The organism is Streptomyces sp. NPDC001530 (genome assembly GCF_042894545.1).
Lineage (GTDB): Bacteria > Actinomycetota > Actinomycetes > Streptomycetales > Streptomycetaceae > Streptomyces.
This window is the reverse complement of the sequence record NZ_JBIAVS010000003.1, coordinates 102,249-186,320: the sequence shown is the minus strand read 5'-3', so window position 1 is coordinate 186,320 and position 84,072 is coordinate 102,249. Positions and strand designations below refer to the sequence as shown.

Annotated in this window: 70 protein-coding genes and 2 pseudogenes (1 of these 72 cut by a window edge); 27 read left to right on the top strand and 45 right to left on the bottom strand. The window is 71.2% G+C overall.

The features are described from left to right. A partial coding sequence (locus ACFY0T_RS06395; RefSeq protein WP_388865143.1) for a galactose oxidase-like domain-containing protein occupies positions 1 to 1,912 on the top strand: 1,912 nt, incomplete at its 5' end. Positions 1,913 to 2,031: 119 nt separating this feature from the next. Here ACFY0T_RS06395 and ACFY0T_RS06390 read toward each other — a convergent pair. From ACFY0T_RS06390 to ACFY0T_RS06350, 9 genes and pseudogenes are all read right to left on the bottom strand, one after another. After that, a pseudogene (locus ACFY0T_RS06390) lies at positions 2,032 to 2,412 on the bottom strand (transposase); the annotation flags it as partial. A 139-nt stretch (positions 2,413 to 2,551) separates the two neighbouring features. Then, positions 2,552 to 4,942, bottom strand: coding sequence for an SWIM zinc finger family protein (locus ACFY0T_RS06385; RefSeq protein WP_388865675.1), 2,391 nt, complete (start codon positions 4,940 to 4,942; stop codon positions 2,552 to 2,554). 86 nt (positions 4,943 to 5,028) lie between these two features. Next, positions 5,029 to 7,995 (bottom strand): SNF2-related protein, encoded by a 2,967-nt coding sequence (locus ACFY0T_RS06380; protein ID WP_388865672.1) that lies wholly within the window; start codon positions 7,993 to 7,995, stop codon positions 5,029 to 5,031. A 105-nt stretch (positions 7,996 to 8,100) separates the two neighbouring features. Continuing rightward, on the bottom strand, positions 8,101 to 8,682 hold the full coding sequence (locus ACFY0T_RS06375) for a sugar kinase (RefSeq protein WP_388865141.1): 582 nt from the start codon (positions 8,680 to 8,682) through the stop codon (positions 8,101 to 8,103). After that, a complete protein-coding gene (locus tag ACFY0T_RS06370) occupies positions 8,679 to 9,824 on the bottom strand; it encodes an ROK family glucokinase (RefSeq protein WP_388865139.1) in 1,146 nt (381 codons plus the stop codon). Before ACFY0T_RS06370 ends, ACFY0T_RS06375 begins: the two co-directional genes overlap by 4 nt. A gap of 189 nt (positions 9,825 to 10,013) precedes the next feature. Then, complete coding sequence (locus ACFY0T_RS06365) at positions 10,014 to 10,817, bottom strand: ATP-binding cassette domain-containing protein (RefSeq protein WP_388865137.1); 804 nt, start codon at positions 10,815 to 10,817, stop codon at positions 10,014 to 10,016. Positions 10,818 to 10,831: 14 nt separating this feature from the next. Next, the gene (locus ACFY0T_RS06360; protein ID WP_388865135.1) at positions 10,832 to 11,893 is read right to left on the bottom strand and encodes an ABC transporter permease; all 1,062 of its coding nucleotides are present in this window, start codon (positions 11,891 to 11,893) and stop codon (positions 10,832 to 10,834) included. Further along, positions 11,890 to 12,894: a sugar ABC transporter substrate-binding protein gene (locus ACFY0T_RS06355; RefSeq protein ID WP_388865133.1), complete on the bottom strand. Its 1,005-nt coding sequence runs from the start codon at positions 12,892 to 12,894 to the stop codon at positions 11,890 to 11,892. The genes ACFY0T_RS06360 and ACFY0T_RS06355 overlap by 4 nt, the downstream gene beginning before the upstream one ends. 353 nt (positions 12,895 to 13,247) lie before the next feature. Further along, positions 13,248 to 13,985, bottom strand: a complete 738-nt coding sequence (locus tag ACFY0T_RS06350; RefSeq protein ID WP_388865669.1) for a GntR family transcriptional regulator — start codon at positions 13,983 to 13,985, stop codon at positions 13,248 to 13,250. Positions 13,986 to 14,111: 126 nt separating this feature from the next. On the opposite strand from ACFY0T_RS06350, the gene ACFY0T_RS06345 reads away from it, so the two are divergent. Next, entirely contained in the window at positions 14,112 to 15,125 is a 1,014-nt protein-coding gene (locus ACFY0T_RS06345) for a Gfo/Idh/MocA family oxidoreductase (protein WP_388865132.1), read from the top strand. Positions 15,126 to 15,299: 174 nt separating this feature from the next. Here the strand turns inward: ACFY0T_RS06345 and ACFY0T_RS06340 are convergent, their stop codons facing one another. Together ACFY0T_RS06340 and ACFY0T_RS06335 are read right to left on the bottom strand one after the other, a co-directional pair. Beyond that, entirely contained in the window at positions 15,300 to 16,472 is a 1,173-nt protein-coding gene (locus tag ACFY0T_RS06340) for a cytochrome P450 (protein WP_388865130.1), read from the bottom strand. Positions 16,473 to 16,514: 42 nt separating this feature from the next. After that, a complete protein-coding gene (locus tag ACFY0T_RS06335) occupies positions 16,515 to 17,186 on the bottom strand; it encodes a response regulator (RefSeq protein WP_388865128.1) in 672 nt (223 codons plus the stop codon). A gap of 227 nt (positions 17,187 to 17,413) precedes the next feature. On the opposite strand from ACFY0T_RS06335, the gene ACFY0T_RS06330 reads away from it, so the two are divergent. The 8 genes from ACFY0T_RS06330 (at position 17,414) to ACFY0T_RS06295 (ending at position 25,788) form a co-directional block, all read left to right on the top strand. After that, positions 17,414 to 18,286: an arylamine N-acetyltransferase gene (locus tag ACFY0T_RS06330; RefSeq protein WP_388865127.1), complete on the top strand. Its 873-nt coding sequence runs from the start codon at positions 17,414 to 17,416 to the stop codon at positions 18,284 to 18,286. A 49-nt stretch (positions 18,287 to 18,335) separates the two neighbouring features. Next, complete coding sequence (locus ACFY0T_RS06325) at positions 18,336 to 19,898, top strand: class I adenylate-forming enzyme family protein (protein WP_388865125.1); 1,563 nt, start codon at positions 18,336 to 18,338, stop codon at positions 19,896 to 19,898. Beyond that, positions 19,895 to 21,511, top strand: coding sequence for an FAD-dependent monooxygenase (locus ACFY0T_RS06320; RefSeq protein WP_388865123.1), 1,617 nt, complete (start codon positions 19,895 to 19,897; stop codon positions 21,509 to 21,511). The genes ACFY0T_RS06325 and ACFY0T_RS06320 overlap by 4 nt, the downstream gene beginning before the upstream one ends. 20 nt (positions 21,512 to 21,531) lie before the next feature. Beyond that, a complete protein-coding gene (locus tag ACFY0T_RS06315; protein ID WP_388865122.1) occupies positions 21,532 to 22,107 on the top strand; it encodes a flavodoxin family protein in 576 nt (191 codons plus the stop codon). Next, positions 22,104 to 22,748 (top strand): response regulator transcription factor, encoded by a 645-nt coding sequence (locus tag ACFY0T_RS06310; RefSeq protein WP_388865120.1) that lies wholly within the window; start codon positions 22,104 to 22,106, stop codon positions 22,746 to 22,748. Before ACFY0T_RS06315 ends, ACFY0T_RS06310 begins: the two co-directional genes overlap by 4 nt. Positions 22,749 to 23,064: 316 nt before the next feature. Beyond that, complete coding sequence (locus tag ACFY0T_RS06305) at positions 23,065 to 24,102, top strand: 3-oxoacyl-ACP synthase III family protein (protein WP_388865118.1); 1,038 nt, start codon at positions 23,065 to 23,067, stop codon at positions 24,100 to 24,102. 1 nt (position 24,103) lies between these two features. Then, a complete protein-coding gene (locus ACFY0T_RS06300) occupies positions 24,104 to 24,928 on the top strand; it encodes an enoyl-CoA hydratase/isomerase family protein (RefSeq protein WP_388865117.1) in 825 nt (274 codons plus the stop codon). Positions 24,929 to 25,026: 98 nt separating this feature from the next. Further along, complete coding sequence (locus ACFY0T_RS06295) at positions 25,027 to 25,788, top strand: SDR family NAD(P)-dependent oxidoreductase (RefSeq protein ID WP_388865115.1); 762 nt, start codon at positions 25,027 to 25,029, stop codon at positions 25,786 to 25,788. A 200-nt stretch (positions 25,789 to 25,988) separates the two neighbouring features. On the opposite strand, the gene ACFY0T_RS06290 is transcribed toward ACFY0T_RS06295, so the two are convergent. Next, a complete protein-coding gene (locus tag ACFY0T_RS06290) occupies positions 25,989 to 26,942 on the bottom strand; it encodes an NAD-dependent epimerase/dehydratase family protein (RefSeq protein WP_388865113.1) in 954 nt (317 codons plus the stop codon). A 14-nt stretch (positions 26,943 to 26,956) separates the two neighbouring features. After that, on the bottom strand, positions 26,957 to 27,787 hold the full coding sequence (locus ACFY0T_RS06285; RefSeq protein WP_388865112.1) for a thioesterase II family protein: 831 nt from the start codon (positions 27,785 to 27,787) through the stop codon (positions 26,957 to 26,959). A gap of 322 nt (positions 27,788 to 28,109) precedes the next feature. On the opposite strand from ACFY0T_RS06285, the gene ACFY0T_RS06280 reads away from it, so the two are divergent. Continuing rightward, positions 28,110 to 29,540 (top strand): helix-turn-helix domain-containing protein, encoded by a 1,431-nt coding sequence (locus ACFY0T_RS06280; protein ID WP_388865110.1) that lies wholly within the window; start codon positions 28,110 to 28,112, stop codon positions 29,538 to 29,540. Between the two features lie 156 nt (positions 29,541 to 29,696). Here the strand turns inward: ACFY0T_RS06280 and ACFY0T_RS06275 are convergent, their stop codons facing one another. Next, positions 29,697 to 31,166 carry a flavin monoamine oxidase family protein gene (locus tag ACFY0T_RS06275; protein ID WP_388865108.1) on the bottom strand — a complete coding sequence of 490 codons (1,470 nt, stop codon included), beginning with the start codon at positions 31,164 to 31,166 and terminating at the stop codon, positions 29,697 to 29,699. A gap of 195 nt (positions 31,167 to 31,361) precedes the next feature. Between ACFY0T_RS06275 and ACFY0T_RS06270 the strand changes: the two genes are divergently transcribed. Beyond that, complete coding sequence (locus ACFY0T_RS06270) at positions 31,362 to 31,859, top strand: cupin domain-containing protein (RefSeq protein WP_388865106.1); 498 nt, start codon at positions 31,362 to 31,364, stop codon at positions 31,857 to 31,859. 125 nt (positions 31,860 to 31,984) lie between these two features. Here the strand turns inward: ACFY0T_RS06270 and ACFY0T_RS06265 are convergent, their stop codons facing one another. The 7 genes from ACFY0T_RS06265 to ACFY0T_RS06235 form a co-directional block, all read right to left on the bottom strand. Beyond that, complete coding sequence (locus ACFY0T_RS06265) at positions 31,985 to 32,422, bottom strand: TIGR03618 family F420-dependent PPOX class oxidoreductase (RefSeq protein ID WP_388865104.1); 438 nt, start codon at positions 32,420 to 32,422, stop codon at positions 31,985 to 31,987. A gap of 305 nt (positions 32,423 to 32,727) precedes the next feature. Further along, positions 32,728 to 33,969 (bottom strand): IS701 family transposase, encoded by a 1,242-nt coding sequence (locus ACFY0T_RS06260; RefSeq protein ID WP_388865102.1) that lies wholly within the window; start codon positions 33,967 to 33,969, stop codon positions 32,728 to 32,730. A 152-nt stretch (positions 33,970 to 34,121) separates the two neighbouring features. Next, the gene (locus ACFY0T_RS06255) at positions 34,122 to 34,577 is read right to left on the bottom strand and encodes a nuclear transport factor 2 family protein (protein ID WP_388865100.1); all 456 of its coding nucleotides are present in this window, start codon (positions 34,575 to 34,577) and stop codon (positions 34,122 to 34,124) included. Positions 34,578 to 34,629: 52 nt separating this feature from the next. Further along, complete coding sequence (locus ACFY0T_RS06250) at positions 34,630 to 35,037, bottom strand: VOC family protein (protein WP_388865098.1); 408 nt, start codon at positions 35,035 to 35,037, stop codon at positions 34,630 to 34,632. Further along, entirely contained in the window at positions 35,034 to 36,626 is a 1,593-nt protein-coding gene (locus ACFY0T_RS06245; protein ID WP_388865096.1) for a GMC family oxidoreductase, read from the bottom strand. The genes ACFY0T_RS06250 and ACFY0T_RS06245 overlap by 4 nt, the downstream gene beginning before the upstream one ends. Before the next feature lie 14 nt (positions 36,627 to 36,640). Then, positions 36,641 to 37,015, bottom strand: coding sequence for a nuclear transport factor 2 family protein (locus ACFY0T_RS06240; RefSeq protein ID WP_388865094.1), 375 nt, complete (start codon positions 37,013 to 37,015; stop codon positions 36,641 to 36,643). Positions 37,016 to 37,037: 22 nt separating this feature from the next. Next, positions 37,038 to 37,463, bottom strand: coding sequence for a nuclear transport factor 2 family protein (locus ACFY0T_RS06235; RefSeq protein ID WP_388865092.1), 426 nt, complete (start codon positions 37,461 to 37,463; stop codon positions 37,038 to 37,040). A 366-nt stretch (positions 37,464 to 37,829) separates the two neighbouring features. Between ACFY0T_RS06235 and ACFY0T_RS06230 the strand changes: the two genes are divergently transcribed. Next, a complete protein-coding gene (locus ACFY0T_RS06230; RefSeq protein WP_388865091.1) occupies positions 37,830 to 39,815 on the top strand; it encodes an MFS transporter in 1,986 nt (661 codons plus the stop codon). Further along, on the top strand, positions 39,812 to 40,867 hold the full coding sequence (locus tag ACFY0T_RS06225) for an AMP-binding protein (protein ID WP_388865089.1): 1,056 nt from the start codon (positions 39,812 to 39,814) through the stop codon (positions 40,865 to 40,867). The genes ACFY0T_RS06230 and ACFY0T_RS06225 overlap by 4 nt, the downstream gene beginning before the upstream one ends. Before the next feature lie 58 nt (positions 40,868 to 40,925). Here ACFY0T_RS06225 and ACFY0T_RS06220 read toward each other — a convergent pair whose 3' ends face one another. The 6 genes from ACFY0T_RS06220 to ACFY0T_RS06195 all read right to left on the bottom strand — a co-directional run bounded on the left by ACFY0T_RS06220 (position 40,926) and on the right by ACFY0T_RS06195 (position 48,827). Then, positions 40,926 to 42,503, bottom strand: coding sequence for a Na+/H+ antiporter (locus ACFY0T_RS06220; protein ID WP_388865087.1), 1,578 nt, complete (start codon positions 42,501 to 42,503; stop codon positions 40,926 to 40,928). Next, positions 42,500 to 43,729, bottom strand: coding sequence for a low temperature requirement protein A (locus ACFY0T_RS06215; protein WP_388865085.1), 1,230 nt, complete (start codon positions 43,727 to 43,729; stop codon positions 42,500 to 42,502). Before ACFY0T_RS06215 ends, ACFY0T_RS06220 begins: the two co-directional genes overlap by 4 nt. Before the next feature lies 1 nt (position 43,730). Next, positions 43,731 to 44,684 carry an alpha/beta hydrolase gene (locus ACFY0T_RS06210; protein ID WP_388865083.1) on the bottom strand — a complete coding sequence of 318 codons (954 nt, stop codon included), beginning with the start codon at positions 44,682 to 44,684 and terminating at the stop codon, positions 43,731 to 43,733. A gap of 90 nt (positions 44,685 to 44,774) precedes the next feature. After that, positions 44,775 to 45,713 (bottom strand): NAD(P)/FAD-dependent oxidoreductase, encoded by a 939-nt coding sequence (locus ACFY0T_RS06205; RefSeq protein WP_388865081.1) that lies wholly within the window; start codon positions 45,711 to 45,713, stop codon positions 44,775 to 44,777. Between the two features lie 103 nt (positions 45,714 to 45,816). After that, positions 45,817 to 47,976, bottom strand: coding sequence for an AGE family epimerase/isomerase (locus ACFY0T_RS06200; protein ID WP_388865079.1), 2,160 nt, complete (start codon positions 47,974 to 47,976; stop codon positions 45,817 to 45,819). A gap of 164 nt (positions 47,977 to 48,140) precedes the next feature. Beyond that, positions 48,141 to 48,827, bottom strand: coding sequence for an NAD(P)H-binding protein (locus tag ACFY0T_RS06195; protein WP_388865077.1), 687 nt, complete (start codon positions 48,825 to 48,827; stop codon positions 48,141 to 48,143). 341 nt (positions 48,828 to 49,168) lie between these two features. Here ACFY0T_RS06195 and ACFY0T_RS06190 point away from each other — a divergent pair, with 341 nt between their 5' ends. After that, positions 49,169 to 50,332 carry an IS701 family transposase gene (locus ACFY0T_RS06190; RefSeq protein ID WP_388865076.1) on the top strand — a complete coding sequence of 388 codons (1,164 nt, stop codon included), beginning with the start codon at positions 49,169 to 49,171 and terminating at the stop codon, positions 50,330 to 50,332. A gap of 139 nt (positions 50,333 to 50,471) precedes the next feature. Here the strand turns inward: ACFY0T_RS06190 and ACFY0T_RS06185 are convergent, their stop codons facing one another. After that, entirely contained in the window at positions 50,472 to 52,397 is a 1,926-nt protein-coding gene (locus ACFY0T_RS06185; RefSeq protein ID WP_388865074.1) for a helix-turn-helix domain-containing protein, read from the bottom strand. A gap of 40 nt (positions 52,398 to 52,437) precedes the next feature. Continuing rightward, positions 52,438 to 53,547 carry a transaldolase family protein gene (locus ACFY0T_RS06180; protein ID WP_388865073.1) on the bottom strand — a complete coding sequence of 370 codons (1,110 nt, stop codon included), beginning with the start codon at positions 53,545 to 53,547 and terminating at the stop codon, positions 52,438 to 52,440. A 241-nt stretch (positions 53,548 to 53,788) separates the two neighbouring features. Between ACFY0T_RS06180 and ACFY0T_RS06175 the strand changes: the two genes are divergently transcribed. The 4 genes from ACFY0T_RS06175 to ACFY0T_RS06160 all read left to right on the top strand — a co-directional run bounded on the left by ACFY0T_RS06175 (position 53,789) and on the right by ACFY0T_RS06160 (position 58,334). After that, entirely contained in the window at positions 53,789 to 54,961 is a 1,173-nt protein-coding gene (locus tag ACFY0T_RS06175; protein ID WP_388865071.1) for a 3-deoxy-7-phosphoheptulonate synthase, read from the top strand. A 22-nt stretch (positions 54,962 to 54,983) separates the two neighbouring features. Next, entirely contained in the window at positions 54,984 to 55,769 is a 786-nt protein-coding gene (locus tag ACFY0T_RS06170; RefSeq protein ID WP_388865070.1) for a 2,3-dihydro-2,3-dihydroxybenzoate dehydrogenase, read from the top strand. 67 nt (positions 55,770 to 55,836) lie between these two features. Beyond that, positions 55,837 to 56,463, top strand: a complete 627-nt coding sequence (locus ACFY0T_RS06165) for an isochorismatase family protein (protein ID WP_388865068.1) — start codon at positions 55,837 to 55,839, stop codon at positions 56,461 to 56,463. Beyond that, on the top strand, positions 56,460 to 58,334 hold the full coding sequence (locus ACFY0T_RS06160) for an anthranilate synthase family protein (protein WP_388865066.1): 1,875 nt from the start codon (positions 56,460 to 56,462) through the stop codon (positions 58,332 to 58,334). Before ACFY0T_RS06165 ends, ACFY0T_RS06160 begins: the two co-directional genes overlap by 4 nt. Before the next feature lie 315 nt (positions 58,335 to 58,649). Here the strand turns inward: ACFY0T_RS06160 and ACFY0T_RS06155 are convergent, their stop codons facing one another. From ACFY0T_RS06155 to ACFY0T_RS06135, 5 genes are read right to left on the bottom strand one after another with little or no spacing between them, the layout of a single operon-like run. Then, complete coding sequence (locus ACFY0T_RS06155; protein ID WP_388865065.1) at positions 58,650 to 60,107, bottom strand: lyase family protein; 1,458 nt, start codon at positions 60,105 to 60,107, stop codon at positions 58,650 to 58,652. Further along, positions 60,104 to 62,089: an FAD/NAD(P)-binding protein gene (locus ACFY0T_RS06150; protein WP_388865063.1), complete on the bottom strand. Its 1,986-nt coding sequence runs from the start codon at positions 62,087 to 62,089 to the stop codon at positions 60,104 to 60,106. The genes ACFY0T_RS06155 and ACFY0T_RS06150 overlap by 4 nt, the downstream gene beginning before the upstream one ends. Beyond that, a complete protein-coding gene (locus ACFY0T_RS06145) occupies positions 62,086 to 63,324 on the bottom strand; it encodes an FAD-dependent monooxygenase (protein WP_388865062.1) in 1,239 nt (412 codons plus the stop codon). Before ACFY0T_RS06145 ends, ACFY0T_RS06150 begins: the two co-directional genes overlap by 4 nt. A gap of 4 nt (positions 63,325 to 63,328) precedes the next feature. Next, positions 63,329 to 64,897, bottom strand: a complete 1,569-nt coding sequence (locus ACFY0T_RS06140) for a class I adenylate-forming enzyme family protein (protein WP_388865060.1) — start codon at positions 64,895 to 64,897, stop codon at positions 63,329 to 63,331. A gap of 40 nt (positions 64,898 to 64,937) precedes the next feature. Next, the gene (locus ACFY0T_RS06135; RefSeq protein ID WP_388865058.1) at positions 64,938 to 65,504 is read right to left on the bottom strand and encodes an SRPBCC family protein; all 567 of its coding nucleotides are present in this window, start codon (positions 65,502 to 65,504) and stop codon (positions 64,938 to 64,940) included. A gap of 222 nt (positions 65,505 to 65,726) precedes the next feature. On the opposite strand from ACFY0T_RS06135, the gene ACFY0T_RS06130 reads away from it, so the two are divergent. Continuing rightward, positions 65,727 to 66,698, top strand: coding sequence for an NADPH:quinone reductase (locus ACFY0T_RS06130; protein ID WP_388865666.1), 972 nt, complete (start codon positions 65,727 to 65,729; stop codon positions 66,696 to 66,698). Between the two features lie 256 nt (positions 66,699 to 66,954). On the opposite strand, the gene ACFY0T_RS06125 is transcribed toward ACFY0T_RS06130, so the two are convergent. Beyond that, positions 66,955 to 68,211, bottom strand: coding sequence for a histidine kinase (locus ACFY0T_RS06125; RefSeq protein ID WP_388865663.1), 1,257 nt, complete (start codon positions 68,209 to 68,211; stop codon positions 66,955 to 66,957). 360 nt (positions 68,212 to 68,571) lie between these two features. Here ACFY0T_RS06125 and ACFY0T_RS06120 point away from each other — a divergent pair, with 360 nt between their 5' ends. Continuing rightward, entirely contained in the window at positions 68,572 to 68,778 is a 207-nt protein-coding gene (locus tag ACFY0T_RS06120; RefSeq protein ID WP_388865057.1) for a hypothetical protein, read from the top strand. Positions 68,779 to 68,817: 39 nt separating this feature from the next. Here the strand turns inward: ACFY0T_RS06120 and ACFY0T_RS06115 are convergent, their stop codons facing one another. The 3 genes from ACFY0T_RS06115 to ACFY0T_RS06105 all read right to left on the bottom strand — a co-directional run bounded on the left by ACFY0T_RS06115 (position 68,818) and on the right by ACFY0T_RS06105 (position 70,923). Then, positions 68,818 to 69,210, bottom strand: a complete 393-nt coding sequence (locus ACFY0T_RS06115) for a ribonuclease domain-containing protein (protein ID WP_388865055.1) — start codon at positions 69,208 to 69,210, stop codon at positions 68,818 to 68,820. Positions 69,211 to 69,296: 86 nt separating this feature from the next. Further along, positions 69,297 to 70,202, bottom strand: coding sequence for a DMT family transporter (locus ACFY0T_RS06110; protein WP_388865053.1), 906 nt, complete (start codon positions 70,200 to 70,202; stop codon positions 69,297 to 69,299). 94 nt (positions 70,203 to 70,296) lie between these two features. Beyond that, complete coding sequence (locus ACFY0T_RS06105; RefSeq protein ID WP_388865051.1) at positions 70,297 to 70,923, bottom strand: dihydrofolate reductase family protein; 627 nt, start codon at positions 70,921 to 70,923, stop codon at positions 70,297 to 70,299. 143 nt (positions 70,924 to 71,066) lie between these two features. Between ACFY0T_RS06105 and ACFY0T_RS06100 the strand changes: the two genes are divergently transcribed. After that, positions 71,067 to 71,816: a 3-oxoacyl-ACP reductase family protein gene (locus ACFY0T_RS06100; RefSeq protein WP_388865049.1), complete on the top strand. Its 750-nt coding sequence runs from the start codon at positions 71,067 to 71,069 to the stop codon at positions 71,814 to 71,816. Between the two features lie 161 nt (positions 71,817 to 71,977). Here ACFY0T_RS06100 and alc read toward each other — a convergent pair whose 3' ends face one another. After that, positions 71,978 to 73,111, bottom strand: coding sequence for an allantoicase (gene alc / locus ACFY0T_RS06095; protein ID WP_388865047.1), 1,134 nt, complete (start codon positions 73,109 to 73,111; stop codon positions 71,978 to 71,980). 62 nt (positions 73,112 to 73,173) lie between these two features. After that, positions 73,174 to 74,514 carry an allantoinase AllB gene (gene allB, locus ACFY0T_RS06090; RefSeq protein WP_388865046.1) on the bottom strand — a complete coding sequence of 447 codons (1,341 nt, stop codon included), beginning with the start codon at positions 74,512 to 74,514 and terminating at the stop codon, positions 73,174 to 73,176. Between the two features lie 269 nt (positions 74,515 to 74,783). Here allB and ACFY0T_RS06085 point away from each other — a divergent pair, with 269 nt between their 5' ends. After that, on the top strand, positions 74,784 to 75,587 hold the full coding sequence (locus tag ACFY0T_RS06085) for an IclR family transcriptional regulator (protein WP_388865044.1): 804 nt from the start codon (positions 74,784 to 74,786) through the stop codon (positions 75,585 to 75,587). Positions 75,588 to 75,637: 50 nt separating this feature from the next. Here the strand turns inward: ACFY0T_RS06085 and ACFY0T_RS06080 are convergent. After that, positions 75,638 to 75,793, bottom strand: a pseudogene (locus ACFY0T_RS06080) (ABC transporter ATP-binding protein); the annotation flags it as partial. 145 nt (positions 75,794 to 75,938) lie between these two features. After that, on the bottom strand, positions 75,939 to 76,253 hold the full coding sequence (locus tag ACFY0T_RS06075) for a DUF5955 family protein (protein ID WP_388865042.1): 315 nt from the start codon (positions 76,251 to 76,253) through the stop codon (positions 75,939 to 75,941). Positions 76,254 to 76,464: 211 nt separating this feature from the next. Here ACFY0T_RS06075 and ACFY0T_RS06070 point away from each other — a divergent pair, with 211 nt between their 5' ends. Together ACFY0T_RS06070 and aceB are read left to right on the top strand one after the other, a co-directional pair. Continuing rightward, positions 76,465 to 77,064 (top strand): NTP transferase domain-containing protein, encoded by a 600-nt coding sequence (locus tag ACFY0T_RS06070; protein ID WP_388865040.1) that lies wholly within the window; start codon positions 76,465 to 76,467, stop codon positions 77,062 to 77,064. A 221-nt stretch (positions 77,065 to 77,285) separates the two neighbouring features. Further along, entirely contained in the window at positions 77,286 to 78,917 is a 1,632-nt protein-coding gene (gene aceB / locus ACFY0T_RS06065) for a malate synthase A (protein ID WP_388865038.1), read from the top strand. Between the two features lie 12 nt (positions 78,918 to 78,929). On the opposite strand, the gene ACFY0T_RS06060 is transcribed toward aceB, so the two are convergent. The 3 genes from ACFY0T_RS06060 to ACFY0T_RS06050 all read right to left on the bottom strand — a co-directional run bounded on the left by ACFY0T_RS06060 (position 78,930) and on the right by ACFY0T_RS06050 (position 81,735). Further along, positions 78,930 to 79,205, bottom strand: a complete 276-nt coding sequence (locus ACFY0T_RS06060) for a SelT/SelW/SelH family protein (RefSeq protein WP_388865036.1) — start codon at positions 79,203 to 79,205, stop codon at positions 78,930 to 78,932. Then, positions 79,202 to 80,116: a HipA family kinase gene (locus ACFY0T_RS06055; protein ID WP_388865034.1), complete on the bottom strand. Its 915-nt coding sequence runs from the start codon at positions 80,114 to 80,116 to the stop codon at positions 79,202 to 79,204. The genes ACFY0T_RS06060 and ACFY0T_RS06055 overlap by 4 nt, the downstream gene beginning before the upstream one ends. 107 nt (positions 80,117 to 80,223) lie before the next feature. Beyond that, positions 80,224 to 81,735, bottom strand: a complete 1,512-nt coding sequence (locus ACFY0T_RS06050; protein ID WP_388865033.1) for an IucA/IucC family protein — start codon at positions 81,733 to 81,735, stop codon at positions 80,224 to 80,226. Positions 81,736 to 81,837: 102 nt separating this feature from the next. Here ACFY0T_RS06050 and ACFY0T_RS06045 point away from each other — a divergent pair, with 102 nt between their 5' ends. Further along, a complete protein-coding gene (locus tag ACFY0T_RS06045; RefSeq protein WP_388865031.1) occupies positions 81,838 to 83,355 on the top strand; it encodes an IucA/IucC family protein in 1,518 nt (505 codons plus the stop codon). 80 nt (positions 83,356 to 83,435) lie between these two features. Beyond that, a protein-coding gene (locus ACFY0T_RS06040) for a VWA domain-containing protein (RefSeq protein WP_388865029.1) crosses the window boundary here: on the top strand, positions 83,436 to 84,072 show its 5' portion. The gene runs 635 nt beyond the window's last position; the window shows 637 of its 1,272 coding nt (coding positions 1-637); its start codon is at positions 83,436 to 83,438; its stop codon lies off the right edge, out of view.

The following is an 84,072-nucleotide window of genomic DNA, read 5'->3' as shown; positions in this document are numbered from 1 at the left end:
GGGCGGTTCGCCGCTGGCGGCGGCTGCGGGCACCCCGATCGGCGCGGTGAGCCGCAACACCGACAAGATTGACATCTTCTGGGCCGGGGCGGACGGCGCGATCAACACTCACTTCTTCAGCGAGCTCAAGCCATGGGCCGAGCACCAACCGTTCACCCTCGTACCGGGCGGTTCGCCGCTGGCGGCGGCTGCGGGCACCCCGATCGGCGCGGTGAGCCGCAACACCGACAAGATTGACATCTTCTGGGCCGGGGCGGACGGTGCGGTCAACACCCACTTCTTCAGCGAGCTCAAGCCATGGGCCGAGCACCAACCGTTCACCCTCGTACCGGCCGGTTCGCCACTGTCGACGGTGTCGTTCGCGCCTATCAGTGCAGTGAGCCGCAACACCGACAAGATTGACATCTTCTGGGCCGGGGCGGACGGTGCGGTCAACACCCACTTCTTCAGCGAGCTCAAGCCATGGGCGGAACATCAACCGTTCATCGTGGTCCGCGGCGGGTCGCCAGTCGCAGCCTTGGCATCGAGCGCCGTGGCGAGCGTCAGCCGAGGTCACGACAAGATCGACCTGTTCTGGGCGGGCCCCGCCGGCTCGGTCCATTCGCTGTGGTGGACCGAGGCCGATGGCTGGGGGCTCGATCATCGCACGGCATTCGGGCTGGCCGGCGGCGGCCGCTGGTACCCCACTCTGATCACACTCGCCGACGGCCGCGTTCTCGCTGTCGGTGGACACCCGGCATCCACCGACAGCAGGCACTGGAACAACACGCCGGAGACCTACGACCCGGCCCGTGACGCCTGGACCATCCACTCCGAAGTCGGCGATCTCGATGCGTTCGTCCAGTACCCGCGAATGCACGTGCTCCCCGACGGCAAGGTGTTCTGCGCGACGCCTTTGACCAACGAGGAGGCCGGCGTCGGCTTCAGCCTCACATACGACCCCGACACGGAGGAAACCCGCCTGATTGCGCCCCTCGGCGATAAGCATTACCTGGCGGGCGGCATCGCGAGCAAGGCCGACACCACCTCTGTCCTGCTGCCGCTACGGCCATCGAGGAACTACGCGCCCAGTGTGTTGCTCTGCGGCGGCAAGGAGGCGCTGTACATAGATTTCGCGGATGAGCACCCCGCCTGGAACAAAACCGAGGCACGACCGCGACCGTTGACGCGTGTGTTGAGTGGCGCTCGGTTCAACCTCAACGCCGTCCTGCTGCCGAGCGGTGAGGTCTTCATCAGTGGCGGTGTCGCCGACGAGGGGGAGACGAAAGCAGACGCCAGCGCGGTCATGGCCGGCGAGATGTACCACCCCGACAGTCGCACGTGGGACCAGCTGGAGGACGCGACGGTGGTGCGTAACTACCACTCGGTGGCTTTGCTGATGCCAGACGGCGCGGTATGGACGGCCGGCTCGAACAAAGACGGCCTACCAAGCCCTGACTCCCATGGGCGGGACACCCGCGAGCTGCGCATCGAGATCTATCATCCCTGGTACTTCGACCGGCAACGGCCGCAGCTGGTCTCCGCACCCGACCGGATGACGTACGGGCAGGAACCGGCCAGTGAGATCACGATCGAAGTAGGCAATGCCGATGCGATCTCCGAGGTCGCGGTGGTGCGTACCGCGTCGACCACCCACGCATACAGCTCGGACCAGCGGTACGTCGAGCTGTCGTTCAGCATCGCCGACGCCCAGCACCTACGCGTCAAGCCGCCGCCGTCGGGCGGCGTCGCGCCACCTGGCGTGTACTTGATCTTTGTGCTCGACGCCGCGCACGTGCCCTCGACCGGTCGATTCATCACGATAGCGTGCGGGCTGGATGACGAGGTATCCAGGCTTTGGCGTGCTTCTGGGACAGCTGATGGATCACCGGAAGCTCGACATCGGACTACTTTCCTGGCAGGCCGAGGCTGAGGAGTCTGAGCCTCCCCAGGGGTGCGACTCCTGACCGGTGCTGCTTCGGCGGCTCGCGTGAGGGCGCGGATGGCTTCGGTCGTGGTGCTGCCGGCGCTCTGTCGCCGCTGGAGGTAGGCGCGGGCGTCGGGGTGGTAGTGGGCTTGCGTGACCGCTATCCGGTGCAGGGCTGAGTTGAGCCGGCGGTTTCCGGCACGACTGAGTCGATGCCGTTCGCGGTTGCCCGACCACACGAGCAGGGGCGCGGTGCCGTTGTGGCGGGCGAAGGCGTCCTTGGACTTGAAGCGCGTGACATCGGCGGTCCCACCCAGGATCTTCGCGGCGGTGAGCGTGCCGCAGCCGGGGATTTCCAGAAGACTCGGGGCCAGCGCCTCGATCCTGCCGGTGATCTCCGTCTCCAGCTCGCGTATCTCCTCGGTCAGCGCCTGGCAGCTGGCCAGCAGCCGCCTGGCCAGCCGGACAACGATGCCGTCAAGACCGTGAAGGAAGCCGACCTCCACGGCGACCTGCCTGGGAATGCGTCAGGCTGCGGGCCGGGGGATCAAGGCCGGGATCGAGGCCCCGCTTGTGCACGCCGCCCACACGGGTCCGTCACATGCGGCCGGTCGGCGAGGGCGCGGCCCGCTCCCCTGCCCGGTGTCACAGGTCGCCCGGTGTGCCGAGGCCGGTCAGCGCGCCGACCGGGTCGAGGTCGGGGGTGCCTCGGGGCCACCAGTCGTCGCGGCCCGGTTCGGATTCGTAGGCATACCAGAGGCCGCCCCGACCGAGGCGGAGTTGGGCGTGGCCGCGGGGGTGGGTGAGGTGGTTGCGCCACGGCCGGAAGGCGGGAAGGTCCGCGACGAGGAGGAGCGGGCGGGCCCGGTCGAAACGGCCCGCCGGTGGATCCCAGGGCTCTTCGAGGACGCTGAGCGCTTCGAATCCGCCCTGCCGCCACGCGGCGACCGCACGCGCCAGGTCGGCCGGGGTACGCCCGGTCGCCGAGGCGAGCGAGGAGTACAGGGCGCGGGTGGCGGCGGTGAGGCCGGAACCGGGGCGGGCGGCGGCCAGGCGCACCGCGTCCTGCCAGAGCGTCAGCTCGGCCACGGGATCGCGGCCCGTGGTGAGCAGCGCGTGCGCGCGGGCGGCGGCGTCCGTGGCCAACTGGTCGAGCGCGAACGGGTCCGGGCCGCCGGGTGCGCCCGGGTAGGTCGGCGGCTGCTCGGGGTGCGCGGGCGGTGGCAGCGGCGCCGGGAGGGGTGGCAGCGTGCGCCGGGCGAGGGCGTCGCGGGCGCGTACGCCGGGCGGGGGCGCCGGTTCCTGTTCCTGGGCGGCGCGGGCCGCGCGAGCCGCGTTGCGCTGGGACAGCGCGTCGAGCAGCTCGCGTTCGCCGCGGCCGCGCAACAGGAGCAGCACGAAGGGGTCTTCGTCCAGCAGACGTGCCGTCTGGTAGCAGAGGGCCGCCGCGTGCTTGCAGGGGTGACCGGAGTCGGGGCAACTGCAGTGCGGTTCGAGCTCGCCGGGGCCGGGGAGCAGCGCGACCCCGCACTCCGCGAGCGACCTGGGCATCTCCTTGTCCAGCAGCGCGGCGATGTGCCCGGGCCGCTCGGCGGCCGCGTCCAGGAAACGGTCCCAGTCGTCGTCGGACAGCGTCCGCACCCTGACCTGCACGCGGTACGGCCGCGGTCGGCTCCCGTGCACATACGCGAGCACCAGCCCCGGGGTGACCGTGATGGCGTCGACGTACCCGTGCCCGGCGTAGGCGCGCCCGCGCGCCAACCGCGCCGCGTCCAACGCCCCCTCCTCCAAGGCGGTCACCCAGGCATTCCCCCACCACGTCTCCGCGAACGCGTCGTCCTCCGACACCCGCGCGGGAAAAGCGGGGAACGTACGACGCAACTCACCGTCGCGCCCCGGGGATCCCATGGAACGAGGGAGACGGCCGGCTGGGGGCGCGGTTCGGTTCTCCGATCCGAGGTGCGGTCCGGAGCTCGATCCGAAGTTCGATCCGGAGCTCGATCCGGAGTGCGCCCCAGAGTCCGGTCCGGAGTGCCGTTCTGGGTACGCCGGGAGCGGGTCGGGGGTCGCGTCGGGTACGGAGCCGGGCCGCGCGAGGCGCCGACCAGGGGATGCCTCGCCTTCGTCGCCCGGTTGGACGGATCGCGAGTTCGGGGTCGCCCCGGGCTCGTCTCCCGGCTGTTCCGGGTGCGCACTCGACGTTGACGTCGCCGCACGTGCGTCTCCGGGCGGCGCGGGACGCGGCTTCGCAGTCACCTCGTGTGCGTCCTGAGGCTGCGTTCGGGGCAAGTCGGACGTCGCCTCGCGGGCATCCCGGGACTGCACCGTATGCCGGTCCGACGTCACCTCGGTGGGCAGCTTGAAGGCGTCGGCCAGCAGCTCCCGTAGGTCCCGGGCCCTGGTTCCCCGGTCCTGGAGGGGCCGGTCTGGGCGAGTCCTGGAACCGGTCGTCGGGAGGTCGGCGGATCGCCTTCCGGCCTCACCTCCCTTTTCTCCATTGACCGTTACGCCATCGGCTCCGGCGTCCGCCCGTGCCCGCCTCGCCTCGTCCCGCGCGGCGCGCAACGCCTCGCGTGCGATGTCACCGGGGCGCGCGCCTCCTGGGGCCCGCTCAGCGGGACGGGTCACCTGGGTGCTCTCGGCCCCGCCGGACGCTCGCACCGAGCCCGGTTCCGCATCCCCATCGGACACCGGAGAGGACACGTCCCCCGCGTCCACAGCCTCACCGGAACCCGCAGCCTCACCGGCAGCGGCAGCGGTGCCGGCACCGGCACCGGCACCCCAAGCTCTCCCCGCCCCCTTCGCGGTCGCCCGCCGCAAGGCCTCTCGCGCCACGTCGCCCGGTCGCGCACCCGGGGAGGACGCTCGCACGGGAGGCGTATCGGCCATGCCCGGCGCCGAGGCCGGGCCCGACTGGTCGTCGGCCGCCCCGGTCCCCTGAACCTCGCGCTCCCGCGCGGCCCGCAGCGCCCGACGGGCCTCGTCGGCAGGGCGCGGCCCGGCCACCGGGCGTTCCTCTTCCGCCTCGGACGCCATCGGGCGTTCCTCTTCCGCCCCCGCCGCCATCGGGCGTTCCTCCTTCGCCCCGGCCGCCACCGGCCTCTCCTCGCGCTCGGGACCGTTCACGAGGACCTCCGAAGGGACACGAGGTCGGACAGCTCGCGGTCGGTCAGTTCGGTCAGGGACGCCTCGCCGGAGCCGAGGATCGCGTCGGCCAGGGCACGCTTGGCTTCGAGCATCTCGGCGATGCGGTCCTCGACCGTGCCCTCGGTGATGAGGCGGTGGACCTGGACGGGCTGGGTCTGGCCGATGCGGTAGGCGCGGTCGGTGGCCTGTTCCTCCACGGCAGGGTTCCACCAGCGGTCGAAGTGGACGACGTGGCCGGCGCGGGTGAGGTTCAGGCCGGTGCCGGCGGCCTTGAGGGACAGCACCAGGACCGGGGTCGTCCCGCTCTGGAAACGGTCCACCATGTGCTCCCGGTCGGCGACCGGCGTGCCGCCGTGCAGGAGTTCCACGGGGACGGCACGGGCGGCCAGGTGCGCGGTGATCAGGCGAGCCATCCCCACGTACTGGGTGAAGACCAGTGCCGAACCGTCCTCGGCGAGCAGCGTGTCCAACAGCTCGTCGAGCAGGGCCAGTTTGCCGGAGCGGGCGGAGGGCCCGTGGGCGGCGGCGCGCGCGTCCTCCTTGAGATACAGCGCCGGGTGGTTGCAGATCTGCTTGAGGGAGGTGAGGAGTTTCAGGACGAGGCCTCGGCGCGCGATGCCCTCGGCGGTCTCGATCGCCAGCATCGACTCCCGGACCACCGCCTCGTAGAGAGAGGCCTGTTCGCGCGTCAGAGGAACGGGGTGGTCGGTCTCCGTCTTGGGCGGGAGCTCGGGGACGATGCCGGGGTCCGACTTCTTGCGGCGGAGCAGGAAGGGACGGATCAGCCGGGCCAGGCGGGCCACCGCCTCCTCGTCCTCGCCGTTCTCCACGGCGCGCGCGTGCCGGGCGCGGAAGGACTTGAGGGGGCCGAGCAGTCCGGGGGTCGTCCAGTCGAGCAGGGCCCACAGTTCGGAGAGGTTGTTCTCCACGGGGGTGCCGGTGAGCGCCACGCGCGCGGGGGACGGGATCGTGCGCAGGGCTTTCGCCGTCGCCGAGTAGGGGTTCTTGACGTGCTGTGCCTCGTCCGCGACGACCATGCCCCATTTCTGGTCGGCGAGCCGGGGAGCGGTCGAGCGCATCGTGCCGTACGTGGTGAGGACGAAGCCGCCGTCGAGGTCGTCGAGGGTGCGGTCGGGTCCGTGGAAGCGGCGGACGGGGACGCCGGGCGCGAAACGGGCGATCTCCCGCTGCCAGTTGCCCAGCAGCGACGCCGGGCAGACCACCAGGGTCGCCTCGCTGCGGGCCCGCCGCAGGTGCAGCGCGATGACGGTGACGGTCTTGCCGAGCCCCATGTCGTCGGCGAGGCAGCCGCCGAGTCCGAGGGAGGTCATGAGGTCCAGCCAGGCGAGGCCGCGGAGTTGGTAGTCCCGGAGCCGGGCCCGCAGCTCCTGCGGCGGCTCCACGGGAGTCACGCCTGCCGTCAACCGGTCGCGCAGCGCGGCCAGCGCGCCGACCGGCACCGCCTCGACCGTCTCGCCGTCGACCTCGGCGCTGCCGGTGAGCGCCGCGGAGAGCGCGTCGACCGGGTCGAGCAGGCCCAGTTCCCGCTTGCGGGCCTTGCGCACGAGGGCCGGGTCGACGAGCACCCACTGGTCGCGCAGCCGGACGACGGGGCGGTGGGCCTCGGCCAGAGTGTCCATCTCGGCCTCGGTGAGCGGATCGCCGCCGAGGGCCAACTGCCAGCGGAACTGAAGCAGTTCCTCGCTCTCGAAGAATCCGGTGCCGTCCGTCGCCGAACCGGGCGCGGGGCGCACCACCGCCGCCGCGCTCAGGTCGTGGGCGAGGTCCCGTGGCCAGTGCACGGCGACCCCGGCCGCGCCGAGGCGGGTCGCCGCGGACCCGAGCAGATCGGACAGCTCCTCCTCGGAGAGGGCGAGTACGCCGGGCACGTCCTGTTCGGACAGGCGGTCCAGTGGTGGCCAGACGCGGGCCGCACGGCGGACGGCGAGGGCCGCGTCGACGCGCGCGCGGGGGCCGAAGGTCGCGGCGGCCTCCCCCGCCCACAGGGCCGCCGCGTCCACCACGAGGGTGGGGTCGGCGAGGCTGTGCACCTGGACGACGGCGGCGCCCGCGCGCCGCGCTCCCTCGCCGTCGTCGAAGAGCTGGTAGGCGGACAGGTCCAGGCGGAGCGAGATCCGTACGCCCGCGTCCATGCCCGCGGCGACCTCGGCTGCCCAGTCGTGGGCACCGGGCAGCCGCTGCGGCCGGCTCGCGGCGAAGGGTTTGCCGGAGGTGTACGGCGCGGCCGGGGTGCGCGGCAGCGTGTCGGCGACCGCGTCCAGGAAGGACCGCATCAGCGCTTCCGGCTCGGGCAGCCGCAGCGGGCCCTTGCCGGGGAGCGGGACGGCGTGTCCTTCGTACGGGAGGGCCGCCGCGACTGCCCTGAGGTGGGCGATGTCGTCCTGGTCCAGCGGCCCCGCGCGCCAGGCGTCGAGGCCGTCGGCCGTCAGCCCCGGCAGCAGTCGGCCGCGCGCGACGAGCCGCAGCGCGTGCAGCGCGGCCGCGCCCCAGCAGGCCGTGGCGGGATGTGCGGCGCGGTCGCGCCGGGCTCCGGCGAGCAGCGGCAGGGCCTCGGCGATGGGCAGGGTCACGGCGGGGACGGTGCCCCTGCGGACTCCTGAACCGTGCGGCCGTACGACCGTCAGCACGGTCCGCTCACCCGACGACGCCCCGTCGCCGCCTTCACCCCACGACGCCACTCCGCCGTCGTGACCCGACGACGCCCCTCCACCGTCGTGACCCGACGACGCCCCTTCGCGGCCGTCGCCCGACGTCGCTCCCCCGGCGTGCTCGCCGGAGGGCAATGCCTCGCCGTCCGGATCCCAGAACGCGACCCGACCCTCGCGCGGCAGTGGCGCGGGCAGGAAGACGGCGGCGAGCCGCACGGAGAACTCCTGCGCGGAAAGCGACCGCTCGGCCACCGCATCCACCCCGTCCCCCATACGCCCGGTCACCTCCCGCCCCTCAGTCGAATCAGTTGTCTTCGACTCTACGGGCGGGGTCTGACAATCGGCCTCGGCGACCACGCGCGGCCGGATACGGACCGGTCAGGGAATCGTGCGCGAGACCACGTACACCATGGGGTGCTTCGGCTTCGACCAGTTCACGACGATGTCCTGGGTGGGCGCCGGGTCCTTCTGCTTGTGGACGAGACCCGACCACGGGCCGGCGCCCGTGAACTTCCAGCGAACGACCTTCTGGTCGCGGGGGCCGATGGTGATGTCGTCCTTCTTCAGGGCGGCACGGCTGGTGCCGACGCCCTTGAGGAATTTGTCCAGGCCCGCGTTGGTGGTGCCGAACTGCACGTACAGGCGGCTGGTCTTCCAGTTGTTCGTCTCGTAGTAGGCGACGTCCGTGGACTTCCCGGGGATGGGCACCTGGTAGAGGCGGCGCTGGACGCGTGAGGGCCAGCCCGCGGTGAGGCCGGTCGCCGAGTACTTCTCTTCCTTCTGCTTGCCGCTGTTGCGGCTCTGGTTGGCGGAGATCACCAGATAGCCGGCGGGTACGCCGATGAGCAGCACGATGATCAGCAGCGTGAGGGCACGGCGGCGGAACTTGTGGTGCGGATCCTCCGGCGGCCGCTGCGGCTCGTCCGGCGGCGACGCCTGGCGCGGCAGCGAGGCCGTCACAGCGACCCCTGGGTCGTACGACGGGACTCCGAGTAGCGCTCGTACCGCTCGTACCGCTCCACGCGGCGCCGCTTGGCGCGGCGGAAGCGGCGGGCGACGAGGCGGGCCAGGTCGGCGGCGCCGACCATGCCCGCATCGGGGCCGAGCTGGGCGCGGGCGATGCGGGCCTCGGGCCGGTAGCCGCGGCCCGTGAGGTGCCTGCGGAACGCGTCCCGGGCAGGGCCGATCAGCAGGTCGTCGGCCGCGCTGACGCCACCGCCGATGACGAAGCAGGAGGGGTCCAGGGCGGCGGCCAGGTTCGCGATGCCCACGCCGAGCCACTGGCCGATGTCCTGGAGCAGCTCGATGCACATGGCGTCGCCCTCGCGGGCCAGCTCGGTGATCATCGGGCCGGTGATGTCGGCGATGTTGCCCTTGACGTGCTCGATGATCCCGTACGCCACCGGGGAGTCCGCGGCGGCGAGCTCGCGGGCCTCGCGGACCAGCGCGTTGCCGGAGCTGTACTGCTCCCAGCAGCCGCGGTTGCCGCACGGGCAGCGGTGGCCGCCGGGCACGACCTGCATATGGCCGAACTCGCCGGCGACGCCGAACTTGCCGCGCTTGACCTGGCCGTCCTCCAGGATCGCGCCGCCGATGCCGGTGCCGAGCGTGATCATGACGAGATGGTCCTCACCACGGCCCGCTCCGAAGCGCCATTCGGCCCACGCGGCGGTGTTGGCGTCGTTGTCGACCAGGACGGGCACGGAGAGGCGGCCGGAGAGGCGGTCGCGCAGGGGCTCGTTGCGCCAGGACAGGTGGGGGGCGAAGAGGATGCGGTTGCGGTCGGCGTCGACCCAGCCGGCCGCGCCGATGCCGACCGCGTGCACGTCGTGCCGGTCGGAGAGGTCCAGGACCAGCTCGACGATGGTGTCCTCGACGACCTTGGGGCTCTTGGACTTGTCCGGTGTCTCGGCGCGGACCTTCTCCAGGATGTTGCCGTCGGCGTCCACGACGCCCGCCATCACCTTCGTGCCGCCGATGTCGATGCCGACGGTGGGAACGCGGGGCGCCGTCAGATGGGAACGGCGCTCGCGCGTTCCCACGGTCCGCAGGACGGTGGCCCGCGCGGAGCCGCGGTGTGCGAGGTCGCGGTAGGTGCTCATCGGGCCGATTCTGCCTTACGCTCGCGCGGGCCTGCACGTGGGAGCCTCCGCCCAGCCCGGCGCCACTGTTCCGCGAGGGGTGCGGTCAAAAAAACTCGGGCCGTCTCTTCGCGGCGGACCGCGGGGGCCGGTCGCGCGGTTCCCCGCGCCCCTGACGGGGCGCGGTTTCCCTTCGCGGCGAAGATCGGCTTACTTCGTTCGCTCCAGTTCGTGCCGCAAGTCGTCCAGCTCGCTGCCGCCCGCCATCTGGCGTGTCAGCTCGTCGAGCGTGATGTCCTCACGCGCGTTGCTGCTGAACATCGTGCCGCGCTTCAGGAGGACGAAACGGTCGCCGACGAGGTACGCGTGATGCGGGTTGTGGGTGATCAACACAACACCCAGTCCGGCGTCCCGTGCGGCGGCCACATATTTGAGGACCACACCGGACTGCTTCACGCCGAGGGCGGCGGTGGGCTCGTCGAGGACGAGGACCTTGGCGCCGAAGTAGACCGCGCGGGCGATCGCCACGCACTGGCGCTCGCCGCCGGAGAGGGTGCCGATGGGCTGGTCGACGTCCCGGAGGTCGATGCCCATGCGCAACAGCTCCGCGTGGGTCGTCTTCCGCATGAAGTCGACGTCCATGCGCTTGAAGGGGGCGACGCCCTTCCGCGGCTCGGAGCCGAGGAAGAAGTTGCGCCACACCGGCATCAGGGGGACGACGGCCAGGTCCTGGTAGACCGTGGCGATCCCGTGGTCCAGGGCCTCGCGCGGGGACGACAGCCGGGTCTCCTCGCCCTCGATACGCAGGGTGCCCGCGTCGTGCTGGTGCCGGCCCGCGATGATCTTGATGAGGGTGGACTTGCCCGCGCCGTTGTCGCCGAGCACGCAGGAGATTTCCCCGGCGTGGACCTCCAGCGAGACGCCTTCGAGGGCACGGATGTTGCCGTAGTTCTTGCTGACGTCGTCGAGTTCGACGAGCGCTGTGCGTTCCGTGGAGGCCGAGTCGGTCGTCATGGTCCCGTCCGTGGTCACTTCGTCGCCTCCGCGCGCTTGCGGACCCAGTGGTTGAGCAGGGTCGCCAGGAGCAGCATCACTCCGAGGAAGAACTTGAACCAGTCCGGGTTCCACTCCGCGAACACGATGCCCTTGCTCACCATGCCGAAGATCAGCGCGCCGACCGCCGCGCCGACCGCGGAGCCGTAGCCGCCGGTGATCAGACAGCCGCCGATGACGGCCGCGATGATATAGATCAGCTCGTTGCCGACGCCCTCGCCGGACTGCACGACATCGAACGAGAACAACAGGTGCTGGCCGGAGATCCAGGCGCCGAAGGCGACGCCCATATAGAGGCCGATCTTGGTCTTGTCGACCGGGACGCCGACCGCGCGGGCCGCTTCCTCGCCGCCGCCGACGGCGTAGATCCAGTTGCCGACGCGGGTGCGCAGCAGGATCCAGGTGGCGACGGCGACCAGGGCCAGCCACCACAGGATGGTGATCTTGAAGTCGACGCCGCCGATGGTGAACGTCGACGCGAAGACGTTCTTCGCCGAGGAGAAGCCCTCCATGTCGGAGATCGACTTCGTGGAGACCGTGCCGCTGATCAGCTTGGTGAAGCCGAGGTTCATGCCGGTCAGCATCAGGAAGGTGCCGAGCGTGATGATGAAGCTCGGCGGGTCGGTGCGGGTCAGCATGACGCCGTTGAAGACACCGATCGCGAGGGTGACGAGCAGCGAGACGAAGACACCGACCCAGACGTTCGCGGTCATCTGGTAGCTGAACATCGAGGAGATCAGCGCCGAGCTGGTCACCATGACGCCCGCGGAGAGGTCGAACTCGCCGCCGATCATCAGCAGCGCGACCGGGACGGCCATGATGCCGATGGTCGAGGAGGCGTACAGGACCGTGCTGAGGCTCGCGGCCCGTACGAAACTGTCGGCGAAGAGGGCGAAGAAGACGAAGACCGCGATCGCGCCGACCACCGAGCCGAGCTCGGGGCGGCTCATGAGCTTGCGCAGCGGGGAGGTCTTCAGGAGGCGTTCGTCGGCCTTGGTGCCCGGCGACGGCGCGGGCGCGGGTGCGGTGGTGCTCATCGGGTGCCCCGCTTCGTGTACTCCTCGAGCGCGCCGGCCTGGTCCTTGGTGATGATCTGCGGTCCGGTGAGGACGGGCTTGCCACCGCCGAGGGTGTCGGCGTTGTACTTGTAGAGCCAGAGCAGGTCCACGGCCTCGTACCCCTGGAGGTAGGGCTGCTGGTCGACGGCGAAGCCGAGCGTGCCGTTCTTGAGCTCGGCGGCCACCTTCTCGTTCAGGTCGAAGGTGTCGATCTCGGCCTTGCTGCCCGCGTCCTGCTTGGCCTTGACGGCGGTGTCCGCGAAGGGGGCGCCGAGCGTGACGACCGAGTCGATGGACTTGTCGGCCTGCAGTTTGGCGCCGATGGAGGCCTGCACGTCGGGCATGCTGGTGCCCTGGACGTAAAGGTTCTGCACGGTGCCGTCGAAGGTCTTCTTGATGCCCGCGCAGCGCTGCTCGTGGCCGACGTTGCCCTGCTCGTGCAGGATGCACAGGGCCTTCTTACGGCCCCGCTTGTTCAGCTCGTCGCCGACCGCCTCGCCGGCGACGGTCTCGTCCTGGCCGATGTGGGTGAGCGCGCCGAACGCCTTGGACTCCTCCGAGCCGGAGTTCACCGTGATTACGGGGATGCCGGCCTTCTGGGCACGCGCCACGGCCGCCTTCATGGCGTCGGGCTTGGCGAGCGTGACGATGATGGCGTCGACCTGCTTGTCGACCGCGGCGTCCACGAGCTGCGCCTGCTGCTGTGCCTCGCCGCTGTGCGAGTACAGGAAGTTGATGTTGTCCTTGACGGCGGCCTGCTTGGCGCCGCTCTGCACGATGTCCCAGAAGGTGTCGCCTTCGCCCGCGTGGGTGATCATCGCGAAGGTCCACTTGGGCGTGTTCACCGCGGCCCTGCCCTGGGCCGCCGCCGCCTTGCGGGCGTCCTCGGCCCGCTTCCCGCCGGTGCTGCTGCATCCCGCGAGGGACACCCCCAGCGCCCCTGCGAGCGCGATGCTTACCCAGGTCCGAGTCCGTGCCACGAGGCCGTGCCCTTCTTGCTTGCTCCTTGCTGAGCCGGGCCCTGCGGACTGACCCGGAGGGCCCGCCTATAGGCCCCTGGGACCGGCGTCTCACCGGCCCCAAACGCCCAAGTATCAATCACGGGGATCACGCACCCGACCAGCGGGTCCCGCGCGCGGTGAACTTCACCGCCGGCGGCACGCCCTTCTCGGTGACGATCACACAGGCGTCATGGCCGTACGAGGGGCTGGATCACGGAGCCGTCGGGCCGAACGAGGATCCGGCAGCTCGCGGAGCCGTCACGGCCGTACGAGGAAGACACGGATGACGAAACCGTCCGAGCCGTACGAGGAGCCCACGGTTTACGAAGCCGTCACGGCCGTACAAGGAGCTGGAACTCGAAGGAGTAGCGCGAGGCCCGGTAGATGTGGGTGCCGAACTCGACGGCGCGGCCCGTGTCGTCGAAGGTCGTGCGCTGCATGGTGAGCAGGGGCGCGCCGGACGGCTCGCCGAGTCGCTCGCCCTCCTCCTCGGTGGCCGCGCGGGCGCCGACGGACTGCCGGGCGCTGTGCAGGGTGATGCCCGCCGCACGCATCAGCCGGTACAGCCCGGTGGCCTCCATCTGCGCGCTGTCCAGTTCCAGCAGGTCGGGGGGCAGATAGTTGCACAGGTACGCCATCGGCTCCCCGTGCGCGAGGCGCAGCCGCTCCACACGGTGTACGTCGCTGCCCTCGGCCACGCCCAGAGCGGCCGCGACTTCGGCGGACGCCGGTACAACGGTGTTGACGAGCACCTGGGTCGCCGGGCGCTGGCCCGCCGATTCCAGGTCGTCGTAGAGGCTGCTGAGCTCCAGCGGGCGCTTGACCTGGCTGTGCACGACCTGAGTGCCCACGCCGCGGCGCCGTACGAGCAGGCCCTTGTCGACGAGGGACTGGATGGCCTGGCGGACCGTGGGCCGGGACAGGCCGAGCCGGCCGGCGAGCTCGATCTCGTTGCCGAGCAGGCTGCCCGGGGTCAGCGTCCCGTGCTCGATGGCGGCCTCCAGCTGTTGGGACAGCTGGAAGTAGAGCGGGACCGGGCTGCTGCGGTCGACGCTGAGCTGGAGCGACACGGTCGGATCCACATCTGGTTTCGGCACGGCCCGAGCGTAGCTCCGGGAGATGTTGACGGGAAGTTGTGAAGTTCGATTGTCCGGACAAACCATTGACACGGTGCCGGGTTCGCCCACACTGTTCCCATGCGCATCGGACTCATCGGAGCGGGTCGTATCGGCACATTCCACGCGACCACTCTCAGCCGTCACCGTGAGGTGGGCGGCTCCCTCATCGTCACGGACGCGGACACCGCGCGGGCCCATCGGCTGGCGGACCGGCTGGGTGCGACGGCGGCGCCCAGCGTGGACGAGATCTTCACCTGGGGCGTGGACGCGGTGGTCATCACGGCGGCGACCTCGGCCCACGCCGAACTGATCGGTCGGGCAGCACGCTCCGGACTCCCCGTCTTCTGCGAGAAGCCCATCGCCCTCGACCTGCCGGGCACGCTGGCCGCGCTGGCCGAGGTCGACGCGGCCGGAACGATTCTGCAGCTGGGCTTCCAGCGCCGCTTCGACGTGGGCTACACGGCCGCCCGCGAGGCGGTGCGGTCGGGGCGGCTCGGCCGGCTGCACACGGTCCGGGCGATGACGTCCGACCAGTCGCCGCCCCCGGCCGACTATCTCCCGCTCTCTGGCGGGCTCTACCGGGACTGCCTGATCCACGACTTCGACATGCTGCGCTGGGTCACGGGCCGTGAGGTCGTCGAGGTGTACGCGACCGGGTCGGACGCCGGGCCCGCGATGTTCCGCGAGGCGGGTGACATCGACACCGCCGCGGCCGTGCTCACCCTCGACGACGGCACGCTCGCGACGGCGACGGCGACCCGGCTGAACGGTGCGGGCTACGACGTCCGCATGGAGCTCGCCGGCGAACGGGACCAGATCGCCGTCGGCCTTGACGACCGGACGCCGATCGCCTCCACCGAACCGGCCGGGCCGCCGCCCGCCGACAAGCCGTGGACCGGTTTTCTGGAACGCTTCGGGCACGCGTACGAGGCCGAGCTCGCCGCGTTCGTCGAGGTCGTGCGCGGCGAACGTGCCAATCCGTGCGACGGGCGCGAGGCGCTGCGGGCGCTGCGCATCGCCGAGGCCTGCACGGTGTCGCGGCAGGAGCGACGCCCGGTGCGCCTCGCGGAAATCCCGGGCGGGCGGGACTGATCCCGGTCCCTCGCGACGCAGGTGAGGTTTTCTTCCCCCTCCGCCCCTACCCTTCCCGTACCTGGGGGGCTCCGCCCCAGACCCCCCGTATCGCGCTCCGCGCTCGTCCTCAATCGCCGGACGGGCTGAAAATCTCAGCCCCTCCGGCATTTCAGGAGCGGGGTCTGGGGCGGCTCACCAACGCACCGGCAGGTGGCGCAGGCCGCGCATCAGCATGCCGGGGAGCCAGTCTCCAGGGGGACCGTCGAGTGCGAGGTCCGGGCATCGGTCCAGCAGGGAGCGCAGCGCGATCCGGGCTTCGAGGCGGGCCAGGGGCGCGCCCAGGCAGTAGTGGACGCCGTGCCCGAAGGCGAGATGGCCCTGCGGGGCGCGGTGGATGTCGAAGCGGTGCGGGTCCGGGCAGTACGCCGCGTCGCGATCGGCCGCGTCGAGGCCGATCATCACCGGGTCGCCCACCGCTATGGACCTGTCGCCGATCTCCATCGGCTCGGCCGCGTAGCGGTACGTCGCCGTCTCCACCGGCCCCTCGAAGCGCAGGACCTCCTCCACCGCGCCGTCGAGCAGGGTCATGTCGGCCCGCAGCGCGGCGAGTTGGTCCGGGTGGGTAAGCAGGCTGCGCACCCCGTTCGTGATCAGGTTGACCGTCGTCTCGTGGCCCGCGACCAGCAGGATGAACGCCATCGCGCGCAGCTCGTCGCGCGAGAGGCGGTCGCCGTCCTGCGCGCGCGTGCGGATGAGGGCGCTGAGCAGGTCGTCGGCCGGTGCCGTGCAGCGCTTGTTCTCGATCAACTCGTCCAGGTACGCCGCCAGTTGCTCCATGGCGGTGAGCTCGGCGCCTGGGTCGGACGGCGCCACGATCTCGTTCGACAGGGCGCGGAACGCCACGCGGTCGATGTCCGGGACGCCGAGGAGCTCGCAGATGACCGTGAGGGGCAGCGGATAGGCGAAGGAGTCCACGAGGTCGGCGCGCCCCTTGGGCAGCATCGCGTCCAGCAGATCGTCGGTGATCCGCTGGACGCGCGGGCGCAGCTCCGCCACCCGTCGCATGGTGAACGCGCCCGCGACGAGCGAGCGCAGCCGGGTGTGCTCGGGCGGGTCGGTGATCAGCAGATACCGGCCCATCAGCTCGTCGTCGAGCGAGCTCATCCCCTGCTTGGTGCTGTCCTTGGACAGCCTCGGGTCGGCGAGCGCGGCCCGCGCCTCCTCGTACCCGACGACGAGCCAGCCCTCGTACGCGTTCGGTGGCGGCGTCCGCACCCAGTGCACGGGACCCCGCTCCCGCAGCGCCGCGTACACCGGATACGGGTCCCTGGTGAACCGCGCCCCGTACTCCCCCAGATCGATCACGGTTCCCCCTCCGTTGCCCCGAACAACGTGCACGGCCCCCGATCAGTGCCCGTCCTCCTCCAAAAGCCCGGCGTCGTACGTCAACAGGGCGATCTGTACGCGGTTGTTGAGGTCGAGCTTGGCAAGGATGCGCGAGACGTGGGTCTTGACGGTGGCGACGCTCATGAACAGCTCGGCGGCGATCTCGGCGTTCGACCTGCCTTGTCCGACGGCGACGGCTACCTCCCGTTCGCGGTCGTTGAGGACGGCGACCCGGTCGCGGGCGGTCGTCCGGCGGGTGTCGGGCGCGCCGCCCGCCGCGTGCTCCATCAACTGGCGGGTGACGGTGGGCGACAGCACGGGATCGCCGGCCGCCACACGCCGTACCGCGTCCAGGATCTCCGCGGGCGGGGTGTCTTTCAGGACGAACCCGGCCGCCCCCGCGCGCAGCGCCCGTAGTACCTGCTCGTCGGCGTGAAAGGTGGTCAGGACCACGACCTGGGGGGCCTCCTTGCGGCCGCGTAGCCGCTCCGTGGCCGTGAGTCCGTCGACCGTCGGCATCCGGATGTCCATCAGGACGACGTCCGGTCGGGTGCGGTCGACGAGTGTCTCGACCTCGCTGCCGTCGGCGGCCTCGCCGACGATCTCGATGTCGTCGGCCCCGCCCATCATGAAGGACAGGCCGGCTCTCACCAGGGGGTCGTCGTCGACGAGCAGCAGTCGGATCGCAGTCATGGGATCCACCTAACCAGGTCGCCACATGCCCGCGCGCAGGGCCGACCTGACTGACTTCCCGGCCATCTGACGGACTGCGCCGACCGTCCTCCCCGCTCCCTTGGGGCCCGCGCACACTCGCCAGTGCGTCGTCGGCCGACAACGCGTCCAAAGCTCCCAGTGGAGCTCACCGATGCCTTCCCGTGCTTTGAAGAGAGGTTTGCCCGATGGCTCGCAGCGTCCTTCCCATGCCGCCCGGTTCCGACCCCGAGTGGCAGACGGAACTGCTCGATCTCGACGCCTACTTGGCCCGTATCGGATACGACGGGCCGCGCACCCCCACCCTGGAGACCCTGCGCCGGCTGCACCGCGCGCACGCCGACGCCATCAGCTGGGAGATCGTGGACTCGGCCGTGGGCCGGCGCATCGCGCTCGACATCGAGAGCGTGCAGGAGAAGATCGTGGGCCGCGGCCAGGGCGGCTGCTGCCTGGAGAGCAACCTGCTGTTCGCGGCGGCGCTCGACCGGCTCGGCTTTCCGCTGGTGCGCCACCTCGCGCGCGTGCGCCGCGGCACCCAGACCATCCGTACCCGCTCGCATGCCGTCCTGCTGGTGGAGGTGGAGGGCGAACTCTGGTTCGCCGACCCCGGCTTCGGCGACGAGAGCCCGCTGGAGCCCCTGCCGTTCAGGCACGACGGCACCGTGACCGTCGGCGACTGGACCTGGCGGCTGCAGCGCGACGGGGACGACTGGGTGCTGCAGAGCCTGCACTCGGACGGCTGGTTCGACGTGTACGCCTGGCAGTTGGAGCCGCACTACTTCCTCGACTTCGACATGGTGAACCACTTCTCGTACGCGGACCCGCGGTCGGTGTTCATGCCGCCGGGCGGACTCAGCCATCTGATCGCGCAGCGCGGTGACGACAAGACGCGGCTCGTCCTGAAGAACCAGGTGCTGACCACGCAGTACCCGGACGGCCGTCTGGAGCACGTCGAGCTGACCGCGGACGAGGTCGTCGAGACCCTGCGGGACGCCTTCAAGCTCACCATCCAGCCCGCGGACGCGGAGTTCCTGCGGGAGCGTTTCGCGACGGCTGCCGTCGCACCGAAGTCCGCCCAGTAGTCGCGGGGCAGTCCGCCCGGCAATCGAGGCAATCGAGGAGAGACACGCAATGCCCCGGATTCCTGTACGGCGCAGTGGGCTGTATCTCGGCGTGGTCGCCGAGCATGCGGCGGCCAAGAACGCCGGCACACCGCTGACGCTCGACCACGACCTGGACGTCCTTCCCGGTACGGGCCGGGAGTTGACCGTGGCCCGGCTCGCCGACCACGTGGACGACATGGCGGCCCGGCTGTGGGCCGCCGGCGTCCGGCCCGGCGCCCATGTCGCCATCCACAAGACCTCCAACTTCGACATCTACATCCTGGCCAGCGGGGCCTCCCGCATCGGTGCCGTGCCCGTGATGCTGTCTCCCGCATTGCCCGGGGACAGTGTCGCCGCGCTCCTTGGCCGGCTGAAGCGGCCGTATCTGGTGACCGACACGGCGAAGCTCGACGGCTCGCTCGCGGACGCGCCGCTGGCCGAGCTCACCGAGCGGGTGGTGCTGGCCGCCGGGCAGCGCGCGGGGACGGTCTCGTTGACCGACCTTGCCGGCGCGCCCCGGCGGAAGCCGGTGTTCAACGACCCCGACCGGCCCGCCCTGATGACCCACACGTCGGGCACCACGGGGCTGCCGAAGCTCGTCGTGCACTCGGCGCGCACGCTGCGCGGCCGGTTCCGTCCGCAGAACCGCCTCGCCGCGCTGATCCGCAAGAAGGAGACCGTCGCCGTACACGTGTCCTTCGTGCACTCGCGGATGTTCCTGGCGATGGCGGTGCTGCTGCCGCGCGCCTTCCCGCTGGTGATCATGGAGGACGGGGATCCGGAGAAGACCGCGGAGCTGTTCGCGCGGACCAAGCCGGGATTCCTGGAGACCCACCCCAACTCCTTCCTGGAGTGGGAGGAGATCGCCGACGACCCGCGCAGGCCGTTCGCCAACGTCAAGTACTTCAGCAGTACGTTCGACGCGATCCACCCGGGCACCATGGACCGGCTCCTGAAGGCCTCCGAGCGGCGCGGCGCGTTCTTCTTCCAGATCTACGGGCAGAGCGAGTGCGGGCCGCTGGTCGGCCGCGGCTACACGCGCAAGAACGCCCACAAGGCCAACGGCCGTTGCCTGGGCTACGCCATGCCGGGCATCACCAAGTTCCGGCTGGTGGGCCGCGGGGGCAAGCGTCCGTCGAAGGCCAACCCCGGGTACATCGACGTGTACACCCCGGGCCGTGCGGTGACGTACTACGGGGAGAAGGAGCGCTTCGAGAAGCAGGTGCACGGCAGCTGGTGGCGCGGGATGGACATCGGCTACCGCACCAAGTGGGGCTGTCTGCACCTGCTGGACCGCGAGGTCGACCACATCCCGGGCGTCCACAGCACCCTTGAGGTGGAGGACGCGGTCCTGGCGAAGCTGCCGGAGCTGACCGAGCTGGTCCTCGTGCCCGGCCCCGCCCAGGAGCCGGTGCCGGTGGTGAGCACCCGCAAGGACGTGCCGCTTGACCCCGAGCGCTGGCGCGCGGCCGCCGCGGACTATCCGCAGCTCGCCGCCCCGGTGCAGCTGCCGCTGAGCGAACTGCCGCGCACCGCCACGATGAAGGTGCAGCGGATCGAGCTCGCCCGCCGGCTCCAGGAGCAGACGTGAGCGCGCTGTCGTCCGGAGCGGAGGGGAACGCGCCGACTCCGGGGGCGGACGCGAACCCGCTCACCCCGGTGCGGGCCGACGTCGACGTCCTCGTCGTCGGCGGCGGCCCCACCGGCCTGCTGGCCGCCTGCGAACTGCTCCGGCGCGGCGTACGGGTGCGGATCGTCGACCGGGCCGAGGAGCCCATGACCGTACCGAAGGCGCTGTCGCTGTGGCCGCGTGCCATGGACATCCTCGAAGACCTGGGAATCGGCGAGGAGTTGAGGCGCTCCTCGAACCGGATCAACGCCTTCTCCTACTTCTCCGACGGCCGCCCCCTGGCCACCTTCGGCTTCGCCGAGGACCTGGCCTCGCGCACCCTCCCGCAGCCCGTGACCGAGGGGCTGCTCACCGCCCGGCTGCACGAGCTGGGCGGCAAGGTGGAGCGGGGCGTACGCCTGCTGTGCCTGGACGGCGTGGACTTCTCCGGGCGGATAGACGCCACGGACGGGGTGACCGCCCTGCTGGAGCACCCGGACGGCACCCTGGAGCGCACGCATGTGCCGTGGGTGGTCGGCGCGGACGGGGCGGGCAGTTCGGTCCGCGGCCAGCTCGGCATCGGCTTCCAGGGCAGTACGTACGAGATGGCGTTCGCGCTGATCGACACGCGGATCGAGGGCGAGCTGCCGACGGACCAAGTGCTGTACTACCAGGCTCCGTCGGGCACGCTGGTGATCGTGCCGATGCCGGACGGTGTCTTCCGGTTCCTGTCGGTGATGCCGAAGGCCGGCGGCGAGGTCACCGTCGCGATGATGCAGCGGATCCTGGACGAGCGGGGCCCGCACGGGGTGCGGATCACCGAGCCGGTGTGGCAGACCGTCTTCCGGGTGCACGCCCGGCACGCCACGGACTTCCAGCGTGGGCGGGTGTTCCTGATGGGCGACGCGGCCCATGTGCACAGCCCGGCCGGCGGGCAGGGCATGAACAACGGCCTGCAGGACGCGCACAACCTCGCCTGGAAACTGGCCGCGGTCGTGCACGGCACCTCTCCGGCCGAACTGCTCCTGAGCTACGGCCCCGAGCGTGCCGAGGCGACCCGCCGCATCGTCCGGGACACGGATCTGCAGACCCGGGCGTGGATGGCCGGGAGCAGACTCAAGGTGCTGGCCCGGGACGCCGCGTTCCGGCTGCTCGACCGAACCGGCCTGGTGTCCCGGCTGTACGCGCCCGTCATGGCGGGGCGCCGGCTGGCCTACCGGCCGGAGCGGGAGAGCCAGGTGCCCTCGGGCCGGCGCGGCTGCGGTCCGCGCGCTCTGAAGCCCGGTGCCGTCTTCCCGCGGCCGCTCGCCGTGTCGTACGGGATCGTCGGCCCCGAAGTGGACCCGAACGCCTGGACGTTGGCGGTCACCGGACCTGACGTACTCGCGGCGGCGGAGCAATTCGCCGACGGCCACCCGCGGTTGAGGGTGGTGCGGCTGCGCACGGAGCGGGCCGCACCGTCCACCGGCTGCCGGCGGGCGGGCTACCACCTGATCCGACCGGACGGACATGTGGCGGCGCACGGCCACGCGCGGGACCTGGACCGGCTGCGTGCCGAACTCGCCGTCGCGTTCACCCCCGTCGCCCCGGACTGACCTCTCATTGGAGAACGCACATGGGTACCACGGTCGCCATCGCCTACCACTCCGGATTCGGGCACACCACGGTCCTCGCCGAGGCGGTGCGCGACGGCGTGGCCGACGCGGGTGCCGACGCCGTGCTGATCGCGGTGGACACCATCACCGAGGAGGAGTGGGCCGCGCTCGACTCCGCCGACGCGATCGTCTTCGGCGCCCCCACCTACATGGGCACCGCGTCCGCCGCCTTCCACGTCTTCGCCGAGTCGACGTCGAAGCGGTGGGCGGCGCGGGCCTGGAAGGACAAGCTCGCCTCGGGCTTCACCGTGGCGGGCGCGATGAACGGAGACAAGCTGCACACCCTGCAGTACTTCTCCATCCTCGCCTCCCAGCACGGCATGCACTGGATCAACCTGGACCTGACGCCGGGCTGGTGCTCCTCGACCGGCTCCGAGCACGATCTCAACCGGCTCGGCATCACGCTCGGCGCCGGTGCCCAGGCCAACACCGACCAGGGCCCGGAGGCCGTCACCAAGGCCGACGCGGAGACCGCCCGGCATCTGGGCCGGCGGGTCGCCACGGTGGCCAAGGCCTTCGCGGGGGTGGCACGTTGAGCTCCCCCGGGGTCACCGCGCTCGTCGTACTCGACAACGAACTGCTCAGTCACGGCGTCCGCTCCATGCTGAAGAGCATCCCCGCCATGGGGTCGGTGTGGGCCTGCGGCAAGGCGGCGGAGGCGCTCGCGCTGCTGCCCGCGCAGCGGCCCGACATCGTGCTCTGTCTGGGCGCAGGACCGGACACCCCCGCTCTGGTGCGGGGAGCCGTCCAGCACGGTGCCAAGACACTGTTGCTGCTGGAAGGGCCGGACCCGGACGCCGTCGACGAAGCCACCCTGCTCGCCGCCGACGGATTTCTGATGCAGGCGGACGTGACCGTCGAGAAGCTGCGTGAAGCGCTGGACAGGGTGCACTCCGGGGATATTCCACTACCGCCGGGAATGGCCCGCACGCTCATGTCGCGCCAGGTGCGGCGCCCCGCACGCAGAATTTCTCTCACGCCCCGGGAAGGAGAGGTACTTCATCTGCTGGCCGAAGGTTTGAGCAACAAGCAGATAGCCCGACGTCTTGGTATTTCCGAGCACGGTATAAAACGTCATGTCACCAACCTGCTGGCGAAACTCAATTCACCCAACCGGACACTGGCGGTCGCGCTGGCCCTCCAAGAAGGGCTGATCAGAGCCGCACAGCCCGCATAGTACGTATAGTCCGTACGATTTCCGAATGGCGTGTCGCACCCGCGGCACGCCATTCTCATTTTCCCGCGAGGGGTGCGCACCCTACCCATTCGGGTACCCCGGCCGAGCAGTCCGGAAGTGCATTACCGACAACCTCCGGATACGCCACTCTATTTATGCGGCAAGGAAATCCGGACCGATTCCCAAAAGGACGGGCCGGAAGGCCGACGCCCAGAAGGCCCCGGCCGTTCCGCAGGGCAGGGGTGGCGGCTCCACGCGAGCCGCCCCCGGCCCCTCACCGTCCCGCCCAGGAAACTCACGACAGGAGTCGCGTCCGATGGAACTCAGCAAGAAGACCTCGCACGGCGTCGGTATCAAGGCCGTCGGCGGCCGCATCCCGGACCGGGTGGTCACCAACGCCGAGCTGGAGCAGCTGCTCGACACCACCGACGAATGGATCAGCAAGTTCATCGGCATCAAGGAACGACGCTGGTCCGCCCCGGACGAGTGGACCTCCGACCTCGGTGCCGCCGCCCTCCTCGACGCCTGCGAGCGCGCCGGGGTCAGCCCGGACTCGCTCGACCTGGTCATCTGCGGCACCTACACGCCGGACCACATGATCCCGGCCGCGGCCGTGGGCATCATGCGCAAGGCCGGCATCCAGGGAGTGCCCGGCTTCGACGTGAACAGCGGCGGCTGCCCGGGCGGGGTCTTCGCCCTCGACGTCGGCGCCAAGTTCGTGAAGTCCGGCGACTACCGCCGGGTCGCGGTCGTGCTCGCCGACGTCAACACCAAGCTCTTCGACCCCGAGGACCGTACGGTGGGTGTCATCTTCGGCGACGGCGCCGCCTGCTATCTGCTGGAGCCGACCGCTCCCGGCACGGGCGTCGGCTCGGCGCTGCTGGCCAGCGACCCCAGCTCGTACCACACGGCGTATGTGAAGCGCGAGGAGCGGACCTGGGCGGACGGCACCCCCAAGCCGTCGGCGTTCGGCAACAACTACTCGTACATGCACGGCCGTTCGGTCCGTGACTTCGCCCTGGAGCACATCCCCGGCTTCGTCGAGCAGCTGGTCAAGGCCGAGGGGATGACGGTCGAGGACATCGACCTGATCATCTTCCACCAGGCCAACTACCACATGATCGAAGCCCTGATGGAGAAGGTCGGGCTGCCCTGGGACCGTACGTTCACGACGGTCGAGCGGTACGGCAACACCTCGGGCGCGGGTGTCCCGCTGGCCCTGCGCGACGCGATCGACGCGGGCCGCGTCAAGCCGGGCGACAACGTCGTCCTCGTCTCCTTCGGGGCCGGCATGAGCCACGGCGGTACGGTCGTGCGCTGGGCCGCGGAAGACGACTTCCTGCTGGGCGCCTGAGATGACGGTCACCACCACTGCCGCTGAACTCCCGGTCGGGAGCCGGGAGTTCAGCACGATCCGGGTCACCTGGGACAGCGGGGTGGCCCACATCCTCCTCGACCGCCCCGGCCGGCGGAACGCCATCGATCTGACGCTCGCCCGCGAACTGCTGGACGCGGTGCACCTGGAGCCGGTGGCCCACGCCCGGTGCGTACTGCTCTCCGGCGCGGGCGCGCACTTCTGCGTCGGCGGCGACCTGAAGAGCTTCCGCGCACAGCACGACATCCCCGGTCACCTGCTGGAGGTGACCAGCCATCTGCACGCGGCGCTCGCCCGGCTGGTCGCGAACGACGCCCCCCTCGTGGTGGCGGCCGGCGGCCATGTGGCGGGCGCCGGCCTCGGGCTCGCCTGCCTCGCCGACGTGCTGCTCACCGAGGAGGGCGCCACCTTCCGGTCGGCGTACGCGGCGCTCGGGCTCACTCCCGACGCCGCCACCAGCCACCAGCTCCCCCATCTGATCGGGCTGCGCCGGGCCCAGCGGATGACGCTGCTCGGCCATGTACTGGAGGCCGAGGAGGCCGTCGAGTGGGGGCTGTGCACCGAGGTCGTACCGGCCGGGCGGCTCGCCGAGCGGGCCCGGCAGGTCGCCGAACAGCTCGCCGCGGGGCCCACACGCGCCTTCGGCGAGAGCGCACGGCTGTTGCGCGCGGCGTCGCGGCGGGCGCTGGCCGAGCACTTGGAGGACGAGTCGACCACGCTGCGGGCCACCGCGCGCACGGCGGACGCGGCCGAGGGCATCGCGGCGTTCGTCGAGCGCAGGCCCGCCGCGTTCCAAGGGCACTGACATCCAACGGCGCGTCCGACGGCGCATCCAGCGGCACATCCAGCGGCACTGAGACACGTACCAGCAGAGACGACACGTACCGGAAGAGACGAGGAGTCATGAACATCGAAGGGAACGTCGCCCTCATCACGGGCGGCACCTCGGGCCTGGGGCTCGCCCTGGCCCGGCGGCTGCTGGCCGCGGGAGCCCAGGTCGTGCTGACCGGCCGCTCCGCCGAGCGGGGCGCGAAGGCGGCGGCCGAACTCGGCCACGACATCGGCTTCGTGCAGGGCGACGTCTCCCGCGAGGAGGACGTCGAGGCCGCCGTCGCCGAGGCGGTGCGCAGGGGCCGCCTGGGTATCGCGGTCAACTGCGCGGGGTCCGCCCGGACGGGCCGGGTCCTGGGCCGTGGGGGTCCGCTGCCGGCCGCCGAGTTCGAGGAGGTCGTCCGCGTCAACCTGCTCGGCACCTTCAACGTCGTACGGATGGCAGCCGAGGCGATGGCCGGCAACGAGCCGCAGGACGGCGACCGGGGTGTCGTGGTGTGCACGGCGTCCATCGCGGCCTTCGACGGCATGGCGGGACAGGCGGCCTACGCGGCGTCCAAGGCGGGCGTCACCGGCATGACGCTGCCGCTCGCACGCGACCTGGCCAAGCACGCCATCCGTGTGGTGACCGTGGCGCCGGGGCTGTTCGAGACCCCGATGGTCGCGGGCCTGCGGGACGACATGCGCGCCTCGCTGGTGGCGCAGACGCCGCACCCCCGGCGCATGGGCGTGCCCGACGAGTTCGCCTCGCTGGTCGCCCATGTCGTGGAGAACCCGATGCTCAACGGTGAGGTCATCCGGCTGGACGGCGCGGTGCGTCTCGGTGTCGCGTGAGACGCACCGCCGCCGTCCTCAGGGCCTGTACCCGACCGCCGTCGGGTCGGGCCCTCAAGCGGCCCCTGGGCGCACCGCTGCTGTGGGGCTCACGCCACCACCGGCTCAAATCGCCGTAGGACTCACGCCGTTGAGCTCAAACAGCCGTACAGCTCACGCCGTTGACGCAAACCGCCGTAGAGCTCAAGCCGCCGAGCCTCTCAAGCCGCAGCGGGCGAGGCCGTGTTGCGCAGCTCGGCGGTGAACCCGGTGCGCCAGGTCGGGTAGCGCGGGCTCCAGTCGAGCTGCAGTTTGGCGCGGCCGTTGTCCGCGCCGCGCAGCTGGGTCATGAAGGCCACGCCCCAGCCGCCGACCGCCATCCGCGCGAGTGCGGCGGGGGCGCCCTTGGGCTTGCGCGCGCCGAGGATGTCGGCGAGTTCGGGCAGCCAGACGTTCATCGGCGCGGGCTCGTCGTCCACCACGTTCAGTACGCCGCTGTAGTCGGACTTGAGCGCCGCGACGACCGCGGCGGCGGCGTCCCGGGTGTGGGTGAACGAGAAGGTCGCGGTACCGCCGCCGACGAGCGGGACCTTGCCCGCCCGCACCTGCTGCACGAACGAGCCGTCGTGGGCGTAGATCGTGCCCGGCCCGTAGAGGTGCCCGAGGCGCAGTACGGCGCCTTCGGCGAGCAGCGTCTGTCGCTCCAGGTCACGCAGGGCGCCCAGCACCGGCACGAACTGCTTCGGCGGGTTCTTCCACAGCGGCGCCTCCTCGTCGGCCGCGCCCGTGCCGCTCGGGTCGTACGCGTAGGCGAGTCCCTGGGAGACGACGCGTCGTACGCCGATGTCGCGGGCGGCATCGAGGAGGTTGCGGGTGCCCTCCGTGCGCAGCCGGTTGGTCAGCTCGAAGTCCTTGGCCAGGCGGCGCGGGTTGATCTCGGCCGGGATGGCCGTGAGCATGTTGACGACCGCCTCCGGGGCGGCGGAGCGCAGCGCCTTGGCGACGGCCGCGCGGTCCAGGGCGTCCGCCTCGACGACCTTCGCGCCGAGCCGGTCGGCGGCCGTCGCGCTGCGTCCGGGACGGGACAGTACGACCACATCGTGGCCCGCCGAGCGCAGCAGCGGCACCAGCTGCCGACCGATGACGCCGGTCCCGCCGGCGACGAGAACGTGCATGACTACTCCAGGAATCAGGCCCCGGCTGCCCGGGAACGATGGGTGACTTCAGGACGGGCGACGGTGCGCCGCTGCGACAGTTCGTCGATGTGATGCTGGTCACTGTCACCGGTGAACTCGCCGATCACCTGGGCGAGTTCGGCCAGCAGCGGCGGAGGTGCGTCGAGGAAGGCGTGGTGCCCGCCGGGAAGGGTGACGCGGCGGAAGGTTCCCTGCGCCGAGCAGGCCGCCCAGCCCGCCATCCGCTCCGGCGCCACCTGGTCGTCGTCGCGCCAGCCGATCGCGTGCACAGCGACGGGCAGCGGCACCGGGAGCTGCACGCTGTAGCGCTGGGCGGCGGTGACGTCGGCCCGCAGGACACGCAGCCCCGCGGTGAGGGTGGCGAGCGACTCCGCGCCGCCCATCACCCGGGTGAGCCTGCCGATCTCGGTGACGAGCTGCGCGTCGGTCATCCGCAGCAGCGGACCCCAGGGGCCGTGGTGCGGCGCCAACTGGGCGGAGACGAACAGTCGTGCGGGTAACGGCAGTTGGCGCCGGGCCAGCCGCACGGTGAGGGCGAAGGCCTGCAGTGCGCCGGTGCTGTGCCCGAGCAGGGCGAAGGGCCGGTCGAGCCAGGGCGCCAGCGCGTCGGCGGCCCGGGCGGCGAACGCCTCGTACGTGCCGTAGTGCTCCTCGCCCCGGCGCGCCTCCCTGCCCGGCGGCTGGACACGGCAGAGTTCGGCGCCGCCGATGCGGTCCGGCCAGTGCCGGTAGGTCGAGGCGCCGAGGCCCGGGTACGGGAAGCAGAACAGCCGGGCGGCGGCGTCCGGCGCGGGAGTACGGGACAGCCAGGGTTCGGTCGGCACGGGGACACCTCCAGACACGGTCAGGGGCGGCGGTGCTCGGTCAGCTCCCGGGCATGGTCGGCCCCTTCCGCAGAGGCAATTTGACTCTCGTAGTCAAGTCCATGCCCCTCGGACAGTCAATCAAATCTGACACAGTGTGGTGATCGGCTGCGCCACCGCACGTCGGAGTGGGTGCGGCGGCAAAGGGAGAGGAACAGACTTCGGCCAATGAGTCGGCAGCCGCATTGACACACTGACAAATGGCGGTAAACAAGAAGTCGCACCGTGCCCGCAACCACCCCCCATGCTGTGCAAGGGCATGTCAGTAAGCCCCTGGAGAAACATGAAACCGCCATTGAGCGCGTCCAGCGGCATCGGCCGCCGCCTGCGAGAGCAACGCCGACGGCGCGGCCTGAACCAACAGGACCTCACCTCTGAAGACATATCCGCCAGTTATGTGTCCCTGATCGAGACGGGCAAGAGGATGCCGTCGCCCGCGATCCTCGAAGAGCTCGCCGATCGCGTGGGCTGCTCCGTGGAGTATCTGCGGACCGGACGGGACGACCACCGGGACAAGGAGCTCCGGCTCAGGCTCGCGTTCGCGGACATCGCACTGCGCAACGGCGCGTACGGCGAGGCCCTGCGGTCCTACGACGAAGTCCTCGAGTCGGCCCATCTGCTCGACGCGCCGACTCTGAGCAGGGCGAAGCTCGGTCAGGCCCTGACCATGGAAAGACTGGGCCGCACCGAGCCGGCCCTCCACCTCCTGCACGCCCTCTACGACTCGCCGGACACCACACCGGGCTCCGCCGAGTGGGCCCAGCTGGCGATCGCGCTGTGCCGTTGCTACCGCGCCGCCGGTGACCTGGACATGAGCATCGAGATCGGCGAGAAGGCCACCCGCACCCTCGACGATCTCGGGCTGGAGAGCACCGACGACCATGTGCAGCTCGGCACCGCCCTGATGGGCTGCTACCAGCTGCGCGGCAATCTGCCCCGGGCTCATATGCTGGCGGCCCGGCTGGTCGAGACCGCGGACTCCACGGGTTCCCGCACGACGCGCGGCTCGGCGTACTGGAACGCGGGCATGGTCGCCCACTCCCGCGGCCGGACCAGTGAGGCGCTGGCCCTCGTGGAGCGGGCCCTGGTGTTCATGGCGGAGACGGACAACGTCCGCCACCAGGCGATGCTCAAGGGCTCGTATGGCATCCTGCTCCTCGAATCGAACACGCCGGAGCCCGCGCGGGCGCTGCAGCTCATCGAGGAGGCGCGGCACGATCTCGCCGAAGTCGGCACCCCGCTGGAGCGGGCGCTCACCGAAACGGGCGTCGCCTGGGCCACGTTGAGATGCGGTCGCGCCGAGGAGGCGGTGGCTCTCGCCGAGCGGGCGCTGGGCCTGTTCGGCGCACAGGACACGGCGGAGGCCGTCGAGGCGCGGTTCATCCTCGGCGAGGCCCTCTTCGCGACCGGGGAGGGCGGCCGCGGCGAGTCCGCGTTACAGGAGGCCGTACGGCAGTTGGGCCGGCTCCCTCCGACCAGGAAGACGTCGAAGCTCTGGCGCAGGCTCGGCGACTTCTGGCAGCACCAGGGACGCTCGACCGAGGCGCTGGGCGCCTATCAGCAGGCGCTGGCGGGGGTCGGGCTCCTTCCGCTGCCCGGGCCCGAGCCGGCGCTCTTGGTTCAACTGCCCATTCCCGAGCGGGCGGCAGCGGAGAAGTCAGCTCCCGCACCGCCTTGGGAATCGGCGAGAACGGAGAAACTTCACGCTCTGTGAACCAGTGCTGACGGAACGCCAGCCCTGAGTTCACGGGAGCGGCCCCGCCGGGGACCTCCCGCGGTGGCCGCGTGCCACGGGCTCATCCCGGTCGGCCGGGATGAGCCCGTACGGCCGTCGAGGGGGCTGTTTCACCCCTTCTCGAGTGGGGTCGGCTCACCCTTTGAGGATGTCCGCGGCCGCCTGCTCGCCGGAGCGGACGGCGCCCTCCATGTGCCCGTTCCAGAAGGTCGCGGTCTCGGCGCCCGCCCAGTGGATGACTCCGGCGGTCTTCCTGATGGACGCGCCGAAGCGGGTGAGGACGCCGGGCGGTGTGAAGCCGGGGGCGCCGCCGCGCGAGTACTCCTCGGCGTCCCAGCGCCCCAGCACGAACTCGGTGGGTGTGGCCGCCCGGGAGCCGAAGTAGCGGGCCAGGTCGTCGAGGATCAGCTGCTTGACGGTGGCGTCGCTCTTGTCCTCGACCGCGCGCATCTGGTCACCGTCGAGGAAGGCGAGGAGGGCACCGTACGAGCCGTCGGGCGGGGAGTTGTCGAAGGTGCTGCGCGTGGTGCCGGTCAGGGCCGCCACCTGGCCGTTGAGGCCCGCGTCCCGCCAGAACGGCTTGTCGTAGATGGCGATCGCCTTGCCGATGGAGGAGAGCGGGAAGCGCTGGGTGAGCTGGTCGCGGGTCGCGGGCAGCGCGGGGCTGTAGACGATGCGTCCGGCCAGGGTGGGCGGAAGGGCGACGACGACCGAACTCGCCGACACCACGAGGCCGTCGGCGACCACGAGGGCCGAGCTGCCGGACTGCACGATCCGCCGGACCGGGGCCTTGAGCACGACCTTGCTGCCGAGCGCCGCGGCCATCTTCGTGGCGATCTGGTAGGGGCCGCCGACGAAGCGCGAGTCGCGGGCGCCGCCCAGGGTGCTGATCAGCCGTGTGAGGTTGCCCGGGTTGGTCTCGTTCCCGGAGACCGCGATGTAGTTCAGGATCCAGAGCAGGGAGATGTCGCGGGACTCGGCGGAGAGCGCACCGTTGGACATCAGGTGCAGGATCGTCTTCGCGTTGGCGTTGGTGACATTGGCCTCGATCCAGCTCGCGAAGGTCTGCCCGTCGAGCTCCTCGGCCTTGGGCGCCGTCCAGGGCGCGTCCACGGGGATGGTCGAGGCGAGCGTGTCGAGCTGGTAGATGGCCTGGCCGAGCGCCTGGTAGGAGTCGTTGTCCATGGGCGGCAGCGCGCCGCTGTAGCGGATCGCGGTGCCGTCGGCGGTGTAGTAGATGCTCTCGCCGGTGTTGTAGCCGGTGAACGTCTTGACGCCGAGTTCGTCGGCCAGCGCCTGGAGCCGGGTCTGGGTGGGGCCGGTGAACTGGCCGCCGCGCTCGATGGTTCCGCCGCCCGCGAGGCCTACGTCGTGGACCCGGCCACCGACCCGGTCGCGGGCCTCCAGCACCAGCACCTTCTTGCCGGCGGCGACCAGCTTGCGGGCCGCGGTCAGCCCCGCGAGGCCCGCGCCGACGACGACGGTGTCGACGATGGCGTCCGCGCCGTCGGTGGCCTGCGCCCTGGCGGGGCTCGCCACGACGGTGGCGGTGGCGGCGCCCGCCCCCAGGGCGACACCGGCGCCGAGGAGGCTTCTGCGGTTCATTTGCGGTCTCATGATTCCCCTTCGGAAGAAAGTGCGACGCAGCCGTCCTATCAAGACTCGGCCAATGGTTTCGAAATCCCGTACCCACCAAGTGAATTGTCCGGGTGTCGACCCCGCACTGCGTCAAGTTCCGTGGACAGGAATATGCGTTGTGGATACAACGGCAGTCACCGGAATTATCGGGAGGGTAAAAGGATGTCTGCATTCCGCCATGAACCCGTACTCGTACGGGGTGCTGAGGCCGAGACCATCAGCCACGCCACCGGCGCGGCGTTCCTGCTCACCGACGCGGCGAGCACCGCGGGCGCGCTCAGCTGCCACCGGGTGCTGCTCGCCGCGGGGGCCGACGGCTCCGCGCCGCACTACCACGCCCGTTCGTCGGAGCTGTTCTATGTCGTCGCCGGTGCCGTGCAGTTGCTCAACGACGACAAGGTCGTCGAGGCGGGCCGCGGCGACCTGGTGGTCGTACCGCCGTTCATGCCGCACGCCTTCGCCGCGGTGCCGGGCTCCGAGGCGGAGCTGCTGATCACCATCACGCCGGGCGTCGACCGCTTCGACTACTTCCGGCTGCTCGGCCGGATCGTCAACGGCGAGGCCCCGTACTCGGAGCTGCTCGCCGTCGAGGACAGCTTCGACAGCCACTCGGTGCAGAGCGAGATCTGGGCGGCGGCGCGCTCTCCGCAGGCCGCCTGAGGGCCCGTGGCATCCGGACCGGCAGGGCGTCTTCACTGCCGGTCCGGGCGACCGCGGGCCGTGCGCCGTACGGGCTTTGCTCTATGCGGCTTTGCTCTGTGCGGGCGTGCGGGACGCCGGCGTGCCTAGTCCCAGCGACCGAAGCCGGTCACCCGGTCGATCGTGATGCGTACGACGAAGCCCGTGGCGCCCCTGAAGCGGGCCGCGGGCCAGGACGCTCCGGCGTCCAGGTACGGCTCGGCGATCCGGCCGAGCAGCGCGACGGCGCCGCCCTCCAGGACCTCCGCGGTGCCGTGCACCACGAAGTGGTACTCCATGCCGTCGGGGCTCTTCGCGCCCGGCGCCATCGAGAAGGCGACGCGCGGATCGCGGCGCAGATTGCGGATCTTCTGCTGCTCGTAGAGGTGGCCGGAGACGACCCGGTCCTCCTCGTCGAGTCCCATCCAGACGCAGGCCACCTGCGGGCTGCCGTCCGGGTTGAGGGTCACCATGTGCGCGAGATGGCCGGAGGTGAGGGCCCGGCGCACCGGTGCGGTCAGTTCGTAGCGCGTTGTGGCACTCAATGCGGTACCTCTCTCGCTGGCCTGCCGGTGAAAGAGAAACAGCTCCCGCCGCCCGACCCCTGGCGGCGGGAGCTGTTGCGGGGACGCCGCTTCGGAAAAGCGTCCCCGGTATGTGGGGGGTTCGTCCGCTCACTCGAAGGGAGATCGCGGAAATTCCCTGGACCCGGTCGAGCCATCATCATTCGGGCCGTCATCAGTGGAGCTGCAATCGGTCGAGCAATACTCAGTCAAGCAATGCCGAACCCCGGAATTCCGCTCGCGCGGTTCGCGGTAGGGCACTGCGTCAAGTGGCGCGGAATTCTTCATCAGGACGCACCGGACACGGCGGGCACGGCCCCGTGCCGGCGCAGCGCACCGGCCGCCCGGCGGGCCGCGAGCCGCTCCAGGGCCTGGAAGCCGTGGGCCGCCGAGGCCAGCGTCACGTGGTGGTGCCAGCCCCGGAAGGAGCGGCCCTCGAAGTCGACGAGACCGCATTCCTCGCGCAGCCGCCCGAGGTCGTAGCGGGAGCGCCAGCGCAGTTTCGCCGTGGACACGAGGTCGGGGAGCCGGCGCGAGCCGAGGTTGGTGACCCAGTACGTCCGCGGCTGCGGCCGTCCGGCGGGCCATTCGACGAGGAGCTGGCGGGGCCTGCGGAAGCGGCGCTCGCCGTGCCGGGCGGCCGTGCCGCCGGGGCCCGCCGGGATCTGCGCGGCGAGGAACTGCGACTGCCGGACCCGGCTCTCGACGCCCTCGCGCCAGGCGAGGGTGACACGGGCGCTGCGGCGGCCCGCCGTGTGCATCATGTCGGCGGCCGTGCCCAGCACGACGGGCTGTCCGTGCGCCGAGGGGGCCGCCAGCAGTGGTGCGCCGCCGGCGACTTCGACGAGATAGCCGAGCCCACGGGCCTCCAGCCCGTCGAGTAAGGGCAGTACGTCGGGTTCGTGCCGCCAGTCGGCGAGAATCGGAGCGGGCCTGAGGTCCCACTCCTGCACCATCTCGTCGAGGCTGTGCAGCACATGGCGCCAGCGCGGCTGGTGGCGTTCGACGTCCGGCACCCGGGCTGCGCCGCGCCGCCGGTCGTCGTCGTCCCAGTGCGGCGGCATCAGCAGCCGCCAGTTCACCGGGATGCTGGCCTCCTCGGTGGCGAGGGATATGGCCAGGCCCAGTTGACAGTTGGCGGTGCGGCCCTCGGCCGGCACGTACTGCCGGGCCACACCCGCCGAGTGGTTGCCGTTCTTCGGGAAGACCACCTCGTCCACCACCCAGGCGTCGGGTTCGGCGGCGAGGAAGACCTGTTCGGCGAGGCGCTTGCGGACGTCCGTGCACTCCCAAGGACTCTGGCTCACGAACTGTTGCAGCGACTGCGAGGCCCGCCGGCCGAGGACGTGCTCGGAGATCCGGGCCGGCGTTTTGCGGCCACTGGCATCGAGCAGTCCACGCACATAGACCTCGCCCCAACGACGCTGGTCGGAGCGCGCGAACGGCGAGAAGAGATACGCGCAGTATTCGGAGAGACCGTCTCCCCGGCCCCGCTCCCGCGTGGCGTTCAGGTCAGCGTTCAATGACATGGAGACCCCCTGCGTGAAGCATCAAAGCCAGTTAACTCCGGCTGTGAAAATCTGTCAAGTCAACTGTAAAACAGCGGTTTTGGGAGCAGTCATACGACGACGGGCGGAGTCTCCTGACCAGGAGACTCCGCCCGTCGCGGGGGTGGCGGTCGTTACAGGGACGCGGAGCCCTCCATGGGGTCCAGGTTGTCCACGATGTAGGTCTTCACCAGCGGGCGGTCGTCCTCACCTGCGACGACAACCCAGGTCTGGTACGCGTCGAAGCCCAGCCACTGACTGCGTGCCGCGGGCGGATTCCAGATGTGGGCCTGCCAGTTGACAACCACCTTGACCAACGCCTCACCGCGGTCGGTGGGCTCCACCTCGACGCTCTTGAGCTCGTGCACCTCGTCGAAGAAGCGGTTGGTCACCGCCTCGTACCAGCCCTTGAACTCGTCCAGCGTGGTGAGCGTCGCCTCGGGGAAGCGCATCTCCAGGCCGTCCTGGACGAGATAGGGCAGCACCTGCTCCAGCGGGACGTGCTGGTCCAGCGCGACGTACCAGTCGCGGACCGCGTCCTTGATGGACTGTTCGGTCAGCGAGGCGCCGAGCAGCGTGGATTCGGTCATGGGAAGCCTTCTTCCTCGTACGTACGTGATCGGTGTGTGCGTCTGACCGGTCTCAGGAAGCGTCCCGGTACCCCTCGCTGACCTCCACGATCACCCCGTCCGGGTCGGTCAGCCACACGGTCTGCCACCCGGGGATGAAGTCGTCGAAGTGCAGCGGGCCCAGCGTCACCGGCACCTCGTCGCCCACCTTGGCCAGGAAGGCGTCCAAGTCGTCGGTCTGGAAGGCCAGATGGCGGGCCACGCCCGGCTGGGCGGGACCGTCCCCGGCCGGTTTCACCAGCGGATCGGTGTCGGTGTGGAACAGTTCCAGGTAGACATCGCCCTGGCGCAGGAACACGATCCGGTCGTCGTCCAGTTCCACGGTGCGCGCCCGGCTGAAGCCGAACCACTTCTCGTAGAAGGCCTCCGTCGCGCCCAGATCACGGCAGTTGAGCCCCACATGGGACCACCGCAGGGTCATGTGTCCCCCTTGATCAGGTCGGCGGCGCGCTCGGCGATCGCCGCGATGGCCGTGTTGCAGTTGCCGGACGGCACCGCGGGCATCACGCTCGCGTCGACGACGCGCAGCCCACTCACGCCGTGCACCTTCAGGTCCGGGTCGACGACGGAGAGATCGTCGATGCCCATGCGGCACGAGCCGGCCTGGTGGTGGTAGCTGTCCGCGCGCTCGCGCACGAACCGCTCGATGTCGGCGTCGGTGCGCACGTCCGGGCCCGGCAGCAGCTCCCCCTTGAGGTGCTCCTTGAAGGCCGAGGTGGCGAAGATGTCACGGGACAGCTTCACCGCCTGCACCAGACGCTCGAGGTCGGACCGGTCCCCCAGGTAGTTGGGGTCGACCAGCGGCTTGGCGAACGGGTCGGCGCTCGCCAGCCGCACCGAGCCCCGGGAGTTGGGGCGCACCACGCCGGGCAGGATGCTGACCGCGTTGGGGTGCCGCTGGCCCACGATGATGTCGAAGGGCACGTGCACGAAGGCGATCTGCAGGTCGGGCGCGATCAGCCCGGGCCGTGAGGTGGCGAAGAGTGCCGACTCGGAGAGGTTCTGGTGGCCCTGCTCGACCGGCTCCACGGTCTCGGCGATCAGACCGGTGAGCACGTGGTTGTGGAAGTTCTCGCCCACACCCGGCAGCGCGGCGCTGACCTCGATGCCCAGCGGCCGCAGCTGCTCGGGGGAACCGACGCCGGACAGCAGCAGGATCTTGGGCGACTCGATGGCGCCCGCGCACAGCAGGACCTCGGCACCCGCCCGTACCGTGTGCTCGCCCGGCTCGCCGGGTCCGGCGTTGCGGACCGTACGCCCCTCGCCGGTGGCGGCCACGTCCTGCTGGACATAGGTGACACCGGTGCAGCGGCCGTCCTCGATCACCAGCCGGGCCACCTGCGCGCCCGTACGGAGGGTCAGGTTCGGCCGGTCCAGGGCGGGTTCGAGATACGAGACCAGCGCACCGCGCCGCTTGCCGTCGCGGGCGTCGAGGTGGTGCCAGCCCGCGCCGATCATCCTCGAGCCGTTGAAGTCGTCCAGCTCGCTGTGACCCAGCTCGACGCACGCGTCGATGAAGGTGCGCGAGAGCGGGTTGGGGTGGTGCGCGCCCGCGTTGGTGACGACCTGGGGTCCGCCGATGCCCGTCTCGGGTCCGTGCGGGTCCTCCTGGTCCTCCATCCTGCGGAAGTACGGCAGCAGGTCCTCATGCGACCATCCCGCGGCCCCCTGGTAGGCCCAGGCGTCGAAGTCCGAGGGGTGCCCCCGGACGTGCATCATGATGTACAGGTTGCTGCTGCCGCCGGGGATCTTGCCCCGCGGCTCGTACGTCGAGCGGCCGCCGAGGGCCGGCTGCGGAACGCTCGTGTAGCCCCAGTCGACCTCGGAGCCGAGGAGCGTGAACCAGAGCGGCGCCTGGTCGACGCCCGCCGGGATGTGGTTGCCGCCGGCCTCCAGGAGCAGGACCCGTACCGCGGGGTCCTCGGTGAGACGGGCGGCGAGCACGGAGCCCGCGGTTCCCGCGCCCACGATGATGTAGTCGTAGTCGTTGTGGTCCTCGTGTTCGGCCATGTCGGCTCCCGCCTCTAGTCGGTCCCGAGCACGGGCCGGAAGGGGACGGTGTCGTGGTGGTTCGACATGTAGGAGATGTGGCCGTCCACCACCTGGAAGTAGTTGACGACGTCGGCCTCGATCGGCTCGCCGGCGTGCGTGGCCGCCGAGATGTGCGAGACGACGGCGGCCTGCTCGCCCTCGATCACGATGTGCCGGGGGGTGTTGGTGAACGAGGCGTACATCGCGGGGAAGCCCTTCATCATGGCGCGCAGGGTCTCCCGCCCCTCGACGTGCCCGGCCAGCTGCTCGTCCATGGTCTGGCCCTCGGCGAAGAGATCCGTCCAGGCGTCCCAGTCACCCTTGTTGGCCAGCTCGTAGTAGCTGTTCACCACTTGCCTGGTGTCCACGTGTGTCTCCCTCGGGCAGGGATCAGACGGCGGCGATGCGCTCGTCGATCGGCTTGAGCGGGAAGACCGTCCACATGAACCGGTCCACGCTGTGCTGGTCCGCGGTGTGCACCTGGACGTCGGCGATCTTCCCGTCGCGGATCCCGTACGTCGTGGACGTCGGGAACAGGTACTCCTCGCTGTCCGCCTTCGCGTGCCCGAGGTGCTTCTCGACGACGGTGCCGTCGTCCAGTTCACCGAAGTGGACGTTGTCGACGCTGACTCCGGCCTTGAACAGCTCGCCGAAGAACGCCATGACCTGACCCGCGCCCCGGTGGTCCCCGGAGAGCGGGTGGTGGCCGGGCATCTTCCAGGAGATCTCCGGGTGGAACAGCTCTTCCTGGATGCGGTCCAGCTGGCCGGAGTTGAAGTACTCGTACATCTTCAGTACGAGGTCGGTGTTCGACACAGCGCTCTCCTCGGATCGTGGTGGTTGTCTCGCAGCGACGGCCGGGCCCGGCGGGGGGTTCGCGGTGCCGGGCCCGGCGGTCGCTCGGCGGGACCCGCGCGCCGTGAAGGGGGGATCGGCGTATGCGGTCCGGCCGGCTCGGGCGAAGAACTGGTTGTGCCTGAAATTCAAAGGCCCGCGAAAAAAGCAATCCCCCTCGTCAGGAGCCCGCGGAATGCACTCCCCCCTCGTCAGGCCTTTCCCCTGGTGCACCGTCGAGTACGAGTGAAACCGCGACGCCTCTCCCCTTGCGACAACATGCAATTACGTCGCCCACACTTCGGTAGGTCGGCGACGGGCCCGCCCGCCGCGGACGAGACTTCCGGCATGGTGAGCGCAGAGCGGGGCGGCGGACGCGGCCGGGTACGGCTCGCGGTGATCCTGGCCGGTGCTTTCATGGCCATTCTGGATGTGGCTGTCGTCAACGTCGCCATGCCCTCGATCCACAGCGATCTCCATACGAGCTTCGGCGCCGTCGAATTGGTGGTTTCCTCGTACACACTTCTTTACGCGAGTTTTCTGGTGACGGGTGGCCGGCTGGGTGATGTCGTCGGCCGCAAACGGATGTTCATCACCGGTCTCGCGGTATTCACGACGGCTTCCGCGCTCTGCGGCCTCGCTCCCGACATTCGCGTCCTGATCGCGGCGCGTGCCCTTCAGGGAGTGGGCGGCGCGCTCCTGTATCCGCAGGTCCTCGCGATCATCCAGGTGACCTTCGACGGGCCCGAACGCGCCCGTGCCCTGGGCGTGTTCGGCTGTGTCGTCGGGGTCGCCGCCATCGCGGGGCAGATCGTCGGCGGGCTGCTGCTGGCCTGGAACCTGTTCGGGCTCGAATGGCGGCCCGCGTTCCTGATCAACGTACCGATCGGGCTGGCCACCATCGTGGCGAGCCGGCTCCTGCTGCCCCCCGACGAGGCGCCGGAGGCCCGCCCCCATCTCGACTGGCGCGGCTCCGCGCTGTCGGTGCTGACGCTGGTGCTGTTCATCGTGCCGCTGCTGATGGGCCGCGACGCGGGCTGGCCGCTGTGGATGCTGCTGTCGCTCGCCGCCGCTCCCCTCGCCGCCGCCCTGTTCCTGCGACACGAGCGCGAGGTCGCCGAGCACGGACTCGACCCGCTGATCCGGCTCTCGCTGTTCCGCAACCGCGGCTTCGCCGGCGCGGTGCCGATCGCCGCGATGTTCAGCTTCTCGTACGTCGGCTTCATGCTGGTCCTGGCCATGTACCTGCAGGTCGGCCTGGGCTTCTCCGCGCTGCACGCCGCGCTGGTCTACACGCCCAACGCCCTTGGTTTCCTGATCACTTCACTGCTGGCCGCGCGCATCGCCCGGCTGCTGGGGCGGCATGTGCTGACGCTCGGCTATCTCGTCGCGGCCGTCGGGCTGTGCTCGGTCGCCGCCACCAGCGCCGCCCAGGGAGGCTCTCTCAGCGGCTGGGAACTGGCCCTGCCGATGTTCATCGCGGGCCTGGGCCAGGGCCTGGGGATGACCCCGCTCATCGGCACCATCATCGGCACGCTCGCACCGCGCGACGCGGGGGCCGGGGCCGGCGTGGTGACCACCACCCTCCAGGTGGGCAACGCGCTGGGGGTCGCGCTGATGAGCCTGATGTTCTTCACCGTGCTCGGCGACGGCACCTCGCACGCCGCCTACGCGAGCGCCTTCTCGCGGGTGCTGCCGGTGGCCGCGCTCGTGGCGCTGATCGCCGCGTTCATGGTCATCCGGCTGCCGCGCGCCACCGGCGCCTCGGGCAACGCCCTCCTCGAGCGGCTGCCCGGTCACGCCATGGGGTTCGCGTACTCCATGTATCTGATGACCGGCGGCCGTATCGGCGACCGGCTCTTCCACGAGATCCTCGGCCAGGTCACCGAGCGCCGGGAGCGGGAGATCCGCGAGGCGCCGCGGGCCGCCGGGGACTTCCTCGTCTACCACTTCGAGTCCGCGCACCACGACACCGCGTGGCTGACCTACCTCACCCGCGAGGCGCTCGCCCACGGCGACGGGCCGGTGCCCCACGAAGCGGAGCGGCGCGCTGTCATCCAGGCGCAGGTGGACGAGATCCGACTGCGCCAGACCGGCGGGGAGCTGCGCCCGGAGCTCGATCCCGAGCTGCTGCGGCTGCTCACCTTCGCCCTCACCAACTATCCGCGCCTGCTGCCGCAGATCACCCGGATGGCGACGGGCCTCGGCCCGGACGACCCCGGGTTCACCGCGCGCTGGGAAGTGTTCCTCCAGCAGCTGGGAGATCTGCTGCACGCGGGCCCGCCCACCACGTCCCTACCGCGCGCGAGCGCCTCTTCCGGAGGTCAGGAATGACGACCATCGATCCCTTCGACCCGCTCGATCCGTTCGACTCGTTCGATGCGATCAATCCGTTCGACGAGAACCTCGTCATCGATCTGCCCGTGTACGAGACCGTGCTCGGTGACGCCGCCGGGCGCGGTGCGAGCCCGGCGCTGATCGACGGCGTGTCCGGCCGCACCGTCGGCTACCAGGAGCTGGAGCTGGCCACGCGCCGGCTCGCGGCGGGTCTGGCCGACGCAGGCGTCGAACAGGGCGACGCCGTGGCGCTGTTCAGCACCAACACCCTGTGGTTCCCGGCGGTCCTGCACGCCTGCGCCCGGACCGGTGCGGTGGTCTGCGTGCTGGACAGCCTGGCCGACGAGGCGGAGCTGGCGGCTCAGCTGGCCGAGAGCGGGACGCGGTGGCTGTTCACCACGCCCGCGCTGCTGCCCATCGTGCGCAAGGCGCAGCGGAACCTCGGCGCGGGGGTGCGCCCGATCGAGGAGATCTTCACGCTGGAACCGGAGGAGGGCTATCGCTCCGTCCTCGACCTGGTCGCCTCGGACGCGCCGGAGCCGGTGGTGGACATCGAGCCGGTCACCGACATCGCCGTGGTGCACCACGCGGTGGGCTCCCGGCGCCGCGCGCAGCTCACCCACTCCGACATCGCGGCGGACCTCGCGGTGCTGGCCTCGGACAATCCGCTGGAGGCGGGTGAACGGGTGCTCGCCGGGGTGCCGTTCGCGCAACAGGACGGCCTCGCCTTCCTGACGCAGCACGCGCTGCGCAGCGGCGCCACCGTGGTCGTACTGCCGGAGCTGCTGCACGCGCCGGAGCTGCTCGACGCGATCCGCAGGCAGCGGGTGCGGACCGCGTTCGTCACCCAGACCGTGCTCTACAGCCTGGTCGCGTCGGCGCCCGACGACGTCGACGAACTGGACTGCCTGGAGCGCGTCATCTGCGTGGGACCCGAGCTGACGCCCGACACGGCGGAGACCTGCGCGGTCCTGCTGGGCGTGGACACCATCGAGTACCTCGGCCGGCAGACGTTCGCGGGGATCGCACCACCGCTGCCGGGAGCCTGAGCCCGTATACGAGGGTGCCCCCGCCGGACAGCCGGCGGGGGCACCCCCTTGTGGGGGCTCACAGATGCAGGTCGCGGCTGAGGGCCGCCTCCTCGAAGTCGAGCTGGTGGACGACCTGGCGGACCACCTCGTCGTCGAGGCGGCCCTGGTTGCGCATCGCGATGAAGGCCTCGCGCTCGGCCGTGAGCATCTCGCGGCGCAGCAGCTGGTAGGCGGCGGCCGGCGAGTGGGTGCCGGGCCGGCCGCTGTCGCGCAGCCGCTCCCAGGCGGCGACGCGCCGGTACTCGGCGACCTCCCGCAGCCGCAGCACCACATGTTGCGGGCAGTGCTGGTGCTCGCCCGCGACGAGTTCCTCCAGCCGGTGCTGCGCGAGACGCGCGGCTTCCTCCTGCGCCTTGGCCTCGGCGAGGTGGTCGTCGTGGTCCCCGCTGCGGCCCGCGAGCCCGAGCCGGCGTACGACCGTCGGGAAGCCGAGCCCCTGCACGAAGAGCGTGCTCAGGGTGACCGAGAAGGTGAGGAAGAGGACGAGTTCGCGGTGCGGCATGTCGTCGGGCAGCGCGAACGCCGCGGCCAGCGACACCACCCCGCGGATGCCTGCCCAGGACAGCGCGGCGGGCAGCTGCCACGGCGGGGAGGGGTCGCGAGCCCGCAGCCGGGGCGACAGCCAGCGCGGCAGATAGGTCGCCGGGAACACCCACAGGAAACGGCCGAGCATCACGGTCGCGGAGACGGCGGCCGCGTACCAGAGCAGGGACCACAGCGGGATGCCGTCCAATGCCCGTACGACGGGCCGCAGTTGGAGCCCTATCAGGGCGAAGACCAGGGACTCCAGCAGGAAGACGATCAGCTTCCAGGAGGCCTGCTCCTGGAGCCGTGCCGCGTGCGAGGCCCGGTTGGAGTGGTGGCCGAGGTAGAGCCCGGCGGCGAGGACCGCCAACACGCCGGATGCGTGCAGGTATTCGGCGAGCGCGTAGGTGACGAACGGCACCAGCAGGGAGACCGCGGTGTGCGCGACGGCGTCGCCGAGCCAGCACTGCAGCCGGCGCACCGGCCAGGCGATGAGCAGACCCAGGACCAGTCCGCTCGAGCAGACGAGCACGAAGTCGCGGACGCCGTCGAGGAGCGAGAAGCCGCCGCCCGCCACGATCGCCACCGTGATGCGGTACGCGGTGAGGCCGGTCGAGTCGTTGAAGAGCGACTCCGCCACCATGATCCGTACGAGCCTGCGCGGCAGCCCGAGTCGGCGCGCCACGGACACGGCGGCGACCACGTCCGTCGGTCCGAGGACCGCGCCGAGGACGAAGGCGACGGGCCAGGACATGCCGGGGACGACGGTGTGCGCCACCAGGGCCACGAGGGCCGCCGTGAACAGGACGAGTCCCACGGACAGCAGGGCGATGGGGCGCGCGTTGACGCGGAAGCTGAGGAACGAGCTCTCGCAGGCCTCCGAGTACACCATCGGCGGGATGAACAGGAACAGCACGAGGTGCGGGTCGAGGTGGTAGTCGGGCACGCCCGGCACGAAGGAGGCCAGCAGGCCCGCGAGGACCAGGCTGACCGGGGCGGAGACCTCCATGCGCCGTACGACGACGGCGAGCAGGGTCACGGGGACGACGAGCAGCAGGGCCTCGGTCACGTGGCATCGCCCGGTGGGGAGGAGTAAGAGGGGGCGCCGTCCCCTGCCGTCGGATGCAGGTGCCGGCCGAGGCCGGCCAGCCGGTGCGGTGTGGGGCGGCAGCCGCAGTGACAGCTGGGCGCGACCCCCACCAGGGCCGTCTCGGCGACGGCGGCCGCCACCACGGGCGCGGTCAGCAGGCCGAGCGCGAGGAGGCCGGGCCGGCCGTGCGCGGCGAACGGGACGAGCAGCGCGACGGCGGCGACCGAGAGGCGCAGGACGACGACGGTACGCGGCAGCCCCCAGCGCGGCCAGGCGAACACCGTGTGGAAGCCGACGGCTCCGGCGCACATCAGCCACAGCGCGGAGTCGTCGAGCGCGGCCCGCGGGTGCGCGACGGCCAGCCATACGCCGACGGCGATCGCGGAGACGGACCCGAGCAGGCAGTAGTGCCCGTACGCGAGGAGTTCCCGCACCACGCGGCTCTGGTTGTCCTCCGTCCGCAGCTGATGGGCGATGCGGCTGTTGCTGAAGTGGAAGTAGATCCACCACAGGCAGGCGACGAGCAGGAAGGCGGTGGCCAGGGCGAGGGCCTGCCGGGCGGAGAAGTCGTGCGGGACCTTCCCGCCGGCGTCCACGAACGGCACCCCGAGCGCCAGTATGACCACCAGGCCGAAGCGCTCGGGCAGATGCAGCACGTCGACGTGTATGTGGCTCAGGCGCCTGCGCAGCACGAAAGTGCTGGACAGCTCGGCGGCCATGAGCACCGCCCAGGCCACCCGCTGCTGCTCGTGCGGAAGTCCGGCGGTGAGCAGCAGCAGGGGCGCGGTGCAGAACGCCGACACGGAGAACGGGTTCAGACGCAGCCCGCCGAAGACGTCCACCGCCCACCACAGCAGCAGGGCGCGCAGCAGCAGGTAGGCGACGGCGAAGAAGACACCGTGGCCGTGCAGGGCGGTGGGCGCCGCGATGGTCATCATCGAGGTGATCAGGGTGATGGCGAAGAGCCGCAGCCGGTTCTTCACCTCGTGCAGATCCGTCAGGTTCGACAGGATCCCGGTGCCCACCCAGGACCACCAGAAGGGCGTGAACACGGCCCAGGCGTTGACCAGTCCGGTCCAGGAGATGTCGTCGGCGAGGGTGTGGGTGACCTTGTTGACCGCGAAGACGAGCACCAGGTCGTAGAAGTGCTCCGCCACGTTGATGCGCTTGGACTCGATGAGCGGTGCGACGCGGCTGGTCGCCATGTCAGCCTCCGGCGGTGGGCCTCACCCGGTCGAAGCTGTGGCGGAAGTGCGCGTCGACGGCCTCGATCGCGGAGCCGACCTGGGGCTCCTGGTCGTAGAAGTCGAACTGCGTGCCCTCCAGCCACAGCACCCGGGCCGCCGTCGGCAGCAGGGTCGCGAAGCGTCGTACGCCGTCGGGGAGCGCGGCCTGCTCGCTGTGCACCACGATCGTGGGGACGCTGATCCGGGTCGCCGAGGGGATCGGGCTGAAGGTGAGCCAGTCCCACCAGCCCATCACCGCGAAGCGGTTGGGCCACTCGGGCACGCCGCCGCGCGCGGGCGAGAGGTAGTAGTCGTACCGCCCGTACATGGCGGCCTCGGGGTCCGTCTCGCTGACCGCCTTCACATAGCGGACGGTTCCGGTGCGGGCGTACTCCTCTCGGGCGAGCGCCGCCTCGTCGAGCTTGCGGCGTACGGCGTCCTGGCCGCCGTAGACCTGGTGGACCAGTGAGGCGTCGTGCAGCCACGGCGCGACGAGGGCGAGCGAGCGCACCCGGGGGTCGTTGGCGGCGGCGACCGCCGCGTAGCCGCCGCCCGCGCAGACGCCGAGCAGGCCGACCGACTCGGGGTCGACCATCGGGTTCTCCAGGAGGTGGCTGACCGCGCTGCTCATGTCGCCGACCTTGCGGCCCACCAGCTCGGTGTCCCGGGGGTGGCCGGTGGACTCGCCGTGCCCGGTGAAGTCGAAGGCCAGGGCCAGGTAGCCGCGTTGTGCGAGCCGCCTGGCGTACAGTCCGGCCATCTGTTCCTTGACGGTGGTCCAGGATCCGGCGACCACCACCGCGGGGCGCGGCTCGGCGTCGTCCGCCTGCGCCAACTGGTAGAGCGTGCCCACCAGTTGTTCGCCCTCGCTCTCGAAGGTCACGCGCGCGCTGCGCACCATGAGCGTCTCCTCGCTGCGGCGGTCCAGTTGCATGACTGTCATCCTCACGAGCTGTAAAACTGCGAGTCAATTCTCGGGGTGGGTAACGGCCGTACTCCCTGGAGTCACGGCCCGTGGCCGCTGTCAGCCCGCCCTCAACTCGTCCGGGTACAGGAAGTAGTTGGCCGCCGAGGCCGCCTGGGAGCCCTCGTGGACGGCGGCGCTGACCTGGTGCGAATGGAGCGAGGAGACGTCACCGGCCGCGTAGACGCCGGCGACGGAGGTCTTCTGCTCGGTGTCGACCGCGATGTGCCCGGTCGGGGCGAGCTTCAGGCCGAGTTCGCGGGCCAGAGCGATCTCCGGGGTCGCGCCCTGGATGCTGAAGAGCGAGTCCGCCTTCAGGTGCCGGCCGCCGCGGGTGACGACGGTGTGCAGCATGCCGTCCTCGCCCTCCACGGAGCGGATCCGGTCGTGCAGGACCGGGATGCCCGCCGCCTCCAGCCGCCCCCGGTACAGCGGACTGATCTCGTCCGTACGGCTGTTGGTGAGCAGCTGGATGTCGTCGCTGAGGCTGTGCATCTGCAGCGCCTCGGCGGCCGTCGCGTCGGTGTGGCCCACCACCAGGACGCGTTTGCCGCGGTTCTCGTAGCCGTCGCAGGCGATGCACCAGAACATGGACCGGCCCACGTAGGACTCCCAGCCGTGGAAGTGCGGGAAGTGGTCGAGCACCCCGGTGGCGACGATCAGGGTGCGGCCGGTCCAGGAACCGGTCTGCGCGTGCACGGTGAAGCCGCGCTCGGCGTCGCCCTCGGCGCGGACGATCAGGTGGTGGACGACGCGCGCCTGCGGATACGCGGCCAGCTGCGCGCGGCCCAGTTCGCGCAGCTCGACGGTCGGGATGCCGCCCGGGAACCCGAGGTAGTTCCGGTTCACCTGGTGATGGGTCGAGCGTCCGTGTCCGGTGTCGAAGACCAGCACCCGGCGGTTGTAGCGGGCCAGGCACAGCGCGGCGGACAGCCCGGCGGGCCCGCCGCCGACGACCAGCGTGTCGGCGTCGCGCGGCAAGGGGGCTACGGGGGCCATGAAGAGCAACTCCTAGTCCATCCAAGGGGCTTGGGGCCGGCCTCCGCCCCGCCCGGGGCGGACGGGGCGGAGGCCGGAACTCACCGAGGTGCCGCGCAGACCCTCACTCGTCCTCGCAGCGCGCATGCGGGTCCGTGAGGAAGGCGTCCGTGGCCGCCAGGGCCCGGGTCACCTCCGGCGGGACCTCGCCGACGATGACGAAGTCGACGTCGAGGCCCGCCTTCGTGCGCTGGAACAGCAGCTCGTTGATGGGTTCGCGGGAGATCTCCGTGACCCGGCACATGTGGAACTCCACGCGCTCGGGACCGGCCTCCAGGGCTTCGTTGAGCGTGCGCCGCAGCTTCTCCAGGGAGTCCCGGCCGAGGACGCCCTCGCAGGAGACCCGGGCGGTCCTGCCGTCGAAGCTGCTGGAGATCCGCATCGGCATCTCGGTCGGCTCGATCTCGACGCGGACCTTCAACCTGGTGGTGGACTGCGGGAGTTGCACGGTGAGGTTCTTCGGGTCGAAGTCCTCGTACCGCTCCCCGTCGATCCACACCCGGGCGAGCCGGACGGCCTCCCTGGGCAGCAGGTCGGGCGCCACCCGCAGCGTACGGCCCGGGAAGGACTCGGGCAGCGGCCGGAAGTGCAGGGTGAGCACGTTGTCGCCGACCAGGAGGTTGCCGTAGGTCGCGGCCAGGTAGCACAGCTCCAGCGAGTGGTAACCGGCCATGGCGTGGCTGCCCTTGAGCCGCTCGGTGCCGAGCAGATACGGGATGCCGTTGGCCAGGACGTTGAAGTACACACCACCGTCCTCGTAGTCGAGGAAGAAGGCGTTGTAGAACGAGGCGGCCTCGCGGGCGAGGCGCCGGTGGTCGGGGTCGCCGGTCGTGCCCGCGAGGATGAGGTACGCGAGGATCGACTGCTCCTGCTGCCACCAGGCCTTGCGGTCGTGCCAGACGAGCCGGTGGTCGCCGAAGCGGGGATCGGCGCGTCGCTCGACCACGTCGTACCAGCCGCCGCGCTGCTGGTCGCTGCCGACCGCCGGCATGATCTCCGCGATCCGCTCCGCGAGCGCCACGTACTCCGGCTTGGCCACCAGGCTGTTGATGCGCATGAGGTTCCACGCGATCTTCAGGTTGTGGCCGACGACGGCGCGGTCCTGCTGCCAGCCCCAGGTGCGGTCGGGGCTCCAGTCCTCGTGGAAACGTTCCTGTACGAAGGGGCTGTTGGGCTCGTCCGGGAAGTGCCGGACGATCGTGTCGGCGGTCTCCTCCAGCATGTCGGCCAGGTCGGAGCGGCCGGTCGCCAGATAGGCGTTGATCAGGTACGCGGGCGCGTGGTCGCCCACCGAGTTCCAGTTCTTGCGCGCCCGGTTGCGCCCGAGGGAGTCCGCGCGCGGATCCATGGTGATCGGGTCCAGGTGCGAGAAGTAGCCGCCGCGGACGTAGTCCTTGAAGTAGCGGTGGAACAGCTCGACCGTGCGGTCGATGTCGGCGGCGATGCGCGGGTCGCCGGTGATCCGGTACGTCTGGGTCGGGCCCGCCAGTGCGTAGATCTGCTCGTACATGGGGATCGCGTCGAAGTCGTCGCCGAACTCCGAGGCGAACACCTTGCGCTGCCCGGCCTGGGTGATGTCGATCCCGTGGTACCAGTAGACGATCCCCTCGCGGTCGTCGGCCACCTGCATGTGCTCGCGCAGGTACTCCGTGCCCGACTCGGCCGCCTCCAGGAAGCGGTCCTCACCGGTCAGCAGGAAGGCCGTGGCGAGGCCGTAGACCAGCCGGGAGATCGTGTCGGTCTCCTGCCGTACGTCCTGTCCGGCGAACTCGGGCACATGGGTGCCGCTGAGCGTCAGATGCGTACGGAAGCGGCGCCAGTCGTAGACGTCGTCCGGGAACTGGCCGCGCAGATAGAAGTCGGCTATCTCACGGGCCTGTTGGACCCACCAGGCGGGATCCTCGAAGACGTAGGAACCGCGGTGCTCCTCGGGAAAGGTGATGTTGCGCGCCTCGATACGGGCGCCGCCGTCCCATTCGTAGAAGATTCCGTAGACAAAGACGTAACGGCCCTCGGCGAGCATGTCGAGCGTGGCCGCGCTGGTGTCACGGTGCCCTTCGGCGAGATTGCGCACGATCTGGGAGCCGAGGAGGCCGTCCAGGTGGATCGTGAACTCGCGCCCGTCGGTGGTCCGCAGACCGAAGCGCTGGTGAGCGGGCTCGTAGGTGGTGACATATCCGGCGATGCTGTCGCTGTACGTACGGCGTATCTCGGGTGCACTCATCGAAGGGTGCCTCCATCATCGGGGGGTGCCATGAGCAGCACGACGCTGCCTCCATGGGGGTGGAAAGGTGTGCCTTGGACAGGGGTCTCCCCGGCCACGGCCCGGCCGACGGCAGGGTCGACCGGCCGCGACGCGAGCGACGGCAGGGGTCTGCCGGTCGCGACTCAGCCCACGGGAATCCGGTCCCACTCCAGTGCGGCGAAGGAGGACTCCCAGTCGGTGACCGCGGGGCCGGACTCGTTGAACAGCTCGAAGGTCACGCCGATCGCCGAAGGGCAGTACATGGCCTGGATGCAGGCCTCCGCCGCGTCCTGCCGGGAGACCTGACCGGTCCCGCGGTCGCCCTGCACCAGGCGCACCCGGGAGCCGGCCCGCTGGTCGTCCACGAGCCAGCCGGGGCGCACCACGGTGTGCGAGAGTCCTGACTCGCGCACCTCGTCCTCGCCGGCCCGGCGCCAGTCCAGCACTCTGCCGTAGGCGTTGAGGGGGTGCCCGTAGTGCGTGGCGTGGATCTGGCTGACCAGCACGACGTGCGGACGCCGGCCCGCCGCGACGGCCGACCGCAGTGCGTTGCGCACGCCCAGGTACATGGTGGTCTCGGGCCGGTCGGGTCCGGTGTCGTCGGTGCCGGGCGAGACGCAGTAGACCATGGCGGAGCAGTGCGCCAACGGCTCGTCCAGCGAGCCCCGTTCACGTACGTCGGCCGCCGTGTAGCCCACTCCTTCGGGCAGGTCCGTCCGGGGCGTGCCGCGGCCGACCACGTGGACACGCTCGCCCAGGTCCAGCAGCCTGTTCACGACCAGACGCCCGAGTCGGCCCGAGCCTCCGATCACCACCACCGGGCTGTCCATCGGTTCCTCCCCGCTAGTCGAAGACTCTCCGTTCGAAAGGGAACCCCGTGGTGTCGAATCCTGTCAAATGCCTTGTCAATTAAGGTCGGACCTCGTCAACTCGGCCCCCGCACAACGCGCGTGAGAGGCGTCGGAGGGGTCCGCGGCGGCCCCGTGCGCGGTGGTCCGGACACCACTCGGCGGGCCCCCGCGGTGGGCCCGCCACCACCCGTCGCCCCGGCGGTTGCCCGGCCACCGTCGCCGGTCCCAACCGTGTGATCGGACCACCTGGGCGTGGCACTGAGTGCCGCGCACTGTGGAGCCAGCTCAACCGAGCGACTTCGAACCGAGGTGGGATTACGATGAGCGGCACCGAACTCTCGTCCACGTTGTTCGCCACCTTTCCGCGCAGCGATCAGCGCAGGAAGGGCGAGGAGTACATCCGTGGCCTCCTTGCGACCGAGGGGCGCAAGTCGATACGCAACATGGCGGCGCCGACCGGCGGTTCGGCCCGCGAGCAGAGCCTCCACCACTTCGTTTCCAGTTCAACCTGGCACTGGATGCCGGTCCGCAAGGCGCTCGCTCAGTACGTCGCGCGCACCGTGGCCCCGGAGGCGTATGTGATCCGCCGGATGGTCATCCCCAAGGCGGGCGACAACTCGGTGGGCGTGTACCGCCGTTACGTCCCCGAGCTCGGTCAGATCCGGGGCGTGCAGCAGGCCGTGGGCGTGTGGGCGGCCGCTCAGGAGACCAGCGTTCCGGTCAACTGGCGCCTCGACATCCCGCAGGACTGGCTGGACAACGGACTTCGCCGGCGGCAGGCCGCCATTCCGGACAGCGTGCGCGAGGAGTCCCCGGAGGAGTCGGCCGTCGAGGCCATGCTCGCCGTGCGGGACTGGGGGCTGCCCGCCCGCCCGGTGGTGATGGACGCGCGGGACATGGACGCCATGTCCGTGGTGCGCCGCTTCCGCTCCGCCGGTGTACGGCACCTGATCCGGGTCAGCGGCTCGCTGCGGCTGACCGCGGCCGACCCCGCGCAGATCGGCCGCACGACGCCGGAGGCGCTGCCCGCCCAGCAGATCATGGCCGCCGCGAAGCTGCTGCGCCGGCCCGCGGTGTGGCGCGACCACAGCCCCGAACACGCCATGCGCACCAGCCTGGTGGCCGCCGTACGGATCCGTGGCGCCTCCCGCGCCCCCGGTATGCGGGGCGGCGGAGACATGCTCCTCGTCGGCATCGGTGACAGCGGCAAGGCGTGGCCGAGCGAGCTGTGGCTGACCGACCTGGTGGACCTGAGCCCTGTCGCGCTGATGCGGCTGAGCAGGCTCGTCGGCCGGGTCGACCGCGACTTCACGGAGATCTCCGAGCGGGTGGGCATCCGCGACTACGCGGGCCGCTCCTTCAACGGCTGGCACCGGCACGCCACGCTCGCCTCGGCCGCCCATGCGGTCGCGGCGCTCGACGGGACGTACGGGACGTACGACGAGGAGCTGCGGACCGGCGGGGACGTACGGCAGGCCTCCTGAGCGGGGCCCGCCCGGCCCCGCCAGGGGGCCCGGTCACGACTCCCTCCCCGCCACGGGGTCAGTCACCACTCATGAGGTTCAGCCCCGGCTCCCGCCCCGTGAGGTTCAGCCCCCGGCTCCCGCCCCGGCGCGGGCCCCGTCACTCCTCCCGATCCGCCACCAGGTCCCGTGGCGGCTCCCGGCCCACCAGGTGGCTCCGGATCCTGAACAGCCGTAGCGCCAGCTGCACTTCGAGCGCGCGCCCGGGCTGCTGCCAATCGGGGCCGACCAGCTCACTGATCCGTTCGAGCCTCCGGGCGACCGTGTTGGGATGGACGTGCAGCCGTCGCGCGGCGTACGTGGGGCTGGCCCCCGCCTCGAAGAACGCCTCCAGCGTGTGGGTCAGCTCGGACAGCCGCTGCTCGTCGTAGGCGAGGAGCGGTCCGAGGACGGACTCGATATAGCCCTCCGCGTCATGGTGTTCGGACAACAACAGCCCGAGGAAGCCGAGTTCGCCCGCGGAGCCCGCCCGGCCCACCGCGCCGAGCGCCGTCATCGCCTCCAGGCAGCGCACCGCCTCCTGGTAGCTGTGCCGCACTCCGGCCGGGTCCGCGACGGGCCCCGAGGCGGCCACCGTCACCGGATGACCGAGCAGCGGCGCGAGTTCGCCGGACAGCGCCCGGGCCGCCGCGCCGGGGTCGGTGCCCGGCAGCAGGAACACCGCCGTGCCGTGCCGCATGGTCTTCAGGCCGCTCTTGCGGTATGCGTACGAGGCCGCCCACACCGAGGCCCTGGCCGGTGTCTCCTCCTCCGGCCGGGCGACGACGACCACATGCGGGCCGTCCAGTTCGACACCGAGCCGGCGGGCCCGGGTGCGTATCTTCTTCGGCGACAGGCCGGGGTGGGTGAGCAGCTCGTCGAGGAGATCGTCGCGCACCTGGCCCTCGGCGATCGCGGCCCTGCTGTTCTCCAGGAGCAGCAGCACCGCCATGGCCTGGGTCGCGAAACCGAGCAGCTGGACACCGTCGTCGGTGAGCGGCCGGTTGGGGTGCACCAGGACGGTGCCGAGGTCGACGGTGCCGGTGCAGATCGGCGCGGCCCACATGTCGTCCTCGTCCAGCGGTACGGGGTGACAGGCGCCGTGTGCGTCCAGGGCGCCCGCCGCGGCGTGCTCCCACTCGACCTCCGGCACCTCGCCCGCGGTGGCGAGCACCACGCCGTCGGAGCCGCAGATCCGTACGGCGCCGTCGAGGAGCTTGCTGGTCTCCTCCGCCACCTCGTTCAAGTCGCCGCCGCCGAGCACCAGTTGGAGCAGTTTCGCGTGCGCGTCGCCGGACTCGCTGAGGGCCGCGGCCCGGTCGAGGAGCCGGGCCCGCTCCACGGTGGCGCCGGCGAGCTCGCCGTACGCGCTCATCAGCGCCACCTCGTCCGCGGTGAAGTGCCGCACGCTCCGCGCGGCGATGTGCAGCACGCCGAAGGGCCGGGTCTGCCGGTTCAGCGGCACCGCCATCACGGTGTGCAGCCCCTCGGCCCTGATCACCTCGTCGACTTCGGCGCTGCGCTCGATCCGCTCGTCGGTGAGGTAGTCGGCGGTCCAGAACGGCACCGGGTCCGTCATCGCCATGCTTCCGGGCCCCTGGCACACCGGCAGGGTCAGCCCCGCGTCGAGCGTCGCGATCCGTCCGTCGGAGGCGCAGACGCGGACTCTCACCGCGTCCTGGTGGTCGGGGTGGTCCTGGCCGTCCTCGTCGGGGAAGCAGACGTACGCCATGTCGAGCCCCAGCAGCAGCCGGGCCCGCCGGGCGATCGCCTGGACCAGTGCGGGCTCCGGCTGGTGCACGGCGCCCAGGTCCCGGGCGGCCTCAAGGAGCGTGGACAGTCCACTCTCCCTCTGCCGGTGGCGCTCCCAGCGTGAGGAAATGCTCAGGCCGAGCCGGGCGGCGCGCTCCAGCTCCGCGAGTTCGGCGGCGTCCGCGCCGCGGTGCCTGGCCTCGTCCACGAGGGAGGTGAGACGGTCGGCGGGGGCTCCCGCCGCCAGCAGTTCGAGTACGGCGGAACTGGCGTCCCGCGTCGGCTCCTGGGACACACTGCCTCCCACTCCCCCGCGCGTGTGTTCTCGTGCGTCGCTATCGGCCGGCGCGCAGCCGCAGTTGGGTGCCCACCGTCCCTCGGAGCGCCTCCCACGAGCGGACCGACCGTTTCTCGCCATGTGCTGCGAGCCTCCCGGCGACCGCCTCGAAGCGTAGGCCGGTGCGTTCGAATTCGTCCAACACCCGCCGGGCGTCCCGCTGTCGGCCGCTCAGGCTGTCCCCGCGCGGCGTTTCCCAGCGGTCGGCGGCGAGCAGGGCGCGCAGCGGCAGGGCGAGCGCCGTGTGCCAGCCCACCAGCCGGGCCGCGTATCCGGCCTGGTCAGCGGTGTGCGGTCCGTCCACCGTCCACAGCAGGCGCTGCGGTCGGGCGCCCGCTGCGGCAAGCCGCCGCCAGCGGGTGCTGCCCAGCTGCTCGTCGTACTCCTGGTACATCAGGCGGGCGAGTGCGAGGGCCGTCTCGCCGCGCAGGCCGCGGGCTGCGGAGGTACCCAACTCGGCCAGTCGGGCGTCGCATTCGGTGTCGATGCGGTGCACCGGCGCCGAGGCCAGCGAGGCGATGGCGTGCAGCGACCGCCCGGCGCCTCGGGCGATCTCGAGGCCGCCGCAGTACGCTTCGACGACCTCGCGGTAGCGCCCGGCCGTGTAGACCTCGGTGGCGTGCACGCCGATGCCCCGGCCGACGCAGTCCCTGATGGCCGTGAGTCCTTCGGGGGTGGCCGGGATCTTCACCAGCGCGTTCGGCCGGGCGACGGCCACGACCAGAGAGGCCGCCTCGGCGACGGTGGCGTCGACGTCGTGGGCGAGCCGCGGATCCAGGTCCATGGAGACATGGCCCTCGTGCCGCCCCGAGGCCTCATACGTGCGGCCGAGGTCGTCGCAGGCCCGGCGGACGTCCTGGACCTGCAGCGCCCGTAGCGCCTCGCCGACGCCCACACCGTCCCTGGCCAGTCGGTCCAGCTGCGGGTGATAGGCGGTGTCGACGGAGAGGGCGGCGGCCAGCAGGGCGGGCTGGGCGGCCGCGCCGCGCACGCCGTCCTGCGCCGTCAGCGCGGCAAGGCGCCGCGACTGGAGAAATCCCCGGTGAAATCCATTCAGCCATGGGGAAACGCCCTCGGAAATGAGACGACGCAGTGTTCCGCCCCGCATAACCCCTCCCGGCGCCGCGAATTGAGGACGACGGATCAGCATGCGCGGTCGTGGCGGACTGTGCGGAATCCCGCTTCGGACAATGTCAACTCGCCGCCTGACGGGCGTGACTGAAACCTCTGGGCGACCTGATGGACCCGCGCCCCACCTGACGTACTCGCCGATGCGTCGTGGGCCGAATCCCGTCGTCCTCGCACCCTTTGTCGCAATGGCGCTCGCAGAAACACTCTTGGAGATAACCGTGGACATTGATCTGCCCAGTGTCCGATCCCGGACTGCCCTGCAGCAGCCGGATTGGGGCAGGACAGAATTGATCCGTTCGGTCAGAGGGGAGTTGACGAACAGTCAGGCACTCGTCGGCCTCGACGACGTGTTCGCCCTGCGCGATCTGCTCGCGCGGGTGGCCGTCGGTGAGGCCCATGTGGTCCAGGCCGGGGACTGTGCCGAGGACCCCACCGAATGCACCGCGGGCTATGTCGCCCGCAAGGCCGGTCTGCTGGATGTGCTCGCCGGCACCCTGAAGATGATCACCCATACGCCCGTGGTCCGGGTCGGCCGCATGGCCGGCCAGTTCGCCAAGCCGCGTTCCCGGCCCACCGAAGTGATCGGAGGCACCGAACTCCCCGTCTACCGGGGGCACATGGTCAACAGCCCGGAGCCCGACCCGGAGCTGCGCCGGCCCGACCCGCGTCGGCTGCTGGACGGCTATGCGGCGGCCCAGGAGGCCGTACGGCACCTCGGGTGGCTGGGTGACGGCCGCCCGTCCGTGATCTGCCCGCCGGTGTTCACCAGCCACGAGGCCCTGCTGCTCGACTACGAACTCCCCCTGGTCCGCCGGGACGAGGAGGGCAGACTGCTGCTGACCTCGACCCACTGGCCGTGGATCGGCGAGCGCACCCGGCAGCCGGACGGCGCCCATGTCGCCCTGCTGTCCCAGGTCGTCAACCCGGTGGCCTGCAAGGTCGGGCCCCAGACGTCCGTACGCGATCTGCTGACGCTGTGCGAACGGCTGGACCCGGAGCGGGAGCCCGGGCGGCTGACGCTGATCGCGCGGATGGGGGCCGACGTGGTTTCCGATCGGCTGCCGTCGCTGGTCTGGGCGGTGCGCGCGGCCGGTCACCCGGTCATCTGGCTCACCGATCCCATGCACGGCAACACGGTGACGGCGCCCGACGGCCTCAAGACCCGCTTCGTGGAGACGATCGTGCGCGAGGTCGAGGGCTTCCAGTGCGCGGTGCGGACCTCTGGCGGGATCGCCGGCGGGCTGCATCTGGAGACGACTCCGGACCACGTCACGGAGTGCGTCACGGGCGTGGCCGACCTCGGTCACGTGGGCGACAAGTACACGAGCTTCTGCGACCCGCGGCTCAACCCGGTCCAGGCCGCCTCGGTGGTCTCGGCCTGGCGCGGATGACCGGACCAGGGAGGTCCCGCACATGAACGATCAGGAGTTTCAGAACAGGGTCGCCCTCGTGACGGGCGCCGCGGGCGGCATCGGTGCCGCCGTGAGCCGCGCGCTCGCCGAACAGGGCGCGGTGGTCGCGGCCGTCGACCGGAACGCCGACGCGCTGCGCGAGTCCGTGGAGAAGCTCACCGCGGACGGGCTGCGCGCCGAGGCGTTCGCCACCGACGTCAACGGGAGCGCGGCGGTGGAGGCGACGGTCGACGCCGTCGAAGGGCGGCTCGGCCCGGTGGAGTACCTGGTCAACGCGGCCGGCGTGCTGCGTCTCGGCGAGGTCCGCAGCTTCACCGACGAGGACTGGCAGACCACGTTCGCGGTCAATGTGAACGGCGTCTTCCACGTCAGCCGCGCGGTCGTCGACCGTATGGCGGCGCGCGGGCGCGGGGCGATCGTCACGGTCTCCTCGAACGCCGCGGCCACCCCGCGCACCGAGATGGCCGCGTACGCCGCGTCCAAGGCGGCGGCCACCATGTTCACCCGGAGCCTGGGCCTCGAGGTGGCCCGGCACGGCATCCGCTGCAACGTCGTGGCGCCCGGCTCCACCGACACGCCGATGCTCAGCTCGATGTGGCACGACGAGTCGGGGCCGCGCGGCACCGTCGAGGGCCGCGCGGACGCCTTCCGCGTGGGCATCCCGCTGGGCCGGATCGCCCAGCCCTCGCACATCGCCGACGCCGTGGTCTTCCTGCTCTCGGACCGCGCCGCGCACATCACCCTGCACATGCTCACCGTCGACGGCGGCGCGTCGCTGGGCGCCTGAGCGCGCGTACGGGCACCTGACGTCACGTGCCGACGGCCCGAACCCACGTATATCCGAAGGGACTTCCATGGCAGGCATACCGACCATCGAGCCGTACGCGATGCCCGCGCCGGGCGACCTGCCGCCCAACACGGCGGCCTGGGTGGCGGATCCGGAGCGTGCGGTGCTGCTCGTCCACGACATGCAGCGCTACTTCCTCAAACCCCTGCCCGACCAGGGACCAGGAGACGAACTCGTCGGCAACGCCACGCTGTTACGGGACCGCGCCGCCGAACTCGGCGTGCCGGTCGCGTACACCGCCCAGCCCGGCGGCATGACGGCCGGGCAGCGCGGACTGCTCGCCGACTTCTGGGGCCCGGGCATGCGGGTGGACCCCGTCGACCGCGAGGTCGTCGAGCCGCTCGCGCCGCGGGAGGGCGACTGGCTGCTCACCAAATGGCGCTACAGCGCCTTCTTCCGCACCGACCTGCTGGAGCGCATGCGCGCCGCGGGCCGCGACCAGCTGATCATCTGCGGTGTGTACGCACACGTCGGCGTGCTGATCACCGCGACCGAGGCGTTCTCGCACGACATCCAGCCCTTCGTCGTCGCCGACGCGGTCGCCGACTTCTCGGCGAAGGACCATCGCACCGCACTCCACTACGCGGCCCAGCGCTGTGCCGTCGTCATCCCCGCCAAGGAGGTCTTCGCATGACCGGCGCTCCGCGCGACCTGCTCGACCAGGTGCTGTCCGGGCAGACGCCCGCGTACGCCCTGCTGCACCGGCCCGCGGCCACCGGCCGCTCCCAACTGGAGGTCCTCGTCGGCGAGGTGAGCGAACCGGCGACCCTGGCCGGCATCCCGCTCGCCACCACGCCCGCGCCCGGTCACGAGGTGCTGGCCCTGGTCCCGTACCGGCAGATCGAGGAGCGCGGCTACGACGTCGCCGACGACGGGACGCCGCTGCTCGCCCTGACCGTCACCGGGCAGGAGACCCTGCCGGTGGCGGACGTGCTGGCACGCGTCCCCGATGTGCCGATCCGGCTGGCCGGCGGCCACTTCGACATCGACGACGCCACGTACGCGGACACCGTCCGGCGGATCATCAAGGAGGAGATCGGCGAGGGCGAGGGCGCGAACTTCGTCATCAAGCGGTCGTTCACGGCCGACATCACCGGCTACTCCCCGGCGAGCGCGCTGACGCTCTTCCGCCGGCTGATGGAGCAGGAGTCCGGCGCGTACTGGACCTTCCTCGTCCACACCGGCACCCGCACCCTGGTGGGGGCGAGCCCCGAGCGGCACATCAGCATGCACGGCGGTACGGCGGTCATGAACCCCATCAGCGGCACCTACCGCTATCCCGCGGCCGGCCCGACCCTCCCCGACGTCATGGACTTCCTCGCCGACCGCAAGGAGGCCGACGAGCTGTACATGGTCGTCGACGAGGAACTCAAGATGATGGCCCGGATCTGCGAGACGGGCGGCCGGGTGGTCGGCCCGTATCTCCGCGAGATGGCCCGGCTCGCGCACACCGAGTACTTCATCGAGGGCGAGACGGACCGCGATCCGCGCGAGATCCTGCACGAGACGCTGTTCGCGCCGACGGTCACGGGCTCTCCGCTGGAGAGCGCGGCCCGCGTCATCCGCCGCCATGAGCCGCACGGCCGCGGCTACTACAGCGGAGTCCTGGCCCTGATCGGCCACGACGCGCAGGGCGGGCGCACTCTGGACTCCTCGATCCTGATCCGTACGGCGGACATCTCGTCCGAGGGCCGCCTGAGCATCGGCGTGGGCGCCACGCTCGTACGCCACTCCGACCCGGACTCCGAGGTCGCCGAGACCCGTGCCAAAGCGGCCGGCCTGCTCGCGGCGCTCGGCACGGAGGAGCCGACGCGGTTCGCCGAACACCCCAGTGTGCGGGGGGCGTTGGCCGCGCGGAACACGACGATCGCCGGGTTCTGGCTGGCCGAGGGCGAGCGGCAGGCGCCGGTCGCGGACCGGCGCCGGGTCCTCGTGGTGGACGCCGAGGACACCTTCACCGCCATGATCGCCCACCAACTCCGCTCCATGGGGCTGCTGGTGACGGTCCGTCGCTTCGACGAGCCTTACTCCTTCGACGACTACGACCTGGTCGTCATGGGCCCCGGCCCCGGCGACCCGCGTGACCTGACCCACCCCAAGATCGCCCATCTGCGCTCGGCCGTGCGCACGCTGCTGGACGCGCGCAAGCCGTTCCTCGCGGTCTGCCTGAGCCACCAGGTGCTCAGCCTGGAGCTGGGGCTCGACCTGAGCCGCCGTACCGTGCCGAACCAGGGCGTGCAGCGCGAGATCGATCTCTTCGGGCGGCGCGAGCGGGTCGGCTTCTACAACACGTTCGCCGCGCGCAGCACCGGGGACCGGCTCGACGTGCCCGGCGTGGGCGTGGTCGAGGTCTGCCGCGATCCGGGCAACCGTGAGGTGCACGCCCTGCGCGGGCCCGGCTTCGCCTCCCTGCAGTTCCACCCGGAGTCGGTCCTCACCCAGAACGGCCCGTCCGTCATCGCCTCCCTCCTCGACACCATCCACGCCCCCCTCCAGACCACCTGACCCCGTCCCCACAGGCCCCGGCCCCTTCCCCCAGGGGGCCGGGGCCCTTCCCTTGTCCCTCGCGGCCGGGATTCTTTCGCCCCCTCCGCCCCTACCCGTCCCGTACCTGGGGGCTGCCGCCCCCAGACCCCCGCTATCGCGCTAACGCGCTCGTCCTCAAACGCCGGACGGGCTGAAAGATTCAGCCCCTCCGGCGTTTGAGGAGCGGGGTCTGGGGCGGAGCCCCAGGTACGGGACGGGTAGGGGCGGAGGGGGCGAAAAAAGGCCCTCCCCCGGCATCCGGGGGAGGGCGGATCTCTCGCGGTGGGTGTGCGGCTACGCGGCCCGGCGCTCGTCCGCCGGGACGGCCGGCAGGCCCAGAGCCCGGTCGACCAGCGCCCCCGCACCCCCCGTGTACCCGGCCGGATCGCACAGGCCGGCCAGTTCGGCGGCGCTGAGCAGCCGCCCCACGGCGGCATCGTCGGCGAGCACCTCGGGCAGCGCCCGCCCCGTCTCACGGGCAACCGTGACCGCGTCGCTCAGCAGCTGCTTCGACCGGGCCTTGCCCAGCCGGGGCGCGAGGACGGCCGCGATGCGCTCGGAGACCAGCTGGGCCCCGCTGTGCGCGAGGTTCTCGCGCATGCGCCGCGGGCTGACCTCCAGCCCCTCGGCGAGCTCCACCGCCGTATGGGCCGCACCCCCCACCAGCCGCAGGCACTCCCGCAGCAGCTGCCACTCGGCGTGCCAGGCACCCGCCGACCGCTCGTCTTCGGACAGCAGACACTGCGTCAGCCCGGCCGCCATGACCGGAACCTGGAGCGCGGCGGCACGCATCAGCGTGGCGAGCACGGGATTGCGTTTGTGCGGCATCGCGGACGAACTGCCGCGCCCGGCCACCGACGGCTCGGTGACCTCGCCGACCTCCGTGCGGGTCAGCGACTGCACGTCCACGGCGATCTTCCCCAGCGCACCCGCCGCGAAGGCCAGCACCGCCGCGACATCCGCGATCGGGGTACGCAGCGCGTGCCAGGGAAGTACGGAAGGCGCAAGGCCGGTCTCGGCGGCGAACGCCTCGACGAGCCGCCCGAGATAGTCACCCGCCTCCTCCCCGACCTCGCCGTCGCCGTCGATCGCCGCGTACTCCAGATACCCCGCCAGCGTCCCCGCCGCGCCCCCCAGCGACACCGGCAACCCCCCGTCAAGGACCCGCTCGATCCGCCGCGAGGCGTCGAGCACCAGCTCGCGCCACCCGGCGGCCTTGAGCCCGAAGGTCGTCGGCACGGCCTGCAGGGCCAGTGTGCGGCCCGCCATGAGGGTGTCGCGGTGCTCCAGGGCCAGGGCGCCCAGCGCGCCGGCGATGCGTACGAGGTCGGCGCGGAGCAGCCGCAGCGCCCGGGCCGTGACCAGCATCGCCCCGGTGTCCAGGACGTCCTGGCTGGTGGAGCCCCGGTGCACGTACTCCGCGGCGCCCTCGTCCTGGGCCGCCACGGCCCGGGTGAGCGCCTGCACCAGCCCGACGACGGGGTTGGCGGTCTCGCGGGAGGCGAGGGCGAGGGCGCGCAGGTCGAAGCGGTCCGCGCGCGCCGCCCGGGTGATGGCGTCCGCCGCGGGCCTCGGTACCGTCCCGAGCCGTGCCTGAGCACGGGCCAAGGCGGCCTCCGCGTCGAGCATGGCCTGGAGCCATGCCCGGTCGCAGACGGCCGCCTCGACGGGGGTACCGGCACGCACGGGGGACAGCAGACCCGAGTCGGTCAGGACGTCCGGGTCCAGGTGTGCGTCCAGTGAGTGGGTCACACGATCACTCCTGTCAGATCGGTGTCGGTGTCGTCGGTCACCGGCCTTACTCCGGCGGGTACTTGGGCGGCCGGGGGCAGTCCGAGCACGGCGCGGGCGATCGCGTCGGAGTCGCCCAGGGTCACCGAGTCGACGCCGGGCCTGATGCCGGCCGCGGTCACCCAGTGCACGGACTCGGTGGGCACGCCGTAGGCGAACCGGCGCGGGTGCGCCCGGCCGCGGGCGTCGAGGAGCCGGTTGGGCCGCTCGGTGACGGCGAGCCCGCCGGTCTCGTAGCTCGTGCCGCAGGTACCGCCGATCCGGAACGGGCCCGCCTGCTCGGTGTTGATCAGGTGGCTCAGCAGCGGGTCGTCGGTGCGCCGGATGTCGGGCTCGGGCAGCCGGGCCTCGATCAGCGCGGTGGCGCGGATCGGCGTACCGGGTACGGCAGATGAGTCGGCGACGAAGACCTGGTTGAGGGTGTCCAGGCGGACCTGGGTGCCCGGCCCGGTGATCTCCAGGACGCCGGCTTCGATCAGCGCGATCATCTGGTCGATACGGGCGGCCGGCGGACCGATGGAGAGGAAGGCGTTGAGGGGCGTGTACCAGCCCTCCAGGTCGTCGCGGTGCGAGTTGCCCTCCAGACCCCCGTGGTCGACGGCGAGCCGGATCTCGTTGCGCAGGTCGCGCAGGACGTCGAGGGCCGCCTTGAGCGGTCCGCTGACGTTGCCCGAGCGGGCCTCGACCACGTCCTGGCGGAGATAGTCGAGCAGCCACTCCTGGAAGTCGTCGCGGCCGGCGAACTTCCGGTCGCCGTACGGCCGGGAGAGCTTCTCCCAGTCCCAGCGCTCACCGCTCTCGATGCCGTACGAGTCGAGCAGCGCGTCGGGGCTCTCGCCCTCCTCCAGGGCGAGGTAGGCGTTCACCAGTGCCTCGCGGTCGTCGTCGCGGCCCTTCGCGGACAGCAGCGTTCCGTAGTAGACGCTCTCCACCTCGCGGGAGATGTACGGCCACAGATCGGCGGTGAAGTTGACGCGTTCGCCGTCCTCGGAGCGCGCCCGCAGGTCCTCGATGTACTGGCCGGTGAGCAGCTTCGGGTAGTAACGCCCGTACGCGCCCTTCTCGTTCTCACCGCGCGCGTGGTACGGGACGCCGCGCCGCGAGAAGGCGTACAGCTTGGGCTCGCGGCCCGAGGGCTGGTAGACGAGCTTGCCGTCCTCCTCGACGAAGCTGCCGCCGCGGCCGAGGGTGAAGAGGGCCATGTGGTCGAAGAAGTTGAGACCGAGCCCGCGGATCAGGACGTTCTGGCCGGGCGCGATCGAGCTGAGGTCGGCGTCGGCCGGGTTGCAGGGCGTGATGTACGTCAGGTAGTGGATCCGGGCCAGGCTCGCGGTGCGGGCCTCGCGCGGGGTGAGGCGCGCCGGGAGATGCCCCTGCGCCAGGATGATCGCGTCCAGCTGGTTGAGCCGGGTGCCGTCCTCCAGGCGCAGGCCCTGCGGACCGCCGGGGACGCCGTGCGTGTCGGCCATGGCCACCGCGCGGGAGGAGTGCACGGTCACGGTGACGTGCTTCGGGGCGCGTGCGACGACCCGTTTGAACGCGTCGTGCAGATAGCGGCCGTAGAAGGCCCGGGAGGGGTAGGAGTCGGGGCCGAGGCGCTCGGCCTCGTCGAGGGTCTCGTTGTCGTAGCCGCCGAACTGGCCGAGCAGGGACAGGCCCTGGGCCCATTCGTACAGGCTCGGACCCGGCTCGATGGGGCCCTCGATCTGCGAGCTGTCGTCGGTGTAGACGGTGATCTGCGAGGCCACCGTGTTGGTGAGCAGATGCCGGGACTGCTGGGCCCGCCAGACCGCTCCGGCACCGGCCGGGGACGGGTCCACGACGTGCACGGTGACGTCCGTGTGCGTGGGCCGCTTGCGCTCGTTCGCGCACAGGCGCTCCAGTACGGACAGTCCGCGCGGTCCGGCGCCCACGATGGCGACCTGGAGACGGCTGCTGCTCATTCCTGAACTCCATTCAGATTGAGGTGGGTTGAGAGGTAGGCCGGTGCCGGCGTGGTCGCGCCGAAGTCCCGGGCACCGTGCATCCAGGCCACCTGGTCGTGCAGCTGGCCGGGGGTGAGCTGGGACAGGAGTGCGTTCCTGGCGAGCGCGACACCGCCCGCGGGGTGCCACAGCCGGGTGCTCTCGCGCGCGGCGAGCTGGATCGCGGCGGTGCGTTCGCGGCGGTCGGCGGTGTACTTCTCGAAGCGCTGGGACACGTCGTCCGCGCTGCCGTCCGCCAGCAGGTCACCCAGGTGGACGGCGTCCTCGAGGGCCTGGCAGGCGCCCTGTGCCGCGTAGTGCAGCATCGGGTGGGCGGCGTCGCCGAGCAGCGTGACGCGTCCGTCGGTCCAGTGGTCGACCGGGTCGCGGTCCACGAGCATCCAGGACCGCCAGCCCTCGCCCAGCTCGACGAGGCGCTGTGCGTCCGTCCCGAGGGCGCCGAACTGCCGCCGTACGTGGGCCTTTTCGGCGGGCACGCCGGCGAACGCCTCGGTGCCGCCGTCGTCCTTGCTGCCCGCGAGGTTGAGGTACTTGCCGCCGGCGATCGGGTAGTGCACGAAGTGGCAGCCGGGGCCCGTCCACCACACCACGGAGGTGTTGCGGCGGAGCTCCTCGGGCACCCGCTCCATGGGGATGACCGCGCGGTACACGGTGATCCCGGAGACGCGCGGCTCGCCGTCGCCGACCAGTTGCGCACGGACCGCGGAGTTGATGCCGTCGGCGCCGATCAGCGCGTCGCCGGTGACCCGTTCACCGCTCTCCAGTACGGCGGAGGCGCTACTGGGGCCTTGTTCGTAGCCGGTGACGGCGCTGCCGCCGCGCAGCTCGATGGTGTCCCAGGCCTTGCAGGCGCCGAGCAGCAGGGCGTGCAGCTCGGCGCGGTGCACGACGACATAGGGGTTTCCGAACCTGTCCTGGTACTCCTCGGTGAGCGGCATGCTGGTCACGTGCTCGCCGCTCACGCCGTCCATGAACCGCAGCTCGTCCATGCGGACGGCCAGGGCGCGTGCCGCGCCGCCGACGCCGAGCCGGTCGAGGGCGTGGATTCCATTGGGCGCCAGCTGGATGCCGGCGCCGATCTCGGCGAACTCCGGGGCCCGTTCCAGGACGACGGCCCGATGGCCGCGCATCGCGAGGGCGAGCGCCGTGGCGAGCCCGCCGATGCCTCCGCCGGTGATGACTGTCTCGATCATGTCGTCAGCCGCCCTGCTTGGTGAGCACGCGAGCCAGTTCCAGGCGCTTGATCTTGGTGGTGGCCGTCTGCGGCAGATCGGCGAGCCGCCACTGCACGGGATCGGCCATCGGCGGCAGCCCCTCGGCCGCGGCACGCCACGCGTCGAGATCCAGCGGTACGTCGTCCTTGGTGCACACCACGGGTACGGCCCTGCCGTCCGCGCCGGGGATGATGATGACCTCGGCGAGGTCGTCGAGCCGGGCGAACAGCCGGTCCTCGGCGGCCAGTGTGGAGCCGAAGCCCTCGATGACGTCGACCTCGCGGTCCAGCAGATGCAGACAGCCCCACTTGGTGCGGTAGCCCACGTCACCCATGCGCCACCAGCCACCCTCGGACAACTGCTTGTCGTAGCGCTCCTGTTCGCCGAGATAGGTGACGATGCGGCCGTCGCTCTTCACCTCGATGAACCCGGGGTTGTCCTTGGACGGCGGCTGTCCGTTGCGGCTGACGACCCGCACGTCCGTCATGCCGGGGAAGGGCATCCCCACACAGCGCCCGTCGGCCTCCGCCGGCCGGCGCCTGCTGAAGGAGCGCGCGACGGCCGGCCCGATCTCGCTCTGCCCGTACAGCTGCCCGAAGACGGGCGCCCGGCGGTCCGTCGCACCCAGCAGCCGCTGCACGGTCCGCGGGTGGATGGCATCGAACGTGCTGCTGTAGAGCTTGACGTTGGACAGCGGCCGTCGCGGGTCGTCGGCCAACTCCTCCCATTTCATGAACGAGTTGGGGTGCGCTTCCAGAATTCCGGGCCGCAACTGCGCGAAGAGGTCCCCGACATGCGCGGGATCGGAATCGGCGAGGACGACGATGGGAAATCCGCGGTGCAGTGAGATCGCGAGCGCCGTGAAGAGCCGGGAGTGCACGAACGACACATGCATGGCGATCGTCTCGCGACCCCGGATGAGCGGCGTGACGACGGAGGCCTGCGGCCGGTAACGGGCCTGCAGAGTCAGCCCGGTGTGCACGGCGAGCTTCGGCGTGCCGGTGGTTCCCGACGTGTGCGTGATCAGCGTCGGGTGCTCGGGTGGCATGGTCACCGGCGCGACGCGCTCGACGCCCGCGAACTCACTGAGCGCGGTGGCCGCCGGGTGGCCGCCGGAGGTCAGCAGCACCGCGGAGGCCAGCCCGAACACGGAGTTCGGCAGCTCCTGCTCCAGCTTCGCCTGGTCGGTCACGAGATACGGCCGGTCGGTGCGCCGTACCAGCTCGGTCACCGTCTCCCCGTCGAGCTTCGGCGACAGCAGCACCGGCACGGCACCGACCCGGGCCGTGGCACAGGCGAGCAGGGTGATGTCGAATCCGTCGGACTTGTAGATGACCACGCGGTCGCCGGGCCGGACGCGTGCCGCCCACAGCCGGGACGCGAAGTCGTCGACCAGGTCGGCGACTTCGGCGACCGTGGCGCGGCGCCCGAGGCCGGGCGCGATGTCGAGATCGTGGTCGAGAATCAGTACGTTCGCGGGGTGCCGGGCGGCCGCTCGCTCGAAGAGCGTCCCGAGCCGGATTCCCCGGTTTCCTATCCGTTGCAGCAACACGTGCTCGCCCTCTCCTACCCAGGCTCCACAGGCTCGGAATTCAGCTCTTGAATTCGCCTTCGATGACGTCCTTGATGCGCTCGACGGTCGCCGCCAGATCCTTTTCCAGCTTGGCTCCCCAGTCGGCGAAGAACGCCTGCTTCCGCTCCGCGTCCATCTCCGCGGTGATTCCGCGGATTCCCTCCGTCGGGGCGCCCATCCTGAAGTGGTGGATCAGTCGGCTGCCGGTGCCCTCGGCCTCGATGTCGAAGGTCCAGACGCTCTCCTGCCTGCGCCCCGAGGAGTCCTGGATCGCCCAGGCGAAGGTGGCGCCGGCCTCGGCCGCGACCACCTCGGAGCGTGTGCTCCAGGCGCCGCGCACGACGGGGGCCCAGGCGACGACGTCCTCGTCACGGTGGTTGTCACCGCGGAAGACGGCGCCCACGGTGGCGGGCTCGCCCTCCACCCACTCCCCTCCGACGCACTCCTCGCTCCACTCGCCACTGCGGCCGAGGTCGCTGACGACCGAGTAGACCTGGAGCGGCGTGGCGTCGATGCGCACGTCGGCCGCGACCTTGAACAGGGGGCTTCCCTCAACAACGTTTTCACTCACGGTCTTGTCACTCACGGTCTTGTCACTCCCGGTGTTTTCCGCTGATGCCCGGAATGCTGCGCCGGTCGGGAAGCGCGGGCAAAAGTACCCGTGAGGGTCCGTCAAGTCCGCGGTTGTTGTCCTCGGGACTTCGGCGGTGGGAATTCCCGGGCGCCTTGAGCACCACTGGACGGCGACTTGACGAAGAACGCGCGGGTCTCGCGCGGGTGCGCTCCCGCGGTGGAAGAATCCATGGCCATGCGTGCCGCTTATGTCGAACAGCTCGGCCCACCCGACGTCATTCGCTACGGAGAGCTCGCCACACCCGTGCCGGGCCCCGACGAGGTCCTCGTCGACGTGGCGGCCACCACGGTCAACCCGGTGGACACCTTTGTCCGTTCAGGGGTCTTCCGTACGCCGCTGGAATTCCCCTTCGTCATCGGCCGGGACCTGGTGGGCACGGTCGCCTCGGCCGGGGGTGGGTTCGCCGTCGGTGATGCCGTGTGGTGCAACAGCCTCGGGCACGGCGGCCGTCAGGGGGCCGCGGCCGAGCGGGCGGCGGTGCCCGTCGACCGGCTCTACCGGCTCCCTGCGGGCGTGCCGCCCGAGGTCGCCGTGGCCGTGGTGCACCCGGCCGCCACCGCGTATCTCGCCCTGTTCACCCACGGCGGCCTGGGCCCGGGCAAGACGGTGCTGGTCGGCGGCGCCGCGGGCAACGTGGGCGCCGCGCTGGTGGTCCTCGCGGTCCGCGCGGGCGCCCGTGTCATCGCGACGGCGTCGCCGCGCGACCACGACTACTGCCAGGGCCTCGGGGCCTCCGAGGTCGTGGACTACCACGCCCCCGACCTCACCCGGCGCCTCGCGCAGCTGGCTCCCGCCGGGTTCGACCTGCACGTCGACACCTCCGGGCGCAACGACCTCGCCGCCGCCGTCGCCCTCCTCGCCCACCGCGGCCGTATCGTCCTGCTGGCCGGCGCCAAGGACGAACCCGTCCTCCCCGTGGGCCCCCTCTACATGAAAGACGCCTCCGTACGGGGCTTCGCCATCTCCCACGCCACCACCGCGGAACTCGCCGCAGCGGCGACCACCATCAACGACCTCCTCGCCCGCGACCTTCTCCGCCCCCGCACCACGCAAACCCTGCCGCTCAGCGCGGCAGCGGACGTCCACCACCGCATGGAACGCGGCGAGCTACACGGCAAACGGGTCGTACTCCACACCACCACCTGAGCCCCCGCCGCCCCTACCCTCCCCCAAGCTCTCGGCTTCGCTCGAGCAGGGGGGACCCCCATCGTCCCCTGGGGCTCCGCCCCCTGGACCCCCGCTCCTCAAACGCCGGAGGGGCTGAATCTTTCAGCCCCTCCGGCGTTTGAGGACGAGCGCGTCAGCGCGATACGGGGGTCTGGGGGCAGAGCCCCCAGGTATGGGACGGGTAGGGGCGGAGGGGGCGAAAAAAGACGGCCCTACGCCCCGCGTACCCCCGCCGTCACCCCGCCCAAGGCAGCCACGCCCGCACCAGGAACCCCCCGCCCTCCTCGCCCCCGTGCTCCAGCCGGCCCCCGGCCAGCGTCGCCCGCTCCGTCAGGCCGATCAGCCCCTGTCCCGAGCCCGGGACAAGGGGGACGGCTCCCGGCGGCGCGGGATTGCGGACGGACACGGTCAGGCCGTCTCCGGGGGCTCCGCGGAGCGTCACGGTCACCTCCGCCCCGGGCGCATGCTTGCGGGCGTTCGTCAGGCCCTCCTGGGCGATGCGGTACGCGGTGCGGCCGACGGACGCGGGGACGGCGGCCGGATCCGTGACGCGGTTGTCGAGGACGACCTTCATGCCGGCCGAGCGGGACTCGGCGACCAGCGCGTCGAGCGCGCCGAGCGTCGGCTGCGGCCGCCCCGCGTCGTCGGAATCCCCGGCGCGCAGGACACCAATGATCTCCCGCAGATCCTGCAACGCCTCGTGCGCGCTCTCCCGGATCACCCCGGCCGCCCGCGCGACCTCCTCCCGCGGCGCGTCCGGCCGGAACTCCAACGCCCCCGCGTGCACGCTCAGCAGCGTGAGCCGGTGCGCGAGCACGTCATGCATCTCGCGCGCGATGGCCTCGCGCGCGAGCCGCTGCGCCTGCTCGGCCCGCAACGCCGCCTCCGTCTCGGCCCGCCGCGCCCGATCCCGCAGACTCAGCATGAGCTGCCGCTTGGACCGTACGAACATGCCCCAGCCGACCACCGCCGAGGTGAGCAGCGCGGTGACGGCGACGGCTGCCACGTACGGGAGATCGGGGTCGGGGCGAAGCCAGAAGAAGACCGGAAACAGCGCGAGTTGGACGCCGCCGAGCCAGCCCACGTACTTGAAGGGCCGGTGCACGGCGAGGGTGAACAGGACGACCAGGCCCGCGCCGCCGGCGGTGTTCGAGACCAGCCCGACGGGGATCATGGCGATGGCGAGCCCCAGCAGCCAGCGGCGGCGCAGCCACACCGCGGCACAGGCCAGCGCGCCGAGCCACTGGTCGACGACGGCGAGACCGTGCGGGGTGTTCGGGTCGTGGGTCAGCGTGTTCGCGGCCGCCAGCCCGCAGATGACGGCCAGCAGGAAGCATCCGAAGTCGACGACCCAGTCGCGCACGGTACGGCGCGGCCGCCCGGAGCGGCGCGCGCGCTCGGCGTCGGGATCCAGCTCGGCGACCACGGCCGAGGGCAGCAGCCACCGCCGCCCCGGCAGGACCTGCACCGAAGGCACAGGCACCAACTGCACGGCCGACCCCTCCGGCAGTTGCCCGCCCAGCCCCTCCGGAAGCCGCCCGCCCAGCCCCTCCGGCGAAGTCGCCGCAGCGCCCGCCGCGGTCGCCGTCTCCCCAGCCGAGGCCTGCGCCCGGCGCACCGCTGCCCGCCCGGAAGGGTCCCGCGGCGCAGGCGCCGGATCGTCACCAGTCACGGTCGACAAATCTACGCAGCCGCGCCCGCCGCCACCTCCCCCCGACCGGTATCACCGACCAAAGTCGCGCCACTTCAGACTTTCGTCGCCGCTCCGGTCACCGCGAGCGGCGACCTCGGTCGGACATGTCTCGCCCCGCGGCCGATGAATGTGGGGGGTCCGCGGGGCGAGGGTCATCACATGAGACGGATTCTGGAGCTACTCGGTTGTGTCGCCCTGGTTCAGGGCGCTCTGGGCCTGGTGCACGAGATCACCGGCCGGCTGCACGGGTGGGGGCTCGTCCAGCGGCTCGGCTTTCTCGACGGCTACGAGATCTACGCGAGCGTCACAATCCTCGTACTGGCCCTCGCGCTGTTCGCCGCCGCCGAGAGCCGGAAGTCCGGCTGAACGCGGACCGGACTTCCGGCGGCCTCGGGCACCGGCGGATCAGCAGCCGAAGTCGATCAGATCGAACGTGGCGTAGTGATCCGCGGTGTAGTAGTCCTCCTGGTACTCCTCACCGGTGACGATGCGACGGGCACCGCGGGTGGAGGAGCCGGGCGTGATCACCGTGTACTCGTGGTAGTAGCCCGTGGACTGGGAGGGCAGCACACGCTCCCGGTTCTGGAAGACGGTGCCGTCCTGGGAGTAGGGGAAGGGACCGCCCGACGCGATGAGGTCGAGCGTGTCGTACGCCTGGGACGGCAGGTCGCTGTAGCAGATGCTGCCCACGGAGGTGGCCGCCGCGTTGGCGGGGGCTACGGCGGTACCACCGATGAGCAGGGCGGACATGAGGGCGACCAGAGCGCCGATGCGAGTGGTGCGTGGGGGGAATCTCATGAACCTAGGATGACGCGCGTAGACCCTGACATGTCAATGTCAAGGTAGTGTTTTTCTCCCGCCAAGTCCGATGAATTTTCCGGGAGTTAACCTGCCGCCCGGCGTCCCCACGCGGTCCCCACGAGGACCAGGACGCCACCCGCCAGCCCCAACACGCCGAGGCGTTCACCGCCGAGGGCGATCCCCGCCGCGGCGGCCCACAGGGGTTCGGTGCCGAGCAGCAGACTGACCCGGGACGGCGAGGTCCGGCGCACCGCCCACATCTGCACGAAGAACGCGAACAGCGTGCAGAAGGCGGAGAGGAACAGCAGCCCCGCCCACTCCCGCGCGCCGAAGTCCGCGGCCGCGCTCCACGGCGTCGCGTCGGCGCCGGCCGACAGCACGGCGAACACCCCGACGGCGGCGCCCAGTTGGACGGTGGTGAGCGACAGCGCGTCGGCGCCCTGGACGGACTTGATGCGGGACATGGCGAGCACGTGCACGGTCCGGGCGAGGGCCGCGAGGAGCATCAGCAGATCACCCGTTGAGGGCCGGGTGAAGCCGCCGCCCTGGGTGAGCAGCACGACGCCGAGCACGGAGACACCGGCCGCGGCGAGGAACGCGCGCGAGGGGCGGACCCGGGTGACGGCCGCTTCCGCGAGCGGCGTGAAGATCATGGTGAGGCTGATGATGAGGCCGGCGTTGGTCGCCGAGGTGTGCACGACGCCGTACGTCTCCAGGAGGAAGATCCCGCTGAGGATCAGCCCGAGCACTCCGGCCCCGCGCCACTGCGCCGCCGTCAGCGCCCGCAGCGCACGCCATCCCGCGGTCACCAGCACCGGCAGCACGATCGCGAAGCGCAGCACCAGCACGGCGATCACCGTCCGCGCGGTGGTGATGTCCTTGGCCGCGAGATAGCTGGCGCCCCACACCACCGCCACGAGCAGCACGGGCAGGTCGGTGAGCCAGGCGCGGCGGGGCGCGAGCGCGCCGGGTACGGCGATGGACGACATGTGAGCGGCTCCGGGTCTCCTGCGGACGGGCATGCGCGGAGACGGCGGCGGCTCGCACGGGAACGATCACCGTACCTACGCGGCGACGGGGTGACTAGGCGTTTTCCGGGAGCTCGTACGAGCCGTACTCCGGGCGGCCTGCCGGGTCGTACGACTGGATGGAGATCCCGGACGCGGTGACGCGGCCGCCGGTGTGCCGGAAGGCCGTCGGGACGGCGCCCTCGGGGAACAGGCGCAGGCCGGCGCCGAGGACGACCGGGAACGTCAGCACGTGGATCGTGTCGACGAGGTCGAGGGCGAGCAGGGACTGGACGAGGGCTCCGCTGCCGTGCACCTGGAGTTCGCCGTCGGTGCGCTCCTTGAGGGCGGTGACCTCCTTGGCGAGGTCACCGCCGATCACGGTCGTGCCGGCCCAGTCGGGCTCGGTGAGGCTCGACGAGGCGACGTACTTCGGCAGCGCGTTCAGCGGGGAGGCGACCGGGTCGGCGGGGTCGGTCACCTTCGGCCAGAACGAGGCGAAGATGTCGTACGTACGGCGGCCGAGCAGGAAGGCGCCCGCGCGGTCGAAGACCTCGTTGATGAACCGGCCGAAGTCCTCGTCGCCGTACGGAAAGCTCCAGCCGCCCTGCTCGAAGCCGCCGCGGGTGTCCTCCTGGGGGCCGCCGGGGGCCTGATAGACGCCGTCGAGAGTGACGAAGATGGTGGAGACGAGCTTGCCCATGTCGGGTGCCTGCTTTCTGGTGCGGGGTCTGTTGTCATCACTTCAGACCCCGGCGGCGCCCGCAACTCATCGCTCGTGAGGGATCCGAACTCGGTGTCCGTTCGCCGCCAGCGGTTCGGTGCCGCCGCCGCTGAGATGGACGCATGACCTCACAAGCAACCATGAACAGCAAGGTGGCCCTGGTGACCGGCGGGAGCCGCGGCATCGGTGCGGCGACGGCCGTCCGGCTCGCGCGGGAGGGCGCGGACGTGGCCATCACCTACGTAAGCGGCAAGGAGGCGGCGGAGGACGTCGTACGCGCCGTCGAGGCCCTCGGGCGGCGGGGGCTCGCACTGCGGGCGGACTCCGCGGATCCGGAGGAGGCGGCCGGTGCCGTGCGGCGCACCGTGGAAGCGCTGGGCGGCCTCGACATCCTCGTGAACAACGTGGGCGTCGGTCTGCTCGCCCCGTTGGAGAGTCTGTCCCTCGCCGATGTCGACCGGGTCCTGGCCGTGAACGTACGCGGAGTCTTCCTCGCCTCCCAGGCGGCTGCCGTGCACATGGACCACGGCGGGCGGATCATCACGCTCGGCACGTGTATGACGCGGCGGGTGCCCGGGCCGGGCGGGACGCTCTACGCGACGAGCAAGTCCGCGCTGATCGGTCTGACGAAGGCGCTGGCGCGGGAGTTGGGGGGTCGCGGGATCACCGCGAACATCGTCCACCCCGGGCCGATCGACACGGACATGAACCCTGCGGACGGGCCGTCTGCGGCTGAGCAGGCTGCGATGACCTCGGTGGGGCGTTTCGGTGCGGCGGATGAGGTGGCGGCGCTGGTGGCGTATCTGGCGGGGGTGGAGACGGCGTACATCACGGGCGCCGAGTTCTCGGTGGACGGCGGCTACGCGGCGTAGGAGCAATGTGTCTCGCCCCCGCCGCCTCACACGCCGGACGGGCTGATTTCAGCCCGTCCGGCGTGTGAGGACGAGGCCGTCAAGGCCGGTAGCGGGGGTCTGGGGGCGGCAGCCCTCAGGGGACGGGAAGGGGAAGGGGCGGAGGGGGCGAAAAACCCTCCTCAGCCGCCCAGTTCCTGGTGGCGGGCCGCGAGGCGGGTCGCGCCCTCCTCCGTCAGGGAGCCATACAGACGCAGCCGGGAGATGCCCCCGTCCGGGAAGATGTCCACGCGCGCGTGGGTAGCGACGGCGGGGGCGGCCGCGAGGGTGAAGCGGTGGTTGGTGTCGGGCTGGAGGCGGGTGCGCGGGAGGACCTCCGTCCAGTCCCCGTCGTCGCCGTTCTTCACGGAGACGGACGCCCACCCCGCACTGTTGCCCTTCAAGTACGCCGTGTCGATCTCGATCGCCCGGATCTCGGACTGCGCGACGAGCCGGTAACGAATCCAGTCGTTGCCGGTGTCACGCCGACGACGGGTCTCCCAGCCGTCGTCCATCTTCCGGGAACGCCCCGGCTGGATGGTGTTCGTGGCGGGCGAGTAGAAGAGGTTGGACGCGTCCTCGACCTGGCCGCCGTTCTCCAGGGCGACGACGTCGAAGGTGCCGAGGACCGAGAGCCACTTCGGGTCGGGTATGACCTCGCCGTACACACGGAGTCGCGCGATACCACCGTCGGGGTGCTGGTTCACGCGCAGATGCGTGAAGCGCTGCTCGACGGAGACGGCGAACCCGTTCGCCGCGTGCCCGCCCACCGCCGTACGCGGCACGAGCGTCGTCCACTTCACGTCGTCGGCGAGGAGTTCCTCGGGGGACGGCGAGCCGGGTACCGACGTGCCCTCGACCGACACCGCCTGCGGATAGTTGCCGCGGAAGTGGGCCGTGTCGACCACGATCCCCCGGATCACACCGGGCGCGCCGAGACGCACCAGCGCCCAGTCGTGGTCCTCCGCCGTCGGCCACGGGTGCTCGGCCGAGGCACCCCGGCGCCGCCGCGTCTCCCAGCCGTCCATGATCTTGCCCTTGTGGCCGAAGTGCTCGGGGTCGAACTCGGCGGCCTCGGGCACGAGAAGGTTCTCGCGCTGGGCGAAGAACTCGTCGTTGGCGGCGATGACACCCGCGCCGAGCTGCCGGTCGGCAAGGTTGGCGTACTGGGTGAAGGGGAAGTCGGCGGTGCGGTAGTCCGCGTACGGGTCGCCGCCTCCGTAGGGGTTCGCGTCGCCGGTGAAACGGGCCAAATCGGACTGAGGCTGCGCCGTCACGATGATCAATCTGCCTTTCGAGGGTCGGCCGCTGCGGGTGCGGGGCGGGTACGGGTGCGCGGTTACGGGTGCCGGGCCAGGAGCTGCCCGGTCGGCTCACTGAACTCGCCCTCGGCCACGATGCGTTCGCCCCGCAGCCAGGTGGACTTGACGACGCCGCTGAGGGTCTTGCCCGCGTACGCCGTGACCCGGTTGCGGTGCTGGAGCGCCGCGGGGTCAACGGTGAAGGTCTCGTCGGGCGCGAGGACCGCGAAGTCGGCGTCGCGGCCCGCCTCGATGGCGCCCTTGCGATCGTCGAGGCCGACGAGCCGCGCGGTGCGCGAGGACATCCAGCGGACCACGTCCTCCAGGCTGTGGCCGCGCTTGCGGGCCTCCGTCCAGACCGCCGACAGGCTCAGCTGGAGTCCGGAGATGCCGCCCCACGCGGTCGCGAAGTCGTCGGTCTTCAGATCGGCCGTGGAGGGCGAGTGGTCGGTGACGACACAGTCGATGGTGCCGTCGGCGAGCGCCTGCCACAGCAGGTCCTGGTTGGTGGCCTCGCGAATGGGCGGGCAGCACTTGAACTCGCTGGCGCCGTCCGGGACTTCCTCGGCCGTGAGCGTGAGGTAGTGCGGGCAGGTCTCGACCGTGAGCCGTACACCCTCGGCCTTCGCGGCGGCGATCAGCGGCAGCGCGTCACTGGACGACAGGTGCAGCACGTGCACGCGCGCGTTGAGCCGCTTGGCCTGGGCGATGAGGTTCTCGATCGCGGTGTCCTCGGCGTCGCGGGGGCGCGAGGCGAGGAAGTCGGCGTACTTCTGGCCACCTTTTTGGGGAGCGGCGGCGAGGTGGTGCGGGTCCTCTGCGTGCACGATCAGCAGGCCGCCGAAGCCCGCGATCTCGGCGAGCGACTGGGCGAGTTGTTCCTGGTCCAGCTCGGGGAACTCGTCCACGCCGGACGGCGACAGGAACGCCTTGAAGCCGAAGACGCCCGCGTCGTGCAGCGGCCTGAGGTCCTTGACGTTGTCGGGCAGCGCGCCGCCCCAGAAGCCGACGTCGATGTGCGCCTTCGCCGCGGCCACTTCCTTCTTCGTACGAAGGTTGTCGACCGTCGTCGTCGGCGGGAGGGAGTTGAGCGGCATGTCGATCAGGGTGGTGATGCCCCCGGCGGCCGCGGCGCGCGTGGCCGTCCAGAAGCCCTCCCACTCCGTCCGCCCCGGGTCGTTGACATGCACGTGGGTGTCGACGAGACCCGGCAGCAGGACGTCGTCGCCGAAGTCCTCGAGCCGGGCACCGGCCGGCACCTCGGCGTCGTGCGCGAGTACGGCCATGATCTTCCCCGCGGCGACCGCGACCGATGCGGCGCGCGTCCCTTCGGGAGTGATGACGCGCGTCGAGCGCAGCACCAGTTCGACGTCGGACACCCGGACCCCTCTCTCTGCCGCTGTTGACTCCCGATACCGCGGGTTTACGTCCAGGTAACGAAATTCAACGTTCTGTTGAAGGAGTCTTCACTCCGGCCCCCGCGCCGTCAAGGGCACACTCCTCCACTCTGCCCCCAGCGCATCCCCTCTGGATGTTTCCACAACGCGGAAGTAGACTTCCAGTAAGCAGAACGTAGCTATGCACAACCCGGGAGTCAACCAACCGCCGGGTAGGCTGAACTGCCCATCAGCCGTGAAAGGACCGTGCCGTGCCGACGTCCAGCGCCAGCACCACCGACGCCGCCAAATCAGCCGCACCGAGCGGTGGTGTCCAGTCCCTCGAGCGCGCCTTCGACCTGCTCGAGCGCATGGCGGACGCCGGGGGCGAGGTCGGTCTGAGCGAGCTCTCCGCGAGCAGCGGGCTGCCGCTGCCCACCATCCACCGGCTCATGCGCACGCTGGTGGCCTGCGGATACGTACGTCAGCAGTCCAACCGCCGATACGCGCTCGGCCCCCGCCTGATCCGGCTCGGGGAGTCCGCCTCGCGGCTCCTCGGCACCTGGGCCCGCCCCTACCTCGCGCGCCTCGTCGAGGAGACCGGCGAGACCGCGAACATGGCACTGCTCGACGGGGACGAGATCGTCTACGTCGCGCAGGTGCCGTCCAAGCACTCGATGCGCATGTTCACCGAGGTGGGCCGTCGCGTGCTGCCGCACTCCACCGGCGTGGGCAAGGCACTGCTCGCGCACACCCCGGCCGACGAGGTGCGCGCGCTGCTGGCCCGTACCGGCATGCCCGCCGCGACGGAGAAGACGATCACCACACCGGACGGTTTCCTCGCCGCGCTCGACGAGGTGCGCCGGCTCGGCTACGCGATCGACGACAACGAGCAGGAGATCGGCGTCCGCTGTCTGGCCGTCTCCGTACCCAACTCCCCCACCGCCGCCGCGATTTCGATCTCCGGCCCGGCGGGCCGTGTCACCGAGGCGGCCACCGAGAAGATCGTGCCCGTGCTGCAACAGGTCGCGAGCGAACTGTCGGAGGCGCTGGCAAGCTCGGGCCCGGCCAGCTAGTCGCCCCCTCACCGCCGTACGGTCGCCTCACCGCCGTACGAAGTCGCCCCTCACCGCCGTACGGCAGTCACGAGCCGTCCGTCCGCCACCTCCCGTACCGCGTCCGCCTCCCCGAGGTGGGCGCGGTCGTGCGTCACGAGGACGGTGGCCGTGGCGCACTCCCGGGTGAGCCGGACCAGCAGGTCGAGGACCGCCGAGCCCCGATCGCCCAGCCGACCCTCGGCAACACGCTGCGCCACGCGCGCGGGCCGCGCTTTGGGCGTGGACTCCCGTACGGCTGCGGTGGCCGTGGCCACCTCGCGGGGGGTCATCCGCCGACGAGGCTGACGTCGGTGTGGCTGGCGTACGGGGCTATCGCCGCGGCGGTTCCCCGAACAGTTCCACCGCGCTGCGGACATCGGCGAGGCCGGTCGCCAGGGCGCTGACCGAGCCGATCGCGCCCGCGAGCAGGAGCAGGGAGCGGCGCAGCCGGGGGATCTCGGGAATGCCGCTGACGGCCATCGCGGCGAGGGCCGCGAGTTCGTCCTCCGCGATGCCTCGGTCGGGGAACTCGGCCGGGTGCGCGGCGAGTTCACGGCGCAGCCGGGAGACGGCGGTGCGCAGTTCCGCCACCCTCGAGTCCTCGTCGCTGCCGGTCACTGGCCTCTGCCCCAAGCTCCGCAACACAGCTCTCCCCCCTCGCACGCCGTTGTGCGTCAGTCCTTCGTACGTCGGCCCCAGATCCCCGTGGCGATGGTCGGGCGCCGGGGGACGCGGGCCAGTAAACGCCACCCCGTGCGCCAGGCGCCACTCCCCTGACCGAAATTCAGCCTATGGACACCGCAAGGCCTGCCCGGGTTCCGGGGCGCGCTCCGGCCGGGTCGGGTATGCAGGGGACATGACGGAGAACAAAGGCCAGGTGGCCGGGCTGTTGCTGGCGGCAGGCGGGGGGCGGCGCCTCGGTGGGCGTCCCAAGGCACTCCTGCCCCATCGGGGCCGACCCCTGGTCGAACACGCGGTCGCGGTCCTGCGCGCGGGCGGCTGCAGCCGCGTCCATGTGGTCCTGGGCGCCCAGGCCGCCGCCGTACGAGAACGGGCACGGCTCGACGACTGCGTCCTGGTGGAGAACCCCGACTGGGCCGACGGCATGGGCTCCTCGCTGCGGGCCGGGCTCGACTCGCTCACCGGTACGGGCGCACGGGCCGCATTGGTCTCGCTCGTCGACCAGCCCGGCATCGGACCGGAGGCGGTGGCCCGGGTACTCGGCGCGTACGAGGACACGGAGTCACTGGTCTCGGCCGCATACGACGGCGTCCGCGGCCACCCCGTGCTCTTCGGCGGCGCCCACTGGGCGGGCATCGCCGCGACTGCCACCGGCGACCAAGGGGCACGCACCTATCTGAAGGAGCACAAGGAGGCGATCACGCTCGTCGAGTGCGGGGACGTGGCACAGCCGTACGACATCGACACCGCCGAAGACCTCGTCCACCTTGAGTGAACACCGTGGCACTGAGCGCCACATTGCCTCGACTCAGAGAATCTCGACATCAACAAACCATTGAACTTCCACCATGAGGAAACTAGTATCCACTGATCAGAAGCGCCTGGCTGCTCCCCGGGCGCCCACCGCCGTACCCGGGCCGACTGGCACCCGGTGCCACGGCATGGTGACGATTCATGTGATCCGCTGAAGTAGCTCGCTGAAGGAAGTGACAGCTCATGTCCGCACCAGCGCCGTCCCCGCTGGCCATCGTCGACGCCGAGCCCCTGCCCCGGCAGGAAGAGGTCCTCACCGACGCGGCCCTCGCCTTCGTGGCCGAGCTGCACCGGCTGTTCACGCCCCGGCGTGATGAGCTCCTCGCCCGCCGCGCGGAGCGCCGCGCCGAGATCGCCCGCACCTCCACGCTCGACTTCCTCCCGGAGACCGCCGCGATCCGCGCGGACGACTCCTGGAAGGTGGCCCCCGCTCCGGCCGCCCTGAACGACCGTCGTGTCGAGATCACCGGCCCCACCGACCGCAAGATGACCATCAACGCCCTCAACTCGGGCGCCAGGGTCTGGCTCGCGGACTTCGAGGACGCCTCGGCGCCCACCTGGGAGAACGTGGTCCTCGGCCAGCTCAACCTGATCGACGCGTACACCCGGAACATCGACTTCACCGACCCGACGTCCGGCAAGTCGTACGCCCTCAAGGCCGATGAGGAGCTCGCGACCGTCGTCATGCGGCCGCGCGGCTGGCACCTGGGCGAGCGGCATCTCCAGGTCGACGGTCAGCCCGTGCCCGGCGCGTTCGTCGACTTCGGCCTGTACTTCTTCCACAACGCGCAGCGTCTGCTCGACCTCGGCAAGGGCCCGTACTTCTACCTCCCGAAGACGGAGTCGTACCTGGAGGCCCGCCTCTGGAACGACGTCTTCGTCTTCGCGCAGGACTACGTCGGCATCCCGCAGGGCACCATCCGCGCGACCGTCCTGATCGAGACGATCACGGCCGCGTACGAGATGGAGGAGATCCTCTACGAACTCCGCGACCACGCCTCCGGGTTGAACGCGGGCCGCTGGGACTACCTCTTCTCCATCGTCAAGAACTTCCGTGACGGCGGCCAGAAGTTCGTGCTGCCGGACCGCAACGCGGTCACGATGACCGCCCCGTTCATGCGCGCGTACACCGAACTCCTCGTCCGCACCTGCCACAAGCGCGGTGCGCACGCGATCGGCGGCATGGCGGCGTTCATCCCCTCGCGGCGCGACGAAGAGGTCAACAAGGTCGCCTTCGACAAGGTGAAGGCCGACAAGGACCGCGAGGCGGCCGACGGCTTCGACGGCTCCTGGGTCGCGCACCCGGACCTGGTCCCGATCGCGATGGCCTCCTTCGACGCCGTGCTGGGCGACAAGCCCCACCAGAAGGACCGGCTGCGCGAGGACGTCGACGTCAAGGCGGCCGATCTGATCGCCATCGACTCGCTGGACGCCAAGCCGACGTACAACGGTCTCGTCAACGCCGTCCAGGTCGGCATCCGCTATATCGAGGCCTGGCTGCGCGGCCTCGGCGCGGTCGCCATCTTCAACCTCATGGAGGACGCGGCCACCGCCGAGATCTCCCGCTCGCAGATCTGGCAGTGGATCAACGCGGGCGTCGAGTTCGAGCACGCCGGAAAGTCTGTGAAGGCGACGCCGGACCTCGCCCGCAAGGTCGCCGCCGAGGAACTGGCGAACATCCGCGCCGAGATCGGCGAGGATGCCTTCGCCGCCGGCCACTGGCAGCAGGCCCACGACCTGCTCCTGGAGGTCGCGCTCGACGAGGACTATGCGGACTTCCTGACCCTGCCGGCGTACGAGCAGCTGGCCGGCTGAGCCGCCCCCGTCTCACTTCTCCGAGTGGCCCAGGGACTTGTCCGGGGCCACTCGGTCGCGTACGAGGCGCTTGACCGCCGTGGGCTCGGGGAAGCCCTGCTCGCGGCGGTCCCAGACGACCTCGTCGTTCACTCGGACGACGAAGACACCGCCGGTGCCGGGCTTGAGGGACAGCTCCGTCAGCTCCGTCTCGAAGGTCGTCAGCAGCTCCTGGGCCAGCCACGCGGCTCGGGGCAGCCAGCGGCACTGGGTGCAGTACTCGATCTGAACGCGGTGGATCTCTGTCATCCGAGGTGTACCGACCAATCCTGTTCCGCCGCCGGTTTGCCGTGCAGGTCGGGGACCCGCTTCAGCCAGTTCGGCCGGCCTTCCTGGGTTTTCGCCGCGCGATGGGCGTCTTCGGCGGCGAGCTCCTCCCGGGTGGGGAAGTCCGTGGGGAGCCAGGCCGCGGAGGCCCGCACGCGGGCGTGCAGATAGCCGACGTAGGCCTCGCGGACCTCGTCGGGGGTCGCGAAACCGGGCTCTTCCGCGAGCCAGGCGTCGGGCACCTCGGCCAGCACCGCCCGCAGGAGTTCCTCGGTCACCAGGGGGGCGAGCGCGGCGTCCGCGGCCCGCGTGTCCGGGCCGTAGCCGCCCAGGGCGTGGCGACGGAAGTCGTACGCCTTCTCCGGCGCCGAGGCGTCCCAGCGGTGGTGGAAGACGAGGGCGGCGCCGTGGTCGATGAGCCACAGCCGCGGGGGCGCGATGCCGAAGGTGGGCCAGATCATCAGGTTCGAGCTGTGCACCGTGCGGTCCACGTTGACCGTGAGGGCGTCCAGCCAGATCACCTTGCCCGCCTCCAGCGGGTCGACGGGGAACGTCTTTGCGATCTCCGGGGTGAAGTCCCTGGCGCCCGGCAGATAGTCCATGCCGAGGTTGAGACCGGCGCTGGAGCGCAGGAGGTCCTGGACCTCCTGGTGGGGCTCGTGCTCGCCGACCGCCGGGTCGAAGTGCACCAGGACCAGCTCGGGGAACCGCAGCCCGAGGGCGCGCGCCAGCTCGCCGACGATGATCTCGGACACCAGCGCCTTGCGGCCCTGCGCGGAGCCCGTGAACTTCACGACGTACGTCCCCAGGTCATCGGCCTCGACGACTCCGGGCACGGAGCCGCCCGCCCTCAGCGGGGTCACGTATCGAACAGCAGTCACATCGCGCAGCACACCGGCCAGCGTAAGGCAGCGGGTCGCGACGGTGATCGGCCATTACGCGCGGGCGGGATGGTGGCAGGCAGCCGGTCGCAGGCCGTCGTGCGCGTCGTCACAGGCGGTCATACGTGGGCCAGCGGGTTCGGGAGCGGCTGATAGCGGGCGTCCGCGCCGTCCGCGCCCGTCCAGCGGAGCAGGAGGTTCGTCTTGCCGGGGAGGGTGGGCGAGGAGAGCAGCTCGGCGATCTCGGGGAGGCCGCGCTCGGTGTCGTAACGGATCAGCTCGCGGCGGAGAGCGGGCCACAGGTCCACGCCCGGGTGGCGTTCGGCGAGGAGCGCGGCGAGCTCGGTGAGGTGGTTGACGATCAGGCAGTACACGAGCCGTTCCCAGCCGGCCGCGCGGGTCACGCCGGGCAGCAGCTTCACGCCCTCCGCGTCGCGGAACAGTGCCTGTACGGGCATGCCGTCGGCGTCGACGGCGACCAGCGTGTTCTGCACGTGCGCCTCGATGACGACACCGTGCCGGGCGAACGCCTCCAGTACCGGAGGCACGACCTGGCGCAGATATGCCGCCCACCAGGCGGACGGGTCGGTGAGGCCGTCCACGGGGCTGCCGTCGAAGCCCTCCACCAGACCGGCGGCGAGGAGCGGGGTGGCGCCGGGGACGAGGTGGTCGCACAGGCCGTCGCGGACGAGGACGGCGAGTTCCTCGAAGGCGAAGTCGGCGGTGCGGTAGCCGCGGTCGCTCAGCCAGGCGGCGGACCCCGGCAGGGCGGCGAAGGCCGTGGCGGTCGCCTCGTCGGTGCGGCGCATCTTCAGCAGGTCGTGCCGCCACAGCCGGCGGATGTCGTTGGTGATGCGCACATCGAGGCTGAACTTCACGAACAGATCGTCCTCGGGGGCGTACAGCGTGCGGATGGCGGCCGTCGGCCACAGCGGCCGTGCGGTGCGCCCCACTCGTACCAGCCGGCCGTCCGCGAAGGCGTCCCGGATCTCCGGGCGGGCACCCACCAGGTCGAGCTGCCAGGGGTGGGCGGGCAGCAGCCGGTAGCCGGGCGGGGCCTGGCCGAGGGTGTCGAGCGCGGTCGTGTCGCCCTCCTCGACAACCGCGTCCTGGCGCACGGCGAGCAGCTCCAGCGGGAAGCGGGCGTGCGCCTCGGGCGCGTACGGCAGCCAGCCGGCGACCGGGCCGCCGCCGCGGGCCTTGGGCGCGGGATGGTGCGGGTGCCCGGTGATCAGGGACTGTTCGGAGCGCAGATACGGGTCGTCGGGCGGCGCTGTGCGGGTGCGCGCGGTGAGCAGCGCGGCCACCGCGTCCCGGCTGTCGATCATCTCGGCGGGCAGCTCGGAGTTGGACAGGCCGGTGCTGCGGCGCAGTTCGTCGGCGGTGAGCTTGACCAGCTCGGAGTGGGTGAGCCGGTGCCAGGCGCCGCCGAAGTACACCTCGGGTTCCGCGGGGCGCCGCGCGTCCCGCACCCGCAGCAGTCGGCCACTGGCCCGGAGCCGGTACACACCGGAACCCTGTGCGGGCTCCCCCACCTCCCGCAGGAGACAATTGAGCAGCGGCGCCGCGGCGTACGCGTCGGCGGTCTCTTCGATGATGCCCCTGTCGAGCGGGGGGAGCTTGGGGGGCATGGAGTCCACGCGATCCATTCGTTCCATACGGTGCACTGGTGATCAGTATGTCTGCCGTCGCCGACGACCGCGACGCAGTCCCCGTACCCAAGGAGCCCGACTGTGCACCGTCCCTCCACGCCCGAGGCCGAGGCGGCGCTCGCCGACGAGCTGGGCGTCGTACGCCCCGGCCTGTCGGCGCCGTACGCGCAGGCGCTCCCCGGTGCCCGGGCGGCCGTACTGACCCGGCTGTGGCGTGCGCTGGCGCATGAGCCGCTGCCGTGGATCGCGCGCCGCGAGCCGGGGCGCGACGGTCTCACGCTCCGGCTGACCGACGGCCGCCGCCTGCACGGCCCGCACGCGGACCCATACGCCACCACCGCGTACGTCACCGAAGTGCGGCTCGACGACCGGCCCTACGATCATCCGGCCCGGCTCGTCGACGCCCTCGCCGTCCCGCACGGTCCCGCCTTCGCGGCCGAACTCGACCACAGCGTGGCGTCGTTGGCGCTGTCCCGCGCCGGGCAGCCTGCCATCGACAACGAGCCCGTGACGAGCCGGGAGTGGGAGCAGCGGGTGGTGGACGGGCACCCGTATCACCCCAACTGCCGTTCCCGGCCCGGGTTCTCGGTGGCCGAGCAGCTCGCGTACGCGCCGGAGCACCGGCCGCTCGTGGAGCTGGGGCTGGTGGCCGCGGACGACTGCCTCGTCACGGGCGAGTGGCCGAAGTGGCTGCGGGACGGGGAGCGTGTCCTGGTCCCGGTGCACCCGTGGCAGGCCGCGCATGTCCTTCGCCTGAGTCCTCAAGAGGGCATCCCCGCCCATCCGTTGCTGTCCCTGCGCACCCTCGCCCTGCCGGACGGCCCGCATGTGAAGACCGCCCTGAGCACCCGGCTGACCTCCTCCGTGCGGGACATCTCGGTGTACTCGGTCCAGACGGCCGAGACCGTCTCGGCGTTCATGGAGACGGTGACCGATCGTCTGGACCTGCCGCTGCACATCACCCGGACCCTCGGCGCGGTCACCGCCGACAGCCCCGACCTGGCGGCGGTGGTGCGGGAGTCCCCGGACGTGTACGCGGGCCCGGGCGAACAGATCGTCCCGGTCGCCGCCCTGCCGCTGACCGCGCTGCCCGAACACCCCGCCCTGCTCGCCGAGTTCGCCCGGCTCGTCCTCACCGTCGGTCTGCGGCTGCTCGACCTCGGGGTGGCCCTGGAGGCACACGGCCAGAACCTGCTGGTGGTCCTCGACCCCGCGGGCGCCCCGGTCCGGCTCGTCTACCGCGACCTGGCCGACATCCGGATCAGCCCGGCCCGGCTGGCCCGCCACGGCATCCCGGCCCCGGCCCTGACCGGCCGTATCGTCACGGACGACGAGACCACCCTGCGCCGCAAGCTCTTCGGCTCCCTCGTCGGCGGCACGCTGGGCGCGACGGCGGGCTCGACGGTCGCGCTGCGCGAGGCCCTGGACACCGTCGTACGGGATCTGCCGCGCACCCCGGACCTGGCGGCCCTGCGCGACGCACCGCTCCCCGCCAAGGCACTGACCTTGATGCGACTGTCTCCGGAGACGCCCGGGGACATCTGGACGGAGCTGCCCAACCCGCTCGACGGGTCCGGGTCCCCGAACCGCTCGTCCTGAAGCCCGTTGTGGACCTCGAGTTGGACGTCGAGTCGGACCCCGCTTTGAAGCGCGGCACCTTTGATCAATAGGATCCGCCGATGATCACAAGACAACGGCTGGCGGCAGGAGTCTGCGCCCTGCTCGCCGCCCTGACGGCCGGGATCGCCTTCCCGGCCGGAGCGGTCGCCGACGAAACGGCGGAGCAGGCCGCTCCCAAGGTCGAACTCGTGCTGGACGTCAGCGGTTCGATGCGGGCCCGGGACATCGACGGCGGGTCGCGGATGGCCGCGGCGAAGCAGGCGTTCAACGAGGTGCTCGACGCGACGCCGGAGGAGGTGCAGCTCGGCATCCGCACCCTCGGCGCCAACTACCGGGGCAACGACCGCAAGACGGGCTGCAAGGACACGGCGCAGCTGTATCCGGTGGGGACCCTGGACCGCACCGAAGCTAAGACCGCCGTCGCGACCCTCACGCCCACCGGCTGGACGCCGATCGGTCCCGCGCTGCTGAAGGCGGCCGACGACCTCGACGGCGGCGAGGGCACCCGGCGCATCGTGCTGATCAGCGACGGCGAGGACACCTGCCAGCCGCTCGACCCGTGCGAGGTGGCCCGCGAGATCGCGGCCAAGGGCATCGGCCTCACCATCGACACCCTCGGCCTGGTGCCCGACGCCAAGACCCGCGATCAGCTCACCTGTATCGCGGAGGCGACCGGTGGTACGTACACCTCGGTCC

Bases quoted from the DNA above. Each gene is read 5' to 3' on its own strand.
- ACFY0T_RS06360 (WP_388865135.1), bottom strand. From the start codon at position 11,893: ATGAGCACCACCGCACCCGCGCCCGCGCCGTCGCCGGGCACCAAGGCC.
- ACFY0T_RS06225 (WP_388865089.1), top strand. From the start codon at position 39,812: ATGACGACCATCGATCCCTTCGACCCGCTCGATCCGTTCGACTCGTTC.
- ACFY0T_RS06060 (WP_388865036.1), bottom strand. From the start codon at position 79,205: ATGACAGAGATCCACCGCGTTCAGATCGAGTACTGCACCCAGTGCCGC.
- ACFY0T_RS06315 (WP_388865122.1), top strand. From the start codon at position 21,532: ATGGGTACCACGGTCGCCATCGCCTACCACTCCGGATTCGGGCACACC.
- ACFY0T_RS06215 (WP_388865085.1), bottom strand. From the start codon at position 43,729: ATGGCGACCAGCCGCGTCGCACCGCTCATCGAGTCCAAGCGCATCAAC.
- ACFY0T_RS06160 (WP_388865066.1), top strand. From the start codon at position 56,460: ATGACCGGCGCTCCGCGCGACCTGCTCGACCAGGTGCTGTCCGGGCAG.
- ACFY0T_RS06230 (WP_388865091.1), top strand. From the start codon at position 37,830: ATGGTGAGCGCAGAGCGGGGCGGCGGACGCGGCCGGGTACGGCTCGCG.
- ACFY0T_RS06245 (WP_388865096.1), bottom strand. From the start codon at position 36,626: ATGGCCGAACACGAGGACCACAACGACTACGACTACATCATCGTGGGC.
- ACFY0T_RS06190 (WP_388865076.1), top strand. From the start codon at position 49,169: ATGAGCGGCACCGAACTCTCGTCCACGTTGTTCGCCACCTTTCCGCGC.
- ACFY0T_RS06335 (WP_388865128.1), bottom strand. From the start codon at position 17,186: ATGACTGCGATCCGACTGCTGCTCGTCGACGACGACCCCCTGGTGAGA.
- ACFY0T_RS06275 (WP_388865108.1), bottom strand. From the start codon at position 31,166: ATGAACCGCAGAAGCCTCCTCGGCGCCGGTGTCGCCCTGGGGGCGGGC.
- ACFY0T_RS06100 (WP_388865049.1), top strand. From the start codon at position 71,067: ATGACCTCACAAGCAACCATGAACAGCAAGGTGGCCCTGGTGACCGGC.
- ACFY0T_RS06290 (WP_388865113.1), bottom strand. From the start codon at position 26,942: ATGCACGTTCTCGTCGCCGGCGGGACCGGCGTCATCGGTCGGCAGCTG.
- ACFY0T_RS06295 (WP_388865115.1), top strand. From the start codon at position 25,027: ATGAACATCGAAGGGAACGTCGCCCTCATCACGGGCGGCACCTCGGGC.
- ACFY0T_RS06195 (WP_388865077.1), bottom strand. From the start codon at position 48,827: ATGGACAGCCCGGTGGTGGTGATCGGAGGCTCGGGCCGACTCGGGCGT.
- ACFY0T_RS06210 (WP_388865083.1), bottom strand. From the start codon at position 44,684: ATGCAACTGGACCGCCGCAGCGAGGAGACGCTCATGGTGCGCAGCGCG.
- aceB (WP_388865038.1), top strand. From the start codon at position 77,286: ATGTCCGCACCAGCGCCGTCCCCGCTGGCCATCGTCGACGCCGAGCCC.
- ACFY0T_RS06305 (WP_388865118.1), top strand. From the start codon at position 23,065: ATGGAACTCAGCAAGAAGACCTCGCACGGCGTCGGTATCAAGGCCGTC.
- ACFY0T_RS06120 (WP_388865057.1), top strand. From the start codon at position 68,572: ATGAGACGGATTCTGGAGCTACTCGGTTGTGTCGCCCTGGTTCAGGGC.
- ACFY0T_RS06325 (WP_388865125.1), top strand. From the start codon at position 18,336: ATGCCCCGGATTCCTGTACGGCGCAGTGGGCTGTATCTCGGCGTGGTC.
- ACFY0T_RS06260 (WP_388865102.1), bottom strand. From the start codon at position 33,969: ATGTCATTGAACGCTGACCTGAACGCCACGCGGGAGCGGGGCCGGGGA.
- ACFY0T_RS06180 (WP_388865073.1), bottom strand. From the start codon at position 53,547: ATGCGGGGCGGAACACTGCGTCGTCTCATTTCCGAGGGCGTTTCCCCA.
- ACFY0T_RS06280 (WP_388865110.1), top strand. From the start codon at position 28,110: ATGAAACCGCCATTGAGCGCGTCCAGCGGCATCGGCCGCCGCCTGCGA.
- ACFY0T_RS06110 (WP_388865053.1), bottom strand. From the start codon at position 70,202: ATGTCGTCCATCGCCGTACCCGGCGCGCTCGCGCCCCGCCGCGCCTGG.
- ACFY0T_RS06050 (WP_388865033.1), bottom strand. From the start codon at position 81,735: ATGCCCCCCAAGCTCCCCCCGCTCGACAGGGGCATCATCGAAGAGACC.
- ACFY0T_RS06250 (WP_388865098.1), bottom strand. From the start codon at position 35,037: ATGACCCTGCGGTGGTCCCATGTGGGGCTCAACTGCCGTGATCTGGGC.
- ACFY0T_RS06385 (WP_388865675.1), bottom strand. From the start codon at position 4,942: ATGGCGTCCGAGGCGGAAGAGGAACGCCCGGTGGCCGGGCCGCGCCCT.
- ACFY0T_RS06345 (WP_388865132.1), top strand. From the start codon at position 14,112: ATGCGCATCGGACTCATCGGAGCGGGTCGTATCGGCACATTCCACGCG.
- ACFY0T_RS06165 (WP_388865068.1), top strand. From the start codon at position 55,837: ATGGCAGGCATACCGACCATCGAGCCGTACGCGATGCCCGCGCCGGGC.
- ACFY0T_RS06200 (WP_388865079.1), bottom strand. From the start codon at position 47,976: ATGAGTGCACCCGAGATACGCCGTACGTACAGCGACAGCATCGCCGGA.
- ACFY0T_RS06365 (WP_388865137.1), bottom strand. From the start codon at position 10,817: ATGACGACCGACTCGGCCTCCACGGAACGCACAGCGCTCGTCGAACTC.
- ACFY0T_RS06370 (WP_388865139.1), bottom strand. From the start codon at position 9,824: ATGAGCACCTACCGCGACCTCGCACACCGCGGCTCCGCGCGGGCCACC.
- ACFY0T_RS06255 (WP_388865100.1), bottom strand. From the start codon at position 34,577: ATGACCGAATCCACGCTGCTCGGCGCCTCGCTGACCGAACAGTCCATC.
- ACFY0T_RS06270 (WP_388865106.1), top strand. From the start codon at position 31,362: ATGTCTGCATTCCGCCATGAACCCGTACTCGTACGGGGTGCTGAGGCC.
- ACFY0T_RS06170 (WP_388865070.1), top strand. From the start codon at position 54,984: ATGAACGATCAGGAGTTTCAGAACAGGGTCGCCCTCGTGACGGGCGCC.
- ACFY0T_RS06205 (WP_388865081.1), bottom strand. From the start codon at position 45,713: ATGGCCCCCGTAGCCCCCTTGCCGCGCGACGCCGACACGCTGGTCGTC.
- ACFY0T_RS06070 (WP_388865040.1), top strand. From the start codon at position 76,465: ATGACGGAGAACAAAGGCCAGGTGGCCGGGCTGTTGCTGGCGGCAGGC.
- ACFY0T_RS06105 (WP_388865051.1), bottom strand. From the start codon at position 70,923: ATGGGCAAGCTCGTCTCCACCATCTTCGTCACTCTCGACGGCGTCTAT.
- ACFY0T_RS06130 (WP_388865666.1), top strand. From the start codon at position 65,727: ATGCGTGCCGCTTATGTCGAACAGCTCGGCCCACCCGACGTCATTCGC.
- ACFY0T_RS06330 (WP_388865127.1), top strand. From the start codon at position 17,414: ATGCCGCCCGGTTCCGACCCCGAGTGGCAGACGGAACTGCTCGATCTC.
- ACFY0T_RS06145 (WP_388865062.1), bottom strand. From the start codon at position 63,324: ATGATCGAGACAGTCATCACCGGCGGAGGCATCGGCGGGCTCGCCACG.
- ACFY0T_RS06380 (WP_388865672.1), bottom strand. From the start codon at position 7,995: ATGGGGGACGGGGTGGATGCGGTGGCCGAGCGGTCGCTTTCCGCGCAG.
- ACFY0T_RS06300 (WP_388865117.1), top strand. From the start codon at position 24,104: ATGACGGTCACCACCACTGCCGCTGAACTCCCGGTCGGGAGCCGGGAG.
- ACFY0T_RS06150 (WP_388865063.1), bottom strand. From the start codon at position 62,089: ATGAGCAGCAGCCGTCTCCAGGTCGCCATCGTGGGCGCCGGACCGCGC.
- ACFY0T_RS06115 (WP_388865055.1), bottom strand. From the start codon at position 69,210: ATGAGATTCCCCCCACGCACCACTCGCATCGGCGCTCTGGTCGCCCTC.